Raw genomic sequence first — 114,948 nt, 5'->3', positions numbered from 1 at the left:
CGAAGTCGCCGAGGTCGACAGGTTCTACCGGCGTCATGCCACCTACGACCCCCCGGGCGAGGACATCGCGCTGCTGCACCTGCGCAACCCGGTGCAGGCCAAGCCCGTGCGGGTGGCCGGGACCACGCCTGCCGTGAAGACGCCCGTCCGCATCCTCGGCTGGGGCCCGTCCTCGGAGGACTGCGAAGACTTCGACGACTCCACGTGCTTTTCCAGCAGGCTGCGCGAGGCCGAGACCGAGGTCGTGCCGGACAGTGAGTGCTGGGACGAGGGCGACGCCACTTCGACCTTGTGCATCGGCCGCCTCACTCCTCCTGTCGGGCCGGGGACGACGGACTCCGGAAGTCCCGCCCTGGTGCGCGCGGGCAGCGAGTGGGAACTGTCGGGAGTGGTCACCGGTGCCAGCGCCAAGGGCGCCAACTTCCCCGGTCTGTACGTCGATGTCACGAAGAACTCCGCCTGGATCAACGGTATCGTGAGCGGCACCGACGTACCGCCGTTCGACCCGGTCCCGAACGTGGAGGGCGCGGCCAAGGTGGGCGACTGCCTGGGTTCCGTGGTGCGCACCCCCACCGCGCGTCCCAAGGACCCGGCGCTGGTGCTGACCAACGGGCACTGCGTGCCGAGCGGCCGGCCCGCGCCGGGGAAGGCGCTGGTGGACCGGCCCGCCGATCTGAAGAAGCCGGTCACCATCGCCGACACCACCGGCTACACCCGGACCAGCGCCCGCGCGACCCGGCTGGTGTACGCGACGATGACGGGCACCGACATCGCGCTGTACCGGCTGGACAAGACCTACGCCCAGTTGGCCGCGGAGGGTGCGAAGGTCTTCCGGCTGTCCACCGTCCCGATGCGCAAGGGTGACCGGCTGACCATGGCCCACGGCTTCCACCGTCCGTCGTGCACGGTGGAGGCCGTGGTGCCGCACCTGCGGGAGGACGGCCACCAGCAGGACCGTGCGGTGCGCTACGCCACCGGCGGCACCTGCGTCAGCAGGCCCGGCTACTCCGGCACCGCACTGCTGGCGCCCGACGGGAACACGGTCGTGGGCATCAACAACACCCACAACCGCGACGGCGAGCAGTGCACCGACAACAACCCCTGCGAGGTCGGCCGGGACGGATCCGTGACCGCGGTGAAGGGCCGCGGTTACGGCCAGCAGGTCCATCAGATCGCTGCCTGTCTCACCGGGGGCTCCCGGTTGAAGCTGTCCCGCCCGGGCTGCACGCTGGCCAGTGCCACGTCCCCGCCGTCCACCGCCGCGACCGGCACGGGGCAGCCGTGACCACGGCCTTCGGCCCGGTCGCCGGCGTCCGGGTGGCGCCTCGCTCGAAAGCCGGGCCGGCCACATCGTGGTCCACAGCCTCCGGCTGACGTGCAGCGTGAGTATCCCGAGGGCCAGCCGCATCCCCCTTTGACCTGCGGATTCGGGTTGGCGGAAGCTCAGTGGCATCGGCGGGTCCCGGGCTGACCAGCAGGAGTCGCCTCCCGCATGGCTGCGACGGCATGCAATGGCGGGGACCCCACGTGCCGTAGATCTGCAGCCGTCCGTCACCGGTCTTCTTGGTGCCGGTCCCGCCGCACGTCAGCTACTCGCTGCAGTCCTCTCGTCTCCCGAGGGGAAACGCCACGTACGTGGGGCCGAGTAGCTGTGCCGTCTCCACTTGGCCCGGTACGGGTTGGCACGGATCCGGACCGGCGGGCCGGTGGCGGGTGAGGAGGGAGGTCGCAGGGCCGGCACGGCCCAGGCAGGCCTGGCGCAGGTGCCGATCCGGTTCGTCTCCCGGTCTCGATGACGGCCGCCCCGGGACCGTGCCGGGTCCGTCAGGCGTGCGCGGCCGCCTCCAGGGGGCTCAGGGCGGCGGCCCTGCGGGCGGGGACGGCGGCCGCGAGGACGCCGGTCGCCAGGGAGAGCAGGCACACCAGGAGCAGTGTTCCCCAGGGCAGGGCCAGGGTGTACTGGTCGATGGCGCCGTTGGCGAGGGAGCCGACCGCCCAGGCGGCGAACAGACCGCCCGCGAGGCCGAGGAGGGTCCCGAAGCCGGTGACGGTCAGGGCCTCCACGCGGATCATGCGGCGGATGCCGGCGCGGTCCATGCCGAGGGCGCGCAGGGCGCCGATCTCGCGGGTGCGTTCGGCGACCGACATGGCCAGCGTGTTCACGATGCCGAGCGCGCTGATGACGACGCCGATGCCGAGCATGCCGTACATCACGTGCAGCAGGTCGCCCATGGTGCCCGCCGCCTCGCGGACGAGCTGGTCCCGGTCCTGCACCGTGAGCAGGGGGTTGTTGCCCACGGCGGTGCGCAGCCGGGTCTCCGGCGCCGCCGCCGGGCCGTCGGTGCGCAGCAGTACGCGCTGGACGGAGCCGGGCAGGAAGCTGTTCGCCGCGACCTCGGCACGGCTGCCGAGCGTGTCGCGGGCGACCGGGTTGTCCTTGTAGACGCCCACGACCCTGTACGGGGTGAACTGCCCCGCGCGGCCCAGCCGGACGTTCAGCAGGCCGCCGGTGGTCACCCCGTGTTCCCGGGCGATGGAGGTGGAGATGGCGATCCGGCCCGGGGCCAGCTCCTCGGCGGAGCCGGAGACGAAGTCGAGCTTCATGGTGTCGCGTACGGCGGCGGGGTCGACGCCGGAGATCCGGCGGACGCCGCTGCCGGTGAACAGGGTCGAGTCGGTGATCGGGTGCGCGGCACGTACACCGGGGGTGTCGGCCAGCCGTCGTACGGCACCGGGGTCGATGCCCGTCGTGGTGGAGCGGGTGCTGACGACGTAGTCGGCGCCGAGCCCGGCCGCGGCCCGGCGGTCGAGGGCCTGCCCGGTGGAGTGTCCGATGACGGCGAGACCGGTGACGAGGCCGGTACTGATCAGCAGGGTGGCGGCGGTGGCCGCGGTGCGGCGCGGGTCGCGCAGGGCGTTTTCGCGGGCGAGGCGGCCGGTGACCCCGAGGCGCCCGGTCAGCCGTCCCGTCAGCCGGATCACCGGGGCGGCCAGCAGCGGAGCCAGCATGATCAGGGCGGCGGCGAACAGGCCGCAGCCGGCCATCGCGTCACGCAGGTTCTCCTCCGAGGCGTCCTGGGCGCCGCTGAGGGACACCAGCCAGCCGGCGCCGAGGACGAGGAGGGCGAGGCCCACTGCGCCACGCAGCCGGAACCGCTGTGCCACGGGCGGTTGTTCGGCCGTGCGCATCGCCTCCATGGGCGAGGTCCTGGCGGCCAGGCGGGAGGGCAGCCACGCGGCGAGCACGGTGACGCCGACCCCTGCACCGAGCGCCGCCGCGACCGGGCGTGGGCCGATCACCAGGGGGCCGGTGGGCAGGGCGCTGTCGCCGCCGCCCAGGACGTGGGGCAGCACCGCCGCGATGCCGAGCCCGAGCAGGAAGCCGGCCACCGAGGCCACCAGACCGACTGCGAGGGCCTCCAGGAGGACGGAGCGCGACACCTGGCGGCGCGAGGCGCCGACCGCCCGGAGCAGCGCGGTCTCGCGGGTGCGCCGTTTCACGAGCATGGTGAAGGTGTTGACGATGAGGAACGAGCCGATGAAGAGCGAGACTCCGGCGAAGACCATCGGCACCTTCTCGTAACCGCGGGTCAGGGTGTCGACGAGGACGGCCTGTTGGGCAGCCTGGGCCTGGCCCGTGGTGGCCTCTGCGCGGTCGGCGGGCAGCATGGCCGTGACCCGGTCGGCGAGTTCGGAGGCGGTGGTGCCGGGCGCGGCGGTCAGGTCGACGCCGGTGTAGTGGCCGGGGGCCGAGAACAGTTGCTGCGCGGTGGTCTTGTCGAAGAGGGCGAGGGTGCCGCCGGCGGTGACGCGGGTGTCGTCGGTGGTGACGATGCCGACCAGCCGCTTGGTCATGACGGGGCCGTCCGTGGCCAGGGTGACCGTGTCACCGATGCGGAGGCGGCCCGCGGCGGCGGTGCCGCGGTCCACGGCGATCTCGCCGCCGTTGGCGGGAGCGCTGCCCTCGGCCAGCGGGTACCGGCTGTCCTTGCCGTCCCTGCCGGGTATGTACGCGCCGGCCAGGTGGGACCAGGCCCGGTCGGCCCGCAGCGGGCTGCCGTCCGCCGCGTTCAGGACGGCCGAGCCGTCGACCGACGGGCGTGCGGCGGCGACGCCGGGCACCCGGGCCAGTTCCGTGACGAGCGTGTCGTCGAGCACGCCGACGCGCGGCCTGCCGTCCGTAGCGGGGCCGGGGGCCTTCTCGGTCACGGTGACGTCGATCCCGGCGAAGGTCTTTGACACGGCGGCGCGATGGGCGGCGGCGGTGGAGTCCGCGAAGACGAGGGTGCCGCTGACGAACGCGACGCCCAGGCAGACGGCGAGGACGGTCATGGCCAGCCGGGCCCTGTGGGCCAGAAGGTTGCGCAGGGCTGTTCTCAACATGGGATGTGCGGGCTTTCCGGGAGGTCTTGGGGAGCTCGGGGACGTCCCCGGGCGGTGCGGGACGGGCGGCGGGAGTGCGGCTCAGCCGCCGTGGGAGCGGGAGCCCAGGCTCTTCATCAGGTCGAGGACGCGGTCCGGGGTGGGCCGGGCCAGCTCTTCGACGAGGCGCCCGTCGGAGAGGAACACGACGCGGTCGGCGTAGCCGGCGGCCACGGGGTCGTGGGTGACCATGACCACGGTCTGTCCCAGCTCGCGCACCGAGTGGCGCAGGAAGCCGAGGACCTCGGCGCCGGCGCGTGAGTCGAGGTTCCCGGTGGGCTCGTCGCCGAAGACGATCGCCGGGCGGGAGGCCAGGGCACGGGCGACGGCGACGCGCTGCTGCTGGCCGCCCGACAGCTGGGCGGGCCGGTGGCCCAGACGGTCGGAGAGGCCGACCGTGGAGACGACCCGGTCCAGCCACGCCGGGTCCGGGCGGCGTCCGGCGATGTCCATCGGCAGGGTGATGTTCTCCAGCGCGGTCAGCGTCGGCAGCAGGTTGAACGCCTGGAAGACGAACCCGATCCGGTCCCGGCGCAACCGCGTGAGCTCCCGGTCCCCGAGGCCGGCGAGTTCGGTGGTGCCGACGCGCACCGACCCGGACGTGGCGGAGTCGAGTCCGGCGGCGCAGTGCATCAGCGTGGACTTGCCGCAGCCCGACGGACCCATGATCGCGGTGAACTCGCCCTCCCGGAAGGCGATGTCGACCCGGTCCAGGGCGACCACCCGGTTGTCGCCGCTGCCGTAGACCTTCGTCAGGTCGGTGGTGGCGGCCGCGATGCCGGTCGTCGGGTGCGGGGGCAGGAGGTCGGCGGTCATGGGGCTCCTCTTCTCGTACGGAAAGACGCACGTGAAGGGTGTCCGGGGAACGTATCGGGACCTGGTCCGTCGCGTATCGGTGGCCGCTCGGGCGTGCGGCAAGGGCGTAGCGGGCCGGACACGGGAAAGGGCCTCCCCGCGGTCCGCGCGTCGAGAGCGCGGGCAGCAGGAAGGCCCTGAGGGGGTGCCGCCCCTACCGGCGCCCGCTCAGCGCGACGACCCTGCGGGCGAGCGCGCCGACGGCCAGGAGCGTCCCGCCGAGGAACAGCCCGATCGCGCCGAGCACTCCGGCGGGCTGTCCCGTCTCGCCCGCCGCGGTGTTCGCGGTGAGGCCGCCGATGACGAGCAGCAGGGACAGGACGGCGGTGAGCGCACCGGTGCCCAGGGCCCCGCGGGACAGGGCGGCGGTGCGGAAGGACGGGTTCATGGTGGCCTCCTCGGGATGGGTCCCGCACCGGGTACGGCATGGGACGCGGTGTCCTTCGAAGGGTGGCGGAGCAACGTATCGGGTTCTGAGCCGCCGTGCATCAGTGCCCGCTCCACCGCGTACCGGCCCCGCGTCCGTTCGTCACGCGGGCAGCCGCAGGGTGGCGACGGCCCCTCCGTCCGGGGCGTTGGCCAGCAGCAGTTCGGCGCCGAGGACCCGGGCCTGGCCGAAGGCGATGGTGAGCCCCAGGCCGTGACCCGAGCCGCGTTCCCGGGCTCCTGTGTGGAAGCGGCGCGGGCCGTGGAGCAGCAGGTCGTCAGGGAAGCCGGGACCGTGGTCACGGACCACGACCGTCGGCCCGTCGACGGTGACCCGGACCGGGCCACATCCGTGACGGTGGGCGTTGACGACGAGGTTGGCGACGATCCGTTCCAGGCGGCGCGGATCGGTCTCCACCGTCCGCCCGGAGCCGTCGGCGGTCCCTGCGGCCTCCGACAGGTCGCGGACCTCGGTGGCGAGACCGGTGCGGGCCGCCGCCTCGGCGACCACGGCGCCGAGCGGCACCCGGACACGGACCGGTTCCTCCGCCCCGGCGTCCAGGCGGGAGATCTCCAGGAGGTCCTCGACGAGGTCGCGCAGGTCGCGCACCCTCGCCCGCAGCAGGTCCTCGGTCTCGCCGGGCGGCAGGAGGTCGACGGCGGCGAGCAGTCCTCCGACGGGGGTGCGCAGCTCGTGGGCCACGTCCGCGGTGAACCGGCGCTCGGTGCGCAGCCGCAGCGCGAGGCTGTCGGCCATCCGGTCGACGGTCGCGGCGATGTCCGCGACCTCGTCACGGCCCTTCGTGGGTCCCGTGCGGGCGTCCAGGTCCCCGGTGGAGATCCGCGCCGCGGTCGCGGCGACCCGGCCCAGTCTCCGGGAGAGGAGTCCCGCGCCGTAGACGGCCAGGGGAACGGCGGCCGTGAGCGCGACGAGCGAGGCGACCGCCATGGCCGCGTCGAGGCGCGACAGGTTGGCGCGGTCCGGGTTCAGGTTGATCTGGACGGCGAGGACCGGGCTGCCGGGGCCGCCGGTGCGCTGGGCCCCCCAGACGCTCGGCCCGACGTTGCCCTCGACGTGCCCGTCGTAGAGCGGTGCCGTCGGTCGTCGGCCGGGGCCCGCAGCGCGGCGGGCAGACCGCCGGGGTCGAGCTCGGCGCCGTCGGTGAGGACGCCGGTGCGGCAGTAGACGTCCATGGCCCCGTACAAGGTGTTCAGCGCCCGCGCCTCCCCCCGGCTGCGGATGTCCTGGGCGGTCCACAGGTGCACCAGGACACCGACCGCCGTCACCACGAGCAGGGCCGTGGCCCCGGCGAGCGCTGCGATCTTCCGCCGCAGCGAGGTGCGGCCCGCCCACGGCCCGCAACGGGGACGCACGATCACCGCTGGAACTTGTACCCGAAGCCCCGGACCGTCTCGATCCGGTCGCGGCCCACCTTCCGGCGCAGCCGCTGCACACACAGGTCCACGACGCGGCTGTCCCCGTCCCAGCCGTACTCCCACACGTCCCGCAGGAGCGTGTGCCGCTCCAGCACGACCCCGGGGTGGGCGGCGAACTCCAGCAGGAGCTTGAGCTCCGTCGGGGTCAGTGCCACCGGCCGGCCGGCGAGGAACACCTCCATTCCGGCGGTGTCGATCCGCAGGTCCCCGAACTCCAGCACGTCCCCCGCGGCCGGCCGGCCCTCGCCCGGCGCCGGACCGCCCGGAGGAGCGGGCGCGTACGTGGCACGCCGCAGCAGCGAACGCATGCGGGCCACCAGGACGTACGTCTCCACCGGCTTGGCGACGTAGTCGTCCGCCCCGGCCTCCAGCCCGGCGACCACGTCGAGCCCGTCGCCGCGGGCGGACATCATCAGAACCGGCACCAGACTGGTCTCCCGGACCCTGCGGCAGAGCCCGATCCCGTCGAGGCCGGGCAGCATCACGTCGAGGATCAGCAGATCGAATTCCTCCTCGCGGAAAACCTCCAGCCCCGTGAGCCCGTCGGCCGCCGCACGCACCTGGTAGCCGTAGCGCTCCAGGGCGACGGAGAACGACCGGCGCATCAGGTCGTCGTCCTCGACGAGGAGCACGCGGGCGGTCTGCGCGGAGGAGGCGGGCGAGGACAAGGGGGGCTCCTGTTCGGGCGGTGGTGGACGGGCGGACGGCCCGACGCCCCGCCCCGGCGCGCGGACGACCGTCCCACGACCGAAACGATACGGCAGACAGCGCCCGAATTGCCGCGTTCGCCGACCGGGCCCCGGCCCGGAGGCACACCCGAGTGCCAGCCGATACACAGCGGATACAAACCCCGGCTCCCAGGGGAGGCGGGAGCCCCCGCTACGGCACGGGTCGGATCCGTGCGGCCGACCCAGCGGTGCGTCTCCCGTGACACCGGCTTCCCAAGGGCCCGGTGAAGCCGACCTGCGGATGTGCCGTGCCACCAGCGGAGCGGGGGTGACGCGACAACCGTCGGACACTGCCTCCTCGCCCGGCACCACAACGCCCGGCACTCCTGACCGCCGAGTTCGTCCCTTCCGGCTCCTCGCCTCTGTCCAGCACGTCCGCGCCGGGCGGCGCCACGTGCCACGAACTCACCGAGTCACGCGGCGCTGCGCCTCGCCCAGGACGCGGTCCGGGGCGTGGGTCCCCGCCCCGGTGGTCATGGTGGCCTCCCGTTGCTCGGCGGCGGAGTCGCAGAACGCGATCCGTGCGCGGCGCGGGCCGTGCTGCGGGGCCGTCAGGCGACGGGACGAGGTCCGGGCCCTCGACCGCCCGCACTCAGCGCGAGATCGATGCCGAGCGCCACCAGCGGCTCTCCGGCCGCGAACCCGACCTGCTCGGCCACTGGACCTTCGACGGGCCGAGCAGTCCGCCGTGCCCGATCGAGGGCTGCCAGACAGCGGTCCCGCAGGAGTCGCTGAACCTGTTGGGGGGCCTCACCGTCGAGGTGTTCGTCCGGATCGACCGGACCGGAGCCCCGATGAGCCTGCTCGCCAGGGGGGCCGTCGTCGACGGCGGACAGGCCGGTGTCCCCTACCAGTTGAGTGTGCCGGCCGACGGGCGGCTGGAGTTCGCGTTCGCCGTAGACCGACGGCAAGGCCGTCGGCTACGCCTCCCACCGGCCGGTGCGGGCCGGCACCTTCCAGCGGATGGCTGTCGTCCGGGAACGGCACAAGCCCGACGCCACAGCTGCCGGACGCCGGGGCACGTCACCGCACTTGGAAACCGACACACCTTTGGTTAGGTTAGCCTCACCTAAGAACGACGGAGAGCGTCTCGGCGGTGCCAACCCTTGGGGGCGGTGTCTCGTCCGGACAGCGTGCGGTCCAGTGCCCGCGACCACCCGCGCGCCAGGCAGTTCGGAGCGCCTTCCGCATCCGATTCCGTCGCCGTTCCCGACCCGAGGCAGAGCCGTGTCCATTGAATTGCCGCCGTCCGCCGCCCCGCGATCGTCCTACCCGGTCGACGTGCTTCCCCCTGCGGTGCGGCACCGCCTGCGGGAACTGACGCAGGCTCCCGTGCCGGTTTCCGCCTACGTCTACGACGGGAACGTCGCCGTCGCTCGCGCGCGGGAGCTGCGCCGCGCTCTCCCGGACTGGGCCGCCGTCCACTACGCCGTGAAGGCGAACTCCTTCCCCGGGGTCGTCCGCGCGCTGGCCCCGCACGTCGACGGCTTCGAGGTCGCCTCCTGTACGGAGCTCGAACTCGCCGTGTCGGCGAAGCCGGTGGCGCGCGGCGTGCCCGCTCCCGTGGTCGCCGCGGGTCCCGCGAAGTCCGTCCCCGTCCTCACCGCCCTGGTCCGGGCCGAAGTCGAGGCGATCAACGCCGAGAGCCTGCTCGAACTGCACCGGATCAGCCGGATAGCCGTCGCCGAAGGCATCCGCGCCAGGGTGGCGCTCCGCGTCAATCCCGCCGCCCTTCCCGTCACCGGGTCGCTCCACATGGGGGGAGTCCCCTCGCAGTTCGGGGTCGCCGAGCCCGACGTGCCGGGCGTGCTCCGCGAGGCCAGGCGGCTGCCCGGCCTGGACCCGGTCGGCTTCCACATCCACGCCGCGTCCAACAACCTTGACGCCGATGCCCATGCGGCGTACCTGCGCTGGTGCGTCGAGTGGAGCCTCAGGACCGCCGTGGACAACGGAATCGACCTGCGCCACATCGACATCGGCGGCGGCATCGGAGTCGCCTTCGAGGGCGAGAAGCCCTTCGACATCGCGCGCTTCGGCGAGCTGGCGGCGGCCGTCGAGGTCCCGGCGGGCGTCAGGGTCGTACTGGAGCCCGGCCGCTTCCTGGTCGCCGACTGCGGCTGGTACGCGGCCGAGGTGACGGACGTCAAGGAGTCGTACGGAGAGACGTTCGTGGTGCTGCGCGGCGGCATCAACCACTTCCAGCTGCCGACCTCCTGGGACATCGTCCACAACATGGCGGTGCTGCCCGTGGCGGACTGGCCCGAGGGTCTTCCCCGCCCGTGCGCCGAAGAGACACGCGTGACGGTCGTCGGCGAGCTCTGCACCCCGGAGGACACCCTGCTGCGCGACGTCCGGGTGGACCGGGTGCGCGCCGGTGACCTGGTGGTCTTCCCGTACGCAGGGTCCTACGGCTGGGAATTCGCCATGCACGGCTTCCTCGGCCATCCCGTCGCCGAGCGCCATCTGCTCTGAGGCACGCCGGGCCGCACGGGACTCCGGCCCCCGCACCGTCCAGCCGCTCGCCCCCGCTCCCTCTCCCCTGGTTCCCCCTGCTCTCCCCTCCCCTCCCTGGAGCCGTACACCATGACCGTGCACCCCGCCGAACGCACCGGCACCGAACCCCTCGACACCGGTCGCACCGCCGGCCCGGCCGACGCCATTCTGGAACGGCAGCGCGCCCGGGAGTCCTCGGCCCGCACGTATGCCCGGTCGTTCCCCATCGTGCCGGCCCGCGCCCAGGGCATGACCATCGAAGGGGCCAACGGCCGCCGCTATCTCGACTGCCTCTCCGGAGCAGGCACCCTGGCGCTCGGTCACAACCACCCGGTCGTCACGGAGGCCCTCCGGCGGACCCTCGGCAGTGGTGCGCCGCTGCACGTCCTGGACCTGGCCACGCCGGAGAAGGACGCGTTCACCGACGCGCTGTTCGCCACGCTGCCCAGCGGTTTCGCGGACAGGGCCCGCGTCCACTTCTGCGGGCCCGCCGGAACCGACGCGGTGGAAGCCGCGTTCAAACTGATGCAGACCGCCACGGGGCGGCGCGGCCTGGCCGCGTTCACGGGTGCGTACCACGGGATGACCGCGGGGGCCCTGGCCGCTTCCGGCGGTGTCACCACCAAGCAGCCGGTCCCGGGGATCGCCGCGGACGTGACCCGGCTCCCCTACCCGTACTCCTACCGCTGCCCGTTCGGCGTCGGCGGGGAACGCGGAGCCCGGCTGTCCTCGGTCTACACCGAACGCCTGCTGGACGACCCGAACGGCGGGGTCGTCCCGCCCGCCGCGATGATCCTCGAAGCCGTGCAGGGCGAGGGCGGCGCCGTACCGGCTCCCGACGCCTGGCTGCGCGACATGCGCCGCATCACCTCGGAACGCGACATTCCGCTGATCGTCGACGAGGTGCAGACCGGTGTCGGGCGCACGGGCGCCTTCTGGGCCGTGGAGCACAGCGGGATCGTGCCGGACGCGATGGTGATGTCCAAGGCGATCGGCGGCGGCCTGCCCCTGGCGGTACTCGTCTACCACGAGGACTACGACGGCTGGCTGCCCGGCGCGCACACCGGCACCTTCCGCGGCAACACCCTTGCCATGGCGTCCGGTACGGCGACCCTGCGCCACGTCGTCGAGGAGGGCCTGACCGACCGGGCCGCCGTGGTCGGCGCCCGGATGACGGAGCGGCTGAACGCCCTGCGCGGGGCGCTCCCCGCGATCGGCGACGTGCGCGGCCGGGGTCTGATGATCGGCGTCGAGCTGGTCGACCCCGAGGCCGAGCCGGACTCCTGCGGTGCGCGCCCCGCCGCCCCGCAGGTGGCCGTGCAGGTCCGGGCCGCCTGCCTGGAGCGCGGTCTGATCGTGGAACTGGGCGGCCGCTACGACTCGACGGTCCGGCTGCTGCCCCCGCTGGTCATCACCGACGAGGAGGCCGAAGCGGTACTGGACCGCCTCGCCGACGCCATCGCCGCGGTGACGGCCCCTCAGGGCCGGGGCGTGCGGGCATGACGGAGGAGAGTCACGGCCGGGCGACGGCCGACAGGGGGCTCGGCACGGCCCGCGAGCCGCACGACGAGCGGGGAGGGCCCGGGCGGCCGGACCCCGGACGGAGGCATCCGGGACAGCCGGAGCCCGTATCCGCACGCGGCGTCCCGCGCCCCGGGGAGGCGCCCCGGGGCGGCATCGGCGCCGTTCCGCGCACCGCACTGTCCGGTGCCCCAGGAGGGCCCGCCGTCCTGGAGCCGCTGGTGCACACCGTGCTGGAGGCCCTGACCAAGGGTGCGGCGCGGCGCGGCGGGCCCGTGCCCGCCGGCGCCCCCGGTGAGCTGGCCGCGCGGTTCGCCCGGGAGTTCGCCGAGGCGGAGGGCGACGGTGCGCTGCGGCAACTGACCGAACTCCTGGCGTACGGCAGCGCCGACCCCGCCGACCCGTCCTGCGCCGCGCACCTGCACTGCCCGCCGCTGGCCGTCGCCGTCGCCGCCGACCTCGCGGTGTCCGCCGTCAACCCCTCCCAGGACTCGTGGGACCAGGCGCCGGCCGCGACCGCGGTGGAGACCCTGCTGCTCCAGGAGCTGGCCCAACTCGTCGGGTACGAACCGGCGGAGGCCGCCGGAGTGCTCACCTCGGGCGGCACCGAGTCCAACCTGATGGGCCTGATGCTGGCCCGCGACCGGGTGCTGGGCGGTGCGCTCCGGCGGCAGATCGAGCTGAGCGGCGTACCCGGCGCCGGGCCGCGCCCGCGGATCTTCGCCTCCGCCGCCGCGCACTTCTCCGTGCAGCGCTCGGCCGCCCTGCTCGGGCTCGGGGAGGACGCGGTCGTCTGCGTGCCGGTCGACCGCGAACTGCGCATGAGGCCCGACGCCTTGGCGTCGGCGCTCCGCGACTGCGTCGCGCGCGGTGAGCTGCCGGTGGCCGTCGTCGCCACCGCCGGAACCACGGACACCGGGGCGGTCGATCCGCTGCGCACCTGCGCGGCGCTGGCCGCCGAGTTCGGCGCCTGGCTGCACGTGGACGCCGCGTACGGCGGCGGCGCGCTGCTCTCGGACGAACTGGCACCGCTGCTGCGCGGCATCGCCCTCGCCGACTCCGTGTCCCTGGACTGGCACAAGCTGGGCTGGCAGCCGGTCGCCGCGGGCATCTTCCTCGTCCGGCGGGCGGAGACCTACGCCTCGCTCGCCCGCCGGGCCGTCTACCTCAACCCCCAGGACGACGAGGAGGCGGGCTACCCCAGCCTCCTCGGCCTCTCGCTGCGCACCACCCGCCGCGCCGACGCCTTCAAGATCGCCGTCACCCTGCGCACCCTGGGCCGCGAGGGCCTGGGCCGGCTCGTGGACGCCTGCCACGCGCTGGCAGTGGGCGGCGCGGAGCAGGTGCGGGCCCGTCCCCGGCTGGAGCTGCACTCCGTACCGGTACTGTCCGCCCTCCTCTTCCGCTACGTGCCCGAGGGCGCCGACCCCGCGCACACCGACCGCGTGAACGCGGCACTGCGCCGCCGGCTGCTGCGAGAGGGCCGGGCGGTCGTGGGCCGTACCGAGCTCCCGGGCCGGGGCCCGGGCCGGGTCCGGCTGAAGCTGACGCTGCTCAACCCGCACACCACTCCGGCCGAGGTCGAACGCCTGCTGGACGCGGTCGTCGCGGCCGGGCTCGCGGAGGAGGAGGACCGGTGAACCGGACCAACGACCACCACGTCCGTACGGCGGTCCCCTCGGAGGCCGGCTCGGGCGCGCAGGGCCCCCTCGGCCCCGACCCGCTCGACGATCCCGACGCCCTGCGCGCCGCTGACGCCGCGGCGACGGAGACCCTGCTGCGTGCCTACGTACGGGAGACCGGCACCGAGGTGCCGGCCACCGGGCGGACCCTGCTGCTCGGCCTGCCCGCCAGCCGCCTCACCCTGCGGGTGCCCGTGCGCTACCGGTCGGCCACCGGCTGGCACCGCTTCGGGCCCCCCGCCGTGGTCACCGGCGACGACAGCGAACCACTGCCGGCCGACGCCTCGCTGGTGGCGGCGGCGCTGATCCGGCAGACCACGCTGGGGCGCGGCGTGCTCCCGCACCACGGGGGCGACGCCGTGGCCCGGGTGCTGAACTCCGCCCGCCGCACCGCCGCGCACCTCGTCCACCGGCGCGCCGAGGGCGGCGGGCGGGGGCCGACCCCGTTCCTCGACAGCGAACAGGCGCTGCTGCTGGGCCATCCCTTCCACCCCGCGCCCAAGAGCCGGGAGGAGGCGTCGGACACCGAGCTGGAGGCGTACTCGCCCGAACTGCGCGGCTCCTTCCCCTTGCACTGGTTCGCCGCCCACCCGGACGTCGTCGTGGGCGGCGGCGCGGACGGCCGTCCGCCGGCGGACCTGCTGCGTCCGCTCGCCGCCGGACTCGAGGTGCCCGACGGCATGGTCGCCGTGCCCGCGCACCCGTGGCAGGCCAGGGAGGTGCTGTCCCGGCCGGAGGTCGCCTCCCTGCTCGACGCCGGTCTGCTGCGTCCGCTCGGTGCGGCGGGCCCCGACTGGTACCCCACGTCCTCCGTGCGCACCGTGCACCGGCCGGACGCCGAGGTGATGCTGAAGCTGTCCCTGGGCATGCGGATCACCAACTCCCGGCGCAACAACCTGCGCGGCGAGATGCGTCTGGGCGTACGGGCCGCGCAGTTGCTGGCGGCGGGCCCCGGCCAGTGGCTGCGGGCCGAGCACCCGGAGTTCGGCATCCTGCGCGAGTTCGCCTGGATCTCGGTCGGCGCCGAAGGGCCGGAGACGGGTCTGGAGACCGCGATCCGGGACAACCCCTTCCGGGGCGGCGGCGACGGCGCCCCCGAAGGACTGTGCGTGGCGGGGCTGCTGGCCGAGCGCACCGGCCCCGGCGACGGCACCCCGCCACGTCACCGCGCCCTGCTGGGCGAGGCCGTCGAGCGCGCCGCGCGCGCCCTCGGCGTCCCCGTGCCCGAGGCGTCCGAGCGGTGGCTCACCCGCTACCTCGACGTCCTGGTCGTCCCCCTGGTCCGCCTCCACGCGAAGTACGGCATCGCGCTGGAGCCGCACCACCAGAACACCCTGGTGGCCCTCGACGCCCACGGGCTGCCCCGCGCCGGCTGGTACCGCGACAGCCAGGGCTACTACCTGGCCGCCTCCCGCGCCGACGCCGTCGAACGGCTTCTGCCTGGCGCCACCGGCGGCGTCGAGCTCGTCTTCGACGACGCCTTCGTCGACGAACGGGTGGCCTACTACCTCGGCATCAACAACCTGCTCGGCCTCGTCGGCGCGTTCGGCGCACTCGGCCTGGCCGACGAGCGCGCCCTCCTCACCACCGTGCGCACCGCCCTGGAGCGGCTGCGCGCCGCCGAGCCCGGCGCCGGGGGCCTGCTCGACCTCCTGCTCGACGCACCCGTACTGCGCTGCAAGGGCAACTACCTGACCTGCGTGGACGGACTCGACGAACTCGTCGGCGACGTCCACACCCAGTCCGTCTACATCGATCTCCCCAACCCCCTCACGGAGGCCCAGCGGTGACCGCTCCCCCGTCTTCCGACGACCGGAACCTGCCCTACGACCTGGTCGGCGTCGGCATCGGCCCGTTCAACCTGTCCCTGGCCGCGCTGGCGGACTCGGTACCCGGCTTCCGCACCCTCTTCCTGGACGCCAGGCCCGCCTTCTCCTGGCACCCGGGCCTGCTGATGGAGGGCACGACGCTCCAGGTGCCGTTCCTCGCGGACCTGGTCACCATGGCCGACCCGACGAGCCCCTGGTCGTACCTGAACTACCTCCGCGCCCACGAGCGGATGTTCAAGTTCTTCTTCTCCGAGCGCTTCCACATCCCGCGCCGGGAGTACGACCACTACTGCCGCTGGGTCGCCGAGCGGCTGCCCTCCTGCCGCTTCGACGCCCGGGTCACCTCCCTGGAATGGGACGAGGGCGCGGACGCGTTCGCCGTCGTGCACCGCTCAGCCGCCGGCGCCGAGACCCGCGTCCTGGCCCGTCAGGTCGTACTCGGCGTGGGCACCGCCCCCGTCGTCCCCGAACCGCTGCGCCTGCTGCTGGCCGGCGACCGCACCGGCCGGGTGCTGCACAGCGCCGACTACCGCACCCACCGCGCCCGCCTCGCCGCCGCAGAGGACGTCACGGTCATCGGCTCCGGCCAGTCCGGTGCCGAAGTCGCCCTGGACCTGCTCCGCCACCAGGACGGCGAAGGGCGGGGCGGCCCGCACGTGCGCTGGTTCGCCCGCACCACCGCCTTCGCCCCGATGGAGTACTCCAAGATCGGCCTGGAGCACTTCACCCCGGACTACATCCGCTACTTCCGCGCGCTGCCCGAGGTCACGCGCGAGCGGCTGGTGCGCGAGCAGTGGCAGCTCTACAAGGGCGTCAGCGAGGAGACGCTGGGGGAGATCTACGACGAGCTGTACGAGCGCACCATCGGCGGCGGCGAACCCCGCGCCACCCTCCAGCCCGGCGTGGAACTCGTCGCGGCCCGGGCCGAGGGCGACGGCTACCTGCTCACCTGCCGCACCCAGCAGCAGGACACGCTCTTCGAGGTGCGCACCTGCGCCGTCGTCTCGGCCACCGGTTACACCGCGTCCCGCCCGCAGTTCCTGGAGCCGATGGGCGACCTCGTCGACTGGGACGACAGGGGCCGCTACCGGATCGACGGCGAGTACCGGGTCGCGCTCGACCCGCGCGTGCGCGGCACGCTCTACGTCCAGAACGCCGAGATGCACACGCACGGCGTCGGCGCTCCCGACCTGACCCTCGGCGCCTGGCGTGCCGCCACCATCCTCAACACCGCCGCCGGACGCGAGATCCTGCCCCTGGCGCCCCGCCAGGCGTTCACCACCTTCGGCGCACCGCGGCCGCCCGTGCCCGCCGGGCCTGTGGAGGTCCCGGACGAGGCGGCCGCCGAGACCCCGGCCGGCACGCCGCGATGACGGTCGCGGGGAAGTCCGCGCCGCCCCCGGGCGGCAGGACGCGCCACGCCAGGACGGTGCTCATCTCCGTCATCGGCCTCCACCTGGTGGCCGAGACGGCACTGACGCCCTTCCTGCCCCAGCTCTTCGCACGGCTGTACGGCATCGAGGACCCCGGGGCGACCGGACTGTACATCTGGATCTGCCGGGTCGCCGGGCTGGCCGCGCTGCCGCTGTGGGGGCTGGCGGCCCGCCGCTGGCCGCTGCACCGACTGGTGCTCGCCGGGCTCTGCGGGACGGCCGTCCTCGACCTGCTCCTGGGCATGGCGCCCAGCTATGCCGCGTACACGACCCTGTCGACGCTCATCGTGACGACCAACAGCGCGCTGCTGCTGGCCTATCCGGCGTTCATCGCCGAGTACGGCGACGCGTCGCAGGACGGGGAGCGGGCCCGGCTGACCGGCGTCTGCACGCTGGTGGTCGTCTTCCACCTGTCCGTCGTGGTCTCGACGACGGTGGGCGCCGGAGTGCTCGCGCTGCCGGAACCCCGCATCGGCATCTCGGCGTTCGCGGTCCTGGACGCGCTGCTGGCCGTGTTCACGTACCGGATTCTCGGCGGCCGCCGCGACGGGGAGCCCACCGCGCCGGCCGCGGCGCCCGCGGCGTCGGCCGTCGGCGGGCACGGGCCGCCTGTGCCCGCCGGCGCCGGGCCTTCCGCCCCGGCCGTTCCCGTACCGGCCGCCTCCACCGGGCGAGGGGCGTCGAGTCGCCTGACCCGGTTCACGGTGCTCGCGTACGCGGCGCTGATCGGCGTCGCCTTCGACTTCTCCGTCAACGTCGCCCGGCCGTTCTTCACCGAGTTCTCCGAGGGCCTCGGCAGCGGTCCGGCGGGGTCGGCCGTGCTGTTCTTCCTGCCGAGCGTGTCCGCGCTGGCCGTGCTGCCGCTGGTACGCCGCTGCCACGACCGGTTCGGCGACCGGTTGCTGCCGCTCGCCCTGGCCGCGGCGGCGGCCGGGACGGCCTGGTCGTGGCTGGCCGGTTCCCTGCCGGGACTGGTCGGCGGCAGGCTGCTGTTCGGTGTCGGACTCGGCCTCGGCCACGTGGCGGTCGAGCTGCGGATGTTCCGCGCGACCGGCACCGAGGGGCCCGCGTTCACCGCGGTGGAAACGGTCCGCTCGGCCGGTCTGCTCGCCGCACCGCTGGCGGCCACGGCCGCCGTCTCCCACGACCTGGCACTGCCGCTCGCCGTGGCGGCCGCGGTGCAGCTCTGCGCCGCCGCCCTGTCGGTACGGCGCTTCGGGAACGCGGCCCCGGAACCGGGGGCGGGGCGACCGGAGCGTACGCCTTCGGGGGCGCCGGCCCCGGGCGTGCCCGCCCCGACGGCGCCCGGCTCGCGTGTGCCCGGCCCGGACGGACACGCTGCGGGCCCGCCCGCCCCGGCGGGGTCCGGCCCGGGGCCGCTCCCTCCCGGGACGCCCGGCTCACGTGCGTCCGCTCCGGGCGGGCGCGACCCGGCCGCGCCCGCCGCCCCCGTGACCGTGCACGACGCGGCCCCGGCGCCACGGGACGAGGCGAAGGCGGCCTCCACGTCCGTGCTGCTGCGGCGGCGCCCCGCTCCCCTCACCGCCCCGGCCCCGCCCCCGTACTCCGAGGAGAACCACCGATGAACCGCACCACTCGCGACGCCTGGGCCCAGGCGGGCCGGCGGCTGCTCGTCAAGGCCGTGGAGGAGTTCGCCTACGAGGAGCTGCTCGTCCCGGCGGCGGACCCGGCGGCCGGCGTCCCCGGCGCGTACCGGCTCGACCTCGCCGACGGGGTCCACTGGACGTTCCGGGCGACGCGCGGCACCTTCGGCACCTGGCGGCTGCTGCCCGACACCCTCCAGCGGCACCCGGCGCCCGCCGACGGCAGCACCGCAGGCCCCGAACAGCTGCTGCTCGACGCCCGGCCGGTACTCGGCTGGGACGGCCCCACCACCGCCGAGGTGCTGCGCGAACTCACCGCCACCCGGCGGGCCGAGACCGAGGTCCTCTCCCGCGCCCTGCCCGCCGCCGCACTCGCCGACCTGGACCACCTCGACCTGGAGGCCCACCAGGACGGGCACCCGTGCATGCTGCTCAACAAGGGGCGCCTCGGCTTCTCCGCCTCGGACGCCGCCGCGTACGCCCCCGAGGCCGCCGGTTCCGTGCACCTGCTCTGGGCCGGCGTCCACAGCAGCCTCGCGTCCTACTCCGGGGTGCCCGGCCTCGACGAGGACACCCTGCTGGCCGAGGAGCTCGACGAGGACACCCGCGAGCAGTTTGGGGCCGCGCTCCAGGAGACGTGCGCCGGAACCGGCTTCGAGCCCGCCGACTTCCGGTGGCTGCCGGTGCACCCCTTCCACTGGGACGAAGCCGTGGCGACCCTCTTCGCCCCGTATCTCGCCGACGGCCGGATCGTGCTGCTCGGCGAGGGCCCGGACCGCTACCGGCCGCTCCAGTCCATCCGCACCCTGGCGAACCTCGACCACCCGCACCGCCGCAACGTCAAGGTGCCGCTGCTCATCCGCAACACCCTCGTCTGGCGCGGTCTGTCGACGGAGCCCACCGAAGCCGCCCCCGACGTCAGCGCCTGGCTGCACGCCGTCCGCGACGCCGACCCCTACCTCCGCGACGAGCTGCGCTTCCACCCGCTCGGCGAGGTGGCGGGCGTGGCCGTGCACCACCCGCTGTACGAGGCGGTCGAGGACGCCCCGTACCGCTACCACGAACTCCTCGGCGCGGTCTGGCGCGAGCCGGTCGCGGCGCTGCTGGGCGAGGGCGAACAGGCCCGCACCATGGCCGCCCTGCTCAAGACCGGATCGGACGGCCGCGCCCTGGTGAGCGAACTCGTCGACAGGTCCGGGCTCTCCCCGCACGCCTGGCTGGAGCGCTTCTTCGGCGCCCTGCTGCCCGGCCTGCTGCACAGTCTCTACCGGTACGGCGTGGCCTACTGCCCGCACGGCGAGAACACGGTCGTCCTCTACGACGCCGCCGACACCCCGATCGGCATCGCGGTCAAGGACTTCGCCGAGGACGTCAACCTGCTGCCCGGCAGCCACCCGGAGTACGCCGGGCTCTCCGCGCGCGCCGACGCGCTGCTGCTGCGCTGGCCGGCGGGCGAGCTGGCCCACTCGCTGCTCAGCGCGGTCTTCGCCGGGCACTTCCGGTTCTTCGCCCCGCTGGCCGCCGAACACCTGGACGTGTCCGAGGAGGAGTTCTGGGCGATGGTCCGCGCAGAGATCGGGCGCTACCACGCCCGCTTCCCCGAACTGGCCGACCGGTACGACGACTTCGGCCTGCTGGCCGCCGAGTTCGACCGGGTGGCGCTCAACCGTGAGCAGCTCCTCGGCGGCGGCTTCCACGACCGCGCCGAGAAGGACGAAGGCTTCGACCTGGTCCACGGCACCCTCCGCAACCCCCTCGCCACCCCGACCGCCGCCTCCGGTGCGCCCCGGGCCCCTCAGGAACACCAGGAGCAGATATGACCGACTCGCCGTACGAAGAACTCCGCGTCGCAGCGGACGAGGGACGCGTCGAGGAAGTCGTCGTCAGCGTCCCCGACCTCCAGGGCAGGCTCCAGGGCAGCAGGCTGTCCGTGCCGTACTTCCTGGAGGAGGCCGCCGGGAACGGCTTCGGCGCCTGCGTCTACCTCCTCGCGTCCGACGTCGAGATGGGCACCGGACCCGGTTACGCGATCGACGCCTGGCAGAGCGGTTTCGGCGACTTCGTCCTGCGGCCCGACCCGGCGACGCTGCGCACCCTCCCCTGGGACCCGGGCACCGCGCTCGTCCTCGCCGACGCCGTCTGGCCGGGCGGGACGCCGGTCGAGGTGGCCCCGCGCCAGGTCCTGCGCACCCAGCTCGACCGGCTCGCCGAGCGCGGCCTGACCGCCTTCGCGGGCACCGAGCTGGAGTTCCTGGTCTTCCACGAGACGTACCGCCAGGCCTGGGACCGCCGCTACCAGGGCCTGGAGACCGCGACCGCGTACAACGTCGACTACTCCCTCCAGGGCCTGGCCGGGATCGAACCCGTGGTCCGCCGCATCCGCCGGGAGATGGGGGGCGCCGGGCTCCGCATGGAGACCGCGAGGGGCGAGTGCCACGCCGGCCAGTACGAGATCGTCTTCCGCTACGACGAGGCGATGACGACCTGCGACAACCACGTCGTCTTCAAGAACGGCGCGAAGCAGATCGCCGCCCAGGAGGGCGTCGCGCTGACCTTCATGCCCAAGTACGACGAGGGCGAGGGCAACTCCTGCCACATCCACCTCTCGCTGCGCGGCGCCGACGGTTCCGCCGTTCTCGCCGACCCGGCGGCGCAGGACGGCATGTCCGAGCTGATGCGCCACTTCGTCGCGGGCCAGCTCGCCTGCCTAGCCGACTTCGCGCTGCTGATGGCGCCGAACATCAACTCCTACAAGCGCCTCCAGCCGGGCGCCTTCGCCCCCACCGGAGTCTCCTGGGGCCGGGACAACCGCACCTGCCCGGTGCGCGTCGTGGGCTCCGGCCACTCCCTGCGGATCGAGCACCGGGTGCCGGGCGGCGACGCCAACCCGTATCTCGCCGTGGCCGCCGCGGTGGCCGCCGGCCTGTACGGCATCGAGCACCGCCTCGAACTCCCGGCGCCGCACACCGCCAACGCGCTGGCCGACCCGTCGGTGCGGAGGCTGCCCCGCACGCTCACCGAGGCGCTGCACCGGTGGGAGAACAGCGAGCTCGCCGCCAAGATCTTCGGCGAGGCCGTCGTCGGTCACTACGCGCAGGCCGCCCGTACCGAACTCGCCGCCTTCGAGACGGCGGTCACCGACTGGGAGCGGGTCCGGGGCTTCGAACGCCTGTAGGGGGCGCCCGCGCCGCCGGGCGCCCCTGTCGGAGTCGTCCGGCCGCCGCACCGGACCACTCCGGCAGGGGTGCGGCGGCCGGGGGCCCGGCCGGTGGGCAGTCCGAGCGGGCGCGGCCGGACGGCCGCTACGTCTCCCGGCTGGGCGGGTCGCCCTCCTGCGCGGTGTCGTCGGCGGGCTCCGCGGAACGTGGGGGCGCGGGTTCTCCCGCGGCGAGGTGGTCCAGTACCTCGGCGAGTTCCCCGCAGGCGTCCTGCACCGATCGCCGGGTGGCGCGCTGCTCGGAGACCATGGCCGACAGCATGAGCGCGGTCAGTGCGGCCGCACCGTTGAACGCCTGGAGTTTGACCATGACCTCGACAGCGGACAGGCCGACGAAAGCACCCTGCTGGGTGTTGGCCTCGTACGTCGTAAGCACGGACGCGAACAAGGCGCACAGCATGCTCCCCGCCAACTGGAAGCGCAGCGCCACCCAGATCAGCAGGGGGAAGACCAGGAAGAGCACGCTCATCTCCCCCAGTACGGCCAGCGGCACGACGACCAGGGCCACCGCGCTCAGGCACAGCATCTCCTTCCAGCGCCCGAGCCCGGCCGACTTCGTCGCCCCCACCGGCGCCAGCAGGAGCGGAGCGACGAGCAGGACACCCATCGCATCGCCCACCCACCACGCCAGCCACACCGGCCAGAACTCCCCCGTTCCCAGCGCACCGGTCGCCACCTGCGGCACGACACCTGCGGTCGCACTGATGAGCGTGGCGCCGAGCCCCCCGAGGAACGCCAGGGCGAGCCCGTCGCGCACGCGGGGGACGCCGATCCGGAATCCGGCTCTGCGCAGCATGAGGCAGGCGCAGACCGGAGCGAGGGTGTTGCCCGCCACGGTGACGAGCGAGAGCGGCTGAGGCACGGTGAGGGAGGCGATGACGAGGAAGGACCCGACGGCGATTCCGGGCCACACCCACAGGCCGCACACGAGCAGCGCGGCGAGGGCGATGCCGGTGGGCGGCCAGATGGGGGTGACCGTCGCCCCTTCGACGGTGAGCCCGCCGAGCAGCCCCAGACGTCCGGCCCCGAAGTACAGCAGGGCGACGGCCGATGTCGTGAGAACCGTCTTCACGGACAGGCGAAATCGACGAGTCACGCACACAGTAGCCATCAGACACCGCGCCGGCCGTTCCGGCCAGGCGGGCCGGCGGGCGGGTCCGCAGGCCCCGGGGCCGGGTCCGCGGGGCTCGGCGGGCCCCCGGCCTCGCGCGGCCCCCGGGCGAAGGACGGGAGCTGCCGCTGTCCGGCGTCGGCCTCGTGGCTGATGATCAGAACCGCGGCATCGTCCTCGTGCCCCACCCTGTCCGCCAACCGCATCACACCGTCCGCGAGGACACGGGCGCCGAGGCCGGCTCCTGCGTTGATCTCGGCGAGCCCCCGCACCCGTCGCAGACCCTCGTCCAGACTGAGCGACGGCCCCTCCACCACTCCGTCCGTCAGCAGCACCACCACGCTCCCCGCGGTGAGCCGATGACAGGTCACCGGATACTCGGCTCCTTCGAGCACGCCCAGCGGGGGTCCGCACTCGCCCTCCTCGGCACCGGACCGGCCGTCGGCCGTGGCCCAGATGTGCGGGATGTGGCCCGCCCGGGCGCACTCCAGCACGCCGGTCGCCGGGTCGAGCCGCAGAAAGGTGCAGGTGGCGAACAGGTCCGCGCCCAGCGAGACCAGGAGATCATTGGTACGGGCGAGCAGCTCCCCGGGATCGTTCGTCACATGGGCCAGGGCCCGCAGTCCCACCCGGACCTGGCCCATGAAGGCGGCGGCCTCGATGTTGTGCCCCTGGACGTCGCCGATGGACAGGCCGATGCGCCCGTCGGGCATGGTGAAGGCGTCGTACCAGTCGCCCCCGACGTAAAGCCCTCGGTGGGCGGGCACGTAGCCCACCGCGAGGCGGAAGCCGGGAGCCTCCGGCAGTTCCTGGGGAAGCATGCCGCGCTGCAGGGCGACCGCCAGCTCGACCCGTGACCGCTGCACTTTCGCCAGTTCCCGGGCCTGTGCGGTCAGGGCGCCGAGCCTGGTGAGAAGGGCGTCGCCCTCGTCGGCGTCGTGTGCGCGAAACATGCGATCGTCCCGGTTTCGTGAGGGGACCTCACGTCGGTCCAGTGGGCCCACGGTCAGGCGCGCCGGCGGCGTGGCCCTCTGACACAGTCTGCCGGTGGGCGGCCCCGCCCGCACCCCGTCGCCCCCGGGCGGCAGCGGACCGCCGTCTGCCGGCACGCGGGCGGCGCCCCCGTCGCGACCGTCACTTCCGTTCACAGGGCGGCGCGGGCAGTGGTGGCCGGAACGTCGATCGGACGACGAACGGGCGGTGATCCCGGCAGCTCGGTGCGGGGCGCACGACAGGAAGCCCGGCGCCTCCCGTGAACCGCATGGGTCAGGTGCCGCTCCCGCCCGCACGCCGCCGCCCCGAAAGGCCGCCCGACGTCTCTGGAGACGGACAAGCAGCTCGACCTCGCGATCTCCCTGCCCGTTTCCCGCCTCCGCACCCCGCCGGACACGTCCTCGCGGAGCCGCGGTGAGCCTCGCGCTGACGGGCCGGTGCCTGTGCCGCCCCGAGCGCGTCTACGCCGGCGGACGGGGGCCGACCACGAGGTCATGCGCGGGGGACGGCCGTGCTGTCGCCCGGGCGGTGGACGCTGAGGTCGCCGTAGGCCGACAGGACGCCGGCCAGGTCACCGGCTTTGTGCCGCAGGGCGGTGTCCAGAAAGGCGAGAGTGGTCGCGGCGACGACGCGCGGGCTCCCGGTGCGGCCCAGGGAGCCGACTACCGAGGGCACGGGCGGGAGGTACAGGGGGCCGTCCATGAAGGTGAGGTGCGCGGCGCCCGGGACGGTGAGCCGGTAGCTCGTCGCGGTGTTCCGCTCGAGGACCTCGGTGAGGCGGGGTACGTAGTGCGGGTCGGTCGCCGGGGTGACGGCCTGGGTGAGCGCGAGCGTCGGCTGGCGGAGGGCGGGCGAGGCGGGGCCGTGGGGGTAGCCGTCGAGGTCGATGACCGCGTCGAACCGGCGATCCTGCCGGGCTGCCTGCAGGGCGGCGGCGCCTCCCATGGAGTGGCCGGTCACCGCGGCCCGGCTGGTGTCCAGGCGTCCGGTCAGCGGGCCGGTGATCTCACCTCGGTGCAGACGGTCCAGCTGGGTGAGGACGAAGCTGAGGTCAGCGGCCCGGACCGCCGTCCAGTCGGCCGCCAGCCTGTTGTCCTTGTCCCGGTCGCCGGTGGAGGCGGTCTTGGTGTGGATCACCCGGCCGCCGGTGAGGACGACGGCGGCGGAGTCGTACGGGTGGTCGAGGGCGGCGACCACGTAGCCGTGACTGGCGAGTTCCTCCGCCCAGGCGGTGTTCTGGGTGCGCACCCCGCCCGACCCCGGCGAGAACAGTACGACCGGGAATCGTCCGCCCCTGCCGGCCACCGCGGCGTCGAAGACCGCACGGGTGCGGGCCCGCGGGGCGCCGTCAACCAGGAAGCCGGGCAGGCCGGCCTGGCGGGCGAGGGCGTCAGAGACGATGCGCGCCTCGTGCTCCGTGCGTCCCAGGTACTGAGCCCGCTGCGTGCCTGCGGGGCTCTTCTGCGCGGGATACCAGAGCTGGACCACGACCCCGCGCCGGTCCCCGGGGTCGGTGGTGAAGGTCTCGGGGCGGTGGGCGTCGGTCCACTGCACCACACGGGTGCCGACCGCGTAACGGCCCGACGGTTCGGGAAACACGGGTACGGGAAAGGACCAGGCCGCCACCGGGCCCGTGGCCATCAGGCCGACACAGGCAGCCGACCCCGGCAGCGCCAGCCACCACCGCGCCCGCCGCGCCGGCCGGCTGCCACGGCGTCGCAGGAGGGGGGAGAGGGCGAACGGCAGCGCGAGGGCACCGCCTGCCAGTACCGGCAGTAGCTGCCAGCGGATCCCCGTCGCGCTCAGCACGGTCGCGGACACCACCAGCACCGCCCCCGCCGCGATCGTGACGCGCGGGCGGGCAGCGGGGGGAAGCCAGCGCGCCACCACCAGCGCGACGGCGCTCAGCAGGGCAAGCAATTCCAGAGGGGACATGTACAGCCCCGTGACGATGTCGGTCATGCGGCCATCCTCAGCGTGGGGCGCACGCCGCCACATCGACCCCGGGTCGCCATCGCGTGCGACCGGAGTCGCAATCGCCGGCATGTCCCCCGTGCGACCGGAGTCGCAATCGAGCACGCCGTTTCAGCAGCCGCTTTGCGACTACGGGGGTAGCGGGACTCCTCCTGCGGTCGCATCTCGGCTCGGTGCCGTCAGACGGTGGACTCATGTTTCCGCTGAATCCGCGGCCTACCGTGACAGGGCCGCGAGACACGCCGGGCGGCCCGGGACCTCGCTCCCCTTGTCCGGCTCGGATCCGGCTGTACGCGGTGGCGGCCCCGGCCGGGGCCGCCGTGATGCTCGATCGACGGGGACATGTGATGACTCAGGCGGCTGCGGAAGCCGACAATGCCCTCTCTGCGCACCACCGGGACCGGGTGTGGCGGACGAAGACAGCCGCACGGCTGACGAGGTGCGCCGACCTGGCCTCCGTGCGAACGGGGCGGCTGGCGAGTGCCGCCCGGCGCTGGGGTCTTCGGCTGCCGCCAGCGGTGGGGGCCCTGCTGTTGCCGGCGCTGCTGCTGCTCAACGTCGTGACCACGCGCGCGCCGAGTGAGCTCCCGATGGCCGTGGCCCTCACCGCCGCCCTTGCGCTGCCCCTGGTGTGGCGGCGCCGGGCTCCGCGCACGGTGTTCGGCGTCGTGGCAGCCGCGGCCTTCGTCCAGTGGCTGGCGGACGTCCAACTGCCCGCGGACATGGCCTTGCTGGTGGCGCTCTACACCGTGGCCGCGAACTCGGGCCGGCGCAGCACGCTTGTCGCCGGTGCCGTCGTGGAGGGCGGGGCCCTGCTGGCCTGTCTGCGCTGGGCGGCCGAAGGCGCGTTCCTGACCCTCTTCGTCGCCGTGACGGCGTTGGTCGTCGCCTCCGCCGTCCTGGGGGTGAATGCGCGAACCACGCGCGCCTACCTCGCGGCCGTGGAGGACCGGGCCGCACGCCTGGAGCTGCAACAGGACCAGCAGGCGCGACTGGCCGTCGCCGAGGAGAGGACGCGTATAGCCCGGGAGGTGCACGACATCGTCAGCCACAACCTGTCCGTCATGGTCGCGCTCACCGACGCCGCCGTCTACGCGCAGCACCGGTCGCCCGACAAGGCCACCACCGTGATGCTTCAGATCTCCGAGACGGGCCGGCAGGCCCTGACCGACATGCGGCGCTCGTTGGGCATCCTGCGGACCGACGAACCGGACGCGGAACGCCACCCGTTGCCCGGCATCGCACAACTGGCAGCTCTCGCCGACCAGATGTGCGCCGCCGGACTGCCGACCCGCGTCGAGGTCCGGGGCGGCCACACCCACATGCCCAGCACCGCGCAACTGACCGTCTACCGCCTGGTACAGGAAGCCTTGACCAACACCCTCAAGCACACACCCACCGGCACACGCGCGCACGTCCGGATACGGTGCTCGCCCGAGACCGTCACCGTGGACGTCACGGACAGCGGCCCCCGCCCGCCGCTTCCGGGTGCCGGACCATCCGGCCACGGCATCCCCGGCATGCGCGAGCGCGCGGCCGCCTACGGGGGAGAACTGCAGACCGGACCGCTTCCGGGCGGCGGCTGGAGAACCCGCACCCGCCTCTTCCTCGGCAGCAGCGGAGCGGTGTCCGCATGACGATCCGCATCCTGATCGCCGACGACGAAGCACTGCTCCGTATGGCCTTCGGCACGGTCCTGGAGGCCCAGCCCGACATGGCGCCGGTCGGCGAAGCTCCGGACGGCACGGAGGCCGTACGCCTCGCCCGGGAGCTGCGCCCCGATGTCGTCCTCATGGACGTCCGGATGCCCGGGACCGACGGGATCGAGGCCACCCGGCAGGTCATCCGAGTCTCCCCGCGGAGCAGAGTGCTGATCCTCACCACCTTCGACCTGGACGAATACGCTTTCGCCGGCCTCAACGCCGGAGCCTCGGGCTTCCTGCTGAAGAACACCAGGCCCGAGGAGCTGCTCACCGCGATACGCAGCGTGGCCGCGGGCGACGCAGTGGTCTCCCCGCAGATCACCCGCCGCCTGCTGGAGAACCTCCGCCCGCACATCCCTGACGGCAACAGCCTCGCCCGCGACGAGCGGCTGAGCCGCCTCAGCGCTCGTGAGCGCGAGGTGCTCATCCGGGTGGGCCGCGGCCTGTCCAACACCGAGATCGCGGCCGCCCTGCACCTCGCGGAGGCGACCGTGAAGTCCCACCTCGGGCGAATCCTGCAGAAGCTCGAACTCCGGGACCGGATACAGGCCGTGATCTTCGCCTACGAAAGCCGCCTCATCGGCCCTTCATGACGCTGCCGCCCGGACGGCAACCGCCGCAGCGAGCGGCGCGTTGGCGGCCTCCTGTTGCTCGCGCACGACGAACTGGGCATTGACACCGCCGCGGCGGCGACGTCACGGAAGCGGCGGGCGGTCCAACGAACACAGCCGCATCACGTGGTTCGGCCGAGCCGACTCCGACGCCCTGAGGAGGGCACTTGACGCCATCCTCGCCCGCTGCAAGTGGCCAGGCGGGAAAGGAGACCAGGCCCCCTGCCTCCTCCTGAAGGGGAATCCCGCAGCCCTTCGCCTGCCTCACCCGTACGGCCAAGCGCGGCCGTGATGTTCAGGCGGCGTCCAGATGACGGGAGGATCGTGCGTGGCGTGCTGCCTTCGCCTGCCTGCCTCCCTGTATCACCCGCAAGTGACTGCGTCGCGCATGACGCGCTGGTTCGGTCTCCAGCAGGACCCGGTCCTCGATGCGGGTCATCACGAACAGCATCAGGCCCAGTGAGGGGAGCAGCAGAACTGCGACCACGATCACGACATTGCCTCCCAGCGAACAGATTCTCCGCGCGTTCCCGCCCTGGTGCCGGATACCGGCCCGGGATGTGAAGGCCCTGCGTAAGAGCGGCGAAGCGGCTGAGCACTCCGGTGCCCCCGCGTGCAGGGTGACTGGGGCGTGGCGCGGCACCTGCTCAACCGCCCTTGCTCTGCCCGGACTCGCCCGTCGGCCTGTCGGCCTGTCGGAATCGCGTCAACAGGACCTCTGCCGCGACCGCGGACAGAGTGCCGTGACCGTGCCGCACCCAGGCCAGAGAAGCGATCGCGCACCCGCACACGCGAACACCCCCCGAGCCCCCTGTGCCGGAAGGACGTCCACCCGTCCGCACCTCGCCCCCGAGGCGGCCCTGCTTCCTGTCCAGTCCGCCGAGCCGGTCGCCCAGGTTCGTACCGCGATCCGCGATGTGCTGCCCCGGCGTTCCCGAACCCGTCGAGTTGGCGGGCTCGCGTCTTCACCTGCCGGAACGGTGCTGCACCCTGCGGAAAACCGCGGGGTCGGAACTGCGGAGAACACCACCGAGGTGGACGGCAACCCTCATACCGGCACTGAGCAGCGCTTTCTAACTTCGAGGAAGAAGAAGGGGGCACCCGCCCCCGCCGTCCCCGCCAGCTTGGAGTCCCTGATGAACCTCACCGCCATGGCGCTCGCCCAGCAGCCCGCGGACGGCGTCGCCGGCTGGGCCGCCGGCCTCGTCGACACCATGGGCGGCCCGGGAGCCGGTCTCGCCATCGCCTTGGAGAACCTCTTCCCGCCGTTGCCCAGTGAGGTCGTCCTGCCGCTGACCGGCTTCGCCGCCGGTCAGGGGGTGCTGAGCCTGGCCTCGGCGCTCTTCTGGACAACGCTCGGTTCGGTGGTCGGGGCGGTGGCGCTCTACTGGATCGGAGTGCTCCTCGGCCGGGAGCGGATGCACGCGATCTGGGGGAAGCTGCCCCTGGTGAAGGCCTCCGACCTGGTCCGCACCGAGGAGTGGTTCTCCAAGCACGGGACGAAGGCCGTCTTCCTCGGCAGGATGGTGCCGATCTTCCGCAGCCTGATCTCGGTGCCCGCCGGTGTCGAGCGGATGCCGATGCCCCTCTTCATCATGCTCACCACGCTCGGCAGCCTCATCTGGAACGGCATCCTGGTGCTGGCCGGCTACTGGCTGGGCGACCAGTGGGACGTCGTGGAGACCTACGTCGGTGTCCTGTCGAAAGCCGTCCTGGTCATGGTCGTCGTCGCCGTCGTCGCCTACGTGGCGGTCCGTGTCCGCAGCCGCGGCCGGGCCCAGCACCGGCGCGCCTCGTGACCCTCGGCTTCCGTCCCACCGGTACGGCACTGCTGCCCGCACACCCCGGGCGATCTTGCCCGGGCTGTGCGGGCGCACTAATCTCGGGCCCCGTGCAGGGGGATCCAGCAGGTACCACGTCCAACCGACCGCCGAGGAATTCCGGCGGGCACGGCACCGGTGAGGACGAGACCGTCACCCGTACGACCATCCCGTCCTGGCCGCGCCGCGGGCTGGGGGCCCTCCTCGGCTGCGCGACCGCCCTGGTCGGCGCCCTCTACTTCCTCGTCGTCGGCGCGGCCCTCGGACCGTTCCTGCTCTGCCCGCGGACCCGCTCCGGCGCCCTGGAGATCCTGGTGGCCGGCGCCCGGCGCCTGGTCGGCCTCGAACGGGTCCGCCGCTCCGCCTTCTTCGGCGATCTCTTCCCCGAGCACTACAAGGTCTCGGACCAGAAGATCCTGCGCTACCTCGCGATCCGCAGCTGCACGGGACTGCTGTGCGGAGTGGTCATCGGACTGCTCGTCTTCGGCGGCGTCCTGGCCGGCGTCCTGACCACCGGCGTCGTACGGGGCACCCTCGGCTGGGACGAACTGCTCACCCAGATCCTCCTCGGCGGCGTGCTGCTCTTCCTCGACGTCCAGGGGCTCTCCTCGCTGGCCGCGCTCGACGCCCGTATCGCCCGTGAGTGCTTCGGCCCCTCGGAGCGGGAGCTGCTCCGGCGGCGTATCGACGAACTCGCCACCAGCCGGGCCGCGGTCGTCGAGGCCGTCGACGCCGAACGCCGGCGCATCGAGCGCGATCTGCACGACGGGGTCCAGCAGCGTCTGGTCGCGCTCGCCATGCTGATCGGCCGGGCACGCCGGGGCCGTGACCCCGAACAGGCCGACGCGCTGCTGCTCCAGGCACACGAGGAGTCCCAGGGCGTGCTGACCGAACTGCGCGAGGCGGCCTGGCGGGTGTACCCGTCGGCGCTCGACAGTCTCGGTCTCGAAGAGGCGATCGGCGGCGTCGCGGAACGGTGCAGCATCCCGCTGCGGACCCGTTTCGACGTCGACGCCCCGCTGCCCCGGCCGGTGGAGACCGCCGCCTACTTCGTGGTGTCGGAGTCCGTGACGAACGCGGCCAAGCACTCCTCGGCCTCGGCGATCTCGGTGGCGGTGGCGCTCGACGGGGTGCGGCTCACCGTGCGGGTCGAGGACGACGGCACGGGCGGCGCGAACGAGACCGGCAGCGGGCTGACGGGACTGCGCAGCCGGGTGGCCGCGCTCGACGGCGTGCTGCACGTCCACAGCCCCCTCGGGGGACCGACCACCGTCACCGCGGAGCTTCCATGCGCGTAATCCTGGCCGAGGACTCGACCCTGCTGCGAGAGGGCCTGGTCAGGCTGCTCGTCGAGGAGGGCCACGAGGTACTGGCGGCCCTGGGCGACGCGGTGACGCTGCTCAAGGAGGTCGAGGAGCAGCGGCCGGACATCGTCGTCGTCGACATCCGGATGCCTCCGACGCACACGGACGAGGGGCTGCGGGCGGCCGTCGAGATCCGGGAGCGCTGGCCCGAGGTCAGCGTGCTCGTACTCTCGCAGCACATCGAGCGGAACTACGCGGCCAAGCTCCTGGCGTCCAGCGCGGAGCGGGTCGGCTACCTCCTGAAGGACCGGGTGGCGCAGGTCGAGGAGTTCCTCGACGCGCTGGAGCGGATCCACGCCGGCGGGGCGGCGATCGACCCGGAGGTCGTACGGCAGCTGGTCATCCGCACCACGCACGGGGACCCGCTGGCGCGGCTGACGCCCCGGGAGCGCACGGTCCTGGAGGCGCTCGCACAGGGGCACACGAACACGGCGATCGCGCAGAAGCTGCACATCTCGCTGAGTTCGGTGGAGAAGAACCTCAACGCCGTCTTCGACAAGCTGGAGCTGTCCCGCACCACCGGGTACAACCGACGGATCCTGGCGGTGCTCCGCTACCTGGAGTCATAGCTCCGGGGAGCGGGCGGGACGGGCCGTCCCCGCCGATGCGGCGGGGACGGCCCGCAGCACGCCTGCGCGAAGGCGCACGGGTCCAAGGGCGTCATCCGGCGACTGCTGGGCCTGGAGGCGCCCCTCCCGCCCCGCCCTCGGGGGGAGTTCGAGGAGGACGCCGAAGGCCACGCGGTCCTCCGGCGCGAACCCGGTGGGCTCGAAGACGGTGACCACTTCCGGCGGTCCGCCGCGAGCTGGGGCGGTTCTCCTCCTGGAGGACCTCGACCGCGGTTTGTTCGCGCCGCTCGCCCCTACTTCTTGCAGAACGACGCGTCCAGCACCGCCAGCGCGTGTTCCGGGCCCTGCGGCGTCGGAGCCGCGTTCGCCGTGAGGGCGATGGCAGTCGCGCGGCCGTCGTCCGTGACGCCGATGCGGGTGGCGTGGCCCGGGATGTCGCCGCCGTGGCCCCACATCACGCCGCCGCAGCTCAGCGCCGTGCTCATCACCCCGAGCCCGTAGCGAACCTGCTTGCCGTTCCACTGGTCGGGCACCGCGACGGTCGTACGCATCTGCTTGATCTGCGCGGGCTTCAGCAGCTTGCCGTCGAACAGGGCCTTGAAGAACCGGTTCAGGTCACTGGGCGAGGAGACGATCTGTCCGGCGGCCCAGCTCCACGACGGGTCCAGTTCGGTGACGTCGACCAGCGGCGCTCCCGGCTTCGAAGAGTGGTACGCCTTCGGGTGCTTGCCGCGGATGCGCTGCTCCCCGACGTTCGGGAAGTACGTGTGCCGCAGCCCCGCGCGGTCGATGACGCGGCGCGTGATCTCCTCAGCCAGCGGACGCCCGGTGACCTTCTCGACCAGCAGCCCCGCGAGCACGTAGTTGGTGTTGCTGTACGACCACTTCTCCCCCGGCGCGAACAGGGCCTCGTGCTCCAGCGCGCCGTCCAGGAGCGCGCGCGGCTGGTAGTAGGTGTGGAGGTCCTTGCCGAGCAGGTCGTCGAGCATGTGCTCCGTGTAGTTCGGCACGCCGCTGGTGTGGTTGAGGATCTGCCGGACCGTGATCTTGCGGCCGTCGATGCCCTTGCCGCGCACCAGCTTCGGCAGGTACTTCTCGATGGGGGCGTCGAGGTCGACCTTCCCCTCGCCGACGAGTTGCAGCACGACGGCCGCGACGAAGGTCTTGGTGTTGCTGCCGGCTCGCACCTGGCCGTCGACGGGGGCGGGCGCACCGGTTCTCACGTCGCCCGTGCCGTATGCGTAGTTGCGGGTCTTCCCGTCCCGGTCGACGGTGGCGGCCAGAGCCGCCGGGTACTTGTCCTTCTGGACGAGGCCGGACAGCCCCTGGCGCAGCGCGGCGTCCCGCGTGTCGGACGCGGCGGCGGTGGCCGCCGGGGTCGCGGTGGACGCCGCGGATGCGGGCAGGACGCTTCCGGCGGCGAGCGCGGCAGCGAGCACGGCCACCGCCGCGATGCCGCGACGGCGCGCGGCCGGGGTCAGGACCCGCGCGGGCGTCTCGGGCTGCCGGGGAGAACGGTCGGCGGAACGATCGGACATGGAGAACCTTCCTGGGACACGGACGTCGGACGCGGTGCGCGGCCGGACCCCTCAAGGCTCTCCGTTCAAGATCCACAAACCCATACGGGCAGCAGGTACATCGTCCCGGGGGAAATCCCCACCGTCGGCGGCAGTCGTTGCGCCCTGCGACCGCATGGGCGAGTTCGCTTCCGTCGCAGGCGCGCTGATCCGTCTCCGGACGGACCTCAGAGCCGGTGGTCCGGAGAACGCCGGAGGTGGCTCGGGACCGCCGCCCCCACCGGGCCCCGCCGCAGCCGTGGAGCCGCGGCGGGCCCCCGTCGCCCCGGGCAAAGCAGGCCGGGCCTGTACGCCTCGCTCCGGCCCGAGTCCGCAGGCGGGTTCCAGAACCTACGACCGCACTTGCCCTGCCCGGCCCGCGCACCGAAACCCGCAGCTCCGGCCCAGGAAGACCTCCCGGCACGGAGAACCGCCGCCGACCGCTGCCGGACCGGAGTGCACCCCGGGTCCCTCGTCCTCTGGCTCCGCGGCCCGCTCAAGGCCCTTCGGGCGGAGGCGGTCTAGTAGGGACGCGCCATTCCGGAGAAGGCCGGGGCGAGCTTCTCCTGGGCGGAGCGGGGGAAGGCGACCGTGCGCGGGTCGCCGTCGGACACGTACCAGCTCTTCTGCGCGGCGAGCCGGTCCAGCCAGCGTGCGGAACCCAGTTCGGCGTCCTCGTCCTTGGGGCCGGCCGAACGGATCCGTGGGATCGCGGTGGGCTTGAAGTCCTTGGCGAACGGCGAGACCGCGGGGTTGGAGCCGACGAGGTAGACCCCGTCGTAGCGGTAGCCGGGGCCCCGCGCGGCCACCGAGGCCGGCTGGGGCATCGCCCCGAAGGGCAGGGCCAGCGAGGTGACGGCGGTTCCCGGGGCGGCCTTCTCGATCGCCTGCTGACCGGCGGCGATGGCGCGGGCGGCGCCCGCCTGGTCCAGGGAGCGGAGGTTCTGGTGCTGATCGGTGTGGTTGCCGACCTCGTACCCGTGCTTTGTCAGCCAGGTCAGCGCCTTGCCGGGGCCGGTGGCCCCGAAGGCGTCCGCGTTGACGAAGAACGTGGCCACCGGCTTGAAGGCGGGGTACTTGCGCGCCGTCTCCGCCAAGATCGCGGCGGCCGTGCCGGGGACGGGCTCACCGTTGTCGCCGAGGCGGAGCTGGCTGTTGGTCGAGTCGTCGAAGGTGAGGACCACCGGGTGCGTTCCGGCCGGTGTGGCGATGCGGCCCTTCTGGAAGTCCCGGGCGGTGACCGGCACGTACTTCTCGCGGGCGAGGCGTTCGAGCTCGGCCCGGAAGTCGGCCGGAGTGCGGTCGTAGACGCTCGCGGGCTTCTCGGTGAGCTGGTGGTACATCAGGACCGGTACTTGGCCGAGCTCGTTGACGCCCAGTTCCGCCGGGTTCACCGCCGCGGCGGAACTCGCTGCCGCGGGAGAGGCGGCTGCCGGTCGGCCCACGGCGGCCGGTGGCGCTCCCGAGGAGCAGCCGGTGGTGAGCAGGGCGGCGCCGGTGAGGACGCAGAGCGGGAGCAGGGCATGACGCATGGTGGGAAACCTCCAAGACGGACGTGTCGCGTCATCCCTACCGGCCTGGGGATTTCCCGTACCGCACGGCCCCCGGATGGCGCAGCCGCCGCGCGGCGACGGCGTACGCCCGACCGGGTGGGATCGACGCGAATCGGTAGTGGTGGCGCAGCCGCGCGGCAATCAGTGAAAGGACATCCCCCAGCCACCCAGCGCTGAAGGACACGAAGGGCACCAAGATGGCTATGCGCGGCATATCGGACCCCGAGCCCACCCCCCGTCGGCGACGCCGTACGGGCAAACGCACTCTGTTGGCGACGGCCGGCCTGCTCGCCGTGACCGGGGCCGGCGTCGGAGCATGGACGCTTCTGAGCCCCGGCCCCGGCGTGCAGGGTCTGGCCGACGGAGACGTGCTGGACAAGCGCCGGGCCGCGCAGGTGAACGCTTACCTGGACACCGCCGACGGCGCCGAGGGCCTGCGCACCACCCTCGACGGCAGAGCCGTGCCCGCCAAGCCGGAGGGCGACAGGCTGAAGCTCGCGCTTCCGCGCCTGACCGAGGGGCAGCACACCCTGGTGATCGAGGGTGACGGCGGATTCCCGTTCGGCTCCTCCCGGGAGGTCGTGGACTTCACCGTGGACACCACCGCTCCCGAGTTGGCGGTCGCGAACCCCGAGGTGAAGAAGTCGGACGAACCGGTGACGCTCACCGGGAAAGCCGCCGCAGGATCGACGGTGACCGTCGACGGCAAGGAGGTTCCCGTCGACGAGGCCGGTGCGTTCCGGGTGACCGTGCCCAAGGGGACGCCGACGGTCCAGGTGGCCGCCGTCGACCGCGCAGGCAACACCACGACCCGCTCCGTGTCGGCCCAGGGCCGTCGGCCCGTCATCCGGGCCGCGCACATCACCGCCATCGGCTGGGGCGACGACACTCTGCGCAAGGGCGTCCTCGACCTCGTGCGCAGCGGCAAGCTCAACGCCGTACAGCTGGACGTGAAGGACGAGGACGGCGAGGTCGGGTACGCCTCGCAGGTGCCGCTGGCGCGCAAGGTCGGCGCGGCCAAGGGCTATTACGACGCGCGCAAGGCGGTGGCGGAGATCCACGCGGCCGGCGCCCAGGTCATCGGGCGCATCGTAGCCTTCCGCGACCCCAAGCTCGCCACGGCGGCCTGGAAGTCCGGCCAGCGCGACCAGGTCGTACTGACCTCGGGCGGGCAGCCCTACGGCGGCGGCAACTACGGCGCCCTCGCCTTCACCAACTTCGCCGACCCCACGGTCCGCAAGTACAACCAGGACCTCGCCGTCGAAGCGGCCAAGCTCGGTTTCGACGACATCCTGTACGACTACGTGCGCCGCCCCGACGGCCCGCTGTCGGGCATGCGCTTCCCCGGCATCGGCTCCCGCACGCCGGAGCAGGCCATCACCTCGTTCGTCGCCGACACCCGGACGGCGATGCGCTCGACCGGCAAGTACCTCGGGGTCTCCGTCTTCGGCATAGCGGCCACCCGGCCCACCGAGATCGCCCAGGACATCCCCGCCCTGGCCAAGGTGAGCGACTACATCGCGCCGATGGTCTACCCGTCCCACTGGGGTCCGGGAGAGTACGGGGTGGCCAACCCCGACACCGCTCCGTACGCGATCGTGCAGCGCTCTCTCGCCGACTTCGCCCGGCAGACGAAGGGCACCCAGAGCGAGGTGGTCCCGTGGCTGCAGGACTTCTCCATGGGGAGCACCTACGGCCCGGCCCAGGTGGCCGAGCAGATCAAGGCCGCCGCGGCGAACAAGATGAACTCCTTCATCCTCTGGAACGCCGGGGCCCGCTACCAGGGCGCGGCACTTCAGGCGATCGCCGCGCGCTGAGCCGGGGAAGGCCAGGGTCCGTCCACACGTCCGAGCTCCCGGTCTGAGTCCGGGGGCCGGACGTCGTGCCGGACCGCAGCCGCCACCGCCGATGGCCGGTGTGCGGGAGGGGGACGGGGCAAGTCACCGCAGGGGGTGGTCTTCACCGCCGCCGCCCGGCGCCGGTGACGCTCGGAGCCCGGTAGGTTCGCGCCGGTCACGCAGACGGCACGAACCCGCCGGGCTTCCGGGTGTCACCGGTCTCCGGGGTGTTCTGGCAGGGGCTGTTCGACGCCGGGTCCCGCCTTCCGCAGCAGGTCCGTCAGTTCGGCGCGCGGGGTCACGATGCCCCTGCCGTCCTGGGCCGCGGGCCGGGGTCCCAGTCGTACGAGCGCCCCGCCGTGAGGTCGAGTGCCGCTTGGCGCATCGGGGCACTCTTCCCATTTCAGTGGCGGGCATCGCCTGCCCCCGCTCACGGGCAGCTCGCCCGTGACGACTGGGCGCGATGCCCGTGGAACCGCGCGCGGTCGCACACCGACCAGTGTGTCCCTCCCTTTCCCCGACGGTGGAATCTGCCGTCGGAGCGGACGGGCGTCGGCACGCTGCCGTGAGCAGGACACGCACCTTGCCCGCTTGGGAGTTCCCGCACTCATCGAGCCGCTGCCCCCATTGCTGCACCAACCGTTGCCCGTCGCGCAGGCACGTCCTGACTGTGCGTCGCAGCAGCGGCCGGGCCCTGAGCAGGTGCAGGGGCTTTCAGGCGGCCCGGAGTTCACCCTTCGTGTTTCTGCTGGCTCCGGTCATGGGCTGGTCAGGCGTTCATGGCCAGGTCGTAGAAGGTCGCGAGGGCCTTGTCGATGGGGTGGGGCTCGGGGCGGCCCGAGGCGTCGAGGGTGTTCCATCTCTGGAGGTTCAACGCGAGGGCGAGTTGGCGTTGGCCGTCGGTTCGGATCAGGGCCAGGGTGCCACCGCCCCAGACGGTGCCGCCGTGGCCCCAGAAGGTCTGCCCACCGGAGGACTCGACCGGGTGGAGGCCGAGGCCGTAGGGGATGGTACTGAGTTCCTGCGAGACGACCTGGGTGGTCTGCTGCATTTCCGTCAGGGAGGACGGGGAGATGATCGTGCCGGACAGGAGGGCCGCGTAGAAGCGGTTGAGGTCGGCGACGGTGGATGTCAGGTTGGCCGACGGGCCCGCGTAGGACATGTCGAAGACGCTGTAGTCGCGGGGCGGGTCGATCTTGCCGAACCAGGACTCGTAGAGACGTGAGTGCGGGCCGTCGATGTGGGGGCCGGTCGGGAACTCGGTGTCGTGGAGGCCGGCGCGCCGGATGACGTTCTCGGTGATGCAGTCCTCGGCGGGGATGCCCGTGACGTGTTCGAGGAGGGCTGCGAGGAGCAGGTAGTTGGTGTTGGAGTAGAGGCCCGGGGCGCCGCCCGGCGGGCCGAAGGCGGGGGCCGTAACACCCAGCCTGATCAGGTCGGTGCGGTCGAAGTGGGTGTGGCGGTGCTCGTCGAAGCACTCGGGGGTGGTGCGCGCGAGGTCGGGGAAGGCCCGGAGCGAGGTGTAGACGTACGGCAGGTACTCGGCGAGGCCGCTGGTGTGGTTGAGCAGCATCCGCACCGTGATCGCCTCGCCGGGTGACCCGGGCACCAGGTGCGGGAGGTAGGCGCCGATCGGGGTGTCGAGGCCGATGGTGCCTCTTTCGGCCTGTTGCAGGACCGCGGCGGCGGTGAAGGTCTTGGTGACGCTGCCGATGCGGTGCTTCATGTCGGCGCTGACGGGCCGGCCGGTGGTGCGGTCGGCGACTCCGGCGGCGCCGCGCCAGGTCTCGTCGCTGTTGCGTATCTCGGCGAACAGGCCCGGTACTCCGGCGTGGTGGACGTCTTCGAGGGCTTCGTTCAGTGCTGTGGCATCGAGCGGGTTCCGCATGGCGAAGCGGGTCCTTTCGTCGTCGCAGGGCGGGATGCACCTGTCGGACCGGTGTCCCTCCGGCGGGCAGCAAGGCACGGCCGGCATGGCGGCGCGACTCCTCGGTGGCTGCGCGGCATGCCGTCGTCCTCATTATGCACGCGGTGCGTGCAACGCCAAGTGCATTGCCGTGGGCGTGAGTTAGGGTGAGAGCCGGACGAGAGGAGCATCATGGCGGGGCGCAGGCGCTGGTCGACCGAGGAGATCTTGGATGCGGCCGCGGAGCTGCTGCGTACGAGCGACGCGGACGCGTTCAGCCTGCGCAAGCTGGCCACGGTCCTCGGGACCGACTCCTCCAGCCTGTACCGGCACTTCCGCAGCAAGACCGAGCTGATGCGGGCGGTCGCCGACCGGGTGCTGTTCGCCGCCATGGACGGCCGGCAGGTCGAGTCCGGAGGGGACTGGAAGCAGCACATCACCGCCCTGGCGCTGCGGGTGCGGGAGGCCTTCGGGGAGCAGCCGCAACTTGCCGCGGTGTGGGGTCGGTACGCGTCGAGCGGCGCCGGTTCCCGCATGGTCATGGAGGAAGTGCTGCAGGCGCTGCGCAAGTCGGGGGTGCCGGACGCGGACGTTCCCGTGTACTACCACCGGATCGTGGTGTTGTTCTCCGCGTTGATCGCTTCCGAGGCCTCGCTCGTCGCGAGCGATTCGGCGGAGTACGAACAGGGGATGGAGCTGTTCCGGGTCGCGGTGCTGGGCGCCGACCCTGAGCGTTTTCCGGCCCTGGCCCACTTCGCGCGTGACATCCGGCCGCTCGGGGTGGACCGTCGGGCCGCGTTCGAGGAGATCCTCGCGGTCCAACTGGCGCACATTGAGGCTGCGGGGCGGGTGAAGTAGCCGGAGGCTGGATGTGTCGCGCACGGAGGGAGGCGCAGGAGGTTTCCTTGTGCGGCGTCGACCCCGAGTTCGACCGTGTCGCGCGCCGAGGGGCGGGAGCCTAGCCTGTGGTGCTCGACTGCGTACACCGCGTGTCACTTGTAGCGCGGTGGTGGATTGTGCGTGAGCCGCCGCTTCCATCTGCCGAAGCTTCTTCCATCCTGGTGCTCAGCGGCGCTCCCACTGCCTTTCCGAAGGGGGGCCGCCCTGCCCGGAAACCGGTCTCGGGCCACGGCCTCATGAGCATGAACACCGCTATCGTGCAGTCGTGACCGGTTCGCAACTGCCTCTTCTCTTTCTCGATGTCGATGGGCCACTCATTCCCTTCGGGGCAACCCGGCAACAGCTTCCGAACGGATACCCGACCTACCGGTCCCGGCACTACAGGCCGAGAGGCGACGCGAGTCCGCTGATCACCCGGATCAATCCGGCGCACGGACCCCGGCTGATGGCGCTGCCGTGCGAGCTCGTATGGGCCACCACGTGGATGCACGACGCGAACGACTGCCTCGCCCCGTGGCTCGGCCTGCCCGAGCTCCCCGTGGTGGACTGGGCCGAGCCGTCCCCCAAAGACGAGCAGAACGGGCTTCATTGGAAGACCGTCGACCTCTTTCGATGGGCGGCCGGACGCCCCTACGCCTGGCTCGACGACGAAATCACAGATGCCGACCATGCCTGGGTGGAAGCACACCAGCCAGGGCACGCCCTCCTGCATCGTGTCGACCCCCGACATGGACTTACGGACGAGGACTTCACCGTCCTTGATCACTGGCTGAGGCAGCATCAGGGTTAATGGGCTCATTCTTCCCGTTCGGTGAGGTCCATCACGTACGTGCGCCATTTCGCGCCGGTCTCCCGCCAGCGCGGGTCGCCTCGAAGACTTCTCCCGCGCATGCCTGGGCCCACCAGCTCGCCCCACTCATTCAGGGGGTGCTTTTTTCTGATGTCACGAAGTGCCCGGACAGGCACCCGCGGACATGCTCCTCACGCAGCTCGCCATGACAGTGCAGGGCCCCGCTGTGACCGGCGAAGCCATGCCCGCCGCCCTACGCCTTGACGGCAATGGCGGGCGCGGGCAGGTCGACGAGGCGGGCGATGGCGGCTGTGACGGCAGCGCAGTGGTCAGGGAGGTGTCTGGAGGCCCAGTCGGCTGCCAGAGCCAGGAAGTCGGCGAGGTCGCGCTCGGCACCGGCGAGCAGGTCGTGGAGCTCAGCGACGGACAGCTCGATCACCGGACTGTCGCTTTGCTCGGCGTTGACGGTGAGCCGGACGGTGTCGCCGAAGCGCTCCGCGATCGGTGACACGGGGTCGTGGCCGAAGCCGAGCACGACGCGACCGGCGACATCTGACGGTCCCGGTTGATCGTCGCATTGGCGAGGCAGCGGTGCGGGGTGGCGCTGTGCCGTGCTCAGTTGATCGTTCGGTTCCGTTTTGACGGGCATTTCTGAGGCGGACGGAAGCGTTGCTCAACAGCCGCTCTGGTGTTGCTCGTCGCTCTCGATACGCGGTTGGTGCCGCACGTGCAAGTGAAGTCGTACGCGGCAGGCCCGCTCCCCCGGCCTGCGTCGACGCCCTCCGCGCGGGATCACGCCCCCGCCGCGTCCAGCAGCAGCTCCGCCGCCGCTTTCGCCTGCTGGGCGGTGTCGGGCGCGCCCGTGATGGCGGCCGTGGCCATCGCACCGTTGGCCAGCAGGGCGAGCTGGGCGGCGAGCGGCTCCCTGGCGGTGGGCGGAACATCCGTTTCCGCCAGGAGTTCGGCCAGGCGGGAGCGGAGGCCGAGCTTGTGGCCGCGGGCGACGGTGGCGACGCTTTCCGAGACGCCGCCCATCTCGCCGTACGTGTTGATGAAGACGCAGCCCCGGAAGGCGGGGTCGGTGAACCAGTCGGCCAGGAAGTCGAACACGGCCAGCACCCGGGCGCGCGGGTCTTCGCCGCTCGCGACATAGCCCTCGACGCCCGCGTTCACCGCCTCGTCGCGGCGGCGCAGCACCGCCTCCAGCAGGTCCGACTTCGAGGGGTAGGCCTGGTAGAGCCGCTTGAGCGAAACGCCCGACGCGGTGCGGATGGCGTCCATGCCGACGGACTGCACGCCGCGCTCGTTGAACAGGGCCTCGGCCGCGTCCAGGACGCGGATCTCGGCGGTCTCCGGGTCCATTCCCTGATCATCCCTTGCATTGAGAACCATCGTTCTCCTATCGTAGCCGACAGCGGGAGAACGATCGTTCTCCACGCTGACCGCCTAGAGGCAGGGGACAGTTGTGTCTGTTGGGTCTGTTTTCGGTGAGAGCCACGAGGTGCGGTACCGGACCGCCGACGTCGACGGGGTCGAGGTCTTCTACCGGGAGGCGGGCGACCCGTCCCGGCCGGCGCTCGTGCTGCTGCACGGCTTTCCGTCCAGCTCCCACATGTACCGGCGGCTGCTGGCCGAACTCGCCGACGAGTTCTGGCTGATCGCCCCCGACCACGTCGGATTCGGCCGTTCCGCCACCCCGCCGGTCGATCGATTCCCGTACGGCTTCGAGAAGTTGACCGAGGTGACGCGCGGTCTCCTGGACCGGATCGGAGTGGATCGTTTCGCCCTCTACGTCCAGGACTACGGCGCGCCGATCGGCCTGCGGATCGCCGCCGACCGGCCGGACCGGGTCACCGCGCTGATCACCCAGAGCGGGAACGCGTACCAGGAGGGGTTCACGCCCTTCTGGGACCTGCTCTTCCGGCACGCCGCCGACCGCGCCGCGCACGAGGACGACGTACGGAAGCTGCTGACCGTCGAGGCGACCCGCTGGCAGTACGAGCACGGGGTGCCCGCCGACCGGCGGGAACGCATCGCGCCCGAGGCGTGGCTGCTCGACCAGGCGGGACTCGACCGGCCCGGCAACAAGGAGATCCAGCTCCAGCTTTTCTGGGACTACCAGTTCAATGTGGAGCAGTACCCGCGTTTCCAGGAGTACTTCCGCACGCACCGCCCGCCGGCCCTGGTCGCGTGGGGTGCGGGCGACGAGATCTTCGGGCCCGAGGGGGCGAAGGCCTTCGCGCGGGATCTGCCGGACGCGGAGATCCACCTGCTGGACGCGGGACACTTCGCGCTGGAGACGCACGGCAGTGAGATCGCCTCTCTGGTACGGGACTTCCTGCGGCGGAATCCGTGAGCGGGGCGGAATCCCTGCGGGCGGGCGGGGCGGGCAGGGTCCCCGGGGCGCGGCTGCGGGACGCGCTCGGCGCACTGACCACAGGGGCGGTTGCCCTGGGGCTGGTGCTGGTGCTCGCCGTGGCGCAGTCGGCGGCCGGGCTGCACGTGTTCGCCATCCCGTTCGTGGCGACGGCGGCGGTGCTCGCGCTCGCTCCGGGGGCGCCGCTCGCCCGGCCCCGGGCGATTCTGGTCGCCTATCCGGTGGCGGCGGCGACGGCGCTCGCGGTCACCGCCGTCGCGGGCCCCTCCCCGTACACGGCGGCGGTCGCGGTCGCCGTGTCGGTGGCCCTGATGGCGTGGGCAGGGGCGCCGCACGTGCCGGCCGTGCCCGCCGCGGCGGCGATCGGCCTTCAGGACCCGGGCCTGGGGTACGTACTGGATCCGTTGGTTCCTGGGGTGCTGCTGGTACTGGGCGCGGCGCTGGCGGCGGGGCGGGTGCTGCCGCGTTACGCGTACGGGTGGCGCTGAGGGGGCGGTCGGCCGTCAGGTCAGCACGACGCAGCCCTGCCGTTCCAGGCCGGCCAGGAGCGGCAGGGCGGGGTCGACCTCGTTCCAGCGCAGGTCCAGTTTCTCCAGGCAGGGCAAGTCGGCCAGCCAGGACGGCAGTTGGCTCAGCCGGTTGCCGCGCAGGTCGATCTGGCGGAGCAGGGGCAGTCCGGCCAGGGCGGGCGGCACGTCGGTGAAGCAGTTCTCGCGCAGGTCCAGGTGGCGCAGTTCGCGCAGGGCCGCGAAGGACGGGGGCAGGCGGTCCAGGACGTTGCCCCGGAGCCAGAGTTCGCGCAGGCGGTGAAGCCCGCCGAGGCTGTCGGGCAGGGCGGCGAGCCGGTTGTGCTGGGCCCTGAGTTCGATGAGTCCTGCCATGCCGCCGAGGGTGGCGGGGAGGCGGGTGAGGGTGTTCTCGCCGATGTTGAGATAGCGCAGTCTGGTCAGATCGCCCAGGGATGCGGGCAGGTGGGTGAGTTTGTTGTCGTGGAGGTAGAGGAAGTCACTGAGGCCGGTCAACTCGCCCAGTTCTGGCGGTACTTCGGTGAGCGCGTTGTGGCCGAGGTCGAGCGTGGTGAGGTTGCGCAGCTTCGCGACGGCGGCCGGGAGCGCGGTGAGGCCGTTGTCCGCCAGGATCAGGACCCGGAGGTCGGTCCGCTGCCAGACGGAGTCGGGCACGGTGCCGAGCCCGTGGCGCCAGAGGTTGAGCGTGCGGGTCACGTCGGCTCGCTTTCGTACCGGGGACTCGGCCGGGTCGTGCGGGAGCGTCGCACGACCCGGTAGTGCTGGAAGACGACCTTCGCGCCGAAGGTGCGGGTGGCGACGAGTTCGAGGTCCGCACGGCGTTCGTGCCGGGGGAAGAAGGGGGTGCCGCCGCCGACCAGGACGGGGTGGACCCGGATCCGGTACTCGTCGATCAGGTCCAGCGCCGCGGCCTCTGCTGCCAGGGTCGCACCGCCGATCGCGATGTTCCCCTCCCCCGGCTCGGACCGCCATCGCTCGATCTCCTCGGCCAGACCGCCGGAGGCCAGGCGGGCATTGCCCTCCACGGCTGTGAGGGTGGTGGAGAACACCACCTTGGGAAGCGGCTTCCAGACGGCAGCGAACTCCCGGGTCGGGAAGTCCAGCGCGGGATTCTGCTCGACGGTCTCCCAGTACAGCATCGTCTCGTACAGGCGCCGGCCCATCAGGTGGACGCCGAGGTCCCGCACCTCGTCGGTGGCGAAGCGGAAGGTCTCTTCGTCGGGCGTGGCCCAGTCGAAGCGGCCGTCCGGGCCGACGACGTAACCGTCCAGGGAGGTGCTCATCGAACAGGTCACGCTGCGCATCGGAGGTCCTCCTCGTCGGCGGGGCCCGCAGGGCGTACGGGGGCAGTCTGCCCGGGATCCGCGTCGGGTGCTGCCGCTTCCACCGCCGGGTGCTGCCGCTTCCACGGCCGGGTGCTGCCGATTCCATGGCCGGGTGCTGCCGCTTCCACGGCCGGGTGCTGCCGATTCCACGGCCGGGTGGCGTCCGATGACGTGCCGGGTGGCGTCCGCTGGGGGCGTGCGGTGTCCAATGAGGTTCCCCCGTCCTCTGCGGGGGGCCGTACGGCGTCCGCTGAGGTGCCGTACGGCGCATGTCGGGCGAGCCTGGAGGTACGGAAGAGGTACGAGGCGGACCGGTGAGCACGGGAGGCAGTGATGGGCCCCGCGGAGGCACTCGAACGCATCGCGTTCCTGCTGGAGCGCCACCGCGCTCCGACGTACCGGGTGCGGGCCTTCCGTACGGCGGCGACGGTGGTACGAGGACTGACTCCCGCCGAACTGGACCGGCGGGCCGCGAACAGGACCCTGGAGTCGCTCAAGGGCATCGGCGCCACGACCGGGGGTGTGATCCGCGAGACCCTCGCGGGTGAGGTGCCCGGGTATCTGGCGCGTCTGGAGGAGGAGGCCGCGGTTCCCCTCGTCGAGGGCGGGGCGGGCACGGGGCTGCGCGCGCTGCTCAAGGGGGACTGCCATCTGCACTCCGACTGGTCGGACGGCGGCAGCCCGGTGGCGGAGATGGGCCGCGCGGCACGGGACGTCGGCCACGACTGGGCCGTCCTCACCGACCACTCCCCCCGCCTGACCGTGGCACACGGCCTGTCGGCGGAACGGCTGGCCGAGCAGCTCGACCTCGTGGCGGAGCTGAATGCCCGGTGGGCGCCCTTCCGGCTGCTGACGGGCATCGAGTGCGACATCCTGGACGACGGCTCCCTCGACCAGGAGCCGGAGTTGCTGGAGCGGCTCGACGTGGTCGTGGTGTCGGTGCACTCCAAGCTGCGGATGGACGCGGCGGCGATGACGCGCCGCATGGTGGCCGCCGTGCAGAACCCGCGGGCCGACGTGCTGGGGCACTGCACGGGGCGGTTGGTCACGGGGCGCGGCAGGCCCGAGTCCGCCTTCGACGCGGACGAGGTCTTCGCGGCGTGCGCGGCGTCGGGCACGGCCGTGGAGATCAACAGCCGTCCGGAACGCCTGGACCCGCCGCGCCGGTTGCTGCGCCAGGCGGTGCGGGCGGGCACCCTGTTCGCGGTGAACACCGACGCGCACGCCCCCGGCCAACTGGACTGGCAGGTGATCGGCTGCGCCCGGGCGGAGGAGTGCGGGGTGCCGGCCGAGCGGGTGGTGAACACCTGGGACGTGGACGGGCTGCTGGCATGGACGCGGGCGAGTCGTGCGGGTGGCCGGACGGGGTGACGGGCGGGGGTGGCGGGCGGAGTGGCGGTGCGTCCCGGGCCGGCGCGGGGCAGTTCGCCGGTGCGGGGAGATGAGGTGTGCACCGGCTGGGGGTACGGAGTGGAGGGCGGGTTGCGGGGAAACGGACGCAGGTGGCCCGAGGCCGGGGCGGGCTTTGGGTGTGATGGCCAGGTGATCGTCTGACGGCGGGGAGAGCACTTCATGGTCCGGATGATCGTGGTTCCCGGAGATCGTTCGGTCGAAGCGCGACCTACCATGCGGCCATGACGATCACGTATGCATGGCGCGGGGATTTCGACAACGCAGCCGTCAACGCACTGCATGCGGAGGCGTTCGGGCATGACCAGATGCCCATGGACTGGCACGCACAAGTGCATCGTCACAGCCTCGGCTGGGTCTGCGCACGGGAGGCCGACAGGCTGGTCGGATTCGTCAACGTCGCCTGGGACGGCGGCGTTCATGCCTTCATCCTCGACACCATGGTCACTCCGGATCTACGCAAGACCGGTGTCGGAACGGAACTGGTCACCACCGCGGCCCGCGAGGCCCGTTCGGCGCACTGCGAGTGGCTGCACGTTGATTTCGACGAGCATCTGCGCCCCTTCTACTTCGACGCCTGTGGCTTCCGACGGACGGATGCAGGACTCATCGCTCTGCGTTGAACCGGGCGTCGAAGGTGTCGGCCCGCGCGGGAGTTCGCGCCGGATGCGGAGTCTCCCGGCTCATCGGGCCTACGGGCATGGTTCGCCGGCGCGCACGGGGTCGGCGTGCTGAGGTGTACGCACTGATGCAGGCCGGGCACGTCAAGCTGCTGGGCCGTGTACCGGAAGTGGGTCCTGTCAGGTGTCGAGTGGAAGTTCCAACAGTTCCTCCGGGGCCTGGAAACCGACGCGCTGGTAGAGGGGGATGCTGCGCTCCGAGGGCCAGACGATGAGGCATTCGAGGCGGGCGTTGCGTGCATACTCCTTCAATGTTGCAAGGAGCGCTGCGCCGACTCCGTTGTTCCGTCGTGACGGCAGGACGAAGAAGTTCGTGACGTAACCGACCGGGTTGTTGTTCTCGTACGGCTCTGGCATCCGCTCCATCGGACAGATGAAGACGTGGCCGCAGATTTCGTCCTCGGTCTCCGCGACCCAAGCAAGCCAGCGGCCATCGCTGAGCCGGTCGTGGATCCAGCTCTCCGCCTCTTCCACGGGCCGTGCCGGGGCAGGTGGCCGTCCTTCGTGGCTTTCCTGTGTGAACGTCCAGCGCATTTCTGCCAGGCGGCTCGCATCGGCAGGTTTCGCCGGGCGTACGGTGAAGTCCTTGCTCATGGGGTGAGTTTCACGGGCCATCCGCAGTGAAGCGAGTGGGTTTCCGTGCCGGTCACAGCCATTCGGCGGGTGATGTCACCGGCTGCCGCGTGGCCTTCTCGGAGCTCGGGCTTGTCCGAACTTCGGCGGGCGGCTGCCGTGGGCACCGAGCTCTTGCGGTTACGGGCGTGGGCGGCCTTGTCCGGGAGGGGGCAGCGGATCCCGCCGTTGTACGGGCGAGCACGTCTCCTTCGGGAAGCGGCCCGCGTTCAGTCGGGCGGGGGCGGAGCGGCCCGGGACCAGTCGGTCTACCCGATCTGCTTCGGTGCCGGTTCAAGCTGTAGGGGGTTCCTGTGTCGTACGGCTGTGGTCACGATCGGCAACGGCTTCGGCTGAGAACGGGTCGGGTCGTCAGAGCACCGGCGGCCCCGCCTCGATCCGGCGCATCACCGGGAGCAGGCGATCCAGATCGGGGCCCGTCTGGAGTTGCCGCTCGTCCCACCAGGTGGCACCGGCGTCCCGTAGCGGACCGATCACGTCCCTGGCCTTCGCGGCATCCGAGGACGTGGCACCGCCGAGCACGACCTCGAAGGGCCGCCCGGACTCGTCCGTGCGCTGCTCGCGCACAAAACTGACGAGATCACGAACCTCTGCCACATCGGGCACGTGCCCGTGCCGGGCCGTCTCGAAAAGAGGCACCGCACCGTCCCACCTCGCCGCCCGCCGCATCGGCGGGCGACGCGGCCAGAACCCGCCGATCCACACCGGCGGACCGGGCTGCTGCACCGTTGCGGGCAGCAGCGTCACGTCCCGGACCTCGTAGTGCCGGCCATGGTGGTCCACCGACTCGCCGGACCACCAGCGCCGCAACAACTCCAGTCCCTCGTCCAGCCGCTCGGCGAGGATCCGTGGCTCAGCGGTGTCTCCGAAGCTGCGGTACTCGTCCTCGACCGGCCCTCCCAAGCCGGCCGCAAAGATCACCCGGCCGCCGCTGAGATGGTCCAGCGTGGCCACCTGGCGGGCGAGTTGCTGCGGACGACAACGGGGAACCGGCGTCAGTAACGTGCCCAGCCGGATCCGCGAGGTCGCCAGCGCGGCTGCGGTCAGCAGCATCCAGGGGTCTCCGAAGGGGCGTCCCTGGTGTCGTCGATGCAGTACGTGGTCCCAGACGAAGAGTCCGTCCCAGCCGGCCTGTTCGGCGGCGACCGCCACGGCCGCCACGTTGCGGGGGGCGGCGAAGTCTCCGAAGTTGGGGATGTTGATGGAGAAGCGCATCCCAGCAGGATGTGCAATCGGCCGCGCAAGGGCAATGGGGTTCCGGGGCAGGCGGCTCGACTTCGACACGGTCTCGGAAGGGCGGAGTTGAGCGCTTTTCCCAGCGCGTATCAGTTCTCAGGGCGTATGTCCCATCGCCCCGGCCGTGCAGGCGCATGGTCCGGCCGGCAGCACGAGTCCGAGGGTTCGGGGAGCGTCCCGCAGAAGCCCTGTGCCTCCGCCGCGCCCTCGCGCGGCCGGGGCGGCGGATTCGTTCCGGTTGTCGAAGGGCAGGAGGGGGCCGGTCAGCGTTGGTGATCTCCGGTGCGGGCAGCCGCTGCGGCTGTGGTTGCGCGTCGTGTCGCCAGTGCGCCGGGCATGGACGGTGACGGGTCCGCACCGTCCCCTGGTGCCCGTATCGAACGGCGAGCATCATCGTGTGCAGCGCACCCCGCCCGTGCGCGGCGGTGCCGACGGGGAGCCGGAGTGCCCGGCACGACAGGACCTGACGGGGGGCATTCTCGTGGCCGGTGACGGTGGGAGCACGAACTGGGCCGGCATGCTGCGGGCCGACTTCGTGATGACGATCGAGGGCTTGCGGCAGTACGCCTACGCCGCCGGCGCACGCCGGGACGTGTCGCTCCAGCGTCATTACCTGCACCAGGTGGCCCAGTTGGAGGCCCTGCCCAAGCCCTGGGAGGGCGGCAGGCGCCTGACCGAGGAGGAATACTCCGCCGCGGTGCGGGTGCGGGCCTGGGTACTGCACGAGCAGAGGATCGAGGACGACCTGCGCTGGGCGAAGCAGCGCCGGATGACCGCTCAGGAACTGGAGCTGCGGGAGGCCCGGCTCCGCGCCTGGACGCGCTACCACCACGCACCCCGCGGTCAGGTGCTGTGCGCCGCACTGCGTGATGACGGCAGGATCGCCCTCAACAGCGAGATACTCACCACCGATGCGGCTGATCGGCTGCGCCGGCGGATGCCCCAGTTCGCCGACCTCATCACCTACTACCAGGACAACCAGGCGGCGGGCAACGGTCTGCAGGGCGCACCCGTCGACCGCACCCCTCTGCCGGGCCCCGCGCGCTCGTCCCCCGAACCGACCGAACCGGCCGGACCGGACGCCACCCCGAGCGCCGCACGGCCCGGCCGGCCCGAAGGCGCGCTTCGGCGCCCGGCGAGCCGTCACACGCGCTGGATGTTCTGGCGTCGGCGCCGGCACTCGGGGTGACACGGGTCGAGGTGGTTCCTGAGCCGTCCCAGCCGCCGGAGTGGACGGTGTTCCGGCGCGGGCAGGTCGTCGCCCGGAAAGGGGCCGCCGTCGGGCCGGGCCGTCAGGCCGTACTGAACGGCTGCGGCGCCGCAGCCGGACGCGGGGGCCAGGCGCGCGGGGCGAGGATGCCCAGTACGTAGGCGCGGGCGACCAGTGCGGGGCGGGTCGCCGCGCCCAGGAGTTCCCGCAGGCGGCTGAGGTGGTAGTCGACCGTCTGCCGGGACAGGTTCAGCGAGGAGGCGATGTCTCCGTTGCTGCTGCCCTCCGCGAGGAGCGAGAGGATCCTCACCTGGGCGGCGGTGAGCGGGGGGTGCGGTTCGTGGGCCAGGCTCTGGTGAGTGACCACGGCCCAGACCTGCCGGGCCCGCAGGGCCGGGTTGCCGACCGACGTCAGGTGGAGCTGGGCGCGGCGGGTGCGGCCCAGGGCGTCGACGAGTACGGCGGAGGTCTCCAGTCGCCTGGTGCGGCGTGCGATCAGCCCGTTCCACCTGCGGTGCAGGAGGTCGAGGTCCGGGTCGGGGGCCAGCAGGGTGTGCGCGCGGCGGCCGAGCAGGTCCGGCACGTTCAGGTGGAAGAGTTCGGCGGCTGCCGCGCTCGCTTCGACCACGCGCCCGTTCGCCGTCAGCAGCGCGCAGGCGAGGCCGCTGTGGTCGCGCAGCGCCTGGAGGCTCTCCTCCGCCGCCTGCCGCCTGACGGTGGCCCGCAGGTGGTCCGTGACGTCCACGTAGATCCCCGCGACGCAGGTCCGCGCGTCCTCCCGGACGGGGAAGCGGTGGCCCACCACCTGCCCCTCGGTGCCGTCCGGGCGGCGGTAGTGCAGGGTGTGGCGCACGGGCGTGCCGCGGCTGAGTATCTCCTGGTCCAGGGCCCGGAACCGGTCGGCTTCGGCCGGGGGGTCGAAGTCCTCGATGCGCTTGCCGACGAGTTCTCCCGGCACGGTGCCGTAGAGGTGCGCGTAGGCGTGGTTGGCCCACAGGTAGCGTCCGTCGCTGTCCCGGATGAAGGCCGAGGCGGGTGCCAGGTCCACGAGGTCGGCGAAGGCCTCGTACCGGGTGGACCCCCATGGAGCAGTGCCGGTCCCTCTCGCGGGTCCGGGGGCGCCGCCGTCTCCCCGTCCCGGGTCCCGGAGGGCGCTGCCGTCCAGCGGTCGGCCCGGGCCACGGAGCGTGCCGTCGTTCAGCGGCCGGCCCGGGACGACGGCACGGCCGTCACGCAGTAGCGGCAGCGGTCGTCCGCCGTCCTGTGCCGGAGACAGCCCGGCCGCGGGACCGGGGCACGCCGGGGGCGGTCCCGCCGCGACGCCGTGGCATGCCGCCGTCCGCTCCGGTGCGAGTCCGTGGCGCGCCCGGTCGGGGAAACCCCGTGCCGGATTCGGCGGGGCGGACGCGGTGCCGCCCCCCTCCCGCATCCGGCACGGCTCGTCGGCGGCCTTCCACCAGAGCACGGGGAGGTGCGCGAGCAGGTCCTTCAGGCGGGAATCGTCCACAGTGTTGTCTCCGTCCGTATACGACTGGCTGACGCTCAGTCACGTGACCATGGGAAGCCTCCGCCGTTCCCGCGCGTAGACGGTTTTCTGCCGAAGTGGCCGGTGGTGCGGGGAAGTTCGGGCCCTGGAGCGGCCCGTACTCCTTCCGGACGCGATCCGGAGGGGGACGTACCGGCCGGGATTCAGGCATTTGCCTGAGTCGTGGACGCTCCCGGCGAGGCCGCGCACGCCCGCAACCTGATCTCCTGGAAGTACGGGCACAGGGGCCCGCGGACGCACGGCACGCATACCTGTCGGCGGGGGTGGGTGGTCGCGTCCCGTCCCGTACGCCGTCGGCCCCCGCCCGGCGCCCGGCCCCGCGCCGCGTGCCCCGCGCACCGCGTGCCGTACGCACCGCGTGCGCTGCCCCACCGAAACGAAGCGACGAAGGAGACGGAGTTCCGTGAGCAAGGTGCTGTTAGTGCATGCCAAGGGTGGCCCGCCGCTCGGCCACGTCCTGTCCAGGACGGCCGCCAGGGCGGAGGTGCACCTGCTGGCGCTGAGCGCTCTTCCGCCTTCCGTGGCCGGCGCCGTCCGCGGACTGTGCGCCACCGTCGAGACGCCGGCCGCCCCGCGGCGGGCCGACCTGGTGTCGCTGATCGTCTCGCGGGCCCGGGCCGTGGGCGCGGACGCGGTGCTGACCTTCTCCGAGTACGCGGTGGTCGCCGTGGCGGATGCCTGCGAGGTGCTCGGTCTGGCGGGGGCCGGCGGCGCGGCGCGGCTCGCCCGCGACAAGCGCCTGATGCGGCGCACCTGGCGCGAACACGGCCTGCCGCAGCCCCTGTTCCGGCCCGTCGCCACCGAGGAAGAGCTGCACCGGGCGGCCCGAGAGCTGCCCGGGCCGCTGCTCCTCAAGGCGGCCTGGAGCGCCGGTTCCACCGCGCACCAGATCATCCGGGCCCCGCACGAGGTGTCCGCCGCCTGGCGGCGCTCGCGCGACGTCATGGCGGAATCGGCCCGGCTGGGCTTCTCCGAACTGCACGTGGAGTCGGCGGACGCGGACTTCGTCGTGGAGCAGATCGTCACCGGCACGGCCGGCGACTGGTTCGACGAGCCCGGCTGGGGCGACTACGTCAGCGTCGAGGGAGTCGTCGCGGGCGGGACCTTCCACCCGGTGTGCCTCAGCGCCCGGATGCCGACGGTCGAACCCTTCACCGAACGGGCGGGCATCACCCCCGCGCCGCTGCCGCCGGACGCGCAGGAGCGAGTGGTGGAGCTCGCGCGGGCCGCCGTGGACGCCCTCGGCCTGCGGGACTGCGGCATCCACACCGAGATCAAGCTCGGTGCGGGCGGTGAGATGTGGCTGATCGAGACGGCCGCCCGGTTCGGGGGCGCGATGACCGTGCCGCAGATAGAGGAGGTCTTCGGCCTCGACCTCGTCGGCATGCTCGTCGACCACCTCCTGGGGCGCTCCGCGCGGTGGCCCGACCGGGCGCTCACCGCCGCGCAGGCGCGCGGCGCGGCGGGTTCGCTCGTCGTGCTGGCGGTCGACGGCCGCGGCAGGGCCTGGCCGGACCGCAGGACCTGGGACTTTCCCCGGGTGGCGGCGGACGTGCCGCTGAGCCGGAGCAGCGAGCTTTCGGTGGTCGCGGAGAGCTCGCTGCCCGACGGCTGTCCCGTGCCGGTGTACGACCCGGCGGCGGGCGCCAACACGATGGCCGCCCTGTGCCTGCTGTCCGCGGCCGACGCCCGTACCGTCCTGCGCGACTTCGAGACGCTGGTGGACGCGCTCCCCCGGGTGCTGCCCGCGGCACGCACCGAGGAGGTCTCCGTATGACCGCCCGCGTCTCCACCCGCGCCGCCGGGCCCGCCACGGACCGCACGGTCGTCGGGGAGAACCTGTCCCTGCCGCTGTTCCGGACGCTGTCCGGAGTGCTGGCGGGCCATCCGTACCTCAAGGTCGTGGTCGACCGCGTCGAGAACACCTGGCACCTGCTCGACACGGCCGTCCACCCCTTCCACGTCGACTACGTCGCCACCCGCGTCCTGGGGATGGACATGGCCGCTCTCGACGCCGGCCTGGACGCGTTCAACGCCTCCGTCTACACGGACCCCGGCCGCCGCTTCCTGCTCGGTGTGCTGTCCCTGCACACCGACGAGGACGTGGCGGGCCGGGAACGGATCTTCCTGGTCCTGGAGACCACCGAGGCCGACACCATGCACGGTGAACTCCTCACCTTCTTCTACGAGTTCGTACGGGAGCGGGTCGACGGCAGGCTGCCCCTCCTCCTGAAGCCGGCCAACCACCGGCAGGAGGAGGAGCTGTCGGCGATCAGCGAGCAGCGCGTACCGCGCGTCCTGAGCCACGAGCTGTTCGGCAACCGGACCCGGACCCCGCTGAACCCGGGAGAGGCCGTCGGCCGCCTGCGGTTCTTCCGCTCCCACGAGGAGTACGCGAAGTCGGCGGCCGGTCTCGGCTGGGCGGACATCGTGGCCATGCCGTGCCTGCCGGACGACGTGCCCCGGGTGGCCGGGTTCCTCAACACCGCCCCCACCACGCCGCTTTCGCACACCAACGTCCTGGCGTCCGGGTGGGGGATACCCAACGCGATCGTGCGCGACCTGGCACAACTGGTCGACGCGGGAGGTCTCGACGGGGCGTGGGTGCGCTACCGGGTGCGCGAGGACGACATCCTGCTGGAACGCCTCGACGAGGAGCCCGCGCTGCGGGCCCCGGCCTGGCACCAGCAGCGCATCCGTCTGGAGCCCCCGCTGCTGGACGACACCCCGGTGCTGGACCTGCACCGGCTGCGCGCCGCCGACCGCGACCGGTACGGCACCAAGGCCGCCAACCTCGGTGAGCTGCACCACGTACTGGACAGCCGCACCGCGGACCTGACCGCGTACTACGGGCGGCCCCGCCCGCCCCGCGCCGACCTGCTCGGCCACCTGGCCGCCCGCCTGGGCCTCAGTTCCCCGACGCGTGCCGAACTCGCCTCCCGCGCGGCCGAGTTCGCGGCCTCGACGGTGGCGGCGCCGGAGGGAGTGGCCCTGCCCTTCGCGCTCCAGCAGCACTTCCTCGCTTCGTCTCCCGCGCTCCAGCAGGGCATCGGCAAGCTGAAGATGGCGCTGGAGCTCGACGCGGGCGACGTCCTGGACCCGCTGTGCCTCCAGCTCCAGCACCTGATCCGGCAGACGCCCGTGCCCGAGTCGATCGCGCGCCGGATCGGCCAGGCGTTCCCCGGCGCCCACCGGGGGGAACGGCTGGTGGTGCGCTCCTCCTCCAACGCCGAGGACCTGCCGGGCTTCTCGGCCGCGGGCGTGTACGACTCCGTCACCACCGTCCGCTCCCCGGCGGAACTCCTGGACGCGATACGTCAGGTGTGGGCGTCGCTGGTCTCGCCGCGCGGTGTGCGCCTGCGCCACCAGGTCGGGATCTCGCTGGACGACACGTACATGGGTGTGATCGTCCAGCGGTACGAGCCCGCCGTGCTCGGCGGGGTCCTGGTGACCTGCGATCCGACGCGCCGGGAGGACTTCCGCAACGTCTACCTCAACTGCTCCCCCGGCTCCCCGGAGCAGGTGGTCGACGGCACCGTCCTGCCGCAGCAGTACCTGTACAACACGGTGGAGGGCGGCGGCCGCACCGTGGCCCTGGGATCGTGGGGCGAGGGGCTGCCGGCCGCGACGCGTGCGCGGCTCGCCGAGCTGTCCCTGACGGGCCGTCTGCTCCAGTCGCACTTCAGCGGATCGGGTCCCGGGGGCGGTGACGTCGACCGGCCGCTGGACATCGAGTGGCTGATGACCGAGCGGGGCGACTTCCGGCTGGTCCAGATCCGCCCGTACGCGCTGTGAGGCCGCGCCCGGGGAAGTCCGGCGCCGGGGCCGCGGGGGCGGGCGGCCTCACCTCCACCGCCCGCCGGATCGTCCGGCTCAACTACGGATTCCAACTGCTGTTCAACCTGCTGTGGTGGATGCCGGTCTTCTACGCCTACCAGAAGGCCGCCGGGCTCTCCGACACGGAGATCTTCGGCATCCAGAGCATCTACTACGTGGCGTTCTGCCTGTTCGAGGTCCCGACCGGGCTGATCGCCGACCGGATCGGCACCCGCAACTGCCTGCGGGCGGGGGCGGTCGTCATGACGGCGGCAAACCTGGCCCCGGTTTTCAGCGCCTCCTACACCGGTTTCCTGGTGCACTTCCTGGCCATCGCGGCAGGCCGTTCGCTGACCTCGGGGGCGGCCAGCGCGTACCTGTACGACGGGCTGCGGGCCGAACGGTGCGACGGGCACTACCTGAAGGCGGAGGGCACGGCCCGCGCGCTGGGTCTGGCGGCGAAGGTGGTGTGCTGGCCGCTGGTGGGCCCCCTGATGGCGGTGGCGCACGCGACGCCGTACCTGCTGAGCGCCGCCAGTGCCGCGGGCTCCGTGGCGTGCGCGGTCGCGCTGCCCCGGCTCGCCGGTCCCGGGGGCGGCCCGGCGCCGGCCGCCGCCCGGGGCGACGGAGGGCGGCGCGGCGGCGCGTTCCTGCGGGACGCGGGCACGGCGCTGCGCTGCGTCGTCACTTCGCCGTGGCTGGCGATGGTGATGGTGCAGGGGGTGGCGGTGTTCACGCTCTCGCGGATCTGCCAGGTCAACCTCTTCCAGCCGATCCTTCTCGACCACGGCATCGCGGAGGCCTCGCACGGCGGGGTGCTCGCCGCGATGACGGTCGCGGAGGCGGTGGCCTCGGCCCGCCCGCAGTGGCTGAGCGGGCGGCTGCCGCCGGTGGCCTGGGTGTCGGTCCTCAGCGTCCTCCTCGCGGGGACCCTCGCCGCGATGGCGCTGGGCGGCCCGTGGGTCACCGTGGCGTTGCTGTGCCTGTTCGCCGCGGCCACCGGGTTCGCGTATCCGGTCCAGCGCAAGCTGGTGAACGACGCGGTGCCTCCGCATGCGCCGCGCGCCACGCTGCTGTCGGTGGAGAGCATCGTGGACCGCGCCGTGTGCGCGCTGGCGGCCGTCGCCGCGGGCGCCTACCTCGCGGCGGGGCATCTCGACGCGCTGCTGTGGCACAGCGCGCTGGTGACGGCGGTCCTGCTCGGCGTGTTCCAGTTGCTGCTGCGCACGGGGGCCGTGCGCAGGGCGCGGTACGGGCCGTCGTCCGCGGCAGGACCGGCCGCAGGGAACGCGGACCTGCGGGCCCGGGCGGGCGAGGGCCGGGACGGCCGCGGCTCGGCGTCGCCGTGACCCCCGCCGGTCCCCTGCCGGGGCCGGGCCGGCCCCTTGTCGGCCCGGCCCCGGCGGGGGTCGAGGTCCGGGCCCGCCGCCGCGGTCATCCGCGGGCGAGGCCCAGCAGCTCGATCACCGGCACCGGCAGGAACCGGGGCCGCAGCGGCCGGTGCACCTGGTACGCCACGTACCCCTGAGCCGCCGCCGCCCGGACCTCCTCGGCCGTCTCCGCCTGGTGCACGACGACGCAGCGGCCCGAGGCCTTCTTCGCCCGCTGCCACAGGGCGGGGGCGGGCTTGCGTTCGGCCTCCGTGCGGGGTGTGTGGACACGGTCGCCGAAGTCCTCCCAGGCGAAGGGCACGGAACCCTTCCAGGTGGCGTCGACCTCCTTCTTCAGCCGTGCGGCGCGCTCGGCGTCGGTCGCACCCCAGGCGGGCGGCACGTTGGTGATCAGCCCCACCTTGATGTGGCGCTCCCGCAGGGCGCGCAGATGGGCCCGCGCACCGGGCCGGTAGTCCGTACTGCCGTCCTCGGCGGTGTGGATGAGGGTTTCGCCCAGGTCGAAGTAGGCGTAGGGGCAGGTGCGCGGGAGAGGTGCGTGGGCCGGGCCCGCGGCGGCGGGCGCGGCCGCCGCGGCGGGGGCGCAGAGCGCGGCCGCGGTCACGGCAGCCCCCAGGGCGAGGCCCGTACGGGCCCGCCCTCGTGCGGTGGTTCTCTTCACGGCATCGTCGCCCTTCTCCCGGCGCACCACATCACTGGCCCCTCACGCCCTACCCCGTCGCACGGGCCACCAGTCATCCCGGAGAGGAACAACTTCCGCGGTCATGAACCGAGTTGGGCAGTCCGGGGTGGGCGGTGTCCTGAGACGGCGCGGTCCCCGCCCCCCCCTGGCCGCTCATTCCCCGTCCGACCACGCGTCCCGCGTCGCCGCCTCCTTCGCGTAGGTGGCGAAGCGCTTCGGGGGATGGCCGGTGAGGCGGAGGACGGTGTCCGTGGGACGGGCGTCCCCCTGGGCGGCGAGGGCGGCGAAGGCGTCGATCTCGCGTTCGACGTCCTTGTCGGGGCGGCCTTCGGCGCGGCCGGCGGCGCGATAGGAGTCCGGGTCTCCGTGGAAGGCGACGGAGAGGTCGGCGGCCCGGCCGATCGCCGCCAGCGCGTCCGCGAAGGTGAGCGCCTCGGGACCGGTCACCTCGTACGTGCGGCCGGTGTGGCCGTCCTCGGTGAGGGCGACGGCGGCCACCGCGGCGATGTCGTCCGCGTCGACGAAGGTCTGACGGCACTCGCCCAGCGGCAGCGCCAGCGAACCGTCGCGGACGGCCTCCCGGAAGATGCCTTCGTCGAAGTTCTGGTTGAACCAGTCGGCCCGCACGACGGTCCAGTCCGCCCCGGAGTCACGGACGAGGCGCTCGGCGGCCATCAGCCGCTCGTCGCCCATCTCCTCGATGGCGCGGCTGGACAGCAGGACCAACCGCCGTACGCCGGCCGTGACCGCGCGGGAGACGAATTCCGGTGCCAGCGGCAGTTCGTGCGGGAGCATCAGATAGACGCGCTCGACTCCGGTGAGCGCGGGTTCCCAGGTGGTGTCGTCGTGCCAGTCGAAGGGGACCTCGGAGTCCCGGGAGGCGGCCCGGACCGGGTGGTGGGCCTCGCGCAGCCGGGCGGCGACCCGGCGGCCGGTGGTGCCGCGGGCGCCGAGGACGAGAACCGGGGCGTGGGGGGTGGTGGGCGTCGCGTCGTTCATGCCCTGTGCAACGAGTGAGGTCCCGGTGAGGCACCGGGCCCGTCAGCGTCCCTGTTCGGACTCCATGGCCGCGGAGACCTTCTCGCACAGTTCCGCGAACAGGGCGCTCTCGCCCTCGGTGAGCACCGAGGCGGCGAGCTGTCCGATGTCGTGGTGGCCGCGGGCGATCCGGGCGAGGAACAGGTGGCCCTCGCGGGTGAGGGAGGTGCTCAGTTCGCGCCGGTCCTCGCCGGCCGTCACCTGCTGCACCAGGTTCAGGTCCTTCAGCACGCGCAGGGCCTTCGAGGTGGTCTGCCGGGAGACCGCCAGCACCTCGCTCAGTTCGGAGGGCCGCAGGGGGCCGCGCGCCCGCAGCAGTTCGAGCACGTCGTACTGCTGCCAGTTGACGCCCTCGGGGTTGACGCGGGAGCGGCGCGCGACGAGCAGGCACTGGAGGTGGGTCAGGGCCGCCTGCAGAACGGTCTGCTCCGCAGGGCGGGTGGGGGTGGAGCCGTCTCGTGGAGTCATGAACGCTTCCGGTACGAAGGGTGACCGGCGGGGGACGGCCCCAAGGTACCAAGGGGGCGCGGACCCGGGCCGCGCGGTGGGCCGGAAAATGATTTCCCTGAGGACACCATCTGGGGGGCGTGATCGCGCCAACCGGGGGTACCGGTGTGCGAGAGCCGGTCGCCGACAGGCCGCCGGCCGACCGGATCCGACCCGGCGGGGACGGGGCTGCGCTTCATGCCCCATTCCGTTGGACGACGCATGCGGGTAACACACGGAAAAAGCGTTGCACCCCGTGAAACAGCATGGAACAGCACAGGTGTTTGACATCGATACGAAAGCGTGATTAGTATCGATTTCCGCAAGGAAACTATATTCTTGTCCTTCTCTGCTGACAATGCACAAACTCACGTCAGGCTCCTCCGTGGAATGCGCGATGCGCATCCGTGGAGCCGACGGGAGCCCTTCCTCCGGTTACCCCCCACCCCGAGGAGATCAGCGACTATGGAAAAGAACGTAAAAGCTCCTTCGTTACCACGGCCATTAGGAACAGCACGCACGGGAAGTCCGCCGGCCCCGGCGCCCCCGCTCGTCCTGACCACCCTGTTCGAAGAGGTCGTCCGCGCGCACGGCGGGTCCGTCGCCCTGGCGGACGGCGCGGAACAGATCACGTACGACCGCCTCAACCGGCGGGCCAACCGGATGGCCCGGCACCTCCGCGACCGGGGCGTCGCCCGGGGGGACCGCGTCGGCGTGCACATGCGCCGGTCCCCCGACCTCTACGCGGTCCTGCTGGCGGTCCTCAAGACCGGGGGCTGCGTGGTCCCGCTCGACCCCGCGTATCCCGCGGAATACCTCGCCCGCATCCTCCGCGAGGCCCGCCCGTCGCCGGTGATCTGCGACGATGCCCACGCCCTGCCCCCCGAGGCCCGCGACGGCGCGCTCGCCCTGCACGACCTGGTCACGGGCAGCGACGGCCTTCCCGACAGCGACCCGGACCCCGGCACCGGCCCGGAGGACACCGCGTTCCTCATGTACACCTCCGGCTCCACCGGCCGGCCCAAGGGCGTACGGATCGCGCACCGCGGACTGGCGCGGCTGGGGCCGCACAGCGGTCCGCTCGACATCACCCCCGACGACGGGCTGACCCAGTCGGCCGCCTTCTCGTTCGCCGCGTCGACCATCGAGATCTGGCTGGCGTTCCTGCACGGCGCCACCCTGCTGCCCATGCCGCCCGGACTGCCCTCGCTGCCGGACCTGCGCGAGGCCGTCGAGAAGCGCGGCGCGACCGTGCTCAGCCTCCCCTGCGGCCTGTTCAACGCCCTGGTCGACCAGGAACCCGAGTGCCTGCGCCAGGTGCGGATCATCGTGCTCAGCGGCGACTTCCCCTCCCCCGGCCACCTGCGACGGGCCCTCGCGCACACCGACGCGGTCGTCTACAACGGCTACGGCTGCACCGAGAACTCCTCCATCACCGCCCTGCACCCGCTGACCTCGCCCGACGACGTCGACGGCGCGGGCGTCGTCCCGATCGGGCGGCCGCTGCCGACGGTCACCCTGGACGTCTACGACCCGCTGATGCGCCCCTGCGCCACCGACGAGGTGGGCGAACTCTGCGTGGGCGGCACCGGTGTGGCGCTCGGGTACGCCGACCAGCCGGAGCTGACCGCCGAGAAGTTCACCGAGGACCCGGACGGCGGCGGGCTGCTCTACCGCACCGGCGACCTCGCCCGGCGCAACGGCCGGGGCGACATCGTGCTGGTCGGGCGGTCCGACAGCATGGTGAAGATCCGCGGGTTCCGGGTGGAGACCAGCGCCGTGACGCTGGCGGTGCGCGCCCTCGACGGGGTCGCGGACGCCGCCGTGAAGGCGTTCGAGGACGACGACACCCACGAGAAGCACCTCGTCGCGTTCTACACCACCCCCGACGGCCGCCCGGCCGACCCGGGGGACCTGGTCCGGCGGCTCTCGGCGGACCTGCCCTCCCACATGGTCCCCTCCGCGTTCCGGCACCTGGAGAGGATGCCGACGAACGTGAACGGGAAGACCGACCGCACCGCGCTCACCGTGGAATCCCCGAAGAAGAAAATCCGGAACAGCCGGAACGAGAATCCAGAGAAAGGCAAGAAGACCATGCAGAACCCCCTCGAAAGTGTCGTCCTCCAGGCCTGGATCGAAATCTCCGGAATGGACGAGTTCTCGACCACCGACTCGTTCCTGGGACACGGCGGGAATTCCCTGCATTTCGTGCAGCTCGCCTCCAGGCTGCAGAAGATATTCGGAATCGAGATCACCACCGAGTCGGTGTTCCGGCATGGCACGGTCGAGCAGCTCGCGCGCTTCATCGAGGAGTCCCGCGACCAGGCGGCCACCTCCTCGTCCGCGTCGCACGGCTGACGCAGTGCCCGACAGCGACCGGCCGCGATGAGCCGGTCGCCCGACGTCCTCGGAGGGTGGCGAACCCGTGCACAACCCCTTGATCACGGCAATTCTGGACCTGGCGCGGAGAACGCTCCGGTCTCCCGGCCTGGGACCGGACGAGCCCTTCGGCGACCACTGCGACGATCCCGCGCTGCTGGCCGAACTCGGCACGGTGTTACGGGCCGTGTTCGGCGTCGACCCGCCGTCCGGCGGCGGACTGGGCGGGCAGAGCGCGACGGCGGTGGCCGACCGGCTCGCCCGGAGCCGGTCCGGCGCCGCCGGGCAGGGCGGGCAGGAGCTGACGGCCGGGTCCGCGCCGCGCAGCGGCAACACGGCGGAGGCCTCGTTCGGGCAGAGCGGGATCTGGCTCATCGACCAGTACCTGCCGACCCCGCAGGCGTACAACGGGCCGTTCCTGGCGCGGCTGCCGTTCCGGCTCGACGGGGACCGGCTGCGCCGGGCCGTCGCCGGAGTGCTGCGGCGCCAGGAGGTCCTGCGCACCACCTACGCGTTGCGTGACGCCCGGCTGCTCCAGGTCGTCTCGGACGACGACACGGCCTTCCACTACGGCGTCGAGCACTACGGCGACGAGAAGGAACTCGACGCGCTCGCCCAGCGGGTGGCGAACACCCGGCTCGACCTGGAGCACGGGCCGGTCCTCTCCGTGACCTGCGCGCTCGGACCGGGCGCGGAGAGCGCGGTCGTCTGCAACATCCATCACATCGCGTCCGACGCCGCGTCGGCGGGTGTCTTCCTGCGCGAACTCCTCGACGCCTACGACCGCGTCGGGCGGGGACTGCCGGTGGAGGCCGTGCCGGGCCGCCCGCAGTACGCCGACTTCGCGCACTGGCACCGCACGCACCTCACCCCCGAACGCACCACGCGGCTGCTCGACGAGTGGGCCGACCGGCTCGCCGGGGAGCTGCCCGTGCTCGCGCTGCCCGCGGACCGGCCGCGGCCCGCCACGCAGGAACACCGGGGCGGCACCGTCCCCCTGCACGTCCCGGCGCCGGTGGCCGAGAAGCTGGAACGGCTCGCGGAGCGCGAGGGCGTCACGCTGTTCATGGCGCTGCTCGCGGTGTACGGCACGTTCCTCGCCAAGCTGACCCGCCAGGAACGGGTCCTGGTCGGCTCGCCCGTCTCCCTGCGGGACGACCCGCAGACCCAGGACCTCGTCGGCTACTTCGTCAACATGGTCGTGCTGCGCCAGGACGTGGCGGGCGCGATGACCGTGCGCGAGGTGCTGGGGCGGGCACGCGAGGAGGTGGCCGACGCGCTGCGGCTGAAGTGGGCCCCCTTCGACAAGGTGGTCGAGCGGTTGCGGCCCGACCGCGGCGGCGGCCACACCCCCGTCGTCCAGACCATGCTCGTCCTCACCGACCCCGGCTCCGCCCGCGTCACCCACGACGGAACGCCGCTGAACGTCCGGCGGGACATGGCGCACGGCGCCAAGTACGACCTGTCGGTGGTCTTCGCACGGGAGGCGGACGGACTGCACGCCACCCTGGAGTACGACGCGCACCTCTTCGACGAGGCGACCGCGCGGAGCATGAGCGAGCGGCTGGGCCGGCTGCTGTCCCGGTTCGCCGAGGCCTCGCCGGACACCCCGGTCCGCGAGCTCGGTCTGCTCGGGGCCGACGAGGAACGGGAGGTGCTGGCCCACGACGACCGGGTGGACCGCTCCGCGCCCCCGGTGCCGGTGGCCGAGCTCTTCGAGCGGCAGGCCGCGGCCACCCCGGACGCCGTGGCCGTCACCGACGGCGGCCGTCGGTGGACGTACCGGGAACTCGACGAGCGGGCCGGACGGCTCGCGCGGGTCCTGCGCGAGGAGGGCGCGGCGGCGGGCCGCCGGGTCGCCATCGCGCTGCCCCGCTCGGCCGACATGGTCGCGGGTCTGCTCGCGGTGGTGAAGTCCGGGGCGTCCTACGTCCCGCTGGACCCGTCGCACCCGCCGGAGCGGGTGGCGTACGTCCTCGACGACACCGAGGCGCACCTCGTCCTCACCGACAGCGCCACCGGTGCGCTTCTCCCGACCACGACGAGGCTGCTGGAGACCGACCGGCAGGCGCAGCGCATCGACGCGGCCGATCCCGCGCCGCTCGGCCCCACCCGTACGCCCGACGACGAGATCTACGTCATCCACACCTCCGGGTCGACCGGCGCTCCCAAGGGCGTCGTCATCAAGGACCGCACGGTCGGCAACCTGGTCTCCGCCCAGCACCGGGTCTCCCCGTGCGGGGCGACCGGCACCACCCTCCAGTACATGACGCTCTCCTTCGACGTCTCCGTGATGGAGATCCTGGGGACGCTCTGCGTCGGCGGCACGCTCGCCCTGATCCCGGACGAGCTCCAGAAGGACCTGCACCAGTTGGCCGCCTTCGTCGCCGAGCACGACGTGACCCGGCTGTACCTGCCGTACATCGCGCTCCAGCGGTTCGCGGCCCTCGCCGTCGCGGAGGACGTGCGCTGCGAGGCGCTGCGCGAGGTGACCTCGGTCGGTGAGGCGCTGGTCGTCTCCCCGCAGATCCGGGAGTTCTTCGCCCGGCACCCCCGGGCCCGGCTGCTCAATATGTACGGCCCGTCCGAGACCCATCTCGCCACCTGGTACGAGCTGTCCGGCGACCCCGCCGACTGGCCCGAGGCCCCGCCGATCGGGCGGGCGGTCGACGGGATGCGGCTGCGCGTCCTCGGTCCGGACCGCGAACTCCTGCCGCCGGGCGTCACGGGCGAGCTGTACATCGGCGGCCCCCACCTGTCGCCCGGATACCGGGGCCGCCCCGAGGAGACCGCGCGCCGCTTCCTGCCCGACCCCTACGGCGCGGAGGGCGAGCTGCTCTACCGTACGGGCGACCTCGTGCGGTGGAACAGGCACGGCGACCTGGAGTACCTGGGCCGCGCCGACGACCAGATCAAGATCCGCGGTTACCGGGTGGAGCCCAGCGAGGTGGAGGCCCGGCTCGACGCCCTGGCGGGGGTGCGGGACTCGGCGGTGGTCGCGGTGGAGTTCGGGCCCGGCGACCGGCGGCTGGTGGCCGCCGTCACGGGCGAGGGCGCCGAGGACGGCGCACGGCTGCGGGCCGCTCTGGCCGAGCAACTGCCCGAGTACCTGGTGCCCGCGCACCTCGTCGGGCTGGACCGGCTGCCGACCACGCCGAGCGGGAAGATCGACCGGGCCGGGCTGGCCGGGCGGCTGGCCCAGGAGCTGCGCGACCGGCACACCGACGAGGGCCCGGCCCGGCCGCCGCGGGCCGGCACCGAACGCGCCGTCGCCGAGGCCTGGACGGACGTCCTGGGCGGCGGCTCCCCCGGGCGCGACGACGACTTCTTCGCCCTGGGCGGCAACAGCATCATCGCCACCGAACTCGTCTACCGGCTGCGGAAGCTGTTCGAGGTCGACATCCCGCTGCGGGCCCTGTTCGACAGCCCCACGGTCGCCGGCATGGCCGTGCGGATCGACGCGTGCCGGACGGGCGGCGCCCAGGCGTTCACGGAGCCCGCCGCCGACCTGCGCGCCGATGTGACCCTGCCGGACGCCGTCCGGCCCGGCGACCGCGAACCGGTCGCGCCGGACGCCGCCACCCGGTTCCTGCTCACCGGGGCGACCGGCTTCCTCGGCAGTTGGCTGCTGCGCGAGCTGGCGGCCGTCCCGGGGCACACCGTCACCTGCCTGGTGCGCGCCGAGGACGCGGACGCCGCCCTGGCCCGGCTGCGCGCCACGGCCGACCGGTACGGCATCGCGGACGGCGTCGCCTGGGAGCGGGTGCGCGCGGTCCCCGGTGACCTCGCCCGGGACCGGATGGGACTGTCCGAGGCGGACCACGCCGAACTGGCGGAGTCGGTCGAGGCGGTCCATCACGCGGCGGCGCACATCAACTTCGTGCTGCCGTACGCCTCGGTGAAGCCGGCCAACGTCGACGGGCTGCGCTCCGTACTGGAGTTCGCCGCCACCGGACGGCTCAAGCACGTGCACCACATGTCGACCGTCGCCGTGTTCGCCCCGGGCCGCGAGGGCGGGCCGATCACCGAGGAGGCGGTCCCCGACACATGTGAGGGGCTCGGCATCGGCTACACGCAGAGCAAGTGGGTCGCCGAGGGCATCGCCCGGCTGGCCCAGGAGCGCGGGATGCCGATGACCGTGTACCGCATCGGCCGGATCTCCGGCGACAGCGTCACCGGCGCCTGCCAGGCCGACGACTTCCTGTGGCGGCAGATCAAGAGCTTCATCGAACTCGGTTCGGCCCCGCCCGCCGAGGAGCTGACCACCGACCTGCTGCCGGTGGACTTCGTCGGCAGGGCCGTGCACGCCCTGTCCCGCGAGCCGTCCGCCGTCGGCGCCACCTACCACCTGTTCCACCCGCGTGGCTCCGACTTCACGCCCGTGCACGCCGCCGTCCGCGAGTGCGGCCACCGGCTCGACACGGTTCCGGCCGAGGAGTGGCTGACCCGCCTGGAGGACGCGGCCCGCCGGCCCGGGGGCAACGCCCTCGCGGCAGCCGTGCCGCTGTTCCGGGAGGGCGCGCTGGAACTCGGCGACAACACCTACGCCAACGATCGGACGACGCGGCTCCTCGACCGGCTCGGACTGCGCTGGCCCGACATCGAGCGCAGCTCCCTGACCCGCATGATCCGCTGGTTCGAAGCCGCCGGTGAACTGGACCGCCGGCCCCCCGGACGCCAGAACGCGTAGACCGGGGCGTCGCGCGGCTCCCCCCGCCCAGACATCCGCAGGCGGCCACCCCTCACGGGTCGCCTCCGAACGAAGGCCGACAGCATGCCTCGACATCCCTTTCCGGGTGCTGGACACGACCCGTTGATCGCCTCGATGGTGGCCGGGCTCCCCGCCCGCCAGCAGCCCCGGTGGCCCGACCGTTCCCTCCTGCCCCCCGTCCACGACCGGCTCGCCCTCGAGCCCCCGCTGGTGTCGTACGCGAGCGTCCGTGAGCTGCACGGGCTCCTGGCGCGTGCCGCCGAGGGCGAGTTCTGCCTCATCCAGGCCGGTGACTGCGTGGAGCTGACCACCGAGTGCGCACCGCGCGACGTCGCCCGCAAGGTGGAGATGCTGGACGTCCTCGGCGACGTCATGCGCACCGGCTCCGGGCTGCCGGTGGTGCGCGTCGGGCGGATGGCCGGGCAGTTCGCCAAGCCCCGCTCCGACGACTGGGAGAACGTGCCCGGCGGGCGGCTCCCGGTGTTCCGGGGCCCGCTCGTCAACGGGCCGGACGCCTGCGCGGAGGACCGCACTCCCGACCCGTCCCGCGTCGTCTCCGGCCTGGAGGCGGCCCGCTGCGCCGTCACCGCCCTCGACCGGCTCGGCCGCGGCGAGGGCGCCGCGCCCGAGGACCGGGTGTGGATCAGCCACGAGGCGCTGCTGCTCGACTACGAACTCCCCCAGGTGCGGCGGCACACGGACAGCGGCAGCTATCTGGCGTCGACGCACTGGCCCTGGATCGGCGAGCGGACCCGGCAGACCGGCTTCGCGCACGTGCGGCTGATGGCCGAGCTGGACAATCCGGTGGCGTGCAAGATCGGCCCCGAGGCCACGGTCGACGAGGTGCTGGACCTGTGCTCGGTGCTCGACCCGCACCGCACCCCGGGCCGGCTGACCCTGATCGCCCGGTTCGGCGCGCATCGCATCACCGAACTGGCCCCGCTGGTACGGGCGGTCAGGCAGGCCGGGCACCCGGTGCTGTGGATGTGCGACCCGATGCACGGCAACACCGTGAAGACGCCCGACGGGCTCAAGACGCGCCGCCTCGACGCGATCATGTCCGAGATCCGGCAGTGCGTGGACGTGCTGGCCGACAACGCGCAACGGTGCGTGGGCCTGCACCTGGAGGCCTCCCCCGACGACATCTCCGAGTGCGAGGGCGCGGGCCGCAGCCCGGCCCGCGGGCCCGGCTACCGCAGTCTGTGCGACCCCCGGCTGAGCCTCGTCCAGGCCGTCGCCGCCGCCGCGCACTGGCGGCTTCCGGTGGGGGCTGTGGCATGACCACGTCCCTCAGCACCGCTCCGGCGCCCTCCCTCGACGAGCTGCTGCCCGCGCCGGGTGAGCCCTTCGCGCTGCTGCACCGCCCCGGCGCCGACCGCGGGGCGCCGGTGGAGGTCCTCAGCGGCCCGGTACGGCGCGCGGGCGGCCTGGACGCCCTCGGGCTGGACCTGGACGGCGGCCCGGACGGCACGGAGACCCTGGTCCTGGCCCCCTACCGGCAGATCCGGGAGCGCGGCTTCGCGCACCCCGACGACGGCGAGCCGCTGCTCGCCATGGAGGTGCGCGAGCACCGGCGCGTCCCGCTCGACCGGCTGCTGGCCTGTCTGCCGGACCGGGCGCCGCAGGTGGAGGAGACCCGCTTCGACATCGACGACGACGGCTACGCGGCGGCGGTGGACGGCATCGTCCACCGGGAGATCCACCACGGCGAGGGCTCCAACTTCGTCCTGGCGCGCAGCCTGCACGGCAGGATCCGCGCCTTCGACCGCGGCGCTGCCCTGGCGGTGCTGCGTGGGCTGATGACGGCGGAGACCGGCGCGTACTGGACGTTCCTGATCTTCACCGGCGACCGGTACTTCATCGGCTCCACCCCCGAGCAGCAGGTGCGGGTGCGGGGCGACCGGGTGGAGATGAACCCGATCAGCGGGACCTACCGGTATCCGCGGACCGGCGCCGACCTGCCGGGGCTGCTGCGTTTCCTGCACGACCCGAAGGAGACCGACGAGCTCTACATGGTCGTCGACGAGGAACTCAAGATGATGACGGCCCTGTGCGACGACGGCGTACGGGTCAGCGGGCCGTCCCTGAAGTGGATGTCGCGCCTCGCGCACACCGAGTACTACCTCTCCGGCCGCTCGGACCGCCCGCTCACCGAGATCCTGCGCACCACGATGCCCGCGCCGACCGTGACGGGCAGCCCGGTGGAGAACGCCTGCCGGGTGATCGAACGGTACGAGCCGCACGGCCGGGGCTACTACAGCGGGGTCATCGCCCTGCTGGGCCGGGCGGACGGGCAGCGACGGCTGGACGCGGCGCTGCTGCTGCGCACCGCGGACCTCGGGGCGGACGGCTCCGTACGGCTGACGGCGGGCGCCAGTGTCGTACGGGAGTCGGTGCCGGCGCACGAGACGGCGGAGACCACCGCCAAGCTCTCGGGCCTGCTGGACGCCCTGTCGGGGCGGCGGTCGGCGAAGGCCCCCGTCCCGGCGTCCGCCGCCGCGCTGGCCGAGGCCGGCCCGGTGCGCGGCGCGCTGGCCGCCCGCAACGACGGGCTGGCGGCGTTCTGGCTGCGGGGAAGCGCTGACGCGGCCGCCGCCCGGTCCGTCGCGGGCACCGCGGTCACCATCGTCGAGGCCGAGGACGGCTTCACCTCGATGCTCGCCTACCAACTGCGGGCACTGGGCTGCGCGGTGCGGCTGGTGCCCTGGTCCCGGGCCTCGCGCGCGGGCGTCGCCGGAGCGCCGGGCGTGGTCCTGCTCGGCCCGGGTCCGGGCGATCCGCGGGACGGGGCGAACCCCCGGGTGCGCGCCCTGCGGGCCACGGCCGCCGAACGGCTCGCGGCCGGGCTGCCGCTGGCGGCGGTCTGCCTGGGGCACCAGGCGGTGTGCGCCCTGCTGGGGCTGCGGATGACCCGGCTGCCCGACCCGGCGCAGGGCAGGCGGCTGCGGGTCCCGCTGTGGGGCACGCCGCGCATGGCCGGTTTCTACAACAGTTACGTCGCGCGGGCCGACCAGGACTGGCTGCGCCCGCGGTTCGGCGGCGGCCCGGTCCAGGTGCAGCGCGTCGGCGACGAGGTGGTCGCGCTGCGCGGACCGGCCCTGTCCACGATCCAGTTCCACGCGGAGTCGTTCCTGACCCAGGACGGCCCCGGCATCCTGGCCGACCTGCTGACCGGCGCCCTGGCACCGGCCGCGGCGCACCGGCCGGGCGTCCACGACAGCCACCGGGCCGGTGCACCCGTCAGGCACGGCACCGGCCCCCGGGAGTCCAGGGGGACCCATGAGCATGCCTGAGCGAGGGGGCGTGGACACCGCGCCCCGCCCCATCGACCCACGTGCCCTGCGCAGTTGCATGGGCCAGTTCGCGACCGGGGTCACGGTGCTCACCTGCCGTCGCGGTGACCTGGTGCACGGCACGACGGTCAACGCCTTCACCTCGGTGTCGCTGGACCCGCCGCTGGCTCTGGTGGCGCTGGACCGGCGCAGCCGGGCGGGCGCGCTGCTGCGGGAGGGCGGGGACTACGTCGTCAACATCCTCGACGCCTCGCAGCGCGACCTGGCGATGCACTTCGCCGGACGGCCCATGGCGGAGCCGGTGCCGTGGGTGGACGAACAGGGGCCGCACCCGCGGCTGGCGGGCACGGTGGCCCATCTGGTCTGCCAGCCCTGGCAGATCCACGACGGCGGGGACCACACGCTGCACATCGGGAGGGTCGCGGAGTTCGAGAGCCGCCCGGGACGGCCCCTGCTGTTCCACGGCGGGGCCTTCCCGGAACTGATTCCGGACGATTCGCCCGTCGCCTGGTCGCTGTGCCTGGACGGCATGGACCCGGTGGCGCACCTCCCGCTACACGACGAGCCCAGCAGGGCGGACAGGACAGGGGACTGACGCACATGACGGACACGACGCACAGCACGGACACGACGGGCGCCCCCGGCGCCGGCGCCGCGGGGGACACCGGGCCGCGCCGCACGACGCGCCCGCTGACCGGCGACGAGTACCTGGAGAGCATCCGGGACGGCCGGGAGATATGGGCGTACGGGGAGCGGGTCGACGACGTCACCAAGCACCCGGCGTTCCGCAACACGGCCCGGATGACCGCGCGGCTGTACGACGCGCTGCACGACCCGGAGCACCGCGACACGCTGACCGCGCCGACGGACACCGGCAGCGACGGCTACACGCACAAGTTCTTCCGGGTGCCGCGCAGCGTGGAGGACATGGTCGGCGACCGGGACGCGATCGCCAAGTGGGCCCGGATGACGTACGGCTGGATGGGCCGCAGCCCGGACTACAAGGCGAGCTTCCTCGTCACGCTGGGCGCGAACCCGGAGTACTACGGGGAGTTCGCGGACAACGCCCGCCGCTGGTACGCGGAGGCGCAGGAGCGGGTGCTGTTCTGGAACCACGCGGTGATCAACCCGCCGGTGGACCGCGACCGGGCGCCGGACGAGGTCGGCGACGTGTTCGTGCACGTCGAGAAGGAGTGCGACGACGGCCTGGTGGTCAGCGGCGCGAAGGTGGTGGCGACGGGGTCGGCGCTGACCCACTTCAACTTCGTGGCGCACTACGGGCTGCCGGTGAAGAAGAAGGAGTTCGCGCTCGTCGCGACGCTGCCGATGGACGCGCCGGGGGTGAAGCTGATCTGTCGTCAGTCGTACGAGCTGGCCGCGACCCGGATGGGCAGCCCGTTCGACTACCCGCTGTCGAGCCGTCTCGACGAGAACGACACCGTCTTTATCCTGGACAAGGTGAAGATCCCCTGGGAGAACGTCTTCATCTACGGCGACACCGCCAAGGCCGGCACCTTCCTGAACACCTCCGGGTTCACGCACCGGCTCACCTTCCACGGAGTGACCCGGCTCGCGGTGAAACTCGACTTCCTGGCCGGCCTGCTGCTCAAGGGGCTGGACGTGACCGGGACGAAGGACTTCCGGGGCATTCAGACCCGGGTGGGCGAGGTGCTCGCCTGGCGGAACATGTTCTGGGGCCTCAGCGACGCGATGGCGCGCAATCCGAACGGCTGGCACGACGGCGGGCTGCTGCCGAACCTGGATTACGGAATGGCGTACCGCTGGTTCATGACGATCGGATATCCGCGGGTCCGCGAGATCATTCTGCAGGACCTCAGCAGTGGCCTCATCTACTTGAATTCGCACGCCAAGGACTTCCAGAACCCCGAATTGCGGCCGCATCTGGACCGGTACATGCGCGGGTCGAACGGATACGACTCGGTGGAGCGGGTCAAGCTGATGAAGCTGATCTGGGACTCGGTGGGCACGGAGTTCGCGGGCCGCCACGAGCTGTACGAGCGCAACTACTCGGGCAACCACGAGAACGTGCGCATCGAGCTCCTGATGGCGCAGACGGCGTCCGGCCTGGTCGACGACTACCGGGGCTTCGCCGAGGAGTGCATGGCGGAGTACGACCTGGACGGCTGGACGGCGCCGGACCTGATCGGGCCTGACCAGGCATGAGCGCCGGCGCGGTACGGCGACGGGGGCGACGGGCGGTCGACGACCGCGCCGCCGCCCCCGCGGGGCCGGCCTCCCGCCGGGCGTCAGGGCAGGCCGGGCGCCTCGGGCCGGGCGTCCGGGGCGGGCAGGATCACGGCCATGGTGAAGCCGTCGTACCCCTTGGCGCCCACCGTCTGGATGGTGGTGGCGCTCACCCGGGGCTCCGCGGCCACCTTCTCGTGGAAGCGCCGCATGCCGCGGACGCCGCCGTCCGGGTTGTCGGCGTCGGCGACCGCGCCGCCGAGCACCACGTTGTCGACGACGATCACGCCGCCGGGCCGGGAGAGTTCCAGCGCCCAGTCGAAGTACTCCGGCGTGTCGGGCTTGTTGGCGTCGATGAAGACCAGGTCGAAGGGCTGCTCGGCGGTCTTGGCGAGCTCGGGCAGGATGTCGAGCGCCTTGCCCACCTTCTGCTCGACCCGGTCGGCGACGCCGGCCCGCTCCAGGTGGCCCGCGGCGGCCTCGGCGAACGAGCGCTCCCACTCGATGGTGACCAGCCGTCCGCCGGGCGGCAGGGCGCGGGCGAGCCAGATGGAGCTGTACCCGCCGAAGGTGCCTATCTCCAGAATGCGTTCGGCGCGCTGGACGAGGGCCAGCAGATGCAGCAGCTTTCCCTGGGAGCGGGAGACCCCGATATCGGGGAGATCGAATCCGGTGTGGGCCTGGGCGGCGGCGGCCAGCGCGGGGTCCTCGTCACCGAGAACCGCGTCGAAGTAGCCGTCCACCGCACTCCATTGATTCTGTGTCATGACTCCAGTGTTACCCGTGAGAAGAGCATTGTGTACCCGGACGGAAAAAATTCCGGAAAATCTACGGATTCACTTCTTCCGCTTATTTTCGTCGGTTAGTCGACGGGATTTCCGGGAAATCGCCTGCCTGAACGAGAAAAAGAAGGCTCTTTGATCCCTGCTGGTCGGAACGCAATGATCCGAACACCATGAGAGGAGCGCAGTACCTTGCCGCGAACCGGGACCACGAAAGAGCGGCCGACGGACCTCGCTCTCGTACCGGAGCTGCACCACGTCGGCGTGCAGACGGACGACCTCGACAACTGTGCCGCCTGGTACGAGGAGTTCTTCGGCTGCACGACCAACTGGACGCTGGACACCTTCTGCGACCTGACGCTGAGCCGCCTGCCCGGCATCACCCGGCTGACCGAGGTGACGGTGGCCGGCCTGCGCTTCCACCTCTTCGAACGCACCGGGCACGACGGCGCCGTCCCCGGTGCCAACACCCGCCAGTTCCAGCACATCTGCCTGGCCGTCGGCTCCCCCGAGGAGCTGCGGGCCTGGCGCGAGCGCTGGTTGCGGCTGTACGCGTCCGGCCGCTTCCGCTTCGCGGTCGACGAGAAGCCCACCGAGATCGTCGTCGACGCGGACGGCGTGCAGAGCTGCTACGTCCTGGACGTCAACGGCCTGGAGTTCGAGTTCACCTACGCACCACCAGGAGGAGACCGATGAGCACGCGCGTTCACCGCACCGTCACCGAACTGCCGGTGCCCGACGACTGGGACTTCGGGGACTTCCCCTACGGCCTGGAGCCGCTGACGCTGCCCGAGCCGCCGACACCGGGGACCGAGACCGCGATATCCCGGATACGGCCCGCCGACCCGTCCCGCGTGGGCCCCGCCGAACCGCTCCCGCGGACCGGCCCGGCGCTCGCCGCGGAGGAGATCTCCCACCAGTTGTTCTGGTTCCGGTGGATCACCGGCCACCAGGCGACCTTCGCCATCTGGCAGTTGACCGCGCACGCCCTGCACCAGGCCCGCTCCCTCGCCGATCCCGCGCCCTCCCTGCGGGCGATGACGGACCTCACCGACGCCTACACCGCGATGCTGCTGTACACCAGCTCCTGCCCCGCCGACGTCTACGGCACCGTCATCCGGCCCAGCATGTACCTCCAGCACCGCAGCTTCAGCGGCACCTGGGCCCCCGACTTCGTGCCCGTGCGCTCGCTGCTGCGGGGGAAGAAGACCGAGTGGGAGGGAACGCCCGAGGCGGACCGGCTGAACCGGGCGGTGCGGATGTACCACACGGTGCACGCGGGCGTGGCCGCCAAACTGGTGCCGGGCGGCCGGTCGCTGCTCCAGGAGTCGGCCGCGGAGGTCACCCCGACCCGCCCCGAGACCCAGGCGCTCCTGTACGACCACTACTTCCTGACCCTGCGGGCGCCGGTCGACGCGACGGAGCTGGTCGACCAGCTCCGGTCCCGGCTGCGCGCGATCACCCAGGACGTGCGGGCCAACGGCCTCTACCCCGGCCTCACCCCGCAGGAGGACGCCGCCTTCCCCGAGGAGCTGCGCAGCGACGAGGTCCGGCAGGGCTACGAGGAGGGCTTCGCCAGCGTCCTGGGCCGGATCGACGCCGCCGCCGGGCAGCTCAGGCCGAGGGTGCTGCACCACAGCGCGCCCTGACCGCAGGGCGCGGGACGGGACGCGGCACGACCCGACAAGCACGACACGACGAAGGAACGAGGAAGGAGCACGCGTGCGGCACGGAGTGGTGATCCTGCCCGAGCGGCGCTGGTCGCGGGCGCGCGAACAGTGGGTCCGGGCCGAGGAGTTCGGCTTCGATCACGCCTGGACGTACGACCAGTTGATGTGGCGGTGGCTGCGCGACGAGCCCTGGTTCGCCGGTGTCCCCACCCTGGCCGCCGCGGCGGCCGTCACCTCGCGGATCACTCTGGGCACGATGGTCGCCACGCCCACCTACCGCCACCCGGTGACGCTGGCCAAGGAGGTGATGTCCCTGGAGGACATCGCCGGGGGCCGCTTCGTCTGCGGGCTGGGCGCGGGGGCGGGCGGCCTGGACGACCGGGTGGTGGACCCGACCGAACGGACCCCGCGCCAGCGCGCCGACCGTTTCGCCGAGTTCGTCGAGGCCCTGGACCGGCTGCTGACCGAGCGCAGCACCTCGTACGCGGGCGAGCACTACGCCTTCGACGACGTGCCGGTGAATCCCGGGTGCCTGACCCGGCCGCGGGTGCCGTTCGCCGTCGCCGCGACCGGGCCGCGCGGCATGCGGCTCGCGGCCCGGCGGGCGGACACCTGGGTCACCGCCGGTCCCCCGGGCCGCTTCGACGCGCTGCCCTACGAGAAGACGCTGCCGGAGATCGCCCGGCAGTTGGACCGGCTGGACGCGGCGTGCGAGGCCACCGGCCGGGACCCGGCCACGCTGAACCGGCTGCTGCTGACCGGGGCCCTGGTCGGCGGGGTGCTCGACTCCGTCGAGTCCTACCGGGACGCGGTGGGCCGCTTCGGCGAACTGGGCGTCACCGACCTGGTGGTGCACTGGCCGCGCGCGTCCTTCCCGTACCAGGGGGACCCGCGGGTGCTGGAGGCCCTGGCGGAGGAAGTGCTCCGCCCCGGGCGGGCGGCCGTGCCCGCGACGGCCCCGCCGGGCGGCGGAGCGGAGACCGGCCCCCACGGCGAAGGAGAGGGACGTTGATCGCGTACGAGATCGTCGACATGTTCACGGACACCCCCTACCACGGCTGCGCCCTCGCGGTGGTCCCGGACGCCGCGGGGCTCTCGGCCGCGGACATGCTCGCCGTCGCCCGGGAGACCGCCCTGACCGAGACGGCCTTCGTGGTGCCGCCCCGGCTGCCGGGCTCGACGTACGGGGTGCGGGTGATGACCCCGGCCGGCGAGTCGCCGTTCGGCGGCCACAGCGCCGTGGGCACCGCGAGCACGCTGGTGCGCACCGGCCGGCTGGCGGCCGGGGAGGCGGTGCAGGAGTGCGGCGGGCGGCAGCTCACCGTGGCCGCGGGGGCCGACGGCTCCTCCCTGTCCGTCGCGGGCGAACCGCTCTCCGGGCCCGAGTGGGACCCCGGCCCGCTGCTGGCGGCGTGCGGTCTGACGGACGCCGACCTGGCGGGCACCCCGCACCTGGCCGGTTTCGGTCCCGCGTTCCACTTCCTGCCGGTGGGGGCCGAGGCCCTGGCCCGTGCGGCTGCCGACCTGGGCGACCCGGTCTGGGCGGACTGCCCGGACGCGGTGCTCCTCGCCTGGGACCCCGCGAGCCGCACCGCGCGCGTCCGGGTGTTCGCCCCCGGTTACGGCATGCCCGAGGACCCCGCCTGCGCCTCCGCCGCGCTGGCGCTGGGCGTCTGGCTCGGCCGGGAGAAGGCGCTGCCCGGCACCGACGGCCGTCATGACTACCAGGTCCGTCAGGGCGAGGAGCTGGGCCGCCCCGCCCTCCTGTCCTGCACCGTCGACCTCGGCGAGGGCCGGGCCCGCGCCGCCGCGGTCCACGGCCGCGTCACCGCCACCGCGTCCGGCCGACTGACGCCCCCCGGACGGCCCTGAGCCCCCAGGGGTCCCACGCGGTCCGGACCGTCCGACCAGAGACGAGAAAGGAAATCTCCCAGGTGCTCTTCCGACCCGAACTGCACGGCACCCGCGGTGCCGTCGCCTCCACCCACTGGCTGGCCTCCACGGCGGGCATGTCCATGCTCGACCGCGGCGGCAACGCCTTCGACGCCGCGACCGCCGCCGCCTTCGTCATCCAGGTGGTGGAACCGCATCTCAACGGGCCGGGCGGCGACGTGCCGATCCTCGCCCACCGCGCGGGGAGCGGCTCGGTCGACGTCGTCTGCGGACAGGGCCCGATGCCCGCGGCCGCCACCGTGGAGGCCTTCACCCAGCGGGGCCTGGCCGTCGTTCCCGGTTCCGGACTGCTGCCCGCCGTCGTCCCCGGCGCCGTCGGCGCCTGGCTCCGGCTGCTGAAGGAGTACGGCACGCTGCCGCTGGAGGACGTACTGGAACCGGCGATCGGCTACGCGGAGGGCGGCTATCCGGTGCTGCCCAAGTGCGCCGCCATGATCGGCGCGCTGACGGAGCTGTTCCGCGACACCTGGACGGAGTCGGGCCGCACCTACCTGCGCAACGGGGTCGCCCCGCGGGCCGGGGAGCGGGTCACCAACCCGGCGCTGGCGCGCACCTACCGGCGGCTGGTCGCCGAGGCGAAGGCGTCCGGCCGGGACCGCGAGGGACAGATCGACGCGGCGACGGAGGCGTTCTACAGCGGTTTCGTGGCGGAGGCGATCGACAGCTACCTCGCCAAGGCCGAGGAGGCGGACTCCACCGGCCGCCGCAACGGCGGCCTGCTCACCGGCGCGGACCTGGACGCGTGGCGGCCGCACGTGGAGCGTCCGCTCACCCTCGACCACCGCTCGCTCACCGTGCACAAGGCGGGGCCCTGGTCGCAGGGCCCGGTCTTCCTCCAGCAGCTCGCCCTGCTGGCCGACGCCGATCTCGCCGCGACGGGGCCCGAGAGCGCGGAGTACGTCCACACGGTGGTCGAGGCCGCCAAGCTCGCCTTCGCCGACCGTGAGGCCTGGTACGGCGACCCGGACCACGCGAAGGTGCCGGTCGAGGCCCTGCTGGACCCGGCGTACAGCGCCGCGCGGCGGGCGCTGCTCGGCGCGGAGGCCTCGCGGGAACTGCGCCCGGGGCGGCCCGGCGGGCGCGAGCCGCTGCTGCCGCCGCTGCACGACGAGAGCGTCGCACCGGCGGACCCGGCCTGGCTGGGCGAACTGGAGCAGGGCATCCCGGCGATCATGAAACTGACCGCCGCGACCGGCGACACCTGCTGCGTGAGCGTGACCGACGCGGCGGGCAACATGGTGGTGGCGACGCCCAGCGGCGGCTGGCTGAAGAGTTCCCCGGTGGTGCCGGGGCTGGGTTTCCCGCTGGGCACCCGGGGGCAGATGGCGACCCTCACCCCCGGCCACCCGAACACGGTGGGGCCGGGCAAGCGCCCGCGGACCACGCTCAGCCCGACGATGGTGCTGCGGGACGGCCGGCCGTACCTGGCGTTCGGAACGCCCGGCGGCGACCAGCAGGACCAGTGGACGCTGAGCTTCTTCCTGCACCACACGGAGCACGGGATGGGCCCGCAGGCGGCCATCGAGGCGCGCACCTTCCACACCGACCACGTGCCCACGTCCTTCGCCCCGCGCCGGTTCCGCCCGGGGACCGTGGTCCTGGAAGGCGGCTGGCCGGCGGCGGAGGTCGAGGCGCTGCGGCGGCGGGGGCACCAGGTGGAGCTGGTGGCCGACTACTCGCTCAGCAAGGTGTGCGCCACCGGGCTCACCGGCGACGGGCTGGTGCTCGGCGCGGCCAGTCCGCGCGGCGCGCAAGCCTACGCGGTCGCGGGGTAGCAGAGGAGGAGATGAAATGGTTTCCCCAGGGAAACCACCTGTTCCAGGCGGAAGGTACTGACATGGCGGCTCACCGGAAGAACCACGACGAGGACTTCATCGTGCTGGGCGAGGCCCGGCAGAACAATCTCAAGGGCGTCGACCTGCGCATCCCCAAGGGGAAGCTGACGGTCTTCACCGGAGTCTCCGGGTCGGGGAAGTCCTCGGTGGTCTTCGACACGCTGGCGATCGAGTCGCAGCGGCAGCTCAACGAGACCCTGCCGGCCTTCGTGCGCAACCGGATGCCCAAGTACGAACGGCCGAAGGCGGAGGTGATGGAGAACCTCTCCACGGCGATCGTCGTCGACCAGCGGCCGGTCGGCGGCAACGCCCGCTCCACGGTCGGCACGATGACCGAGATCCTGCCCGCGCTGCGGGTGCTGTTCTCCCGCGCGGGCACGCCCAGCGCGGGCCCCTCGCACATGTACTCGCCCAACGACCCGCGCGGCATGTGCGAGGAGTGCCAGGGCCTCGGCACGACCGTCCGCCTGGAACTGGACAAGCTGCTCGACGAGGACAAGAGCCTCAACGAGGGCGCCATCCGCTTCCCGTCGTTCGCGGTCGGCACCTTCCAGTGGCAGCTCTACGGCGAGTCCGGGCTCTTCGACCCCGACAAGCCGGTGCGCGACTTCTCCGCGAAGGACCGCGAGCTGCTGCTGCACGGAAAGGGGTTCACGGTCGACCGGGCGGGCCGCAACGGGGTCTACAAGAACGAGTACGAGGGCATCGTCGAGCGTTTCACCCGCCGGTACATCACCCCCGGCCTCGACAACGCGAAGAGCAAGGAGCGCGCGGAGATCGAGCGGGTGGTCACCCAGGGCCCCTGCGAGGTCTGCCACGGCGGACGGCTGAACGCGGCCGCCCTCGCCTCGCGCATCGACGGCGACAACATCGCGGACTTCTCGGCGATGGAGATCACCGACCTGATCGAGCGGCTCGCCCGGATCGACGCGCCGTCCGTCAAACCGGCCGTGCTGGGCGCGCGGGCCGCGCTGGAGCGCGTCCAGTCGGTCGGCCTCGGCTACCTGAGCCTCGGCCGGCAGACCAGGACGCTGTCCGGCGGAGAGGCCCAGCGGCTGAAGATGGTGCGCCACCTGGGCAGCAGCCTGACCGGGCTGACGTACATCTTCGACGAGCCCAGCGTCGGCCTGCACCCGCGGGACGTGCAGCGGCTGAACGACATCCTGCTCGCGCTGCGCGACAAGGGGAACACCGTGCTGGTCGTGGAGCACGACCGGGACGTCATCGCGATCGCCGACCACGTCGTCGACATGGGTCCGGGGGCCGGGCGCGACGGCGGCGAGGTGACGTTCGAGGGCACCCCGGCGGGGCTGCGCCGTTCCGGCACCGTCACCGGCAAGCAACTGCGCAGCGTGACCGGGCTGAAGGAGACGGTCCGCTCCCCCACCGGCGAGCTGACCGTCCGGGCGGCCGATCTGCACAACCTGCGGGACGTCACGGTCGCCTTTCCCACCGGGGTGCTCACCGCGGTGACCGGCGTGGCCGGTTCCGGCAAGAGCACGCTCGTGTCGAAGGTGTTCATCGCGCAGCACCCGGACGCGGTGGTGATCGACCAGTCGTCGGTGGGCATCTCCTCGCGGTCCAACCCGGCGACGTACACCGACATCATGGACAGCCTGCGCCAGCGGTTCGCGCGTGCCTCGGGCGAGAAGCCGGGGCTGTTCAGCTTCAACTCCGAGGGCGCCTGTCCGGAGTGCGGCGGCAAGGGGGTCATCGAGACCGACCTCGCCTTCATGGACCCGGTGACCACGGTGTGCGAGCGCTGCGACGGGCGCCGGTTCAACGACGAGGCCCTGCGCCACACCGTGCGCGGCCGGACGATCGTCGACGTCCTCGCCATGACCGCCGAGGAGGCGTCGGACTTCTTCGACGACGCGCCCGTACGGCGCAAGCTGGCCCTCCTCACCGAGGTCGGACTCGGCTACCTGACGCTGGGCCAGCCGCTGTCCACGCTCTCCGGCGGCGAGCGGCAGCGGCTCAAGCTGGCGCACCGCCTGAAGGAGACCGGCACCGTCTACGTCTTCGACGAGCCGACCACCGGGCTGCACATGCGCGACACGCGCCGGCTGCTGGGCCTGTTCGACCGGCTCGTGGACGGCGGCAACACGGTGCTGGTGATCGAGCACGACCTGGACGTCGTCAAGCACGCCGACTGGGTGGTGGATCTCGGCCCGGAGGCGGGCAGCCAGGGCGGCCGGGTGGTGTTCGAGGGCACGCCCGCCGAACTGGCCGGGGCGAAGGACTCGCACACGGGCCGCAGCCTCGCGGCCGACCTGCGGGCCGCCGGCGGGCGGAGCCGGTCCTGAGCCGTCGGCCCCGGGACCGCGCGGTCCCGGGGCCGTGTCGTCCGGGGACGGGCCGCGAACGGGACGTCGCGCCGGGAGGGCGACGGACATCGGAAGGACGACCGGAAGGAGTCGCACGCATGCCCCTGATCCACGTCACCCTGCTGGAGGGCCGGTCCCCGCAGGAGGTGGCCGCGCTCGGCGAAGCGCTCACCGCCGCCGCGCAGGAGGCGCTCGGCACCCCGGCGGAGGCCGTCCGGGTGATCGTGGAGGAGACGCCCGCACACCACTGGTTCGTGGGCGGCCGGTCCGTGGCCGAGCGGCGCGCCTCCTCCTCGTGACGCCCCCGGGGCGCGCCTCCTCCTCGTGACGCTCCCCGGGGCGGGCCGGGCGCCGGCTCAGCGGACGGCGGCTCCGCGCGCGCCGCGGTCGGCGCGCGCGAAGCGCTCCCGGACCTGCTCGACGCGCTCCGGGGACCAGGACGCCAGGTCGTCGCGGGTGAGGCGGCCGCTGCGGGTGATCAGGTGGGCGTTGAACGCCTCCGGTTCGAGGTCCGCGTACTGCTCCAGTTCCTCGAACCACTCCTGGCTCGTCCGCGCGGTGCGCTGCATGGCCTCGACCTCCGGCAGGCGCGCGGCCTGGTAGGCGGCGAGCGCCTCGGGGACCGACCCGTGGCCGTCCAGCGCCAGGGCGAGCGCCAGGCCGTCCTCCATGGCCAGCCGGGTGCCCGAGCCGACGGAGAAGTGGGTGGTGTGCGCGCTGTCGCCGAGGAGAGCGACCCGGCCGTGGCTCCAGCGCCGGTTGCGCACGGAGACGAAGCGGCCCCAGCGCGAGCGGTTGGTGCGCAGCCCGTGCCCCTCCAGGACGTCGGCGAAGAGACCGGCGAGCCGGTCCGTGTCGCTCCTGCCGGAGGCGTCCGGCACGCCCGTGTCGACGCCTTCGGTGAACCCGGCGGCCTCCCACACCCGGTCGTCGACCTCGGCGATGAAGGTGCTGAGGCCGGGGGCGTAGGGGTAGGCGTGGGCGTGCAGCGTGCCGTGCTCCGTCTCGGCGACGGCGAAGGTCAGGGCGGTGAAGGAGCGTTCGGTGCCGAGCCACAGGTAGCGGGAGCCGCGTCGGGTGGTCTCGGTGCCGAACTCCTCCCGGCGGGCCTCACGGGTCGCGGAGTTGACGCCGTCGGCCGCCACCACCAGGTCGTACGTCCGGGCCAGGACGTCCGCCTCGGGGGCGCGGCTGCCGTGGCGGACGGTGACGCCGAGGCCGGCGCAGCGGTCGCGCAGCATGGCCAGCAGGGCGCGGCGGCCGATCGCCGAGAAGCGGTAGCCGCCGTTGCGGGAGGTGCGGCCCCGGTGGTGGACGTCGATCCTCGACCAGTGGGCGCACTCGGCGCCCAGCGCGGCGAACAGCTCGGGGTCGGCTGCCTCGATGCCGCCGAGCGCACCCTCCGAGAAGACGACGCCGAAGCCGAAGGTCTCGTCGGGGGCGTTCACCTCCCAGACGTCGATCTCGCTCCGCGGCCGCAGTCGTTTGACGAGTGCGGCCGTGTAGAGGCCGCCGGGTCCGGCTCCGATGATCGCGATTCGCATGACACCTCACGGGTAGTCGGTCGGGTGGCGCGATGGTGCGCGGCGGGCCTCAAGTCGCCCCCGCGACGGGCTACTTGTTGCCCGTCGGGCCGAAGTCATGAGCCGTGCCGGGACGCAATGCCCCGGGCGGGCCGCCGCCGCGCGGCCGGACCGGAAGGGAGCACGCCGATGAGGCCGACGACGGGAGCGGACGCGCTGGAGCGGCTGTACGGGGCCGACGTGCCGCCCTTCGCGCTGCTCCGCAGGCAACGTCCCGGTCTGCGCGAACCGGCCCCGGTGGAGCTGCTGTTCGGGGAGATGGAGACGGTGCGGTCACTGGCGGAAGCGGCTGTGCCCGACGGTGGAGCGCCGGGGCCGGGGCTGCTGGCCCTGCTGCCCTTCCGGCAGCTGGCCGAGCACGGCCTGCCGTGCCACGACGACGGTACGCCGCTGCGGCTGCTGCGGGTGCGCGAGCACCACGTCCTGTCCGAGGACGCCTTCACCGGCGGGCTCCCCGCCGCGCCGCCGCCGGTGGAGTGGCGGGACGCCGGGTTCACGACGAGCGACGCCCAGTACGAGGAGCTGGTGCGGGAGTTCGTCGCGTCGGACGCGGCCCGGGGCGGGCTGAACGTCCTGCTGCGCCGGGACTGGTCCGCGCGGCTGCCGGAGTTCCGGCCCGCGGTGGCCGTGGAGCTGTTCCGCCGGCTGCTGGCCGCGGAGTCGGGCGCGTACTGGACCTTCGTCGTGCACACCGGGGGCCCGCGGCCGGTCACCCTGGTGGGCGCGACGCCGCAGGGGCATGTGGGCGTCGAGGGCGGCCGGGTGGTGATGAATCCGCTGTGCGGCACATACCGGCGTCCGCCGGAGGGGTCGCGCCCCGAGGACCTGCTCGCCTTCCTCGCCGACCCGAAGGAGACGGAGGAGCTGGCGACCACGGTGGACGCGGAGCTGGCGGTGCTGTGCCGGCTGGCCGGGCCCGGGGTGCGGGTGGAGGGGCCCTTCCTGCGCGAGATGGCGCATCTGCTGCACACCCAGTGCCGGATCAGCGGGCCCGCGGCGGCCGGGGCGCGGGAGACCCTCGACCGGGCCCTGTTCGCGTCGACGGTGGTGGGCAGCCCGTTCGCGGAGGCGTGCGCGGCCGTCCACGGCCGCGAGACCACCGGACGCGGCTACTACGGCGGCCTCCTCGCGCTGATCGGCCGCGACGGGGCGGGCGCGGAGGAGCTGGACTCCGCGGCGGTGATCCGGACCCTGGTGGTGGACCACCGGGGCGGGGCACGCCTGTCGGTGGGGGCGACCGTGGGCGGCCGGTCGTCGCCGGAGGGCGAGGCGGCCGAGACACGGACCAAGGCCCGGGCCGTGCTGACCGCCCTCACGGAGCGACCGCGGTCCGCGGACCCGGCGCGCACCCCGCCCGCCCCCGCCCCGCCGGACCCCGACGACCTCGACGAGGCCGTGCGGGAGGCCCTGGCCGGGCGGCACGCGGCGCTGTCGCCGTTCTGGACCCGGGGCGCCGCCGCCCCGCCCACGGGCGGCCCGGCGGTGCTGGTGCTCGATCCCGGCGGCGCCGCCGGCACCGAACTGGCCGCGCTGCTGCACCTGGTGACGGCGGTGCACGGCCGCGCCGAGGTGGTCCGGCACGACGACCCCGGCGCGGCCGGCGCCCTGGTCCGGCATCCGGGGCCCGTGCTGGTGGCGTCGGGTCCCGGCCGCCCCGACGATCCCGGCTGCGGGCGCATGGCGGCGCTGCGCCGGACGGCCGCGCTCCTGGTCCGGGGCCGGCCGCCGGGCGGCCCTCCGGTGGCCGGGGTGGGGCTCGGCTTCCAGTTGCTGGCGCTGGCCGCCCTGCCGGACGCCCGGGTCGTGGCCAGGTCCGGCGGTGCCGGGCTGGCGCGGCAGGTGGACTTCTTCGGACGGCCGGTCACCGCCGCCTTCCGCAACACCTGCCGGATCGTCTGCGGCCGGGACCGGCACGAGCTGGTCACGCTGGACGAGCCGGGCGTGCGGGGGGTGCAGTTCCGGCCGGAGTCGGTGCTGACCACCGACGGGGCCGGGGTGCTGCGCCGACTGCTCGGCTGACTCCCCCGGCCCCGCCGGTACGGGCTCAGGCCGCCTCGGCCGCCGCCCCGAGTTCCAGCAGGGTGCGGGCCGCGGACTCCAGCGCGAAGGTCATCGAGCCGCCGTTGGGCTCGAACCCGGCGTGGTCACCGGCGAAGTGGATCCGCCCCTCGGGCCTGCGGATCACCGGCATCAGGGCGCTGTGCCCGCGCTCGGGCAGGATGTACGCGCCCTCGGCGTAGGGGCGCTGGTCCCAGCAGACGGAGGTGCCGGTCTCGAAGTGGTCGCGGGCGCCCGGCAGCATCCGCTCGACCTCGGTGAGGACGAAGTCCAGGCGCTCCTCCTCGGTCATGGCCGCCACCGCCCGGGCCCGCCACCCCGTCATCAGGCACTCCAGTATCTTGCGCGGGCCCGGCAGTTGGGGGGTGGCGTCGCGTATCCAGCGGATGGGCAGGTCGGTGGAGAAGCTGGCGTTGTGCTGCGGCCAGAACTGGCGGCGCATCTGGAGATAGACACGGACGATCGAGGCGTACTTCACCCGGCGCATCACGTCGTGCTTGGCGTCGGAGAGGCCCGCGTCGGTGAAGTCGATGTGCCGGATCGTGCTGAACGGGACGGTGACGACGACGCGTTCGGCCTCCAGGGTCCGCATGCGGCCGTGGTCGAGGACGGTGACCCGGGCCCGCTCCGTGTCCTGTTCGACGCGGACCACCGGACGGCGGTAGTGGATACGGCTCTTGAGCCGCTCGGCGAAGGCCTGCGGGAAGCGGTCGGTGCCGTCCTTCACCTTGGCCCAGCGGGGGTCGGCGTGGCCCAGGGAGTGCGGGCTCGCCTCGTGGCGCAGCCAGGACAGGGCGGACGCCGTCTTCAGGTCGCCGCCGCGCATTTCCAGGAAGAGCGGTTCCATGAGGTCGATGGCGGCCTGGGAGGCGCCCCGGTCGGTGAGGACCTGGTGCACGGAACGGTGGTCGTAGGGGGCGAGGCGTTCGGTGACCGCCCAGTCGGGGGCGCTCAGATCGGGCTGGAGGCTGTCGGCGACGGCGGTGACGTACCGCTCGATCATGCCGTTGACGCCGAGGTCCTTCTCGTGCGGGTGCAGGTCCAGTCCGGCTGCGGCGACCTCGTCCGCCTCCGGGGTGAAGAAGCGGCCCCGGGCGAAGTAGGAGAACGTGGTGCCGAAGAGGTCGGCGGTGGCCGTCTCGACACCGAGTTCGCGCAGGTAGTGCATGGCGTAGTGGCAGTGCGGGGTGAGGGTCATCGCGCCGGCCTCGGCGTGCAGGCCGTCGGCGAACGGCGTCCTCAGGGTGTACGCGCGTCCGCCGGGCCGGTCGGTCGCCTCCAGGACCGTCACCTCGCAGTCACGGGCGGCGAGTTCGTGGGCGACGGCCAGGCCGGCGAGTCCGGCGCCGATGACGATGACGGACCGCGGGGGGCGCAGCCCCGGCAGCCCACTGTCGAAGGCACGGCGTACTTCGGTCTGGGTGGCTTCCCGCATGGAGTGCTCCGTTTCCGTGGTTCGGTGACTCGACGGCTCCGCGGCCGGGTCGTTCGACGGCTCGATGGCCGAACACCCGTACCCGTGGCGCTTTTTGCTCGTCTACCACCTGCCGGCGAGGCCATGTACCGGCCATCCCGGCGGAGCTGTCACAGCCCGCCCGGCGGTACGGCCCACCCGCCGCACGGCCCGCCCGCCGCACGGCCCGCGCGGCGGCACGGCGGCGGTGCGCCGCGCGGCGGGCGGCTCCCGATCACGTCCGTCAGGACAGGCGGGGAGCGCCGGGCGGCGTCCTCAGTCGGATGCGAGGAGTTCGGCCAGCCGGAGGGTGTCCTCGACATAGCGGTCGTACGGGAAGCCTGCGGCGAGGAGCGCGGCCCGGAACTCCTCGTCCAGCGGCTTCCCCGTGCTGTGGAAGGCCTCCCGGCCGGCCTGGGTGAGGCGGACCAGCCGCCGCCGCGCGTGCTCGGGGTCGACGGTGATCTGCACCAGACCGCCGGCCTGGAGGGGCCGCAGCGCCCGGCTGATCGCCGGGTCGGACACCGTCAGGGCCTGCGCGAGCCGGTGCTGCGTCGTCGGCTCGATGTCCTCCAGGGTGCCGAGAAGTCGAATCTGGCTGTAGGTCAAGCCGTCGGGGCCATCAGTACGCCGCCGGGCCGCCTCGCCCAACAGCATGACCACGCGGTGCAGCAGGTCTGCGAGTCCGTCGTCCACGGCACCACTGTACCCGACTGTTGTCAGGTTAATATTAACGTGTTAAGACTGAGGCATGAGCAATCTCCCGTACCTCGCACAGTCCGCGTTCCCCCTGGTGTGGCTCGTGGTGCCGGCCGCCGGAGCCTTCGTCCGGGCCCGTCACGCCGCCTCCCGCCGACAGGCGCTGGAGATCTGGCAGCGCTGGTGGGCCGTCGGGGCCTTCGGTTACGGCAGCCTGTGGATGACGGTCGCGTTCCTCGGCGCCCCGGACGTCATGGCCACGGCGATCGGCTTCGACCGGACGCCCTTCATGTTCGAGATCGCCTTCGCCAACCTGGGGCTCGCGGTCATGGGCTTCCGTGCCGCCTCGGCCTCCGCACGCGAGCGCGTCACCGTTGGGCTCGGCGGCGGGATGTTCCTCTGGGGAGCCCTGGCCGGCCACCTCTACCAGTGGTTCGCGCGCGGCGACCACTCCCCCGGCAACACCGGCGGAGTCCTCGTCAACGACCTCCTGATCCCGGCAGTCATGATCATCCTGGCCGTGCGCTCCCGGCGCCTGGAGACGGCCGCCCCCCGCCCGGCCGCGCAAGCGGCCGTCTGAGACCCAGGGAGCACTTCCATGGCGACTCACCTCGGCGGCGCCCGCCGCGACCACGACGAACCCGACACGGTTCCGGCCGGCCGGCTCACCGCGTTCGTGGACGCGGCCGTCGCGATCGCGCTCACCCTGCTGGCGCTGGACCTCCCCGTGCCCGTCGGCGACACCACCGGCGCCATGCTGCGTTCGGTGTCGGAGCACCGCACGGAGTACCTGGCCTTCGTGCTCAGCTTCGTGGTGATCGCCGCCCACTGGCGGGCCCACCACGAGATCTTCCGGTACGTCGGCCCGCTGAGCAGCCGGCTGACCGGCCTCACCCTGGCCTGGCTGTTCATGCAGGTCCTGATGCCGTTCGCGACCCGTCTGATCACGGCCGACGGCGCCTTCCCGCCCCGGTTCAGCCTCTACGCGACCGTGCAGGTCCTGGCGTCCGCGCTGATCGCGCTGATGATCCGGGAGGTCCGGCGCGAACGCCTGTACCTCACCGGTGCCCCGCCCCGGGCGCTCGCCCTGAGCCGGGTGCGCAGCCTCTGCCTGGCCGCCGTGTTCGGGGCGTCCGTCCCCGTCTCGTTCCTGACCACGAGCACCGGTGCGTACCTGTGCTGGCTCACGGCGCCTGTCGTGCTCGCCGTCGCCCAGCGCGTCCAGAACCGGGCGTCCGCCGCCGGCTGATCCGGGGGTGACGCCGGGGGAATGTCGACGTGCACGCCGGGTGCTCCCTGGAGTTCGGAGTGGGATCGCTGTGCCTCACACAGATCGCTGTGCCTCACGCAGGAGGAGGACGCCGCGCGAGCCGTGCCGCCGGCGCTGTCGCCCGGTCCGGGCCGGGGGCCGGGCCGGGCTTCTCGCCCGTGCGGCGGAGGCGGACGGCACTTTCGGACGACGTCCGGGCCCGGGCCGGGCGGCGATGATCGACCTGCGTTCCGACGGAGCACGTCGACCGCCTCTCCTCCCACCCACCCCGGACCGGAGTCCTCCCATGCTGAAGCACACCCTGCGCGCCGCCGCCCTCCTCGCACTGGTCGCCGCGGTGGCCGCCCCCGTCGCCGTGGCGGCCCCCGGCTCCGCCCCGCGGGCCGCGGCCGCCTCCCAGGTACGCATCGACACCGCCACCCCTCCTCCGTCCGGGGCCCGGTTCACCTCCACGCTGAAGGGCGAGGCCCGGCTCGGCTACCAGGCGCCCGGGGAACACGACGTGCGGGTGAGCATCGACGCCCGGTCCTCGTACGGCCCGGGCAGTCAGTCCTTCGACGCCCGGGGCACCTTCCGGCTTTCGCACGAGCAGAACGGGGAGCCCTACTGGGGCGACTTCGCGGTGGACTGCCTGCGGACGGGCGGCCCGACCGCGACGGTCACCGGCCGTCTGGTCCGGACGAACCGCCCCGACCACCCGTGGCTGACGCAGGCCGCACCCGGCTTCCGGCTGGGCCTGAGCTTCCTGGTCCCGAAGGGCGGCAAGGGCGGGTCCCGGGTGGGCGTTTCGGGCAGCTACCCGAAGGACCAGCCCGAGCTGACCCCGTGCATGGCCCCGGCCGCGGACATGCAGGTCGTGAGCGGCGGTTACCGGCTCACGGACCGCCGGCCGGCCGAGCGGGCCGAGCCGTCGCCCGGCGAGTGAGGCCGCGCACGGCTGCCGGCCATCCCGTCCGCCGAGCGGCGAGCCCCTGAGGCGTGGCAGGGGGGTGGTCTTCCAGTGGGGGCTGCGGGGTGTTGGACTCGTCGTCGCCTGGTGGTAACTGGGCCCCGTTTGACTGGTGTTGCAGTGCTGGTTTTCAGCGGGTCGATGACGGGAGGACGCTCGTGCGGCGCAGGCTGGTTTCCTTGGTGGCGGCGGGGGTGACGGTGGTGGGGCTCAGCCTGCCCGCCACCGGAGCCGAGAAGACGCGGGAGGTGGCGCCCGGGGTGGAGCTGACGTCCCTGACGCTCGGTGCGCGGGACGCGGACGACCGGTGGACGGTGCACGTGTACCTGCCGGCCCTGCCGGACGGGCCCCTGGGGTCCGCGGGCACCGCGCTGGGGCCCCGGGGCACCGCCGAGCGGGTGGTGCGGGAGTTGCGGGCCAAGGGGTTCGCGCCGCGGATGGAGGAGGTCGTGACCCCCGCGTTCGCCGACCGGAAGGCGGGGCGGCTGGGGTGGGTGGTGCGGCTGGGCCTGTTCGAGGAGGAGGCGGGGGCCGCGGAGCTGCTGGGGCGGGTGCGGAAGGCGGGGTTCGCCGGGGGCACGCGGTACACCGCCCAGGACGGCACGGACGCGCGGGCTCCGCAGCGGGTGCACGTGCTGCGGGTGGACTTCCGGAAGTTCCGCGGAACGATCGGCACGGAGTTCGGGCCGACGCTGTTCGGGCCGGAGCGGCTGACCGATCTGATGGCCTCCACGGGAGCGCTGGCCGGGGTGAACGGGCAGTGGTTCTACGACTCCGCGCCGGGCGGGCTGTACGTGAAGGACGGCAAGCTGATCGGCTCGGCGACCCGGGGGCGGGCCGGGCTGATGCTGCGCGACGGCGGGCGCTCGGCCGACGTGGACACGTACACCTCACGGGTGACGCTGCGCGCGGGCACGCAGAGCATCGAGGTCGACGGGGTGAACCGGCAGCCCGGTGTGGTGTGGAACTGCGGCGGCGTCGGGGGTGACGTGCCGACGCAGAAGGCGCAGCACGACTTCCGGTGCACGGACGACAGCGAGCTGGTGAAGTTCACGCCGGAGTGGGGCGCCGCGCCGTCCGGGGCAGGGGCGGAGGCCGTGCTCGACGCCCGGGGGAAGGTCGTGGCGGTCAACGCCTCGCGGGGCGCGGCGATCCCGGCCGGCGGGTCGACGGTGCAGGCGACCGGCTCGGGGGCGCAGTGGCTGCGGCGCAACGTGGCGGTCGGCAAGACGGTGGCGTTCGACGAGCAGGTGCAGGACGGGCGGGGCAGGCGGGTGCAGTTGACCCGGGGCACGACGATCCTCCAGGTCGGCCCGGCACTCGTACGGGACGGGCGGGTGGCGGTCAACGCGCAGACCGACGGCATCATCCGCGAGGGCGCCGACCAGACCTTCACGTACAACTGGACGGTGCGCGCCAACCCGCGCTCGATGGTCGGCGTCGACGACCGCGGCCGCCTGCTGCTCGTCGTCGTCGACGGGCGGCAGGCCGGTCGCAGCGAGGGTCTTGGCGTGGCGCGGGCCGCGGAGCTGATGCGGCAGCTCGGGGCGCGGGAGGCGCTGAACCTGGACGGCGGGGGTTCGAGCGTGATGGCGACCGCTCGGGACGGGATCGTCAACCGGCCCTCGGACTCCACCGGGCAGCGGTCGTTGGGCAACGCGCTGCTCGTACGTCCGTGAGGAGCGCGGGGCCCGCGCGGCCCTGAGGGGTGCGGCAGGCGGTGCTCGTACGGGCGGACCTTCGCGGCGGGGCGTGTGCGGTACGTACCGCGCCGCCTGCCGCGAGGGCCCGCCGCGCGCGGGGGCCGGGGCGGGTCAGGCGGTGCGGTGGAGGTGCGCCGCGAGGTGGTGCTGGAGGGGGTGGCCGACGGCGGCGAGGTCGTGGGTGAAGGTCAGGGTGCCGGCCTCGGTGCGGGTGTAGCGGCGGCGGGTGGCCTTGACCTCCTTCGCGGTGGGGGTGACGGCGACCTGCTCGGTGACGAGTTCGACGGCGTCGGCCGTCGCCCGGCCCACGGAGATCTCGGCGATGCCGGTGGGCTGGGTGATGAGGGCCTCGATCCGCCCGTCGGGCTGGAGGCGCCACCAGCCGCTCTCGCGGGCGGACGGGCGCAGGGGTGTGCCGTCGGCGTCGATCAGCCAGGCGCGGGCCTCGTAGTGCAGGAAGGGGCGGCCGTCGTGGGTGAGGGTGACTTCCTGCGCGTAGGCGAAGTCGCTCTCCAGGCTGGGGTACGAGCCCGTGCCGCGGCCCTGCCAGGTGCCGAGCAGGTCCACGACCGGGGCCAGGAGGGGGTGCGGGGCGGGGCTCGCCCCGGGGCGGTCCGCGTCGGGGAAGGGGAAGGGCGGGCGGGAGGGGCCGGTGGTCATGGGCGGGGGCTCCTGGAGGGTGGGGCGACGGGTGTGCGGGGGAAGCCTAGGGTGCTTCCGGGGCGTCCGGGCCGGAGATCGTCCGGCCTGACGGCGCCGGGCGGGCCGGCGCGCGGGCGACGGCTCCCCCGCCGGGCTCGCGGGGCGGTTGCCGTCGCCCCCGGGGGCCCTCCCTGCGCCGAAAGGTGCGGGGTGCGGGTCAGCCGATGCCGGCGAGGCCGCGGGCGTTCCGGCGGGCGCGGCCCCGGGAGACGCGCAGGGGGTCGAAGTCGTGGCGCCGGGGCGGGAGTTGGTCCGGGCGGCCCAGGGTCGTACCGGCGCAGACTTCCGACAGGAGGGGGCGGCCGAGGATGCGGCCGGCGGCGGAGATGCCGCTGAGGGCGGTGCCGAGGATCCCCGCGCCGAAGCTGGAGTTGGCGCCGACCGCGTAGAGGCCGTGGACGCCGGTGCGGATGCTGGGGCGGCGCCCGTGCCCGCCCCAGTCGTCGAAGCCGTACGGGGTGCCCGAACCGTTCTGGATGTAGCGGTGGTTGGTGTGCGCGGTGGCGGTTTCCAGGTGGGTGAGGTGGGGGCGCACGGGACCGAGGACGGTCTCGGCGATGTCGACGAGGTTCTCCCGCAGGCGGTTCTTGACGGCCTCGTAGGCGGGGTCCCGGCGGTAGCGTCCCGGGGGGCCGTCGAGGGGCGGCATCAGGGTCATGACCTGGAAGTTGCTGTGGCCGGGCGGGCAGACCGCGCGGCTGTCGGGGTCCTTGAGGGAGCCGAAGGAGAGGAAGGCGAAGGCCGGGTCGGAGCCGTCGCCTCCGAGGGCGCGCGCGTAGGCCGACTCGATGTCCCTGCTCCCCCACCACCAGATGTTGGTGTTCGGCAGGTCGAGCGGGCGGTCCATGGCGACGTACGCGGTGGCCACGGCGGCCCGCATGGTGGCGCGGCGGGTGCGGTCCAGGACGGCGGCGGAGAAGCCGCGGCCCCGGCAGAGGTCGAGGACGGTGCGGCGGTAGTCGACGTTGGAGACGACGAGGGGGACGTGAATCGTTTCGCCGGTGGTGAGGCGCACGCCTTCGGTCCGGCGGTCGTCGGTGACGAGGACGCGTTCCACGGCGCAGCGGGTGCGCACCTCGCCGCCGTGTGCCTCGATGACCTCGACCAGGCCCGCGATCATGGTCTGGCCGGAGCCCACGGGGGCGTACGCGCCGCGCAGGTAGTGGTCGAGCATGGTGGCGTGGGTGGCGGCGAGGGTGGTGGAGGGCGGGGTCCCGTAGTTGCCCGACTGGGCGGCGACCAGGGTGCGGGCGGTGGGGCTGAGCGCGCAGGCGTCGTACAGCTCGGCGAGGGTGCGGCCGCCCCAGGTGAGCAGGGCGCGGGTCAGGGGGGCGCGGGCGGCGCCGGGCCGGGTGGTCATGCCGGAGCGGAGGTCGGCGGCGACGTCGCGCAGGGTGTGGACGCAGCGGGTGAGGTTGCGGCGTTCGGCGGGGAGGGCGGCGCAGAGCCTCTTGAGGTACTTGTTCCAGCCGGCCGGGACGTCGAGGGTCGTGCCGGGCAGGACGATCCGGTCGAAGCCGTTCGGGTCCAGCGGGCGGAAGGGGACGCGGTCGGCGTCGAGGCCGAGCCCGGAGAGGATCGCGGGGAGGAGGCCGCCGGGGCCGCAGTCGCCGACGTAGTGCATGCCGACGTCGAACTCGTAGGCGCGGCGGCGGCGGAAGACCTGGGCGTTGCCGCCGGTGACGTCGTGCTGTTCCGCGAGCAGGACGCGCAGGCCGGAGACCGCGAGGTAGGCGGCGCAGACGAGCCCGCCGACGCCGCCGCCGATGACGACGGCGTCGTACGGGCGGGTGCCGGGGGCCGGGGCGGCGCGGCGGGGCGCCGTGGGGCGGAGCCTCGGCGGGGTGTCGCGGCGGGGGGCGGCGCGGGGCGGTGCCGATGGCGTGGGAGCGCGGAGAGCGCCGCGTGAACCGCGTGTCCGGCGGGGCGTGTTCGGGACCGAAGGGGCCGGTGCGGGACGCAGGGCGCGCAGGACCGCGGTGGCGAAGGCGGACGGGCGCAGTCCCCGGGGCAGCACCGCGAGGGTGTCGTAGGTGCGCAGGGCGCGCAGGGCGGCGGCGATCGGGGCGTGGACGGTGGGGGCGTAGGCGCGGAGGCCGCGGGGGGCCGCCGTCACCGGGTCGTACGGGAGGGGGGTGCGGGCGGGCGGGCGTCCGGCGGGGTGCCGGGACTTCTGGGAACGCTGTGCCACGGTGGGCCTCCGGGGGAAGTAGGGGGCGCGGGGTGACGCGGGGGGCGGTGGTGGTGTGGGGGTACGGGCGGCCCGTGCCCGGAGTCAGGGGGCGGCGGAGGAGGCCTTTCGCCCTCGCCCGGTGGCGGCCGCGCCGGTGGCGCGGTCGGTGGCCGCCGGGCGGGAGGGGCGGGGGCCGCCGGCCGGGCCGGGGGGTGGACCGACGGCCGGCGGATCGCGTGGACCTTCGACCGGCGGAGCAGGTGGACCGTCGACCGGGTGGTCATGGGCGCTGAGCCCCGCGGGGGCGGGCCGGATCGGTGCCGCGGGGCGGGCCGGGTCGGCGCCGAAGGGCGGGCCGGATGGGTGCCGGGAGGTCGGGCCGGGGTGGCCGCCAGGGGTGAGGGCAGCGCGTACCGGGGTGTTCGCGGACGGGAAGCGGCAGGTCAGAGGGTGAGTCCGCCGTGGGCTTCGAGGACCGTGCCGGTGAGGTAGGAGGACTGGTCGGAGACGAGGAAGGCGGTCAGGGCGGCCACTTCGGCGGCCGTGCCGAAGCGGCGGAGGGCGATGGCGGACAGGAGACGGTCGCGGGCGGTGGCCGGCAGGGCGTCGGTCATGTCCGTGTCGATGAGGCCGGGGGCGACCACGTTGGCGCGGATGCCGTGCGGGCCGACCTCCTTGGCGAGGGCCTTCGTGAAGCCGATGACGCCGGCTTTGGCGGCGCTGTAGTTGGTCTGGCCCGCGTTGCCGTGCACGCCCACGACGGAGGAGAGGGCGACGATACGGCCGGTGCGGCGCTTGAGCATGGGGAAGACGGCGGCGCGGCAGGTGTGGAAGACGCCGTCCAGGTTGGTGTCCATGACCTGGTGCCAGTCGTCGTCGGACATGAGCGCGAGCGGGCGGTCGCGGGTGATGCCCGCGTTGGCGACGACGGCGAGGACGGGGCCGAGTTCGTCCTCGGTGCGGGACACCCAGGACGCGGCCTGTGCGGGGTCGGAGACGTCGGCGCGGACCGCGAGACAGCGGACGCCGAGTCCGGCGGCCTCCTTCTCCACCGACCGGGCGGCTTCCTCGTCGGAGCGGTAGCAGAAGCCGACGTCCCAGCCGTCCTGGGCCAGGCGGCGGACGATCGCCGCGCCGATTCCCCGGGAACCGCCGCTGACCAGCGCGATCCTGGGGGCGAGGGGGGAGGGTCGGGTCATGTCAGCGTGCCCTTTCCAGCCGCAGGACGGTGGCGGCGGCCAGTCCGTGTCCGTCGGTGGAGGCGATGACCGCGTGGCCGCCCGGGGCCTGTGCCGCGGCGGCCAGGACCGCGGCGAGCTGGAGGGCGGAGGCGGCGGCTCCGGTGTCGCCGACGAGCGGGCCGACGGCGGGCAGGCGGTCGCGGGCCTGCCGGGGGAAGAGGGCGTCCAGGGCCTCGTCCTCGGCGGTGTCCAGCCCCGATCCGGTGGCCGACCAGACGTCGGACGCGGCGACACGGGCCCGGCCCAGGGCGGCGGAGACCGTGGCCCTGACGGTGTCGGCCGGGTCGGTCCCGGACGGGGCGTGACGGGTGTGCACGGCGAGGACGGTGGCCAACGGGGGCGTACGGGCGGGGAGTTCGGACGGGGTGAGGCGCAGGACGGCCGCGCCTTCGCCCAGCAGGGCCGGTGCGCCGTCCCGGCTGCGGGCCTGGAGCCAGGTGCGGGCGTGCGAGTACTCCTCGGCGGCCCCGCACAGAACGGTGCGGGCGCGTCCGGCCCGCAGCAGGCGGCGGGCGTAGAGGAGGCCGAGGAGGGCGGCGGCGCGGCCACCCGCCAGGGTGGTGTTGGGGCCCTGGATGCGGTGGCGGATGGCGCACTGGGCGGCGGCGCAGTTCATGACGCTGTTGGGGATGACGCCGGGCTCGACGTCGTAGGGGCGCTCCCCGGTGAGGGAGGAGCGGGTGAAGTCGGTCATGGACTGGACACTGCCCGTGGTGGTGCCGAGAACGAGGGCGGTGTCGGGTCCGGGGCAGGCGGCGCGGGCGTCGCCGCGGCCGTCCGGGGCACCGCCCGCCGTGCGGTCGCCGAGGACGGCGCCGACGGCGGTGACGGCGAGGGCGGTGACCCGGTTCATGTCCCGGGTGCCCTTCTTGCCGAGGACGGCGCGGGGGTCGAAGTCCGGTACCAGGCAGCCGGGTTGACCCTCCGCGCCGGGTACGGGAGCGGCGGTGGGGCGGCGGTCGCGCACGCCTGCCGAGAAGTCGGCGGCGGTGTGCCCGTACGGGGAGAGCGCCGACCAGGCGGTGATGTTCACGGGGTCCTTCCTTCGTACCGGCCGAGCACCACGGACGCGTTGTTGCCGCCGAAGGCGAGGCCGTTGTTCTGGACGACGCGCAGGTCGGCGGCGACGGCGTGGTTGGGAACGCAGTCGACGGCGCACGCGGGGTCGGTGGTGCGGTGGTTGATGGTCGGCGGGATGAAGCCGTGGGTGATCGCGAGGGAGCAGGCGATCGCGCCGAGCGCGGAGGCCGCGCCCATGGTGTGGCCGAGCATGGACTTCAGGGAGACCGTGCGGGGCGGGGTGCTTCCGTAGACCTGGCGGATGGCGCGGCTCTCGGTGACGTCGTTGGCCTTGGTGCCGGTGCCGTGGGCGGAGATCAGGTCGACCTCGGCGGGCTTCACCCCGGCGTCGTCCAGGGCGAGCCGGAGACAGCGGGCGACGCTGTCCTCCTGCGGGGCGACGGGGTGGTACGCGTCGCAGTTGAGCCCGTATCCGAGGATCTCGGCGTAGACGCGGGCGCCCCGGGCGAGTGCGGAGTCGAGGCTTTCCAGCAGGAGCATCCCGGCGCCCTCGCCGGTGAGGATGCCCCGGCGGTCGGTGTCGAAGGGGCGGCAGCAGTCGGGGGCGATGGTGCCGAGCCGGTAGAACGCGGTGAAGGTCTTGCGGCAGAAGGCGTCCGCGCCCCCGCACAGGGCGACGTCGGCGTCGCCGTGGCGGATGGCGTCGAGACCGTTGCCCAGGGAGTAGTTGCCGGCGGAGCAGGCCGTTCCGATGGTGAGGACCTCGGCGTCGGACAGGTTCAGTTCGCGGGCGGCGGCGATGCCCAGGAGGGGGGCGGGGACGCGGCGGGCGACCTGCGGGGCGACCGCGGGGAGGCCGCCGCGCAGGTGGGCCTCGGTGATGCGGTCCAGGTCGTACGACTCGCCGTCGGTGGTGCCCACGGAGATCTGGACGCGTACGGAGGCGAGGTCGGCGTCGGTCAGACCCGCGTCCTCGACGGCCAGGCGGGCCGCCGCGGCGGCGAACTGGGCGGCGCGGCCGTGGTGGGCGGGGTCCAGGCGGTGGAGGAGGGGGGCGGGGTCGAAGTCCTGGACCTGGCAGGCGTTGGCGTGGGCGAAGCCGGTGGTGTCGAAGGCGGTGATGGGGGTGACGCCGGAGCGGCCCTGGCGGAGGCCGGTGGTGAAGGGGGCCGTGCCGGTGCCGATGCTGGAGAGGGGGCCGAGGCCGGTGATCACCACGCGGGGGGCCGGGGCGGGGTGCGGGAGGACGGGGCGATGGAGGGGGGCCGGAGCCGGGGCGGGCCCGGAGCGGGCGGGGCCGCTCCCCTCGCCCGCCCTTCCCCGGGCTCTCGGCTCCGTTCGAGCGGGGGACGCCCCACTCGCCCCCGGAGGACGGCCCCGCCGCCCGAGGGGGGCGCGGTCCTCGACGGGGGCGGGGGGCCCGGGGGGAGACGCCGGGGAGGCCGGTCCGGGGTGGTGGGGGGGCACGGGGGCGGTCACCAGCCCTTCGTCTCGGAGAGGACCTCGCGGATTCCCGCCAGGTGGGCCATGCGCGGCATCTCGCTCTGGTCGATGGTGACCTTGAACTCCTTCTCCAGCGCGGCCAGTACACCGATCAGCGCGAGGGAGTCCGCGCCGTGCTCCTCGACGAAGCGGTCGGTCTCGGCGAGCTCCTCGGGCTCCAGCTCCAGGCGGTCGCAGACGATCTCGGTGATGCGGGCCTGGCGGATGTCGACGGTCGGCATGGTGGTTCTCTTCTCGTACAGGGGCGGGCGGCGGGTCAGGGGAGGGCGGCGGCCAGCCGTCGGGTGGATTTCCAGGCGGCCAGGCCGACCTCGTCGCGTACGGCCGCGCAGCCTTCCAGGACGCGGTCCAGGTCGGCGGCGGTCAGCTCGCAGTGGACGGAGAGGCGTTGCACGCAGCGCCGGTTGGGCACGGACGGCGGCACGAAGGCCGCGCCGAACACGCCCCGCGCGTCCAGGGCCTGCTGGAGGACGCGTACGCCGTGCTCGGTGCCCGGCTGGAGCGGGATGATCTGACTCTCGCTGGGGGTGACGTTGTAGCCCAGCTCGGTGAGGCCCTCGCGCAGCACCCGCGCGTTGTGGTCCAGGCGCTCCCGCCGGTCGTCGGCCTCGCGCAGCACCCGCAGGGCGGCCGCGAGGCCCGCGACGTCGTGGGGCAGGAGCGTCGAGGAGAACACCGCGCCGAGGGAGTGGTACGGGAGGTAGCCCGCGACCTCCTCGGGGCAGGCGATCAGTCCGGCCCGGCCGGCGAAGGCCTTCGCGAGGCTCGCCGTGCGGTAGGCGATCCGGTCCGTGAGCCCGAGCGCGGGGACCAGGCCCGTGCCCTGGCGGCCGATGACGCCCAGGGTGTGGGACTCGTCGGCGACGAGTTCGCAGCCGGTGCGGGCGGCGAGGGCGGTCAGGTCCCGCAGGGGGCAGAGGTCGCCGGTGACGCTGTAGAGGGTGTCGAAGGCGATGAGTCCGGGCCCGTACTGGCGGATGAGGCGTTCGAGGTTCTCGGTGTCGTTGTGGAGGAAGGGACGGGCGACCGCCGTGGCGGCGGAGATTCCCTCCCAGAGGGAGGCATGGGCGAGTTCGTCCACGTAGACCGGCGCGCCGGGCGGGCAAATGGCCTGGATGAGGCCGACGTTGGCGGCCCAGCCGGACTGGCAGAGCATCACGGCGGGGGCGTCCAGCCAGTCGGCGAGGTCCGCTTCCAGGTGGCGCAGCGGATCGGTGTCGCCGGTGAACGCGCCCGACATCAGCGCTCCGTTGCCGTACGCGCGGAGGCTGGCGATCTGGGCCTCGACGACGACGGGGTGGCCGCCGAGCGCGAGGTAGTCGTTGGACAGGAGCGCGAGGTCGGCGCGGCCGGGTGTCGCGCGCCCCCGGTAGAGGGGGCCGCCCCAGCTCGCCTGGCGGATTCCCCATGCCTGCAACCGGTCCTGGAGGAAGGACAGTTCGCCGGACATCACACCTCGCTCGGTCGGCAGGAACCCCGGCCGGAGAACCGGCCGGGAAGTCTGAACTGACAAGACCGGCAAGACCTTAGGGGCGAATCGGACGACCCTCGCACCACGGAATCCGTAGGACATACGTCCACGCCTCCAAGGAGGGGCGGGTTTGCGCAGCTCAGGCGCTTCCCCGCCGACCCGGCGCACACCGGCGGGTGAACTCACACTTCACTCCCCTGGATGCGCCTGCGCGCCCCTTTGGGCGCCCCTTCGGTCATTCGTCCAATCTCCGGCGCACCTGCCATGTGCTTTCCACCCAAAACCTTGCAGGTGCGCGAGAAATTCGCCTATCTTGCCGCACATGCAGTCCTACACAATCGGACAGGCGGCCCGTCTGCTCGGCGTCAGCCCGGACACCGCCCGCCGCTGGGCCGACGCGGGGCGGGTCGAGACCCACCGCGACGAGAGCGGCCGGCGCGTCATCGACGGCCGTGCGCTGGCGGCGTTCTCCGTCGAGGTCGGCCAGAGCGCCCCCGGCGAGGAGGACGCCTCCTACACCTCCGCCCGCAACGCGTTTCCCGGCATCGTCACCGCGGTGAAGCTGGGCGACGTGGCGGCGCAGGTGGAGATCCAGGCCGGGCCGCACCGACTCGTCTCGCTCCTGACCCGGGAGGCCGTCGAGGAACTGGGGCTGGAGGTCGGCATGCAGGCCACCGCCCGCGTGAAGTCCACCAGCGTGCACATCGACCGCGCGTGACCCCCGACCCCTTGCCCGTGACTTCTCCCACCGCAGCCCAGGAGCCCGCATGAAGACCGCACCGGCCGGCCGCCGCACCCTGGCGGCCCTGTTCACCGCCGCCCTGCTCGTCCCCCTCGCCGCCTGCGGGGGCGGTGACGGCACACCGGACGGCGGTACGAAGACGGGCGGGACGGCCTCCGGGGCCGCGGCTTCCGGGGGGAAGCTGACGGTCCTGGCCGCCGCCTCGCTCACGGACGTCTTCCGGACGGCGGGCGCCGCGTACGAGAAGGCGCACCCCGGCACGAAGGTCAAATTCTCCTTCGCCGGCTCGCAGGCGCTGGCCGCGCAGGTCAAGCAGGGCTCCCCCGCCGACGCCCTGGTCACCGCCGACACCAGGACCATGGACGGCCTGACGTCCGAAACCGGCCAACCGACCGTCATCGCCAGGAACCGCCTGGTCATCGCCACCGGCAAGGGCAATCCGAAGAAGGTCGGCGCGCTGAAGGACCTCGCGGACAGCAAGCTCAAGGTCGTCCTCGCGGCACCCGCGGTGCCGGTCGGCCGGTACAGCCAGAAGGTCCTCGACGCGCAGAGGATCACCGTGCGGCCGGTCTCGCAGGAGGCCGACGTGCGTTCGGTGCTCAGCAAGGTGGAACTCGGCGAGGCCGACGCGGGCATCGTGTACCGGACGGACGCCTCCGGCGCCGCGGGCAAGGTCGACGCGGTGGAGATCCCGGACGCGCAGAACGCGGTCGCCGCCTATCCGGCGGCCACGCTCAAGGCGTCCAGGAACGCGGCGGGCGCGGAGCGGTTCGTGGCGTGGCTGTCGTCGCCGGAGGCCCAGAAGATCCTCCAGGACGCGGGCTTCCAGAAGCCGTAGCGGGCGGTCCGCCCGCCGGTGGCGGTTCACGTGCCGCGGGCGGACCGGCCACGTACCGCAGAAGCCCCATGAACCACTCCCCCACCCGCACGGACGACGACCGCCGAACCCAGGAACAGCCGATGAAACGCCTCCGTCCCCGCCGTCGCAGTGCTCCCGCCGCCCTGGCCGTGCCGGCGGCGCTGGCGGTGGCGTTCCTGCTGCTGCCGCTGGTGGGCATCCTCACCCGTACGTCGTGGGGCGAGATCGCGGGGCACCTGACCGCTCCCGAGGTCGTCGAGGCGCTCCGGCTGTCGCTGTACGTCTCCTTCTGGTCGCTGGGGCTCTCCCTGCTGCTGGGGGTGCCGCTGGCGTGGCTGCTGGCGCGGGTGGAGTTCCCCGGGAAGGCGCTGGTGCGTTCGCTGGTGCTGCTGCCCATGGTGCTGCCGCCGACGGTCGGCGGGGTGGCGCTGCTGCTGGCGTTCGGGCGGCGGGGCGTGCTGGGGCCGTGGCTGGAGGGCGCCTTCGGGATCACGCTGCCGTTCGAGACGGCGGGCGCGGTGGTGGCGGCGACGTTCGTGGCGATGCCGTTCCTGGTGATCAGCCTGGAGGGGGCGCTCGGCGGGCTCAGGCCGCGGTACGAGGAGACGGCGGCGTCGCTGGGCGCTTCGCCGGTACGGGTCTTCCTCACCGTGACGCTGCCGATGGTGGCTCCCGGGCTGATCGCGGGCGCGGCGCTGACCTGGGCGCGCGCGCTCGGCGAGTTCGGTGCGACGATCACCTTCGCGGGGAACCTGCCGGGCACCACGCAGACGCTTCCGCTCCAGGTGTACCTGCTGTTGCAGGAGGACCCGCAGGCGGCGACATCGGTGTCGCTGCTGCTGCTGGTGATCGCGATGGCGGTGCTGGTGGGGCTGCGGGGGCGGTGGACGGGGTCGCCGCGGCCGGCCGTTGCGTCCCGGCCGCCCGCGCCCGAGCAGCAGTCCGCGGCGGACGCCGTGCCCCCGGCCGAGGCCCCCCGGCCCGCCGCTCCCCCGCCTTCCGGCGAGAGGTGGTCCCTGCGCGCCGAGGTGACCGGTTTCAACGAGCTCGGCCTCGACGCCTCCCCCGGCACCACGCTCGCCGTCGTCGGGCCCAACGGGGCCGGCAAGACCACCCTGTTGCGCGCCCTGCTCGGGCTCACCCCGCGCGCCCACGCCGTGCTGCGGCTGGGCGCCGACGACGTGACCGCCCTGCCGCCGCACCGGCGGGGGGTGGCCTGGGTGCCGCAGGACGGGGCGCTGTTCCCGCACCTGAGCGCGCTCGGCAACACGGCGTACGGGCTGCGGGCCCGGGGGGTGCCGCGTGCGCGGGCGCGCCGGGAGGCGCGGGAGTGGCTGGAGCGGCTCGGGGTGGGCGCGCTGGCGCACCGCAAGCCCGCCGAGGTGTCGGGCGGACAGGCCCAACGCATCGCGCTGGCACGGGCGCTGGCGTCGCGGCCCCGGCTGCTGCTGCTGGACGAGCCGCTCTCCGCGCTGGACCAGACGACGCGGGCGCGGGTGCGGCACACCCTGCGCGCGCACCTGGCCGGGTTCGGCGGGGTCTGCCTGATCGTCACGCACGACCCGGTCGAGGCGGTGTCACTGGCCGACCGGGTCCTCGTACTGGACGGGGGGCGGGTGCTGCAGGACGCGCCGCCCGCCGAGGTGACCCGTCACCCCCGCTCCCCGTGGGTGGCCCGGATGCTGGGCCGCAACGCCTGGCCGGGGACGGCGACCGCCGAGGGGCTGGACCTGCCGGGCGGCGGTGCGCTGGTGGTGGCGGAGCCGCTGCCGGCGGGCACGGAGGCGCTGGCGGTCATCGCGCCGGAGGCGGTGTCGGTGCACCGGGAGCGCCCGGGCGGCAGCCCGCGGAACGTCTGGTCCGGCACGGTGCGCGAGATCACCGCGAGCGGGTCGCGGCTGCGGCTGCTGGTCACCTCCGACGAGGCTCCCGACCTGGTGGCGGAAGTGACGCCGCAGGCCGTGGCGGAGCTGGGGCTGGCGGACGGCACGCCGGTGTGGACGAGCGTGAAGGCGACGGAGGTGACGGTGGTGCGGCTGTGAAAGACGCCGGACCGGCCGTACTCCCGATGCGCGGGACTCCCGGACGTCCGGGCCGGCCGTCCCTTCGCCGCACGGAGCGCGCACACTCGCTCACCCGTGTGCCTCAGGTGCTCAGGAAGGCCCGCAGGGACGCCTTGAGGGCGGTGACGAAGGCGTCGCGGACGGGAGCGGGGACCCGGTCGAGGGAGAGGTAGGGGTTGAGGTCCTCCAGTTCGACCAGGAGGAGGGCGCCGTCCCGGGTGCGGCAGGCGTCGACGCGCTGGATGCCGTGGGAGAGCGTGTTCCAGGCGATGAAGCGGTCGGCGAAGGCCAGGTCGGCCGCGGTGGGCTCGTACGGGACCAGTTCCCAGCGGCGGTCCGGGTCGGGGGCGTACAGGGCGTACTGGAAGACGTCGTCGATGTACGTGAAGGAGACCTCGTACCGGAAGTCGATGCGGGGCTGGATGAGGTTCGCGCCCGTGGCGAGCGGCGGCAGGGCCTCGCGGGGGACGAACTGGAGGCCTATGGAGTCCGCGCCCGCCTTCGGCTTGACCGCGTAGAGACCGGCGGCGGGGAGCGCGGCCAGGTCGTCGGGGCGGTCGACGGTGGGGATGACGGGCAGGCCCTCGGCGGTGAGGTCCAGGAGGTACTGCTTGCCCGCCATGTCGGCGCGGCCGGTGAGCGGGTTGTAGACGCGGACGCCGTCGGCGAGGGCCTGGGCGCGGAAGGCGTCGTAGGCCTCCTGGTAGTGCAGGACGGGACCGGTGTTGCGGACGAGGACCGCGTCGAAGGAGCCCATCAGGGCGGCGGCGTCCAGCGGGTGGCACAGAGCGGCGTCGAAGTCCTCGCGCAGCCGGGCGAAGAGGTGCAGGTCCTCGTCGCAGTAGCGGCGTCCGCGCGCCGGATAGGCGAGGTCGCTGACGTGCAGGAGACGGGGCCTGCGGTGGGGGCGGGTGGGCACGGTGTGACTCCTGGGGTGCCTGGGGTTGCGGGTGCTCAGCCTAGCGGTGGGTGCGAACATGCTGGTCAGAGGACTGGCGCAGGCACTGGTCGACCTTGCCCCTGGGGCAGGGCGCAGCATCGGGGGCACCGGGCCGCGGGGTCCGGTGCGGGGAGGAGAGGGCGCGTGGGGGCTTCGGACGCGGGGCTGTTGACGATCGGGGCGTTCGCGAGGGCGTCGCGGCTGTCGCCCAAGGCACTGCGGCTGTACGACGAGTTGGGGCTGCTGACTCCGGTGCGGGTCGATCCGGTGACCGGGTACCGCTTCTACGCGGTGGGGCAGTTGGAGCGGGCGCGTCTGGTGGCGTGGCTGCGGCGGCTCGGGATGCCGCTGGCGCGCATCCGCGAGGTCTGCGCGCGGGACCCCGCCGGGGCCGCCGACGAGGTGCGGGCGTACTGGGCGGAGGTCGAGGCCGACACCGCGCAGCGCCGGGACCTGGCCGCCCTCCTCGTCGGTGAGCTGTCGGGCGGCGGCGGGGCGGTGACGGCGCCGCTGGAGCTGCGGTACGCGGCCCTGTCGGACGCGGGGCGGGTGCGGGAGAGCAATCAGGACACGGCGTACGCGGGGGCGCGGCTGCTGGCCGTCGCCGACGGGTTCGGGGCGGCGGGGGCGCCGGCCGGGGCCGCGGCCGTGGCGGCCCTGCGGCGGCTGGAGGCGGACGCCCGCGCGACGGACGCGCTCCCGGCGCGGGCCCACGGGGGGACGGCCGGTGGTGTGGCGGCCGGTGGTGTGCTGAACGCGCTGGAGGACGCCGTCGAGGAGGCCCGGCGTGCGGTACGGAGCGCGGGCGGGCCGCCGGGCGAGGGGGCCGGGACCACGCTCACCGCGATGCTGTGGACGGGGTCGCGGTTGGCGCTCGTGCACATCGGGGACTCGCGGGCGTATCTGCTGCGAGGCGGCGGGCTGTTCCAGATCACCACCGACCACACGGTGGTGCACGCGCTCGTGGCGGAGGGCCGGCTCACCCCGGAGGAAGCCGCGTCCCACCCCCAACGGGCTCTGCTGGCAAGGGCGTTGACGACGGACGAGAGCTCACCGGACGCGGCTGCCGAGGTGCGGTTGCAGGACGCGCTGCCCGGCGACCGGTATCTGCTGTGCTCGGACGGACTGTCGGCGGTGGTGCCCACCGGCGAGATCCGTGAGGTGCTGGCGCGGGCCGGGGAGCCGGACGAGGCGGTCCGGGAGCTGGTGGACCGGGCGAACGCGCTCGGCGGGCCGGACAACGTCAGCTCCGTGGTCGCCGATGTGCGCCGTTCGGGCGAAGACACCACCCCCGCGGGGGAAGCGGCGTGACTGCGCGGGGACGGGGGCGCGAGGGTCGGCGGGTGCGCGGACGGGTTGCCGGACCGCGCGTCCGTGGCCGCCGAGCGGCGGCCCACCGTGTTCTGGACCAGGAGATTCACCATGCGTGTGCCCCGTTTTCTGCTGACCGCCGTCGGCGCCGTCGCCCTCGTCCTCGCCCCGATCGGCGCGGCGAACGCCGCCACCTCGGGCGTCGCGCCGGTCGCGGTCAAGTACCCGTGCGGGTTCTACAAGACCGGCAGTGACGCCTTCTACCACCACTGCACCGCCGACGGCTCGCACGTCATCATCAAGGTGGACGCCAACTGGGCCCCCGACTACGAGCGTTGCGTGTCCCCGGGCAGGACCTGGCTGGGCGCCGGCAGCAAGATCAACAACGCTCACTACACGGGGCGCACCTGCTGATCCCCGCACCCGGGGCGGGCCGGGGCCCTGCCCGCCCCGGTGCGCCGGGCAGGACCTGCGCGCCTCTCCCCCGGCCCGCGCAGACGCGGCGCAGGGCACGGCGGGGGCCGGGCCCGCCGCGCCGGGGGTCTTCTCAGCCGTGCACCGCTCCTGCCGGGGCCCGTACGGGAGTGGTGGTGCGGGTGGTGTGGGCCAGGCGGGCGGTGCGGGTCGGGACGTCGACCGTGTAGGCGTCGACGGTCATCGCCCGGTCGGAGACCTTGAGCACCATGAACCCGTGGTCGGAGAAGTTCTGCCAGGCGGCGGGGTGCTTTCCGTGGGCGCGGCCGTCGCCGGACTTGGCGGACGCGCCGCAGACGATCTGCCGGGTGCCGGCGGTGCGGGTGGTGGGCTCCAGGAGCTGGAGGGTGTGGTCGTGGCCGGAGAGGATCAGGTCGGCGCGGCCGACGACGACCTCCTCGTACAGCTCCTTGAGGTGGATGCCGCGGGTGTAGTGGCCGACGAGGAAGCCGTCGTAGGTTCCGGCACTGCCGTGCCTGCCGTTGTTGAGGTAGGGGTGGTGGCCGATGACGACCTTCCAGCGGGCCCGGGAGGCCGCGAGGGCGCCGTCGAGCCAGGCGCGCTGGGCGCGCATGTAGGGGCCGTTCCAGTAGTAGTGCGGGTCGAGCTGGGTGACGGTCGAGGCGACCGGGTTGGTGTCGAGGGCGAAGAACTCGATCACGGGGTCGGCGCCGTCGGCGGGCAGGGCGGCGGTGTAGTAGCGGCTGGGCATGTGCCAGCGGCGGGAGGAGCGGGCGTAGGAGACCTCGCGGTCGCCCCGGGAGGGGTCGCCGCCGCTGCCGGGGACCAGGCCGGAGCAGTCGTGGTTGCCGAGGACCATCAGCCAGGGCATGTCGAGGCCGGTGTTGGGCTCCTCGAACTTGGTCCGGAACTCGTCGTCGGTGTCGGACTCGGGGCCGTTCTCGTAGATGTTGTCGCCGAGGCCGACGGCCACGCCGACGCCCTCGCGCCGGCAGACCTCCCGGGCGGCGGCGGCCACGGCGTGCTGCTCCGCCGTGCCGGTACCCGCGTCGCCGGTGATCAGGACCGCGAACTCGCCCTGACCGTTGGGTCGTTGGGGGAAGGGGAAGACGTCCGCGGCGGCCCCGCGGGGTCGTACGGCTCCTGCGGCACGGGCCTGCGCCGCGGCGTGGCCGGGCAGGGCGGCGAGTGCCGCCCCGGCGGCCGCGCCGCCCAGCAGGGCGCGTCTGCGCACGGTGCCCATGGCGCGGACGCGGTCGCCCACCGGCCCGGCGGCCAGCTCGGGTTCGGCGCGCAGCCACTGGGCCTCGGTGAGGTCGGGGCGGGGCGGGATGAGGTCGTCGTCGCACATGGATGCGTTGTCCCACAGCACTACGGAAGGGCGGAAGGCCGCGGGGCGAACACCGGGCGGAGGTATGGGGGCGAGTTTGTGGACGGCGACGGCCGGGGGCCGTTTTGCCCCGGAACCGGCGCGGAGGGGCGGGTCACGGGGTGACGGAGGCCGCTCCCGGGTGGCCGGGGGCGAGGAAGACGACGACGTCGCCCGGGTCCGCGCCGGGCTCCGGAAGGACCTCGTGCCAGCCGAGCCGCCGGTAGAAGGCCACGGCGTCCGGGGCGGAACGGGCGGTGAGCAGCCAGACGCGGCCGTCCCGCGCGGCCCCGTCGCAGACGGCGGCCAGCAGGCGGCGGCCGAGACCCGTGCCGCGGGCGCAGGGACGTACCGCCAGCTCGTCCACCTGGAACGCCCCCACCAGGAGGGGACGGAGCCGGGGGCCGAGCTGGGCGGCGACGTGACCGGCGACGCGGCCGGCCGAGCGGTCGGCGGGGAACGGGCCGGGGGTGGTCCAGCCGCTGGCGAACCCGGCCGCGCCGGGCCCCCCGTCGCGGGCGGGGGCCACGGCGGCGCGGAAGCCGGGACGGCGTCGGTCGGTGTCCAGGCGCTCCCGGAAGGCCGGGACGGCGTCGGCGGGCTCGTTCCAGGGCGGGGCGGTGAAGACCTCCGCGTAGACGGAGACCAGGTCGTCGGCACGTTCGGCCACGTCGGCACGGTAGATGCGCATGCGCGGACAGTAGCGAAAGCATTTCCCAAATTATTTCTGCAAAAATACTTTTGCAGAGTGGGGCGACCGTCCTACGCTGCCGGACATGGGAAACGAGGAACAGGCGAACGAGCGTCCGGACCGGTCGGCGGAACACGATCGCGTGCTGGACCCGGCACAGGACATGGCGGCTCTCAAGGCCCTCACCCACCCCCTGCGCATCCGGCTGCTCGGCCTGTTGCGGCAGCACGGGCCGGGCACGGCGAGCGAACTGGCCGCCCGGACCGGCGAGTCGTCCGCCTCGACCAGCTACCACCTGCGGGTGCTGGCGAAGTACGCCTTCGTCGAGGAGGCGGAGCACCGGGACGGGCGCGAGCGCCGCTGGCGGTCGGCGCACACCGTGACCCGCTGGAACAACGAGGCGATGCACGCGGACCCGGCGGGCCGTGCCTTCCTCGACTTCACGCGCCGGCAGCAGCTCGACCACCTGCGGACGGCACTGGTGCAGCACGAGGCGGACATGGCCGAGGGGCTTCTCGGCCCCGACTGGGCGGAGCCGTCGGGCATCAGCGACCTGATGCCGCGCCTGACCCCGGAGTCGGCGACGGAACTGCAACGGGCCTTCGAGGAGAAGCTGGCGGAGCTCTCCGCCCGCGACGCCGGCGATCCGCGCGCCGAACAGGTCGTCCTCCTCACCGCCGCACTCCCCCTGGCACAGCGCGGCGCCCCTGACCCGCGGACGACTTCGGACATGGGTGACGGCGTGTCATGAAGCCCTCCCCCGCTGTCCTGCGGACCGCGCGCCGCCGCTACGTCGTGGTCACCCTGCTGTTCTGGCTCCCGATCGGACTGGGCTTCGGCACGGCCGTGCTGCTCTTCACCGAACGCGGCCTGGGCCTGGCCGCCGTCGCCGCGTGCTTCGCCGCGCACTCCGTCACCGCCGCCGTACTGGAACTGCCCACCGGCGGGCTCTCCGACGTACTGGGCCGCCGCCCGGTACTGGCCGCCGCCGGGCTCCTCAACACCGCCGCGCTCACCCTCCAGGCCGTGGTGGCCTCGCCCGCGATGCTGGCCGTCAGCATGGCCCTGATGGGCGCCGGGCGCGCCCTGTCCAGCGGGCCCGCCGAGGCCTGGTACGTCGACACTGTGCAGGCCCACGGCGGACCCGAGGCCGATCTGCGCACCGGCCTGGCACACGGCGGCACCGCCGCCTCCGTCGGCCTGGGGGCGGGCTCCCTGGTCGGCGGCACGCTCCCGCTGCTGATCGGGCTCGGCCCGGACCTCGGGTCGTGGCTGGCACGGGTCACCGGGGGAGCCGTCGTCCCCATGTCCGTGCCGAGGCTGACGGGCGCCGCCGTCGCCGTCGTCTTCGTGCTGTACGTCCTGTCCGCCCTGCGGGAGCCGCCGCGCGCCCCGAGCACGCTGCGCGGCGTGCTGCGGGGTGTCCCGGCCACGGTGCTCGACGGGGTGCGGCTGGGGGCCCGCGAGGTGACGGTGCGCCGGGTGCTGCTGAGCGCGGCGGCGGCCGGGGTGGGCCTGGCCGCGATGGAGCTGCTGCTGCCGGTCCGGGCGGCCGGCGTCACCGGGGCCCTGGAGTCGGGGGCGCTGGCGTACTCCCTGGTGGGCTGCGCGGGGTTCGCGCTGGCGGGTTGCGGCAGTGCGCTGGCACCGCTGACGGCGCGCTGGACACGGAGCGGGGAGCGGGCGGTGCTGGCCGGTCTGGGGGTGTCGGCGTGCGGGCTGGTGCTGCTCGGGGTGACGGCGCTGTCGGTGTCACCCCTGGCCATCGGGGTCGCGCTGGTCGGCTACGGGCTGTTCTACCTGGGACTCGGCTCGGCGGGCCCGAACGAGAACGAGCTGCTGCACCGCCGGGTGACCAGCGCGCAGCGGGCGACGGCGCTGTCGGTGCAGTCGCTGGCGTTGCAGGTGACGGCCGGGCTGAGCGGGATCGTGCTGGGTGCCGTGCCGGCGGGGGCGGGCCCGTGGCTGCTGGCGGGTGCGGCGGTGCTCTGCGGGGCGCTGCTGTGGGTGCGCAGGCCGATGGCGGTATCCGTGGCACAGCCCGAGGGGAAGGGCGGCGAGGCGGTCGTCCAGACACGGGGGTGAGCGCCGGTGCGGGGGCGCCCGCACCGGCAGGACGTTTATGTGAGGGCCAGCTCGGCGACCGTCTCGTCGCCGCTGGTCTCCCCGGTGGGGCGGAAACCCAGCCCCGTGTAGAAGGCCCCGGGGCCGGACGGGCCCGGGTGGTAGGTGACCGTCATGCGGGTGCCGCCGCGGCGGCGGATCTCGGCGGCGACGGACTCCACCGCGAAGCGGCCTCGGCCGCGGCCCTGCTCGTCCGCCGCGACGTTCAGGCGCCAGAGGCCGGAGCGCAGGTCTCGGCCCGTCCCGTCGCCCGCGAAGTCGATGTCCAGGAAGGCCATCAGGAAGGCCACCGGGCGGTCCCCGTCCAGGACCAGGCGCGGCCAGGCGGTCTTCCCGTGGACGTACGCCTGGGCGAGGGACTTCACGACCGGCGCCACCAGGTGCGCCTGGTCGGGCCGGACCTCGATGCCGAGCGCGGCGTCGAGGGTGGCGGGGGTGATCTCCGCCAGGCGGAGGCCCGGAGGGGGCGTTGCGGTCATGGGAGCAGCGTACGAAGTCCGGTCAAGCGGTTTCACGGCCCCGGGGCGGTCCCCGGCTTCCCCGCGCCGCCGCGCGGGCGCCGGCCGCAAGCCGTGGCCGCCGCAGGGGGTCCGGCGGGGATGCGGCAGGATGGCGTCCGCACCGGACGGCCCGTCAGGAACGGCGCTGTTCCGGTGTGCCCGTACGACCGGAATGAGCAGGTGACCAAGGTGACGACACCTCATATATGCCGCCCCCAGGGGCAATTCGACCGCAGTCGCTCGGCCGTGCCGACGGCCCGGGGGGCGCACTGATGGAGCGCGCCCTCGCCCTGAGCGACCTGATCGTCGCCGGAATCGCGGCGGCCGCGGGCCTGCTCGCCGCCCTCCTGCTGCGGATGCTGCTGCGCTGGCTGGGCGAGCGGGCCAGCCGTACGCGCTGGGGCGGCGACGACATGATGGTGGACGCGGTACGGACACTGGTCCCCGTCGCCGCGATCGCGGCCGGGATCGCGGTCGCCGCCGCGGCACTGCCGCTGACCGCCCGCACCGGACAGAACGTGACCCGGGTACTGACCGCCGCGCTGATCCTGGCGGGCACCCTGACGGCGGCCCGGATGGCGACCGGTCTGGTGCGGTCCGTGGCACAGTCCCGGTCGGGGGTGGCCGGGTCGGCGACGATCTTCGCGAACATCACGCGGGTGGTGGTCGTCGCGATGGGCTTCCTGGTGCTGCTGCAGACCCTGGGCGTCTCGATCGCCCCGCTGCTGACCGCGCTCGGCGTCGGCGGCCTGGCGGTCGCGCTGGCGCTCCAGGACACCTTGGCGAACCTCTTCGCGGGCGTGCACATCCTCGCGTCGAAGACCGTGCGGCCCGGTGACTACATCCGGCTCAGCAGCGGCGAGGAGGGGTACGTCGTCGACATCAACTGGCGCAACACCGTCGTGCGCCAGCTCTCCAACAACCTGGTGATCATTCCGAACGTCCAGCTCGCGGGCACGAACATGACCAACTACAGCCGCCCCGAGCAGCAGCTCCAGATCAACGTGCAGGTCGGCGTCGCCTACACCAGCGACCTGGAGCACGTCGAGCGGGTCACGACGGAGGTCGTCGCGGAGGTCATGAAGGAGATCACCGGCGCGGTGCCCGAGCACGAGCCCGCGGTGCGCTTCCACACCTTCGGGGACTCCCGGATCGGGTTCACGGTGGTGCTGGGCGTGGGCGAGTTCAGCGACCAGTACCGGGTCCAGCACGAGTTCATCAAGCGCCTGCACCAGCGGTACCTGGTGGAGGGCATCCGGGTGCCGGCCCCGGCACGGAACGTGACCGTGGTGCAGGGCGAGCCGCAGCCGGACCTCGTTCCGCTCCTGGCACCGGGCATCCCGCAGCAGCGCCGCTCCGCGCCGACGCCGGAGCAGAGCGCACCGTAGGCACCGCGGTTCGGACCTCCGGTGAAGGTGGGGTATTGTTCTCATGCGCGCCCAGCCAGGGGGAAAGCCCAGGTCAGGCGCGCACCGGGACGTGGCGCAGCTTGGTAGCGCACTTGACTGGGGGTCAAGGGGTCGCAGGTTCAAATCCTGTCGTCCCGACCGGCGGCACATCGCAGGTCGGAGCCCGTATCAGAAGATTCTGATACGGGCTTTTCCGTATTTCCGGGAGGAACGATGGCTGACAGGGACGGGCGGCGCGACCGGGACGGCGAGGGGCGGGCGCGCAACGCGCGGCCGCGGGACGGCCTCGGGAGGCCGTTGCCGTACGGGACGCCGGGGGTGGAGCGGCAGCCGGAGGGGGTGGTCCGCTCCCCCGCCGAGTCGGTGCGCGAGGCGCAGCGGCTGCTGGACGCGGGGATGCCCTTCCACGCGCACGAGGTGTTCGAGGACGCGTGGAAAGCGGGCCCGCCGCGGGAGGCTCCGCTGTGGCGGGCGCTGGCGCAGGTGGCGGTGGGGCTGACGCACGCGGCCCGGGGCAATGCCACGGGGGGCGCGCGGTTGCTGCTGCGGGGCGCCGAGGGGCTGGCCTCGTACACGGGCGCGGACCACGGGATGGACCTGGGGCACGTACAGGCGTGGGCGCGGGCGCTGTCGGAACGGGTCGGGGCGCCGGGCGCGCCCGCGGTGGACGCCCGGGTGGAGGCGCTTCAGTTGCGCGGGGGTGAGGTGCGGGTCGCCGGCCGCCCGCGGCGGAGGGGCTGAGCCGTCGCGGGCGGGGGCTCCGGGGGCCGGAGGAGGGCCCGGGGGGGTCAGGCTTCGGTGAGGAGGACGACCTCCAGTGTCCGGGGCCCGTGCACCCCCTCCACCCTGTCCAGTTCGATGTCGCTCGTCGCCGAAGGGCCCGAGATCCAGGTCAGCGGACGGGTCGGGTCCAGGCGGGGCATGGCCTGCGGGAGGGACGCGACGACCTGGGAGGGGGCGCGTACCACGCAGATGTGGTGGTCCGGGACCAGGGTGAGGCGGCGGCGGCCCTGGGCGGGGCCGGCGTCCAGGACGACGGTGCCGGTTTCCGCGACGGCCAGGGCGCAGCCGGTGACGACGCTGTCGACCCGGTCGAGCTCGGCCGCGGTGAGTGCCGCCCGGTCCTCGACGCGTGCCGCGCCGGTCTCGGAGAGCCACCCGTCGGGCAGGCCCGCGGGGACGAGGACGGAGGTCGAGCCGTGTTCCGCGAGCAGGCGCGCCAGAAGGGGGGCGAGGGCGCCCTCGGTGGTGCGGTGGACGATCGCCCGGTAGTCGGCGAGGTTCTCGTGGAGCAGGTCGAGGACGGCCGCCGGGTCGTCGGGGGTGTGCGCGGTGGCGTACGCGCGGGTCGGTCCGGGCGCTTCGGGGGCGTCGGCGAGGGCCCTGCGGACGCGGGCCAGGACGCGGTCGCGGCCGGTGGCCGGCGCGGCGGTGCCGGAGGGCCGGGGCTGCGGGGAGCGGGTGTTCACGATGTGCGGTTCCTCTTCCACCAGTCCCGGAAGGGCGCGGCGGGCAGTTCGGGCAGGTCACGGGTGTTGGTCCAGGCGGCGGCGCCCGGGAGGCGCCGGGGGTGGGCCTTGCGGGTCAGGGAGGCGGCGCGTTCGGCGGCGGCCAGCGCGGAGGGGTGGTCGAGGACCCACCCGGACGCCTTCATCGCGGCCTTCTCCAGGCGGTGGCCCCGGCCGCCCCGGTCGGCGACCTTCTCGCGGAGGTGGACCAGGACCTCGGGGATGTCGATGGCCACCGGGCACACCTCGTAGCAGGCGCCGCAGAGGGAGGAGGCGAAGGGCAGGGAGGCGTCCAAGTCCGTCGTGGTGCCGCGCAGTTGGGGGGTGAGGATCGCCCCGATCGGGCCGGGGTAGACCGAGCCGTACGCGTGGCCGCCCGCCCTTTCGTAGACCGGGCAGACGTTGAGGCACGCGGAGCAGCGGATGCAGCGCAGCGTCTGGCGGCCCACCTCGTCGGCGAGGACGTCGGTGCGGCCGTTGTCGAGGAGGACGAGGTGGAAGGCCTGGGGGCCGTCGCCGTCGGTGGTGCCGGTCCAGGTGCTGGTGTACGGGTTCATGCGCTCGGCGGTGGAGGAGCGCGGGAGGGTCTGGAGGAAGACCTCCAGGTCCCGCCAGGTGGGGACGACCTTCTCGATGCCGACGACGGAGATCAGCGTCTCGGGGAGGGTCAGGCACATGCGGCCGTTGCCCTCGGACTCGACGACGACCAGGGTGCCGGTCTCGGCGACCATGAAGTTGGCGCCCGAGATGCCGACCTTGGCGCGCAGGAACTTCTCGCGCAGGTGCAGGCGGGCGGCTTCGGCGAGGTCGGCGGGGCGGTCGGTGAGGTCGGCGGGGGCCGGGCGGCCCCACGCGCTCATCGTGCGGGCGAAGATCTCGCGGATCTCGTCCCGGTTGCGGTGGATGGCCGGGACCAGGATGTGGGAGGGGCGGTCGTCGCCGAGCTGGACGATGAGTTCGGCGAGGTCGGTCTCGTAGGCGGCGATGCCCGCGGCCGCCAGGGCCTCGTTCAGCCCGATCTCCTGGGTGGCCATGGACTTGACCTTGACCACTTCGCGCTCGCCGGTGGCTCGCACCAGGTCCGTGACGATGCGGTTGGCCTCGTCGGCGTCGGCCGCCCAGTGCACGGTGCCGCCTGCCGCGGTGACGGCTTCCTCCAGTTGCAGCAGGTAGCGGTCCAGGTGGCGGAGGGTGTGGTCCTTGATCTGCTTCCCGGCCTCGCGGAGTTCGGCCCAGTCGTCCAGTTCGGCGACCGCTTTGGCGCGTTTGTCGCGGATGGTGTGGGTCGCGTGCTTGAGGTTGGCGCGCAGGGTGGCGTCCCGGACGGCGGCGCGGGCGGCGCGGGGGAAGGAGGGCATGCCCAGATACGTACGGTTCGCGCCGTTCTTGTAGCTGGTTTCGGACGTAATGGCCGTGGGCGCGACGGTTCCGGATGATTCGGTTCCAGATGGCCCGATTCCGGACGCGTCGGTTCCGGACGGGGTGGCGCCGGAGGCGCCGGTGCCGGGCTTCGGGACGCTCACAGCAGGGGCTCCTCTTCGGTGCTGGCCAGGATCTCGGCGAGGTGCAGGGCGCGCTGCGGGGAGTCCTGCCGGCGGAGCATGCCGCCCAGGTGCATCAGGCAGGAGTTGTCCGCGCCGCACAGGACCTCCGCCCCCGTGGACCGGGCGTTGCGGAGCTTGTCCTCGCCCATGGCGGCGGAAACATCGGAGTTCTTCACCGCGAAGGTGCCGCCGAAGCCGCAGCACTCGTCCGCTCCGGGGAGCTCCCGCAGCTCCAGGCCCTTGACCGCTTGGAGCAGCCTGCGGGGGCGTTCGCCCAGGCCCAGCACGCGCAGTCCGTGGCAGGAGGGGTGGTAGGTGACGGTGTGCGGGAAGTACGCCCCGACGTCGGTGACGCCGAGCACGTCCACGAGGAACTCGGTCAGCTCGTACGTCCGCGGGACGAGCCCGGCGGCCGCGGCCGCGAGGTCGCCGCCCCGGCCCTCCTTGGCCTGGAGGCGTCCGATGCGTGGATAGTTGTCGCGGATCATCGCCGCGCAGGAGCCCGACGGGGTGACCACGCAGTCGTACCCCTCGAAGGCGGCGGCGGTCCTGCGGACCAGCGGTTCGGTGTCGCGGCGGTAGCCGGTGTTGTACTGCGGCTGCCCGCAGCAGGTCTGGGCGGCGGGGAAGTCCACCTCGACGCCGAGCCGCTCCAGCAGCTTCACGACGGCGATTCCGGTGGCGGGGAACACCGCGTCGTTGACGCAGGTGACGAAGAGAGCGACGCGCATAGGTCGGAGGATAGGGCGGGCGGAGGCCGACCGGATAGGCCGTGATCACGATCGTGTGATCACGTTTGCGCATCCCCGCCTCCGCGTCCGTCCCGGCATCGGTGTCCACCGCCGCCACCTCCCTCTCCGTGTCCGTTTCGCTCCCGATCGGCCGGACGTACGGAATCGGGTCCTCCAGGTGGGGGAAATCCGGGCGAAAACCCCTCTCCCGGGGGAGAGATGTCCCCCGGGGGTACCCTTGGGGATTCCACTCGGCCCGCCCGGCGGCCCCCGCACCGCCTCGTCACGCCGTCGGGGCCCCCACGCACCTCGGAGGCCGCCCGGACCGGGAAGAGTGGCTCAGGTCACTTGAGAAAAGGCGTAACGAAACAACGCGGGTGCGCGATGACCTGACAGGTGCCGTCGCGCAGCCGAGCCTTCCGCCCTGTGGAACGAGGCTCGGCTACGGCCTCGCTCCCGCCATCACACTTGTATTTCTCGCTACGAGAGGCTCTTCGTGTCGCTCAGTCCGTCCCGCCCGTTCCCTCAGGAGATCGCCGAATCGCCGTCCTTGGTCTCGCTCATCGAGCGCGGCCGAGACCAGGGCCACATCAATGGCGACGACGTCCGCCATGCCTTCGAAGCGGACAGCATCCCTGTCGACCAGTGGAAGCGGGTCCTGCGCAGCCTGAACCAGGTCCTCGACGAGGAGGGTGTGACGCTGATGGTGACGGCGGCCGCGGCCGCCAAGCCCGCGAAGGCCGCCAAGCGCGCGCCCCGCAAGGCCGCCGCCGCCGGTGAGGCCAAGCCCGTCGCGAAGCGTGCCGTCGCCAAGAAGGCCGCTCCGGTCAAGAAGACGACGACGGCCGCCAAGGCCGCCGCCGCTGCCGCCCCCGAGGCTCCGGCCGTCGAGGACGAGCTCGACGAGACCACGGCCGTGGCGGACAAGCCCGCCCCGAAGAAGCGCGCCACCAAGAAGACGGCGGCGAAGAAGACCGCCGCGAAGAAGCAGACGGACGAGTGGGCGGGTGACGGCGAGGAGGAAGAGGAGACCCCCAAGCCCGGCACCGC

Annotated in this window: 94 protein-coding genes and 1 tRNA gene (2 of these 95 running past the window's edge); 54 read left to right on the top strand and 41 right to left on the bottom strand. The window is 73.4% G+C overall.

Translation table 11 applies throughout. The features are described 5' to 3' along the window. Window positions 1–1,285, top strand: partial view of a trypsin-like serine protease gene (locus ACIP93_RS17255; RefSeq protein ID WP_401759656.1) — the 3' portion only. The gene continues 311 nt to the left of window position 1, outside the view; the window shows 1,285 of its 1,596 coding nt (coding positions 312–1,596); its start codon lies off the left edge, out of view; its stop codon occupies window positions 1,283–1,285. A gap of 539 nt (window positions 1,286–1,824) precedes the next feature. On the opposite strand, the gene ACIP93_RS17250 is transcribed toward ACIP93_RS17255, so the two are convergent. The 6 genes from ACIP93_RS17250 to cseB all read right to left on the bottom strand — a co-directional run bounded on the left by ACIP93_RS17250 (window position 1,825) and on the right by cseB (window position 7,745). Next, complete coding sequence (locus tag ACIP93_RS17250; RefSeq protein WP_401759653.1) at window positions 1,825–4,383, bottom strand: ABC transporter permease; 2,559 nt, start codon at window positions 4,381–4,383, stop codon at window positions 1,825–1,827. 81 nt (window positions 4,384–4,464) lie between these two features. After that, window positions 4,465–5,238: an ABC transporter ATP-binding protein gene (locus ACIP93_RS17245; RefSeq protein ID WP_401759650.1), complete on the bottom strand. Its 774-nt coding sequence runs from the start codon at window positions 5,236–5,238 to the stop codon at window positions 4,465–4,467. 193 nt (window positions 5,239–5,431) lie between these two features. Continuing rightward, window positions 5,432–5,665 (bottom strand): hypothetical protein, encoded by a 234-nt coding sequence (locus tag ACIP93_RS17240; RefSeq protein WP_401759647.1) that lies wholly within the window; start codon window positions 5,663–5,665, stop codon window positions 5,432–5,434. A gap of 141 nt (window positions 5,666–5,806) precedes the next feature. After that, window positions 5,807–6,652 carry an ATP-binding protein gene (locus ACIP93_RS17235; RefSeq protein ID WP_401759645.1) on the bottom strand — a complete coding sequence of 282 codons (846 nt, stop codon included), beginning with the start codon at window positions 6,650–6,652 and terminating at the stop codon, window positions 5,807–5,809. A 38-nt stretch (window positions 6,653–6,690) separates the two neighbouring features. Continuing rightward, window positions 6,691–7,083: a hypothetical protein gene (locus tag ACIP93_RS17230; RefSeq protein ID WP_401759642.1), complete on the bottom strand. Its 393-nt coding sequence runs from the start codon at window positions 7,081–7,083 to the stop codon at window positions 6,691–6,693. Further along, on the bottom strand, window positions 7,080–7,745 hold the full coding sequence (cseB, locus tag ACIP93_RS17225; RefSeq protein WP_401759781.1) for a two-component system response regulator CseB: 666 nt from the start codon (window positions 7,743–7,745) through the stop codon (window positions 7,080–7,082). Before cseB ends, ACIP93_RS17230 begins: the two co-directional genes overlap by 4 nt. A 1,350-nt stretch (window positions 7,746–9,095) precedes the next feature. On the opposite strand from cseB, the gene ACIP93_RS17220 reads away from it, so the two are divergent. From ACIP93_RS17220 to ACIP93_RS17185, 8 genes are all read left to right on the top strand, one after another. Next, on the top strand, window positions 9,096–10,340 hold the full coding sequence (locus ACIP93_RS17220; RefSeq protein WP_401759639.1) for a type III PLP-dependent enzyme: 1,245 nt from the start codon (window positions 9,096–9,098) through the stop codon (window positions 10,338–10,340). Between the two features lie 111 nt (window positions 10,341–10,451). Next, window positions 10,452–11,864: a diaminobutyrate--2-oxoglutarate transaminase family protein gene (locus ACIP93_RS17215; protein ID WP_401759636.1), complete on the top strand. Its 1,413-nt coding sequence runs from the start codon at window positions 10,452–10,454 to the stop codon at window positions 11,862–11,864. Then, window positions 11,861–13,522: a pyridoxal phosphate-dependent decarboxylase family protein gene (locus ACIP93_RS17210; protein WP_401759633.1), complete on the top strand. Its 1,662-nt coding sequence runs from the start codon at window positions 11,861–11,863 to the stop codon at window positions 13,520–13,522. Before ACIP93_RS17215 ends, ACIP93_RS17210 begins: the two co-directional genes overlap by 4 nt. Further along, the gene (locus tag ACIP93_RS17205; RefSeq protein ID WP_401759630.1) at window positions 13,519–15,354 is read left to right on the top strand and encodes an IucA/IucC family protein; all 1,836 of its coding nucleotides are present in this window, start codon (window positions 13,519–13,521) and stop codon (window positions 15,352–15,354) included. The genes ACIP93_RS17210 and ACIP93_RS17205 overlap by 4 nt, the downstream gene beginning before the upstream one ends. Then, window positions 15,351–16,766, top strand: a complete 1,416-nt coding sequence (locus tag ACIP93_RS17200; protein WP_401759627.1) for a lysine N(6)-hydroxylase/L-ornithine N(5)-oxygenase family protein — start codon at window positions 15,351–15,353, stop codon at window positions 16,764–16,766. The genes ACIP93_RS17205 and ACIP93_RS17200 overlap by 4 nt, the downstream gene beginning before the upstream one ends. Further along, on the top strand, window positions 16,763–18,412 hold the full coding sequence (locus ACIP93_RS17195; protein WP_401759625.1) for a hypothetical protein: 1,650 nt from the start codon (window positions 16,763–16,765) through the stop codon (window positions 18,410–18,412). Before ACIP93_RS17200 ends, ACIP93_RS17195 begins: the two co-directional genes overlap by 4 nt. Continuing rightward, complete coding sequence (locus ACIP93_RS17190) at window positions 18,409–20,250, top strand: IucA/IucC family protein (RefSeq protein ID WP_401759622.1); 1,842 nt, start codon at window positions 18,409–18,411, stop codon at window positions 20,248–20,250. Before ACIP93_RS17195 ends, ACIP93_RS17190 begins: the two co-directional genes overlap by 4 nt. Further along, on the top strand, window positions 20,247–21,605 hold the full coding sequence (locus tag ACIP93_RS17185) for a glutamine synthetase family protein (protein WP_345218944.1): 1,359 nt from the start codon (window positions 20,247–20,249) through the stop codon (window positions 21,603–21,605). The genes ACIP93_RS17190 and ACIP93_RS17185 overlap by 4 nt, the downstream gene beginning before the upstream one ends. Window positions 21,606–21,732: 127 nt before the next feature. On the opposite strand, the gene ACIP93_RS17180 is transcribed toward ACIP93_RS17185, so the two are convergent. The 3 genes from ACIP93_RS17180 to ACIP93_RS17170 form a co-directional block, all read right to left on the bottom strand. Then, entirely contained in the window at window positions 21,733–22,758 is a 1,026-nt protein-coding gene (locus tag ACIP93_RS17180; RefSeq protein ID WP_401759619.1) for an MASE1 domain-containing protein, read from the bottom strand. Continuing rightward, on the bottom strand, window positions 22,758–23,711 hold the full coding sequence (locus tag ACIP93_RS17175; RefSeq protein WP_401759616.1) for a PP2C family protein-serine/threonine phosphatase: 954 nt from the start codon (window positions 23,709–23,711) through the stop codon (window positions 22,758–22,760). Before ACIP93_RS17175 ends, ACIP93_RS17180 begins: the two co-directional genes overlap by 1 nt. Window positions 23,712–24,243: 532 nt before the next feature. Next, a complete protein-coding gene (locus ACIP93_RS17170) occupies window positions 24,244–25,713 on the bottom strand; it encodes an alpha/beta hydrolase family protein (protein ID WP_401759613.1) in 1,470 nt (489 codons plus the stop codon). Window positions 25,714–26,072: 359 nt separating this feature from the next. On the opposite strand from ACIP93_RS17170, the gene ACIP93_RS17165 reads away from it, so the two are divergent. Then, window positions 26,073–27,362 (top strand): sensor histidine kinase, encoded by a 1,290-nt coding sequence (locus ACIP93_RS17165; protein ID WP_401759610.1) that lies wholly within the window; start codon window positions 26,073–26,075, stop codon window positions 27,360–27,362. Next, window positions 27,359–28,021 (top strand): response regulator, encoded by a 663-nt coding sequence (locus ACIP93_RS17160; RefSeq protein WP_401759607.1) that lies wholly within the window; start codon window positions 27,359–27,361, stop codon window positions 28,019–28,021. Before ACIP93_RS17165 ends, ACIP93_RS17160 begins: the two co-directional genes overlap by 4 nt. 313 nt (window positions 28,022–28,334) lie before the next feature. Here the strand turns inward: ACIP93_RS17160 and ACIP93_RS17155 are convergent, their stop codons facing one another. Next, window positions 28,335–28,532, bottom strand: a complete 198-nt coding sequence (locus ACIP93_RS17155) for a hypothetical protein (protein ID WP_345218931.1) — start codon at window positions 28,530–28,532, stop codon at window positions 28,335–28,337. A gap of 643 nt (window positions 28,533–29,175) precedes the next feature. Here ACIP93_RS17155 and ACIP93_RS17150 point away from each other — a divergent pair. From ACIP93_RS17150 to ACIP93_RS17140, 3 genes are all read left to right on the top strand, one after another. After that, window positions 29,176–29,838 carry a DedA family protein gene (locus ACIP93_RS17150; protein ID WP_401759603.1) on the top strand — a complete coding sequence of 221 codons (663 nt, stop codon included), beginning with the start codon at window positions 29,176–29,178 and terminating at the stop codon, window positions 29,836–29,838. Between the two features lie 188 nt (window positions 29,839–30,026). Beyond that, window positions 30,027–31,157 (top strand): sensor histidine kinase, encoded by a 1,131-nt coding sequence (locus ACIP93_RS17145; protein ID WP_401759778.1) that lies wholly within the window; start codon window positions 30,027–30,029, stop codon window positions 31,155–31,157. After that, a complete protein-coding gene (locus tag ACIP93_RS17140; protein WP_345218927.1) occupies window positions 31,148–31,792 on the top strand; it encodes a response regulator transcription factor in 645 nt (214 codons plus the stop codon). The genes ACIP93_RS17145 and ACIP93_RS17140 overlap by 10 nt, the downstream gene beginning before the upstream one ends. Before the next feature lie 293 nt (window positions 31,793–32,085). Here the strand turns inward: ACIP93_RS17140 and ACIP93_RS17135 are convergent, their stop codons facing one another. Both ACIP93_RS17135 and ACIP93_RS17130 read right to left on the bottom strand, forming a co-directional pair. Beyond that, window positions 32,086–33,330 carry a serine hydrolase domain-containing protein gene (locus ACIP93_RS17135; protein WP_401759599.1) on the bottom strand — a complete coding sequence of 415 codons (1,245 nt, stop codon included), beginning with the start codon at window positions 33,328–33,330 and terminating at the stop codon, window positions 32,086–32,088. Between the two features lie 539 nt (window positions 33,331–33,869). Then, the gene (locus ACIP93_RS17130) at window positions 33,870–34,880 is read right to left on the bottom strand and encodes a polysaccharide deacetylase family protein (RefSeq protein WP_401759596.1); all 1,011 of its coding nucleotides are present in this window, start codon (window positions 34,878–34,880) and stop codon (window positions 33,870–33,872) included. 224 nt (window positions 34,881–35,104) lie between these two features. Here ACIP93_RS17130 and ACIP93_RS17125 point away from each other — a divergent pair, with 224 nt between their 5' ends. Then, window positions 35,105–36,718 carry a putative glycoside hydrolase gene (locus ACIP93_RS17125; RefSeq protein WP_345218921.1) on the top strand — a complete coding sequence of 538 codons (1,614 nt, stop codon included), beginning with the start codon at window positions 35,105–35,107 and terminating at the stop codon, window positions 36,716–36,718. 790 nt (window positions 36,719–37,508) lie between these two features. Here the strand turns inward: ACIP93_RS17125 and ACIP93_RS17120 are convergent. Next, window positions 37,509–38,627, bottom strand: a complete 1,119-nt coding sequence (locus tag ACIP93_RS17120) for a serine hydrolase domain-containing protein (protein WP_401759593.1) — start codon at window positions 38,625–38,627, stop codon at window positions 37,509–37,511. Window positions 38,628–38,837: 210 nt separating this feature from the next. Between ACIP93_RS17120 and ACIP93_RS17115 the strand changes: the two genes are divergently transcribed. Next, the gene (locus tag ACIP93_RS17115; protein ID WP_401759590.1) at window positions 38,838–39,503 is read left to right on the top strand and encodes a TetR/AcrR family transcriptional regulator; all 666 of its coding nucleotides are present in this window, start codon (window positions 38,838–38,840) and stop codon (window positions 39,501–39,503) included. Window positions 39,504–39,810: 307 nt separating this feature from the next. Further along, on the top strand, window positions 39,811–40,335 hold the full coding sequence (locus ACIP93_RS17110) for an HAD domain-containing protein (RefSeq protein WP_401759588.1): 525 nt from the start codon (window positions 39,811–39,813) through the stop codon (window positions 40,333–40,335). A gap of 253 nt (window positions 40,336–40,588) precedes the next feature. Here the strand turns inward: ACIP93_RS17110 and ACIP93_RS17105 are convergent, their stop codons facing one another. Both ACIP93_RS17105 and ACIP93_RS17100 read right to left on the bottom strand, forming a co-directional pair. Then, window positions 40,589–40,846: a hypothetical protein gene (locus tag ACIP93_RS17105; RefSeq protein WP_401759585.1), complete on the bottom strand. Its 258-nt coding sequence runs from the start codon at window positions 40,844–40,846 to the stop codon at window positions 40,589–40,591. Between the two features lie 281 nt (window positions 40,847–41,127). Next, on the bottom strand, window positions 41,128–41,697 hold the full coding sequence (locus ACIP93_RS17100; protein ID WP_345218905.1) for a TetR/AcrR family transcriptional regulator: 570 nt from the start codon (window positions 41,695–41,697) through the stop codon (window positions 41,128–41,130). Window positions 41,698–41,800: 103 nt separating this feature from the next. Between ACIP93_RS17100 and ACIP93_RS17095 the strand changes: the two genes are divergently transcribed. Continuing rightward, complete coding sequence (locus ACIP93_RS17095; protein ID WP_401759582.1) at window positions 41,801–42,691, top strand: alpha/beta fold hydrolase; 891 nt, start codon at window positions 41,801–41,803, stop codon at window positions 42,689–42,691. Next, window positions 42,688–43,200 (top strand): HPP family protein, encoded by a 513-nt coding sequence (locus ACIP93_RS17090; RefSeq protein WP_401759579.1) that lies wholly within the window; start codon window positions 42,688–42,690, stop codon window positions 43,198–43,200. Before ACIP93_RS17095 ends, ACIP93_RS17090 begins: the two co-directional genes overlap by 4 nt. Window positions 43,201–43,215: 15 nt before the next feature. Here ACIP93_RS17090 and ACIP93_RS17085 read toward each other — a convergent pair whose 3' ends face one another. Together ACIP93_RS17085 and ACIP93_RS17080 are read right to left on the bottom strand one after the other, a co-directional pair. Continuing rightward, window positions 43,216–43,935: a leucine-rich repeat domain-containing protein gene (locus ACIP93_RS17085; RefSeq protein ID WP_345218900.1), complete on the bottom strand. Its 720-nt coding sequence runs from the start codon at window positions 43,933–43,935 to the stop codon at window positions 43,216–43,218. Then, entirely contained in the window at window positions 43,932–44,543 is a 612-nt protein-coding gene (locus ACIP93_RS17080; RefSeq protein WP_345218897.1) for a dihydrofolate reductase family protein, read from the bottom strand. The genes ACIP93_RS17085 and ACIP93_RS17080 overlap by 4 nt, the downstream gene beginning before the upstream one ends. A gap of 354 nt (window positions 44,544–44,897) precedes the next feature. Between ACIP93_RS17080 and ACIP93_RS17075 the strand changes: the two genes are divergently transcribed. Beyond that, complete coding sequence (locus ACIP93_RS17075; protein ID WP_401759575.1) at window positions 44,898–45,935, top strand: PHP domain-containing protein; 1,038 nt, start codon at window positions 44,898–44,900, stop codon at window positions 45,933–45,935. Between the two features lie 263 nt (window positions 45,936–46,198). Next, complete coding sequence (locus ACIP93_RS17070) at window positions 46,199–46,597, top strand: GNAT family N-acetyltransferase (protein ID WP_401759572.1); 399 nt, start codon at window positions 46,199–46,201, stop codon at window positions 46,595–46,597. A 177-nt stretch (window positions 46,598–46,774) separates the two neighbouring features. On the opposite strand, the gene ACIP93_RS17065 is transcribed toward ACIP93_RS17070, so the two are convergent. Next, window positions 46,775–47,248: a GNAT family N-acetyltransferase gene (locus ACIP93_RS17065; RefSeq protein ID WP_401759570.1), complete on the bottom strand. Its 474-nt coding sequence runs from the start codon at window positions 47,246–47,248 to the stop codon at window positions 46,775–46,777. Window positions 47,249–47,638: 390 nt separating this feature from the next. Continuing rightward, window positions 47,639–48,502 (bottom strand): LLM class flavin-dependent oxidoreductase, encoded by an 864-nt coding sequence (locus ACIP93_RS17060; RefSeq protein ID WP_401759568.1) that lies wholly within the window; start codon window positions 48,500–48,502, stop codon window positions 47,639–47,641. Window positions 48,503–48,920: 418 nt separating this feature from the next. Between ACIP93_RS17060 and ACIP93_RS17055 the strand changes: the two genes are divergently transcribed. Then, window positions 48,921–49,712 (top strand): hypothetical protein, encoded by a 792-nt coding sequence (locus tag ACIP93_RS17055; RefSeq protein WP_401759566.1) that lies wholly within the window; start codon window positions 48,921–48,923, stop codon window positions 49,710–49,712. 103 nt (window positions 49,713–49,815) lie between these two features. Here the strand turns inward: ACIP93_RS17055 and ACIP93_RS17050 are convergent, their stop codons facing one another. Further along, window positions 49,816–51,240 carry a PAS domain-containing protein gene (locus tag ACIP93_RS17050; RefSeq protein WP_401759562.1) on the bottom strand — a complete coding sequence of 475 codons (1,425 nt, stop codon included), beginning with the start codon at window positions 51,238–51,240 and terminating at the stop codon, window positions 49,816–49,818. A 442-nt stretch (window positions 51,241–51,682) separates the two neighbouring features. Between ACIP93_RS17050 and ACIP93_RS17045 the strand changes: the two genes are divergently transcribed. Genes ACIP93_RS17045 through ACIP93_RS17035 form a run of 3 tightly spaced genes read left to right on the top strand, consistent with a single transcriptional unit; the run spans window position 51,683 to window position 56,444 of the window. Beyond that, a complete protein-coding gene (locus ACIP93_RS17045; RefSeq protein WP_401759559.1) occupies window positions 51,683–53,056 on the top strand; it encodes an acetyl-CoA carboxylase biotin carboxylase subunit family protein in 1,374 nt (457 codons plus the stop codon). Next, window positions 53,053–55,074, top strand: a complete 2,022-nt coding sequence (locus ACIP93_RS17040) for a PEP/pyruvate-binding domain-containing protein (RefSeq protein ID WP_401759556.1) — start codon at window positions 53,053–53,055, stop codon at window positions 55,072–55,074. Before ACIP93_RS17045 ends, ACIP93_RS17040 begins: the two co-directional genes overlap by 4 nt. Further along, a complete protein-coding gene (locus tag ACIP93_RS17035; protein WP_401759553.1) occupies window positions 55,071–56,444 on the top strand; it encodes an MFS transporter in 1,374 nt (457 codons plus the stop codon). Before ACIP93_RS17040 ends, ACIP93_RS17035 begins: the two co-directional genes overlap by 4 nt. A gap of 85 nt (window positions 56,445–56,529) precedes the next feature. Here the strand turns inward: ACIP93_RS17035 and ACIP93_RS17030 are convergent, their stop codons facing one another. The 3 genes from ACIP93_RS17030 to ACIP93_RS17020 all read right to left on the bottom strand — a co-directional run bounded on the left by ACIP93_RS17030 (window position 56,530) and on the right by ACIP93_RS17020 (window position 58,674). Next, complete coding sequence (locus ACIP93_RS17030) at window positions 56,530–57,147, bottom strand: hypothetical protein (protein WP_401759550.1); 618 nt, start codon at window positions 57,145–57,147, stop codon at window positions 56,530–56,532. Between the two features lie 174 nt (window positions 57,148–57,321). After that, complete coding sequence (locus tag ACIP93_RS17025) at window positions 57,322–58,167, bottom strand: SDR family oxidoreductase (RefSeq protein WP_401759547.1); 846 nt, start codon at window positions 58,165–58,167, stop codon at window positions 57,322–57,324. Window positions 58,168–58,209: 42 nt separating this feature from the next. After that, window positions 58,210–58,674, bottom strand: a complete 465-nt coding sequence (locus ACIP93_RS17020; RefSeq protein ID WP_401759544.1) for a MarR family winged helix-turn-helix transcriptional regulator — start codon at window positions 58,672–58,674, stop codon at window positions 58,210–58,212. Window positions 58,675–59,157: 483 nt separating this feature from the next. Between ACIP93_RS17020 and ACIP93_RS17015 the strand changes: the two genes are divergently transcribed. The 6 genes from ACIP93_RS17015 to ACIP93_RS16990 all read left to right on the top strand — a co-directional run bounded on the left by ACIP93_RS17015 (window position 59,158) and on the right by ACIP93_RS16990 (window position 71,259). Next, the gene (locus ACIP93_RS17015; RefSeq protein ID WP_401759541.1) at window positions 59,158–61,050 is read left to right on the top strand and encodes an amino acid adenylation domain-containing protein; all 1,893 of its coding nucleotides are present in this window, start codon (window positions 59,158–59,160) and stop codon (window positions 61,048–61,050) included. Between the two features lie 67 nt (window positions 61,051–61,117). After that, entirely contained in the window at window positions 61,118–65,761 is a 4,644-nt protein-coding gene (locus tag ACIP93_RS17010) for an amino acid adenylation domain-containing protein (RefSeq protein WP_401759538.1), read from the top strand. An 84-nt stretch (window positions 65,762–65,845) separates the two neighbouring features. Next, the gene (locus tag ACIP93_RS17005; RefSeq protein ID WP_401759535.1) at window positions 65,846–67,063 is read left to right on the top strand and encodes a 3-deoxy-7-phosphoheptulonate synthase; all 1,218 of its coding nucleotides are present in this window, start codon (window positions 65,846–65,848) and stop codon (window positions 67,061–67,063) included. Then, on the top strand, window positions 67,060–69,075 hold the full coding sequence (locus ACIP93_RS17000; protein WP_401759533.1) for a chorismate-binding protein: 2,016 nt from the start codon (window positions 67,060–67,062) through the stop codon (window positions 69,073–69,075). Before ACIP93_RS17005 ends, ACIP93_RS17000 begins: the two co-directional genes overlap by 4 nt. Next, a complete protein-coding gene (locus ACIP93_RS16995; protein ID WP_401759530.1) occupies window positions 69,068–69,670 on the top strand; it encodes a flavin reductase family protein in 603 nt (200 codons plus the stop codon). The genes ACIP93_RS17000 and ACIP93_RS16995 overlap by 8 nt, the downstream gene beginning before the upstream one ends. A gap of 5 nt (window positions 69,671–69,675) precedes the next feature. Continuing rightward, window positions 69,676–71,259 (top strand): 4-hydroxyphenylacetate 3-hydroxylase family protein, encoded by a 1,584-nt coding sequence (locus ACIP93_RS16990; protein ID WP_401759527.1) that lies wholly within the window; start codon window positions 69,676–69,678, stop codon window positions 71,257–71,259. A gap of 83 nt (window positions 71,260–71,342) precedes the next feature. Here the strand turns inward: ACIP93_RS16990 and ACIP93_RS16985 are convergent, their stop codons facing one another. After that, complete coding sequence (locus ACIP93_RS16985; RefSeq protein WP_401759524.1) at window positions 71,343–72,047, bottom strand: O-methyltransferase; 705 nt, start codon at window positions 72,045–72,047, stop codon at window positions 71,343–71,345. Between the two features lie 207 nt (window positions 72,048–72,254). On the opposite strand from ACIP93_RS16985, the gene ACIP93_RS16980 reads away from it, so the two are divergent. From ACIP93_RS16980 to ACIP93_RS16950, 7 genes are all read left to right on the top strand, one after another. After that, window positions 72,255–72,758, top strand: a complete 504-nt coding sequence (locus tag ACIP93_RS16980; RefSeq protein WP_401759522.1) for a VOC family protein — start codon at window positions 72,255–72,257, stop codon at window positions 72,756–72,758. Then, entirely contained in the window at window positions 72,755–73,711 is a 957-nt protein-coding gene (locus ACIP93_RS16975; protein ID WP_401759519.1) for a hypothetical protein, read from the top strand. Before ACIP93_RS16980 ends, ACIP93_RS16975 begins: the two co-directional genes overlap by 4 nt. A 73-nt stretch (window positions 73,712–73,784) precedes the next feature. Further along, window positions 73,785–74,744 (top strand): LLM class flavin-dependent oxidoreductase, encoded by a 960-nt coding sequence (locus ACIP93_RS16970; protein WP_345218853.1) that lies wholly within the window; start codon window positions 73,785–73,787, stop codon window positions 74,742–74,744. Then, a complete protein-coding gene (locus ACIP93_RS16965) occupies window positions 74,741–75,604 on the top strand; it encodes a PhzF family phenazine biosynthesis protein (protein WP_401759516.1) in 864 nt (287 codons plus the stop codon). Before ACIP93_RS16970 ends, ACIP93_RS16965 begins: the two co-directional genes overlap by 4 nt. 62 nt (window positions 75,605–75,666) lie before the next feature. Further along, window positions 75,667–77,460, top strand: coding sequence for a gamma-glutamyltransferase (locus ACIP93_RS16960; protein WP_345218849.1), 1,794 nt, complete (start codon window positions 75,667–75,669; stop codon window positions 77,458–77,460). A gap of 62 nt (window positions 77,461–77,522) precedes the next feature. Next, complete coding sequence (locus ACIP93_RS16955; protein WP_345218848.1) at window positions 77,523–79,826, top strand: excinuclease ABC subunit UvrA; 2,304 nt, start codon at window positions 77,523–77,525, stop codon at window positions 79,824–79,826. Window positions 79,827–79,945: 119 nt separating this feature from the next. After that, entirely contained in the window at window positions 79,946–80,146 is a 201-nt protein-coding gene (locus tag ACIP93_RS16950) for a tautomerase family protein (protein WP_345218846.1), read from the top strand. Window positions 80,147–80,203: 57 nt separating this feature from the next. On the opposite strand, the gene ACIP93_RS16945 is transcribed toward ACIP93_RS16950, so the two are convergent. After that, complete coding sequence (locus ACIP93_RS16945; protein WP_345218844.1) at window positions 80,204–81,391, bottom strand: FAD-dependent monooxygenase; 1,188 nt, start codon at window positions 81,389–81,391, stop codon at window positions 80,204–80,206. Between the two features lie 168 nt (window positions 81,392–81,559). Here ACIP93_RS16945 and ACIP93_RS16940 point away from each other — a divergent pair, with 168 nt between their 5' ends. Next, a complete protein-coding gene (locus ACIP93_RS16940) occupies window positions 81,560–83,449 on the top strand; it encodes a chorismate-binding protein (protein ID WP_401759512.1) in 1,890 nt (629 codons plus the stop codon). A 25-nt stretch (window positions 83,450–83,474) separates the two neighbouring features. On the opposite strand, the gene ACIP93_RS16935 is transcribed toward ACIP93_RS16940, so the two are convergent. Together ACIP93_RS16935 and ACIP93_RS16930 are read right to left on the bottom strand one after the other, a co-directional pair. Continuing rightward, window positions 83,475–84,923: an NAD(P)/FAD-dependent oxidoreductase gene (locus tag ACIP93_RS16935; RefSeq protein ID WP_345218842.1), complete on the bottom strand. Its 1,449-nt coding sequence runs from the start codon at window positions 84,921–84,923 to the stop codon at window positions 83,475–83,477. A 294-nt stretch (window positions 84,924–85,217) separates the two neighbouring features. Beyond that, window positions 85,218–85,637: a MarR family transcriptional regulator gene (locus ACIP93_RS16930; protein ID WP_345218841.1), complete on the bottom strand. Its 420-nt coding sequence runs from the start codon at window positions 85,635–85,637 to the stop codon at window positions 85,218–85,220. A 55-nt stretch (window positions 85,638–85,692) separates the two neighbouring features. On the opposite strand from ACIP93_RS16930, the gene ACIP93_RS16925 reads away from it, so the two are divergent. The 4 genes from ACIP93_RS16925 (at window position 85,693) to ACIP93_RS16910 (ending at window position 89,538) form a co-directional block, all read left to right on the top strand. Beyond that, complete coding sequence (locus ACIP93_RS16925; protein ID WP_401759509.1) at window positions 85,693–86,220, top strand: DUF6790 family protein; 528 nt, start codon at window positions 85,693–85,695, stop codon at window positions 86,218–86,220. Window positions 86,221–86,238: 18 nt separating this feature from the next. Further along, window positions 86,239–86,889, top strand: a complete 651-nt coding sequence (locus ACIP93_RS16920) for a TMEM175 family protein (RefSeq protein WP_345218837.1) — start codon at window positions 86,239–86,241, stop codon at window positions 86,887–86,889. A gap of 307 nt (window positions 86,890–87,196) precedes the next feature. Next, window positions 87,197–87,835 carry a hypothetical protein gene (locus ACIP93_RS16915; protein WP_401759506.1) on the top strand — a complete coding sequence of 213 codons (639 nt, stop codon included), beginning with the start codon at window positions 87,197–87,199 and terminating at the stop codon, window positions 87,833–87,835. Between the two features lie 182 nt (window positions 87,836–88,017). Next, window positions 88,018–89,538 carry a phosphodiester glycosidase family protein gene (locus ACIP93_RS16910; RefSeq protein WP_401759503.1) on the top strand — a complete coding sequence of 507 codons (1,521 nt, stop codon included), beginning with the start codon at window positions 88,018–88,020 and terminating at the stop codon, window positions 89,536–89,538. Window positions 89,539–89,673: 135 nt separating this feature from the next. Here ACIP93_RS16910 and ACIP93_RS16905 read toward each other — a convergent pair whose 3' ends face one another. The 7 genes from ACIP93_RS16905 to cqsA form a co-directional block, all read right to left on the bottom strand. Then, on the bottom strand, window positions 89,674–90,222 hold the full coding sequence (locus ACIP93_RS16905; protein ID WP_345218830.1) for an FABP family protein: 549 nt from the start codon (window positions 90,220–90,222) through the stop codon (window positions 89,674–89,676). A 199-nt stretch (window positions 90,223–90,421) separates the two neighbouring features. Further along, window positions 90,422–92,455 carry an FAD-dependent oxidoreductase gene (locus ACIP93_RS16900; RefSeq protein ID WP_401759500.1) on the bottom strand — a complete coding sequence of 678 codons (2,034 nt, stop codon included), beginning with the start codon at window positions 92,453–92,455 and terminating at the stop codon, window positions 90,422–90,424. A gap of 425 nt (window positions 92,456–92,880) precedes the next feature. After that, a complete protein-coding gene (locus ACIP93_RS16895) occupies window positions 92,881–93,636 on the bottom strand; it encodes a beta-ketoacyl-ACP reductase (RefSeq protein WP_345218825.1) in 756 nt (251 codons plus the stop codon). A 1-nt stretch (window position 93,637) separates the two neighbouring features. Then, complete coding sequence (locus tag ACIP93_RS16890) at window positions 93,638–94,711, bottom strand: beta-ketoacyl synthase N-terminal-like domain-containing protein (RefSeq protein WP_401759497.1); 1,074 nt, start codon at window positions 94,709–94,711, stop codon at window positions 93,638–93,640. Next, window positions 94,708–95,916 (bottom strand): beta-ketoacyl-[acyl-carrier-protein] synthase family protein, encoded by a 1,209-nt coding sequence (locus tag ACIP93_RS16885; RefSeq protein WP_401759494.1) that lies wholly within the window; start codon window positions 95,914–95,916, stop codon window positions 94,708–94,710. Before ACIP93_RS16885 ends, ACIP93_RS16890 begins: the two co-directional genes overlap by 4 nt. 257 nt (window positions 95,917–96,173) lie before the next feature. After that, a complete protein-coding gene (locus ACIP93_RS16880; RefSeq protein ID WP_345218819.1) occupies window positions 96,174–96,422 on the bottom strand; it encodes an acyl carrier protein in 249 nt (82 codons plus the stop codon). A gap of 35 nt (window positions 96,423–96,457) precedes the next feature. Beyond that, window positions 96,458–97,651, bottom strand: coding sequence for an alpha-hydroxyketone-type quorum-sensing autoinducer synthase (gene cqsA, locus ACIP93_RS16875; RefSeq protein ID WP_401759491.1), 1,194 nt, complete (start codon window positions 97,649–97,651; stop codon window positions 96,458–96,460). A gap of 343 nt (window positions 97,652–97,994) precedes the next feature. On the opposite strand from cqsA, the gene ACIP93_RS16870 reads away from it, so the two are divergent. The 3 genes from ACIP93_RS16870 (at window position 97,995) to ACIP93_RS16860 (ending at window position 101,315) form a co-directional block, all read left to right on the top strand. Further along, window positions 97,995–98,390, top strand: coding sequence for a helix-turn-helix transcriptional regulator (locus ACIP93_RS16870; RefSeq protein ID WP_345218812.1), 396 nt, complete (start codon window positions 97,995–97,997; stop codon window positions 98,388–98,390). A 49-nt stretch (window positions 98,391–98,439) separates the two neighbouring features. Continuing rightward, the gene (gene modA, locus ACIP93_RS16865) at window positions 98,440–99,252 is read left to right on the top strand and encodes a molybdate ABC transporter substrate-binding protein (RefSeq protein WP_401759487.1); all 813 of its coding nucleotides are present in this window, start codon (window positions 98,440–98,442) and stop codon (window positions 99,250–99,252) included. Window positions 99,253–99,374: 122 nt separating this feature from the next. Continuing rightward, entirely contained in the window at window positions 99,375–101,315 is a 1,941-nt protein-coding gene (locus ACIP93_RS16860; protein WP_401759484.1) for an ABC transporter permease, read from the top strand. A 103-nt stretch (window positions 101,316–101,418) separates the two neighbouring features. On the opposite strand, the gene ACIP93_RS16855 is transcribed toward ACIP93_RS16860, so the two are convergent. Next, window positions 101,419–102,255 (bottom strand): hypothetical protein, encoded by an 837-nt coding sequence (locus tag ACIP93_RS16855; RefSeq protein WP_401759481.1) that lies wholly within the window; start codon window positions 102,253–102,255, stop codon window positions 101,419–101,421. A gap of 165 nt (window positions 102,256–102,420) precedes the next feature. On the opposite strand from ACIP93_RS16855, the gene ACIP93_RS16850 reads away from it, so the two are divergent. Together ACIP93_RS16850 and ACIP93_RS16845 are read left to right on the top strand one after the other, a co-directional pair. After that, window positions 102,421–103,587 carry a MerR family transcriptional regulator gene (locus ACIP93_RS16850; protein WP_345218806.1) on the top strand — a complete coding sequence of 389 codons (1,167 nt, stop codon included), beginning with the start codon at window positions 102,421–102,423 and terminating at the stop codon, window positions 103,585–103,587. A 111-nt stretch (window positions 103,588–103,698) separates the two neighbouring features. Next, window positions 103,699–104,001, top strand: coding sequence for a DUF6355 family natural product biosynthesis protein (locus ACIP93_RS16845; RefSeq protein ID WP_401759478.1), 303 nt, complete (start codon window positions 103,699–103,701; stop codon window positions 103,999–104,001). 133 nt (window positions 104,002–104,134) lie between these two features. Here ACIP93_RS16845 and ACIP93_RS16840 read toward each other — a convergent pair whose 3' ends face one another. Beyond that, window positions 104,135–105,373, bottom strand: coding sequence for a metallophosphoesterase (locus tag ACIP93_RS16840; protein WP_401759475.1), 1,239 nt, complete (start codon window positions 105,371–105,373; stop codon window positions 104,135–104,137). A 133-nt stretch (window positions 105,374–105,506) separates the two neighbouring features. Then, window positions 105,507–106,082, bottom strand: coding sequence for a GNAT family N-acetyltransferase (locus ACIP93_RS16835; protein WP_401759473.1), 576 nt, complete (start codon window positions 106,080–106,082; stop codon window positions 105,507–105,509). An 85-nt stretch (window positions 106,083–106,167) separates the two neighbouring features. Here ACIP93_RS16835 and ACIP93_RS16830 point away from each other — a divergent pair, with 85 nt between their 5' ends. After that, a complete protein-coding gene (locus tag ACIP93_RS16830; RefSeq protein WP_401759470.1) occupies window positions 106,168–106,833 on the top strand; it encodes a winged helix-turn-helix domain-containing protein in 666 nt (221 codons plus the stop codon). Beyond that, window positions 106,830–108,167: an MFS transporter gene (locus ACIP93_RS16825; RefSeq protein WP_401759467.1), complete on the top strand. Its 1,338-nt coding sequence runs from the start codon at window positions 106,830–106,832 to the stop codon at window positions 108,165–108,167. The genes ACIP93_RS16830 and ACIP93_RS16825 overlap by 4 nt, the downstream gene beginning before the upstream one ends. A gap of 35 nt (window positions 108,168–108,202) precedes the next feature. Here ACIP93_RS16825 and ACIP93_RS16820 read toward each other — a convergent pair whose 3' ends face one another. Next, complete coding sequence (locus ACIP93_RS16820) at window positions 108,203–108,685, bottom strand: GNAT family N-acetyltransferase (RefSeq protein ID WP_401759464.1); 483 nt, start codon at window positions 108,683–108,685, stop codon at window positions 108,203–108,205. A gap of 293 nt (window positions 108,686–108,978) precedes the next feature. On the opposite strand from ACIP93_RS16820, the gene ACIP93_RS16815 reads away from it, so the two are divergent. From ACIP93_RS16815 to ACIP93_RS16805, 3 genes are all read left to right on the top strand, one after another. Then, window positions 108,979–110,094, top strand: a complete 1,116-nt coding sequence (locus ACIP93_RS16815) for a mechanosensitive ion channel family protein (RefSeq protein WP_401759462.1) — start codon at window positions 108,979–108,981, stop codon at window positions 110,092–110,094. 85 nt (window positions 110,095–110,179) lie between these two features. Beyond that, window positions 110,180–110,253 (top strand) — tRNA-Pro (locus tag ACIP93_RS16810). A 75-nt stretch (window positions 110,254–110,328) separates the two neighbouring features. Then, window positions 110,329–110,856: a DUF309 domain-containing protein gene (locus ACIP93_RS16805; protein ID WP_345218787.1), complete on the top strand. Its 528-nt coding sequence runs from the start codon at window positions 110,329–110,331 to the stop codon at window positions 110,854–110,856. Between the two features lie 47 nt (window positions 110,857–110,903). On the opposite strand, the gene ACIP93_RS16800 is transcribed toward ACIP93_RS16805, so the two are convergent. From ACIP93_RS16800 to ACIP93_RS16790, 3 genes are all read right to left on the bottom strand, one after another. Further along, window positions 110,904–111,584, bottom strand: coding sequence for a lactate utilization protein C (locus tag ACIP93_RS16800; protein ID WP_401759459.1), 681 nt, complete (start codon window positions 111,582–111,584; stop codon window positions 110,904–110,906). Next, the gene (locus ACIP93_RS16795) at window positions 111,581–112,981 is read right to left on the bottom strand and encodes a LutB/LldF family L-lactate oxidation iron-sulfur protein (RefSeq protein ID WP_401759775.1); all 1,401 of its coding nucleotides are present in this window, start codon (window positions 112,979–112,981) and stop codon (window positions 111,581–111,583) included. The genes ACIP93_RS16800 and ACIP93_RS16795 overlap by 4 nt, the downstream gene beginning before the upstream one ends. Before the next feature lie 161 nt (window positions 112,982–113,142). Beyond that, on the bottom strand, window positions 113,143–113,898 hold the full coding sequence (locus ACIP93_RS16790; protein WP_401759456.1) for a (Fe-S)-binding protein: 756 nt from the start codon (window positions 113,896–113,898) through the stop codon (window positions 113,143–113,145). Between the two features lie 496 nt (window positions 113,899–114,394). On the opposite strand from ACIP93_RS16790, the gene ACIP93_RS16785 reads away from it, so the two are divergent. Continuing rightward, window positions 114,395–114,948, top strand: partial view of an RNA polymerase sigma factor gene (locus tag ACIP93_RS16785; RefSeq protein WP_345218780.1) — the start only. It continues 988 nt past the right edge of the window; only the first 554 of its 1,542 coding nucleotides appear in the window; its start codon is at window positions 114,395–114,397; its stop codon lies off the right edge, out of view.

The sequence above is a fragment of the Streptomyces sp. NPDC088745 genome, assembly GCF_044751045.1.
Classification (GTDB): Bacteria; Actinomycetota; Actinomycetes; order Streptomycetales; family Streptomycetaceae; genus Streptomyces; species Streptomyces cremeus.
This window is presented reverse-complemented; position numbering and strand designations above follow the sequence as displayed.

Coding starts and splice junctions, on each gene's coding strand:
- ACIP93_RS17250 (WP_401759653.1), bottom strand. CDS start 4,383: ATGTTGAGAACAGCCCTGCGCAACCTTCTGGCCCACAGGGCCCGGCTG.
- ACIP93_RS17245 (WP_401759650.1), bottom strand. CDS start 5,238: ATGACCGCCGACCTCCTGCCCCCGCACCCGACGACCGGCATCGCGGCC.
- ACIP93_RS17240 (WP_401759647.1), bottom strand. CDS start 5,665: ATGAACCCGTCCTTCCGCACCGCCGCCCTGTCCCGCGGGGCCCTGGGC.
- ACIP93_RS17235 (WP_401759645.1), bottom strand. CDS start 6,652: ATGGCGGTCGCCTCGCTCGTCGCGCTCACGGCCGCCGTTCCCCTGGCC.
- cseB (WP_401759781.1), bottom strand. CDS start 7,745: ATGCGCCGGTCGTTCTCCGTCGCCCTGGAGCGCTACGGCTACCAGGTG.
- ACIP93_RS17215 (WP_401759636.1), top strand. CDS start 10,452: ATGACCGTGCACCCCGCCGAACGCACCGGCACCGAACCCCTCGACACC.
- ACIP93_RS17210 (WP_401759633.1), top strand. CDS start 11,861: ATGACGGAGGAGAGTCACGGCCGGGCGACGGCCGACAGGGGGCTCGGC.
- ACIP93_RS17195 (WP_401759625.1), top strand. CDS start 16,763: ATGACGGTCGCGGGGAAGTCCGCGCCGCCCCCGGGCGGCAGGACGCGC.
- ACIP93_RS17190 (WP_401759622.1), top strand. CDS start 18,409: ATGAACCGCACCACTCGCGACGCCTGGGCCCAGGCGGGCCGGCGGCTG.
- ACIP93_RS17185 (WP_345218944.1), top strand. CDS start 20,247: ATGACCGACTCGCCGTACGAAGAACTCCGCGTCGCAGCGGACGAGGGA.
- ACIP93_RS17180 (WP_401759619.1), bottom strand. CDS start 22,758: ATGGCTACTGTGTGCGTGACTCGTCGATTTCGCCTGTCCGTGAAGACG.
- ACIP93_RS17175 (WP_401759616.1), bottom strand. CDS start 23,711: ATGTTTCGCGCACACGACGCCGACGAGGGCGACGCCCTTCTCACCAGG.
- ACIP93_RS17170 (WP_401759613.1), bottom strand. CDS start 25,713: ATGACCGACATCGTCACGGGGCTGTACATGTCCCCTCTGGAATTGCTT.
- ACIP93_RS17165 (WP_401759610.1), top strand. CDS start 26,073: ATGACTCAGGCGGCTGCGGAAGCCGACAATGCCCTCTCTGCGCACCAC.
- ACIP93_RS17160 (WP_401759607.1), top strand. CDS start 27,359: ATGACGATCCGCATCCTGATCGCCGACGACGAAGCACTGCTCCGTATG.
- ACIP93_RS17150 (WP_401759603.1), top strand. CDS start 29,176: ATGAACCTCACCGCCATGGCGCTCGCCCAGCAGCCCGCGGACGGCGTC.
- ACIP93_RS17140 (WP_345218927.1), top strand. CDS start 31,148: ATGCGCGTAATCCTGGCCGAGGACTCGACCCTGCTGCGAGAGGGCCTG.
- ACIP93_RS17135 (WP_401759599.1), bottom strand. CDS start 33,330: ATGTCCGATCGTTCCGCCGACCGTTCTCCCCGGCAGCCCGAGACGCCC.
- ACIP93_RS17130 (WP_401759596.1), bottom strand. CDS start 34,880: ATGCGTCATGCCCTGCTCCCGCTCTGCGTCCTCACCGGCGCCGCCCTG.
- ACIP93_RS17125 (WP_345218921.1), top strand. CDS start 35,105: ATGCGCGGCATATCGGACCCCGAGCCCACCCCCCGTCGGCGACGCCGT.
- ACIP93_RS17120 (WP_401759593.1), bottom strand. CDS start 38,627: ATGCGGAACCCGCTCGATGCCACAGCACTGAACGAAGCCCTCGAAGAC.
- ACIP93_RS17115 (WP_401759590.1), top strand. CDS start 38,838: ATGGCGGGGCGCAGGCGCTGGTCGACCGAGGAGATCTTGGATGCGGCC.
- ACIP93_RS17100 (WP_345218905.1), bottom strand. CDS start 41,697: ATGGACCCGGAGACCGCCGAGATCCGCGTCCTGGACGCGGCCGAGGCC.
- ACIP93_RS17080 (WP_345218897.1), bottom strand. CDS start 44,543: ATGCGCAGCGTGACCTGTTCGATGAGCACCTCCCTGGACGGTTACGTC.
- ACIP93_RS17075 (WP_401759575.1), top strand. CDS start 44,898: ATGGGCCCCGCGGAGGCACTCGAACGCATCGCGTTCCTGCTGGAGCGC.
- ACIP93_RS17070 (WP_401759572.1), top strand. CDS start 46,199: ATGACGATCACGTATGCATGGCGCGGGGATTTCGACAACGCAGCCGTC.
- ACIP93_RS17065 (WP_401759570.1), bottom strand. CDS start 47,248: ATGAGCAAGGACTTCACCGTACGCCCGGCGAAACCTGCCGATGCGAGC.
- ACIP93_RS17060 (WP_401759568.1), bottom strand. CDS start 48,502: ATGCGCTTCTCCATCAACATCCCCAACTTCGGAGACTTCGCCGCCCCC.
- ACIP93_RS17040 (WP_401759556.1), top strand. CDS start 53,053: ATGACCGCCCGCGTCTCCACCCGCGCCGCCGGGCCCGCCACGGACCGC.
- ACIP93_RS17025 (WP_401759547.1), bottom strand. CDS start 58,167: ATGAACGACGCGACGCCCACCACCCCCCACGCCCCGGTTCTCGTCCTC.
- ACIP93_RS17020 (WP_401759544.1), bottom strand. CDS start 58,674: ATGACTCCACGAGACGGCTCCACCCCCACCCGCCCTGCGGAGCAGACC.
- ACIP93_RS17015 (WP_401759541.1), top strand. CDS start 59,158: ATGGAAAAGAACGTAAAAGCTCCTTCGTTACCACGGCCATTAGGAACA.
- ACIP93_RS17005 (WP_401759535.1), top strand. CDS start 65,846: ATGCCTCGACATCCCTTTCCGGGTGCTGGACACGACCCGTTGATCGCC.
- ACIP93_RS17000 (WP_401759533.1), top strand. CDS start 67,060: ATGACCACGTCCCTCAGCACCGCTCCGGCGCCCTCCCTCGACGAGCTG.
- ACIP93_RS16995 (WP_401759530.1), top strand. CDS start 69,068: ATGCCTGAGCGAGGGGGCGTGGACACCGCGCCCCGCCCCATCGACCCA.
- ACIP93_RS16990 (WP_401759527.1), top strand. CDS start 69,676: ATGACGGACACGACGCACAGCACGGACACGACGGGCGCCCCCGGCGCC.
- ACIP93_RS16985 (WP_401759524.1), bottom strand. CDS start 72,047: ATGACACAGAATCAATGGAGTGCGGTGGACGGCTACTTCGACGCGGTT.
- ACIP93_RS16975 (WP_401759519.1), top strand. CDS start 72,755: ATGAGCACGCGCGTTCACCGCACCGTCACCGAACTGCCGGTGCCCGAC.
- ACIP93_RS16955 (WP_345218848.1), top strand. CDS start 77,523: ATGGCGGCTCACCGGAAGAACCACGACGAGGACTTCATCGTGCTGGGC.
- ACIP93_RS16950 (WP_345218846.1), top strand. CDS start 79,946: ATGCCCCTGATCCACGTCACCCTGCTGGAGGGCCGGTCCCCGCAGGAG.
- ACIP93_RS16945 (WP_345218844.1), bottom strand. CDS start 81,391: ATGCGAATCGCGATCATCGGAGCCGGACCCGGCGGCCTCTACACGGCC.
- ACIP93_RS16940 (WP_401759512.1), top strand. CDS start 81,560: ATGAGGCCGACGACGGGAGCGGACGCGCTGGAGCGGCTGTACGGGGCC.
- ACIP93_RS16935 (WP_345218842.1), bottom strand. CDS start 84,923: ATGCGGGAAGCCACCCAGACCGAAGTACGCCGTGCCTTCGACAGTGGG.
- ACIP93_RS16925 (WP_401759509.1), top strand. CDS start 85,693: ATGAGCAATCTCCCGTACCTCGCACAGTCCGCGTTCCCCCTGGTGTGG.
- ACIP93_RS16920 (WP_345218837.1), top strand. CDS start 86,239: ATGGCGACTCACCTCGGCGGCGCCCGCCGCGACCACGACGAACCCGAC.
- ACIP93_RS16915 (WP_401759506.1), top strand. CDS start 87,197: ATGCTGAAGCACACCCTGCGCGCCGCCGCCCTCCTCGCACTGGTCGCC.
- ACIP93_RS16905 (WP_345218830.1), bottom strand. CDS start 90,222: ATGACCACCGGCCCCTCCCGCCCGCCCTTCCCCTTCCCCGACGCGGAC.
- ACIP93_RS16895 (WP_345218825.1), bottom strand. CDS start 93,636: ATGACCCGACCCTCCCCCCTCGCCCCCAGGATCGCGCTGGTCAGCGGC.
- ACIP93_RS16880 (WP_345218819.1), bottom strand. CDS start 96,422: ATGCCGACCGTCGACATCCGCCAGGCCCGCATCACCGAGATCGTCTGC.
- cqsA (WP_401759491.1), bottom strand. CDS start 97,651: ATGTCCGGCGAACTGTCCTTCCTCCAGGACCGGTTGCAGGCATGGGGA.
- ACIP93_RS16870 (WP_345218812.1), top strand. CDS start 97,995: ATGCAGTCCTACACAATCGGACAGGCGGCCCGTCTGCTCGGCGTCAGC.
- modA (WP_401759487.1), top strand. CDS start 98,440: ATGAAGACCGCACCGGCCGGCCGCCGCACCCTGGCGGCCCTGTTCACC.
- ACIP93_RS16860 (WP_401759484.1), top strand. CDS start 99,375: ATGAAACGCCTCCGTCCCCGCCGTCGCAGTGCTCCCGCCGCCCTGGCC.
- ACIP93_RS16845 (WP_401759478.1), top strand. CDS start 103,699: ATGCGTGTGCCCCGTTTTCTGCTGACCGCCGTCGGCGCCGTCGCCCTC.
- ACIP93_RS16840 (WP_401759475.1), bottom strand. CDS start 105,373: ATGTGCGACGACGACCTCATCCCGCCCCGCCCCGACCTCACCGAGGCC.
- ACIP93_RS16835 (WP_401759473.1), bottom strand. CDS start 106,082: ATGCGCATCTACCGTGCCGACGTGGCCGAACGTGCCGACGACCTGGTC.
- ACIP93_RS16830 (WP_401759470.1), top strand. CDS start 106,168: ATGGGAAACGAGGAACAGGCGAACGAGCGTCCGGACCGGTCGGCGGAA.
- ACIP93_RS16825 (WP_401759467.1), top strand. CDS start 106,830: ATGAAGCCCTCCCCCGCTGTCCTGCGGACCGCGCGCCGCCGCTACGTC.
- ACIP93_RS16820 (WP_401759464.1), bottom strand. CDS start 108,685: ATGACCGCAACGCCCCCTCCGGGCCTCCGCCTGGCGGAGATCACCCCC.
- ACIP93_RS16815 (WP_401759462.1), top strand. CDS start 108,979: ATGGAGCGCGCCCTCGCCCTGAGCGACCTGATCGTCGCCGGAATCGCG.
- ACIP93_RS16805 (WP_345218787.1), top strand. CDS start 110,329: ATGGCTGACAGGGACGGGCGGCGCGACCGGGACGGCGAGGGGCGGGCG.
- ACIP93_RS16795 (WP_401759775.1), bottom strand. CDS start 112,981: ATGCCCTCCTTCCCCCGCGCCGCCCGCGCCGCCGTCCGGGACGCCACC.
- ACIP93_RS16790 (WP_401759456.1), bottom strand. CDS start 113,898: ATGCGCGTCGCTCTCTTCGTCACCTGCGTCAACGACGCGGTGTTCCCC.